This is a genomic window from Streptomyces longisporoflavus, from assembly GCF_014649775.1.
Classification (GTDB): domain Bacteria; phylum Actinomycetota; class Actinomycetes; order Streptomycetales; family Streptomycetaceae; genus Streptomyces; species Streptomyces longisporoflavus.
Genome location: NZ_BMTR01000002.1, coordinates 453,333 through 568,675, shown reverse-complemented (window position 1 = coordinate 568,675; position 115,343 = coordinate 453,333). Strand labels below are relative to the sequence as shown.

At 70.2% G+C, this 115,343-nt stretch carries 96 protein-coding genes (2 of these 96 cut by a window edge); 44 read left to right on the top strand and 52 right to left on the bottom strand.

Translation table 11 applies throughout. The annotated features are described in order from the left end of the window. Positions 1-431, bottom strand: the 5' portion of a protein-coding gene (locus IE226_RS06515) for a TetR/AcrR family transcriptional regulator (protein ID WP_268251277.1). It extends 331 nt beyond the left edge of the window; the window shows 431 of its 762 coding nt (coding positions 1-431); the start codon lies at positions 429-431; its stop codon lies beyond the left edge, outside the window. Positions 432-664: 233 nt separating this feature from the next. Here IE226_RS06515 and IE226_RS06510 point away from each other — a divergent pair, with 233 nt between their 5' ends. Further along, complete coding sequence (locus IE226_RS06510) at positions 665-1,465, top strand: SDR family NAD(P)-dependent oxidoreductase (protein ID WP_190080033.1); 801 nt, start codon at positions 665-667, stop codon at positions 1,463-1,465. A gap of 144 nt (positions 1,466-1,609) precedes the next feature. After that, positions 1,610-2,074: an SRPBCC family protein gene (locus IE226_RS06505; RefSeq protein WP_190080032.1), complete on the top strand. Its 465-nt coding sequence runs from the start codon at positions 1,610-1,612 to the stop codon at positions 2,072-2,074. 260 nt (positions 2,075-2,334) lie between these two features. Here the strand turns inward: IE226_RS06505 and IE226_RS06500 are convergent, their stop codons facing one another. Both IE226_RS06500 and IE226_RS06495 read right to left on the bottom strand, forming a co-directional pair. Beyond that, entirely contained in the window at positions 2,335-2,616 is a 282-nt protein-coding gene (locus IE226_RS06500; RefSeq protein WP_229870539.1) for a hypothetical protein, read from the bottom strand. Then, positions 2,613-3,278 carry a helix-turn-helix domain-containing protein gene (locus tag IE226_RS06495; RefSeq protein WP_190080031.1) on the bottom strand — a complete coding sequence of 222 codons (666 nt, stop codon included), beginning with the start codon at positions 3,276-3,278 and terminating at the stop codon, positions 2,613-2,615. The genes IE226_RS06500 and IE226_RS06495 overlap by 4 nt, the downstream gene beginning before the upstream one ends. A 101-nt stretch (positions 3,279-3,379) precedes the next feature. Between IE226_RS06495 and IE226_RS06490 the strand changes: the two genes are divergently transcribed. The 4 genes from IE226_RS06490 to IE226_RS06475 all read left to right on the top strand — a co-directional run bounded on the left by IE226_RS06490 (position 3,380) and on the right by IE226_RS06475 (position 6,970). Next, the gene (locus IE226_RS06490) at positions 3,380-4,384 is read left to right on the top strand and encodes an NAD(P)/FAD-dependent oxidoreductase (RefSeq protein WP_190080030.1); all 1,005 of its coding nucleotides are present in this window, start codon (positions 3,380-3,382) and stop codon (positions 4,382-4,384) included. 205 nt (positions 4,385-4,589) lie between these two features. Continuing rightward, entirely contained in the window at positions 4,590-5,123 is a 534-nt protein-coding gene (locus tag IE226_RS06485) for a cupin domain-containing protein (RefSeq protein ID WP_229870538.1), read from the top strand. Between the two features lie 215 nt (positions 5,124-5,338). Then, positions 5,339-6,214 carry an SGNH/GDSL hydrolase family protein gene (locus IE226_RS06480; RefSeq protein ID WP_190080029.1) on the top strand — a complete coding sequence of 292 codons (876 nt, stop codon included), beginning with the start codon at positions 5,339-5,341 and terminating at the stop codon, positions 6,212-6,214. Between the two features lie 174 nt (positions 6,215-6,388). Continuing rightward, entirely contained in the window at positions 6,389-6,970 is a 582-nt protein-coding gene (locus tag IE226_RS06475) for a sigma-70 family RNA polymerase sigma factor (RefSeq protein ID WP_190080028.1), read from the top strand. A gap of 30 nt (positions 6,971-7,000) precedes the next feature. Here the strand turns inward: IE226_RS06475 and IE226_RS06470 are convergent, their stop codons facing one another. Continuing rightward, entirely contained in the window at positions 7,001-10,114 is a 3,114-nt protein-coding gene (locus IE226_RS06470) for an AfsR/SARP family transcriptional regulator (RefSeq protein ID WP_229870537.1), read from the bottom strand. A 353-nt stretch (positions 10,115-10,467) separates the two neighbouring features. Between IE226_RS06470 and IE226_RS06465 the strand changes: the two genes are divergently transcribed. The 3 genes from IE226_RS06465 to IE226_RS06455 all read left to right on the top strand — a co-directional run bounded on the left by IE226_RS06465 (position 10,468) and on the right by IE226_RS06455 (position 13,785). Further along, a complete protein-coding gene (locus IE226_RS06465) occupies positions 10,468-11,649 on the top strand; it encodes a serine hydrolase domain-containing protein (RefSeq protein ID WP_229870536.1) in 1,182 nt (393 codons plus the stop codon). A gap of 355 nt (positions 11,650-12,004) precedes the next feature. Then, positions 12,005-12,844 (top strand): alpha/beta fold hydrolase, encoded by an 840-nt coding sequence (locus IE226_RS06460; protein ID WP_190080027.1) that lies wholly within the window; start codon positions 12,005-12,007, stop codon positions 12,842-12,844. A 107-nt stretch (positions 12,845-12,951) separates the two neighbouring features. Then, positions 12,952-13,785: an alpha/beta fold hydrolase gene (locus IE226_RS06455; protein WP_190080026.1), complete on the top strand. Its 834-nt coding sequence runs from the start codon at positions 12,952-12,954 to the stop codon at positions 13,783-13,785. A 129-nt stretch (positions 13,786-13,914) separates the two neighbouring features. Here IE226_RS06455 and IE226_RS06450 read toward each other — a convergent pair whose 3' ends face one another. From IE226_RS06450 to IE226_RS06435, 4 genes are all read right to left on the bottom strand, one after another. After that, positions 13,915-15,021: a lytic polysaccharide monooxygenase gene (locus tag IE226_RS06450; protein WP_190080025.1), complete on the bottom strand. Its 1,107-nt coding sequence runs from the start codon at positions 15,019-15,021 to the stop codon at positions 13,915-13,917. A 59-nt stretch (positions 15,022-15,080) separates the two neighbouring features. Next, positions 15,081-17,312 (bottom strand): glycoside hydrolase family 6 protein, encoded by a 2,232-nt coding sequence (locus IE226_RS06445; RefSeq protein WP_190080024.1) that lies wholly within the window; start codon positions 17,310-17,312, stop codon positions 15,081-15,083. Between the two features lie 430 nt (positions 17,313-17,742). Further along, positions 17,743-18,873, bottom strand: a complete 1,131-nt coding sequence (locus tag IE226_RS06440) for a glycoside hydrolase family 12 protein (RefSeq protein ID WP_190080023.1) — start codon at positions 18,871-18,873, stop codon at positions 17,743-17,745. Positions 18,874-19,237: 364 nt separating this feature from the next. Next, entirely contained in the window at positions 19,238-20,263 is a 1,026-nt protein-coding gene (locus tag IE226_RS06435; RefSeq protein WP_190080022.1) for a LacI family DNA-binding transcriptional regulator, read from the bottom strand. 374 nt (positions 20,264-20,637) lie between these two features. Between IE226_RS06435 and IE226_RS06430 the strand changes: the two genes are divergently transcribed. From IE226_RS06430 to IE226_RS06420, 3 genes are all read left to right on the top strand, one after another. Next, the gene (locus IE226_RS06430) at positions 20,638-21,309 is read left to right on the top strand and encodes a lytic polysaccharide monooxygenase auxiliary activity family 9 protein (RefSeq protein WP_229870535.1); all 672 of its coding nucleotides are present in this window, start codon (positions 20,638-20,640) and stop codon (positions 21,307-21,309) included. A 235-nt stretch (positions 21,310-21,544) separates the two neighbouring features. Further along, positions 21,545-23,086, top strand: a complete 1,542-nt coding sequence (locus IE226_RS06425) for a PQQ-dependent sugar dehydrogenase (RefSeq protein WP_190080020.1) — start codon at positions 21,545-21,547, stop codon at positions 23,084-23,086. A 133-nt stretch (positions 23,087-23,219) separates the two neighbouring features. Beyond that, complete coding sequence (locus tag IE226_RS06420; RefSeq protein ID WP_190080019.1) at positions 23,220-24,200, top strand: fibronectin type III domain-containing protein; 981 nt, start codon at positions 23,220-23,222, stop codon at positions 24,198-24,200. Positions 24,201-24,364: 164 nt separating this feature from the next. Here IE226_RS06420 and adh read toward each other — a convergent pair whose 3' ends face one another. The 7 genes from adh to IE226_RS06385 all read right to left on the bottom strand — a co-directional run bounded on the left by adh (position 24,365) and on the right by IE226_RS06385 (position 33,424). Continuing rightward, positions 24,365-25,888 (bottom strand): aldehyde dehydrogenase, encoded by a 1,524-nt coding sequence (adh, locus tag IE226_RS06415; RefSeq protein ID WP_190080018.1) that lies wholly within the window; start codon positions 25,886-25,888, stop codon positions 24,365-24,367. A gap of 318 nt (positions 25,889-26,206) precedes the next feature. After that, entirely contained in the window at positions 26,207-27,463 is a 1,257-nt protein-coding gene (locus IE226_RS06410) for a GAF domain-containing protein (RefSeq protein WP_190080017.1), read from the bottom strand. A gap of 125 nt (positions 27,464-27,588) precedes the next feature. Beyond that, a complete protein-coding gene (locus tag IE226_RS06405) occupies positions 27,589-28,188 on the bottom strand; it encodes an N-acetylmuramoyl-L-alanine amidase (protein WP_190080016.1) in 600 nt (199 codons plus the stop codon). Between the two features lie 559 nt (positions 28,189-28,747). Next, on the bottom strand, positions 28,748-30,163 hold the full coding sequence (locus IE226_RS06400) for a tetratricopeptide repeat protein (RefSeq protein WP_190080015.1): 1,416 nt from the start codon (positions 30,161-30,163) through the stop codon (positions 28,748-28,750). 129 nt (positions 30,164-30,292) lie between these two features. After that, entirely contained in the window at positions 30,293-31,528 is a 1,236-nt protein-coding gene (locus IE226_RS06395) for an MFS transporter (RefSeq protein WP_229870534.1), read from the bottom strand. Further along, positions 31,528-32,466: a MerR family transcriptional regulator gene (locus IE226_RS06390; protein WP_190080014.1), complete on the bottom strand. Its 939-nt coding sequence runs from the start codon at positions 32,464-32,466 to the stop codon at positions 31,528-31,530. Before IE226_RS06390 ends, IE226_RS06395 begins: the two co-directional genes overlap by 1 nt. Before the next feature lie 46 nt (positions 32,467-32,512). Then, positions 32,513-33,424 carry a LysR family transcriptional regulator gene (locus IE226_RS06385; RefSeq protein ID WP_190080013.1) on the bottom strand — a complete coding sequence of 304 codons (912 nt, stop codon included), beginning with the start codon at positions 33,422-33,424 and terminating at the stop codon, positions 32,513-32,515. Positions 33,425-33,565: 141 nt separating this feature from the next. On the opposite strand from IE226_RS06385, the gene IE226_RS06380 reads away from it, so the two are divergent. Beyond that, a complete protein-coding gene (locus IE226_RS06380; RefSeq protein WP_229870533.1) occupies positions 33,566-34,117 on the top strand; it encodes a cupin domain-containing protein in 552 nt (183 codons plus the stop codon). A gap of 111 nt (positions 34,118-34,228) precedes the next feature. Here IE226_RS06380 and IE226_RS06375 read toward each other — a convergent pair whose 3' ends face one another. After that, a complete protein-coding gene (locus tag IE226_RS06375) occupies positions 34,229-35,434 on the bottom strand; it encodes an ROK family transcriptional regulator (protein WP_190080012.1) in 1,206 nt (401 codons plus the stop codon). Between the two features lie 28 nt (positions 35,435-35,462). Beyond that, positions 35,463-36,926, bottom strand: coding sequence for a xylulokinase (gene xylB, locus IE226_RS06370; protein WP_190080011.1), 1,464 nt, complete (start codon positions 36,924-36,926; stop codon positions 35,463-35,465). A 193-nt stretch (positions 36,927-37,119) separates the two neighbouring features. On the opposite strand from xylB, the gene xylA reads away from it, so the two are divergent. Together xylA and IE226_RS06360 are read left to right on the top strand one after the other, a co-directional pair. Next, positions 37,120-38,286, top strand: coding sequence for a xylose isomerase (gene xylA, locus IE226_RS06365; RefSeq protein WP_190080010.1), 1,167 nt, complete (start codon positions 37,120-37,122; stop codon positions 38,284-38,286). Positions 38,287-38,556: 270 nt separating this feature from the next. After that, positions 38,557-38,925 carry a hypothetical protein gene (locus IE226_RS06360; RefSeq protein ID WP_229870531.1) on the top strand — a complete coding sequence of 123 codons (369 nt, stop codon included), beginning with the start codon at positions 38,557-38,559 and terminating at the stop codon, positions 38,923-38,925. Positions 38,926-39,051: 126 nt separating this feature from the next. Here IE226_RS06360 and IE226_RS06355 read toward each other — a convergent pair whose 3' ends face one another. The 3 genes from IE226_RS06355 to IE226_RS06345 form a co-directional block, all read right to left on the bottom strand. Continuing rightward, entirely contained in the window at positions 39,052-40,404 is a 1,353-nt protein-coding gene (locus IE226_RS06355; RefSeq protein ID WP_190080008.1) for an esterase-like activity of phytase family protein, read from the bottom strand. Between the two features lie 584 nt (positions 40,405-40,988). Continuing rightward, the gene (locus IE226_RS06350; protein WP_373306886.1) at positions 40,989-42,314 is read right to left on the bottom strand and encodes an SWIM zinc finger family protein; all 1,326 of its coding nucleotides are present in this window, start codon (positions 42,312-42,314) and stop codon (positions 40,989-40,991) included. Beyond that, positions 42,311-45,178 (bottom strand): SCO1167/SCO6262 family helicase, encoded by a 2,868-nt coding sequence (locus IE226_RS06345; RefSeq protein ID WP_229870529.1) that lies wholly within the window; start codon positions 45,176-45,178, stop codon positions 42,311-42,313. Before IE226_RS06345 ends, IE226_RS06350 begins: the two co-directional genes overlap by 4 nt. Before the next feature lie 251 nt (positions 45,179-45,429). On the opposite strand from IE226_RS06345, the gene IE226_RS06340 reads away from it, so the two are divergent. From IE226_RS06340 to IE226_RS06330, 3 genes are all read left to right on the top strand, one after another. After that, complete coding sequence (locus IE226_RS06340; RefSeq protein ID WP_190080006.1) at positions 45,430-46,485, top strand: acyl-CoA desaturase; 1,056 nt, start codon at positions 45,430-45,432, stop codon at positions 46,483-46,485. A 141-nt stretch (positions 46,486-46,626) separates the two neighbouring features. After that, entirely contained in the window at positions 46,627-46,809 is a 183-nt protein-coding gene (locus IE226_RS06335; protein WP_190080005.1) for a tail-anchor membrane protein, read from the top strand. Positions 46,810-47,035: 226 nt separating this feature from the next. After that, positions 47,036-50,452 (top strand): hypothetical protein, encoded by a 3,417-nt coding sequence (locus IE226_RS06330; protein ID WP_190080004.1) that lies wholly within the window; start codon positions 47,036-47,038, stop codon positions 50,450-50,452. 25 nt (positions 50,453-50,477) lie between these two features. On the opposite strand, the gene IE226_RS06325 is transcribed toward IE226_RS06330, so the two are convergent. Together IE226_RS06325 and IE226_RS06320 are read right to left on the bottom strand one after the other, a co-directional pair. Beyond that, positions 50,478-51,359: a hypothetical protein gene (locus tag IE226_RS06325; RefSeq protein WP_190080003.1), complete on the bottom strand. Its 882-nt coding sequence runs from the start codon at positions 51,357-51,359 to the stop codon at positions 50,478-50,480. Positions 51,360-51,849: 490 nt separating this feature from the next. Then, positions 51,850-52,128 (bottom strand): hypothetical protein, encoded by a 279-nt coding sequence (locus tag IE226_RS06320; protein WP_190080002.1) that lies wholly within the window; start codon positions 52,126-52,128, stop codon positions 51,850-51,852. A 101-nt stretch (positions 52,129-52,229) separates the two neighbouring features. Between IE226_RS06320 and IE226_RS06315 the strand changes: the two genes are divergently transcribed. Further along, positions 52,230-53,135, top strand: a complete 906-nt coding sequence (locus tag IE226_RS06315) for an oxygenase MpaB family protein (RefSeq protein WP_190080001.1) — start codon at positions 52,230-52,232, stop codon at positions 53,133-53,135. Here the strand turns inward: IE226_RS06315 and IE226_RS06310 are convergent. Next, entirely contained in the window at positions 53,124-53,645 is a 522-nt protein-coding gene (locus tag IE226_RS06310) for a PadR family transcriptional regulator (RefSeq protein ID WP_190080100.1), read from the bottom strand. The two genes, IE226_RS06315 and IE226_RS06310, sit on opposite strands and share 12 nt — an antisense overlap. A gap of 126 nt (positions 53,646-53,771) precedes the next feature. Between IE226_RS06310 and IE226_RS06305 the strand changes: the two genes are divergently transcribed. Further along, entirely contained in the window at positions 53,772-54,524 is a 753-nt protein-coding gene (locus tag IE226_RS06305; RefSeq protein WP_190080000.1) for an alpha/beta fold hydrolase, read from the top strand. Here IE226_RS06305 and IE226_RS06300 read toward each other — a convergent pair. After that, a complete protein-coding gene (locus tag IE226_RS06300) occupies positions 54,521-55,120 on the bottom strand; it encodes a class I SAM-dependent methyltransferase (RefSeq protein ID WP_190079999.1) in 600 nt (199 codons plus the stop codon). The genes IE226_RS06305 and IE226_RS06300 overlap by 4 nt on opposite strands. Positions 55,121-55,271: 151 nt before the next feature. Here IE226_RS06300 and IE226_RS06295 point away from each other — a divergent pair, with 151 nt between their 5' ends. From IE226_RS06295 to IE226_RS06275, 5 genes are all read left to right on the top strand, one after another. Further along, entirely contained in the window at positions 55,272-56,045 is a 774-nt protein-coding gene (locus IE226_RS06295; protein WP_190079998.1) for an MHYT domain-containing protein, read from the top strand. Between the two features lie 67 nt (positions 56,046-56,112). Then, on the top strand, positions 56,113-58,680 hold the full coding sequence (locus IE226_RS06290; protein WP_190079997.1) for a sensor histidine kinase: 2,568 nt from the start codon (positions 56,113-56,115) through the stop codon (positions 58,678-58,680). Continuing rightward, the gene (locus IE226_RS06285) at positions 58,677-59,111 is read left to right on the top strand and encodes a roadblock/LC7 domain-containing protein (RefSeq protein ID WP_190079996.1); all 435 of its coding nucleotides are present in this window, start codon (positions 58,677-58,679) and stop codon (positions 59,109-59,111) included. The genes IE226_RS06290 and IE226_RS06285 overlap by 4 nt, the downstream gene beginning before the upstream one ends. A gap of 19 nt (positions 59,112-59,130) precedes the next feature. After that, on the top strand, positions 59,131-59,544 hold the full coding sequence (locus tag IE226_RS06280) for a DUF742 domain-containing protein (RefSeq protein ID WP_190079995.1): 414 nt from the start codon (positions 59,131-59,133) through the stop codon (positions 59,542-59,544). After that, complete coding sequence (locus tag IE226_RS06275; RefSeq protein WP_190079994.1) at positions 59,525-60,130, top strand: GTP-binding protein; 606 nt, start codon at positions 59,525-59,527, stop codon at positions 60,128-60,130. Before IE226_RS06280 ends, IE226_RS06275 begins: the two co-directional genes overlap by 20 nt. Positions 60,131-60,150: 20 nt before the next feature. On the opposite strand, the gene IE226_RS06270 is transcribed toward IE226_RS06275, so the two are convergent. After that, on the bottom strand, positions 60,151-60,579 hold the full coding sequence (locus tag IE226_RS06270) for a PPOX class F420-dependent oxidoreductase (protein ID WP_190079993.1): 429 nt from the start codon (positions 60,577-60,579) through the stop codon (positions 60,151-60,153). Positions 60,580-60,673: 94 nt separating this feature from the next. Here IE226_RS06270 and IE226_RS06265 point away from each other — a divergent pair, with 94 nt between their 5' ends. Together IE226_RS06265 and IE226_RS06260 are read left to right on the top strand one after the other, a co-directional pair. Beyond that, complete coding sequence (locus IE226_RS06265; RefSeq protein WP_190079992.1) at positions 60,674-61,087, top strand: roadblock/LC7 domain-containing protein; 414 nt, start codon at positions 60,674-60,676, stop codon at positions 61,085-61,087. A gap of 110 nt (positions 61,088-61,197) precedes the next feature. Next, positions 61,198-62,181 carry a DUF6397 family protein gene (locus IE226_RS06260; RefSeq protein ID WP_190079991.1) on the top strand — a complete coding sequence of 328 codons (984 nt, stop codon included), beginning with the start codon at positions 61,198-61,200 and terminating at the stop codon, positions 62,179-62,181. A 57-nt stretch (positions 62,182-62,238) separates the two neighbouring features. Here the strand turns inward: IE226_RS06260 and IE226_RS06255 are convergent, their stop codons facing one another. Genes IE226_RS06255 through IE226_RS06245 form a run of 3 tightly spaced genes read right to left on the bottom strand, consistent with a single transcriptional unit; the run spans position 62,239 to position 63,984 of the window. Next, positions 62,239-62,760, bottom strand: coding sequence for a tetratricopeptide repeat protein (locus tag IE226_RS06255; protein ID WP_190079990.1), 522 nt, complete (start codon positions 62,758-62,760; stop codon positions 62,239-62,241). 26 nt (positions 62,761-62,786) lie between these two features. Next, positions 62,787-63,815 (bottom strand): LacI family DNA-binding transcriptional regulator, encoded by a 1,029-nt coding sequence (locus tag IE226_RS06250; RefSeq protein ID WP_190079989.1) that lies wholly within the window; start codon positions 63,813-63,815, stop codon positions 62,787-62,789. Further along, entirely contained in the window at positions 63,808-63,984 is a 177-nt protein-coding gene (locus tag IE226_RS06245; RefSeq protein WP_190079988.1) for a hypothetical protein, read from the bottom strand. Before IE226_RS06245 ends, IE226_RS06250 begins: the two co-directional genes overlap by 8 nt. 378 nt (positions 63,985-64,362) lie before the next feature. Between IE226_RS06245 and IE226_RS06240 the strand changes: the two genes are divergently transcribed. Together IE226_RS06240 and IE226_RS06235 are read left to right on the top strand one after the other, a co-directional pair. Then, entirely contained in the window at positions 64,363-65,358 is a 996-nt protein-coding gene (locus tag IE226_RS06240) for a glycosyl hydrolase (RefSeq protein WP_190079987.1), read from the top strand. Between the two features lie 160 nt (positions 65,359-65,518). After that, positions 65,519-67,267, top strand: coding sequence for a carboxylesterase/lipase family protein (locus tag IE226_RS06235; protein ID WP_190079986.1), 1,749 nt, complete (start codon positions 65,519-65,521; stop codon positions 67,265-67,267). A gap of 100 nt (positions 67,268-67,367) precedes the next feature. Here the strand turns inward: IE226_RS06235 and IE226_RS06230 are convergent, their stop codons facing one another. Continuing rightward, positions 67,368-68,273 (bottom strand): acyl-CoA thioesterase, encoded by a 906-nt coding sequence (locus IE226_RS06230; protein WP_190079985.1) that lies wholly within the window; start codon positions 68,271-68,273, stop codon positions 67,368-67,370. Positions 68,274-68,345: 72 nt separating this feature from the next. Beyond that, positions 68,346-70,859, bottom strand: coding sequence for a DEAD/DEAH box helicase (locus IE226_RS06225; RefSeq protein WP_190079984.1), 2,514 nt, complete (start codon positions 70,857-70,859; stop codon positions 68,346-68,348). A 121-nt stretch (positions 70,860-70,980) separates the two neighbouring features. On the opposite strand from IE226_RS06225, the gene IE226_RS06220 reads away from it, so the two are divergent. Next, the gene (locus IE226_RS06220) at positions 70,981-71,775 is read left to right on the top strand and encodes a metal-dependent hydrolase (RefSeq protein ID WP_190079983.1); all 795 of its coding nucleotides are present in this window, start codon (positions 70,981-70,983) and stop codon (positions 71,773-71,775) included. A 225-nt stretch (positions 71,776-72,000) separates the two neighbouring features. Here IE226_RS06220 and IE226_RS06215 read toward each other — a convergent pair whose 3' ends face one another. After that, on the bottom strand, positions 72,001-73,782 hold the full coding sequence (locus IE226_RS06215) for an ABC transporter ATP-binding protein (protein WP_190079982.1): 1,782 nt from the start codon (positions 73,780-73,782) through the stop codon (positions 72,001-72,003). Continuing rightward, on the bottom strand, positions 73,779-75,659 hold the full coding sequence (locus tag IE226_RS06210; RefSeq protein ID WP_190079981.1) for an ABC transporter transmembrane domain-containing protein: 1,881 nt from the start codon (positions 75,657-75,659) through the stop codon (positions 73,779-73,781). Before IE226_RS06210 ends, IE226_RS06215 begins: the two co-directional genes overlap by 4 nt. Before the next feature lie 283 nt (positions 75,660-75,942). Between IE226_RS06210 and IE226_RS06205 the strand changes: the two genes are divergently transcribed. The 3 genes from IE226_RS06205 (at position 75,943) to IE226_RS06195 (ending at position 79,973) form a co-directional block, all read left to right on the top strand. Next, the gene (locus IE226_RS06205) at positions 75,943-76,686 is read left to right on the top strand and encodes a L,D-transpeptidase family protein (protein WP_190079980.1); all 744 of its coding nucleotides are present in this window, start codon (positions 75,943-75,945) and stop codon (positions 76,684-76,686) included. A gap of 68 nt (positions 76,687-76,754) precedes the next feature. Beyond that, positions 76,755-78,365 carry a peptide-N4-asparagine amidase gene (locus tag IE226_RS06200; protein ID WP_190079979.1) on the top strand — a complete coding sequence of 537 codons (1,611 nt, stop codon included), beginning with the start codon at positions 76,755-76,757 and terminating at the stop codon, positions 78,363-78,365. 180 nt (positions 78,366-78,545) lie between these two features. Further along, entirely contained in the window at positions 78,546-79,973 is a 1,428-nt protein-coding gene (locus IE226_RS06195; RefSeq protein ID WP_229870526.1) for a cation:dicarboxylate symporter family transporter, read from the top strand. On the opposite strand, the gene IE226_RS06190 is transcribed toward IE226_RS06195, so the two are convergent. The 3 genes from IE226_RS06190 to IE226_RS06180 all read right to left on the bottom strand — a co-directional run bounded on the left by IE226_RS06190 (position 79,912) and on the right by IE226_RS06180 (position 84,891). Next, entirely contained in the window at positions 79,912-81,372 is a 1,461-nt protein-coding gene (locus IE226_RS06190) for a Gfo/Idh/MocA family protein (RefSeq protein WP_190079977.1), read from the bottom strand. The genes IE226_RS06195 and IE226_RS06190 overlap by 62 nt on opposite strands. A gap of 101 nt (positions 81,373-81,473) precedes the next feature. Then, a complete protein-coding gene (locus tag IE226_RS06185) occupies positions 81,474-84,395 on the bottom strand; it encodes an FAD-binding and (Fe-S)-binding domain-containing protein (protein WP_190079976.1) in 2,922 nt (973 codons plus the stop codon). Between the two features lie 52 nt (positions 84,396-84,447). Further along, positions 84,448-84,891, bottom strand: coding sequence for a MarR family winged helix-turn-helix transcriptional regulator (locus IE226_RS06180; RefSeq protein WP_190079975.1), 444 nt, complete (start codon positions 84,889-84,891; stop codon positions 84,448-84,450). Positions 84,892-85,008: 117 nt separating this feature from the next. Here IE226_RS06180 and IE226_RS06175 point away from each other — a divergent pair, with 117 nt between their 5' ends. Both IE226_RS06175 and mltG read left to right on the top strand, forming a co-directional pair. After that, positions 85,009-86,826 (top strand): ABC transporter ATP-binding protein, encoded by a 1,818-nt coding sequence (locus IE226_RS06175; protein ID WP_190079974.1) that lies wholly within the window; start codon positions 85,009-85,011, stop codon positions 86,824-86,826. A 46-nt stretch (positions 86,827-86,872) separates the two neighbouring features. Next, complete coding sequence (gene mltG / locus IE226_RS06170) at positions 86,873-87,745, top strand: endolytic transglycosylase MltG (RefSeq protein WP_190080099.1); 873 nt, start codon at positions 86,873-86,875, stop codon at positions 87,743-87,745. 34 nt (positions 87,746-87,779) lie between these two features. Here the strand turns inward: mltG and IE226_RS06165 are convergent, their stop codons facing one another. From IE226_RS06165 to IE226_RS45200, 6 genes are all read right to left on the bottom strand, one after another. Then, positions 87,780-88,889, bottom strand: a complete 1,110-nt coding sequence (locus IE226_RS06165; protein ID WP_190079973.1) for an NAD(P)-binding domain-containing protein — start codon at positions 88,887-88,889, stop codon at positions 87,780-87,782. Positions 88,890-88,941: 52 nt separating this feature from the next. Further along, positions 88,942-90,165: an LLM class flavin-dependent oxidoreductase gene (locus IE226_RS06160; protein ID WP_190079972.1), complete on the bottom strand. Its 1,224-nt coding sequence runs from the start codon at positions 90,163-90,165 to the stop codon at positions 88,942-88,944. A 2-nt stretch (positions 90,166-90,167) separates the two neighbouring features. Continuing rightward, positions 90,168-91,211, bottom strand: a complete 1,044-nt coding sequence (locus IE226_RS06155) for an ABC transporter substrate-binding protein (RefSeq protein ID WP_190079971.1) — start codon at positions 91,209-91,211, stop codon at positions 90,168-90,170. A 53-nt stretch (positions 91,212-91,264) separates the two neighbouring features. Then, positions 91,265-92,044, bottom strand: a complete 780-nt coding sequence (locus IE226_RS06150) for an ABC transporter ATP-binding protein (RefSeq protein ID WP_190079970.1) — start codon at positions 92,042-92,044, stop codon at positions 91,265-91,267. Continuing rightward, on the bottom strand, positions 92,017-92,958 hold the full coding sequence (locus IE226_RS06145) for an ABC transporter permease (protein WP_190079969.1): 942 nt from the start codon (positions 92,956-92,958) through the stop codon (positions 92,017-92,019). The genes IE226_RS06150 and IE226_RS06145 overlap by 28 nt, the downstream gene beginning before the upstream one ends. 205 nt (positions 92,959-93,163) lie before the next feature. Further along, positions 93,164-93,247 carry a putative leader peptide gene (locus IE226_RS45200; RefSeq protein ID WP_349817350.1) on the bottom strand — a complete coding sequence of 28 codons (84 nt, stop codon included), beginning with the start codon at positions 93,245-93,247 and terminating at the stop codon, positions 93,164-93,166. Positions 93,248-93,348: 101 nt separating this feature from the next. Between IE226_RS45200 and IE226_RS06140 the strand changes: the two genes are divergently transcribed. Continuing rightward, the gene (locus tag IE226_RS06140; RefSeq protein ID WP_190079968.1) at positions 93,349-93,771 is read left to right on the top strand and encodes a secondary thiamine-phosphate synthase enzyme YjbQ; all 423 of its coding nucleotides are present in this window, start codon (positions 93,349-93,351) and stop codon (positions 93,769-93,771) included. A gap of 100 nt (positions 93,772-93,871) precedes the next feature. On the opposite strand, the gene IE226_RS06135 is transcribed toward IE226_RS06140, so the two are convergent. The 7 genes from IE226_RS06135 to IE226_RS06105 all read right to left on the bottom strand — a co-directional run bounded on the left by IE226_RS06135 (position 93,872) and on the right by IE226_RS06105 (position 101,761). After that, the gene (locus IE226_RS06135; RefSeq protein ID WP_190079967.1) at positions 93,872-94,135 is read right to left on the bottom strand and encodes a hypothetical protein; all 264 of its coding nucleotides are present in this window, start codon (positions 94,133-94,135) and stop codon (positions 93,872-93,874) included. Positions 94,136-94,238: 103 nt separating this feature from the next. Next, complete coding sequence (locus IE226_RS06130; RefSeq protein WP_190079966.1) at positions 94,239-95,027, bottom strand: hypothetical protein; 789 nt, start codon at positions 95,025-95,027, stop codon at positions 94,239-94,241. Between the two features lie 304 nt (positions 95,028-95,331). Next, on the bottom strand, positions 95,332-95,847 hold the full coding sequence (locus tag IE226_RS06125) for a MarR family winged helix-turn-helix transcriptional regulator (RefSeq protein ID WP_190079965.1): 516 nt from the start codon (positions 95,845-95,847) through the stop codon (positions 95,332-95,334). A gap of 67 nt (positions 95,848-95,914) precedes the next feature. Beyond that, a complete protein-coding gene (locus IE226_RS06120; protein ID WP_190079964.1) occupies positions 95,915-96,349 on the bottom strand; it encodes an STAS domain-containing protein in 435 nt (144 codons plus the stop codon). Beyond that, positions 96,346-97,440: a cobalamin B12-binding domain-containing protein gene (locus IE226_RS06115; RefSeq protein ID WP_190079963.1), complete on the bottom strand. Its 1,095-nt coding sequence runs from the start codon at positions 97,438-97,440 to the stop codon at positions 96,346-96,348. Before IE226_RS06115 ends, IE226_RS06120 begins: the two co-directional genes overlap by 4 nt. Continuing rightward, on the bottom strand, positions 97,437-99,041 hold the full coding sequence (locus tag IE226_RS06110; RefSeq protein WP_229870524.1) for a PP2C family protein-serine/threonine phosphatase: 1,605 nt from the start codon (positions 99,039-99,041) through the stop codon (positions 97,437-97,439). The genes IE226_RS06115 and IE226_RS06110 overlap by 4 nt, the downstream gene beginning before the upstream one ends. A 281-nt stretch (positions 99,042-99,322) precedes the next feature. After that, on the bottom strand, positions 99,323-101,761 hold the full coding sequence (locus IE226_RS06105) for a tetratricopeptide repeat protein (protein ID WP_229870522.1): 2,439 nt from the start codon (positions 101,759-101,761) through the stop codon (positions 99,323-99,325). A gap of 175 nt (positions 101,762-101,936) precedes the next feature. Between IE226_RS06105 and IE226_RS06100 the strand changes: the two genes are divergently transcribed. Then, the gene (locus tag IE226_RS06100; RefSeq protein ID WP_190079961.1) at positions 101,937-102,392 is read left to right on the top strand and encodes a carboxymuconolactone decarboxylase family protein; all 456 of its coding nucleotides are present in this window, start codon (positions 101,937-101,939) and stop codon (positions 102,390-102,392) included. 81 nt (positions 102,393-102,473) lie between these two features. Next, complete coding sequence (locus IE226_RS06095; RefSeq protein WP_190079960.1) at positions 102,474-102,923, top strand: iron chaperone; 450 nt, start codon at positions 102,474-102,476, stop codon at positions 102,921-102,923. A gap of 56 nt (positions 102,924-102,979) precedes the next feature. On the opposite strand, the gene IE226_RS06090 is transcribed toward IE226_RS06095, so the two are convergent. Further along, positions 102,980-104,119: a family 2 encapsulin nanocompartment cargo protein terpene cyclase gene (locus tag IE226_RS06090; protein WP_190079959.1), complete on the bottom strand. Its 1,140-nt coding sequence runs from the start codon at positions 104,117-104,119 to the stop codon at positions 102,980-102,982. A gap of 440 nt (positions 104,120-104,559) precedes the next feature. Here IE226_RS06090 and IE226_RS06085 point away from each other — a divergent pair, with 440 nt between their 5' ends. From IE226_RS06085 to IE226_RS06070, 4 genes are all read left to right on the top strand, one after another. Continuing rightward, positions 104,560-105,987: a family 2B encapsulin nanocompartment shell protein gene (locus tag IE226_RS06085; protein WP_190079958.1), complete on the top strand. Its 1,428-nt coding sequence runs from the start codon at positions 104,560-104,562 to the stop codon at positions 105,985-105,987. Between the two features lie 21 nt (positions 105,988-106,008). Further along, entirely contained in the window at positions 106,009-106,869 is an 861-nt protein-coding gene (locus IE226_RS06080) for a geranyl diphosphate 2-C-methyltransferase (protein ID WP_190079957.1), read from the top strand. A 91-nt stretch (positions 106,870-106,960) separates the two neighbouring features. Further along, complete coding sequence (locus IE226_RS06075; protein WP_190079956.1) at positions 106,961-107,518, top strand: PadR family transcriptional regulator; 558 nt, start codon at positions 106,961-106,963, stop codon at positions 107,516-107,518. Between the two features lie 69 nt (positions 107,519-107,587). Further along, on the top strand, positions 107,588-109,309 hold the full coding sequence (locus tag IE226_RS06070; RefSeq protein WP_190079955.1) for an acyl-CoA dehydrogenase family protein: 1,722 nt from the start codon (positions 107,588-107,590) through the stop codon (positions 109,307-109,309). A 111-nt stretch (positions 109,310-109,420) separates the two neighbouring features. On the opposite strand, the gene IE226_RS06065 is transcribed toward IE226_RS06070, so the two are convergent. Both IE226_RS06065 and IE226_RS06060 read right to left on the bottom strand, forming a co-directional pair. Continuing rightward, entirely contained in the window at positions 109,421-109,852 is a 432-nt protein-coding gene (locus IE226_RS06065) for a VOC family protein (protein WP_190079954.1), read from the bottom strand. A gap of 171 nt (positions 109,853-110,023) precedes the next feature. Further along, the gene (locus tag IE226_RS06060; protein WP_190079953.1) at positions 110,024-110,440 is read right to left on the bottom strand and encodes a Fur family transcriptional regulator; all 417 of its coding nucleotides are present in this window, start codon (positions 110,438-110,440) and stop codon (positions 110,024-110,026) included. A 366-nt stretch (positions 110,441-110,806) separates the two neighbouring features. Between IE226_RS06060 and katG the strand changes: the two genes are divergently transcribed. Beyond that, positions 110,807-113,035, top strand: a complete 2,229-nt coding sequence (gene katG, locus IE226_RS06055) for a catalase/peroxidase HPI (RefSeq protein WP_190079952.1) — start codon at positions 110,807-110,809, stop codon at positions 113,033-113,035. A gap of 915 nt (positions 113,036-113,950) precedes the next feature. Beyond that, positions 113,951-115,072 (top strand): hypothetical protein, encoded by a 1,122-nt coding sequence (locus IE226_RS06050; protein WP_190079951.1) that lies wholly within the window; start codon positions 113,951-113,953, stop codon positions 115,070-115,072. 38 nt (positions 115,073-115,110) lie between these two features. Here IE226_RS06050 and IE226_RS06045 read toward each other — a convergent pair whose 3' ends face one another. Then, a protein-coding gene (locus tag IE226_RS06045; RefSeq protein ID WP_190079950.1) for an NUDIX domain-containing protein crosses the window boundary here: on the bottom strand, positions 115,111-115,343 show its 3' end. 238 nt of this gene lie beyond the right edge of the window; only the last 233 of its 471 coding nucleotides appear in the window; the start codon falls outside the window, past its right edge; the stop codon is at positions 115,111-115,113.

Sequence of the window (115,343 nt, the reverse complement as noted above, 5' to 3'; positions counted from 1 at the left end):
GCCAGGATCTCGGCGTAGTTGGCCTCGAATGTCTGCTGAGGCGTCGGATCGACCTCGGTGGTGCCGAAGCCGCGCAGCGCGATTTCCAGCTTGTCCTGCATGACCCGTTCCAGGAGAGCCGCGAGCAGGGAGTGCTTGGTGTCGAAGTAGAAGTAGAAAGTGGGTCGTGAGATGCCCGCTTTGGCGGCGACCTCCCCCACGGAGATCTCCGCGAACGGCTTCTCCGCCAGCAATGTCTCCGCGGCGGCAAGCAGCGCTTCCAGACGGCGATCTCCCCGGCCGACAGGACGCGCCCAGCTTCGAGGGGTTGCCTGAGCCGGCTCTTGAGGTGAGCTCGTGTCTGTGCGTCGGGCTGCCACGCGGTTCCTTCCTTCTGTTGCCCCCGCCCCCGGCGCGAAGAACGACGTCCGCCGGTGTGGAGCTCTGCTCATGGTAGCCAGCGGAAGGCGTCGTACCTGCTCCTGCCCGGTGCTTTCGGCAGGGGCGCAGCCGCGACAGGAGGGGCAGTCGGGGCGGGAGAGCACCGCGGAAGGAGTGACGGCCGGGGCGGGGGAGCACCGCGGGAGGGCTAGACTCAACACCTGTTGGTTTAAAGTGACACCTGTTGAGCGCTTGCCTCTCAGATGCGTAAGCGCACCGCCACCTCCCATCGAAAGGGGCCCAAGTGGCAACCATCCTGATCACCGGAGCATCCGACGGCCTCGGCCGCGCACTGGCCGAGGATCTCGCGGCGGACGGCCACCGCCTGCTGCTGCACGGACGCAACCCGGAGCGACTGGCCGAGGTCGCCGCAGGCACGGACGGAGAGGTCTTTCCCGCCGATCTGTCGTCCCTCGCCGCGACGAAGCGGCTCGCCGCCGACATCCGCGCCCGGCACCGCCACCTCGACGTCCTCGTGAACAACGCCGGGGTGGGCTTCCAGGGCGACAGCACCCTGCGGGAAGTCTCCGCGGACGGCTACGAACTCCGGCTGGCAGTGAACTACCTCGCGCCGGCACTGCTCACCCGTGAACTCCTTCCCCTGCTGCGCGAGAGTGCGGCGGCGCGCATAGTCAATGTCGCCTCGGTCGGCCAGCAGCTCTTCGACTTCGACGATCCACAGCACGAACACCACTTCACCCAGGCCGACGCCTACTGCCGATCCAAGCTCGCTCTCATCAGCCACACGGTCGACCTCGCGGAGCAACTGACCGACTCGGGTACCACGGCGAACGCCGTCCATCCCGCGACATTCATGGCGACCACCATGACGAAGGCCTCCGGTATGCCGGCCCAAGAGCCGCTGGAGAAGGGGGTGGCCGCCGTGCGACGCCTGGTGGACGCCGCCGATGTCGTCGGCGTGACAGGCACCTACTTCCACAGCGCGGAGGAGGCCCGGATCTCGGAACCGGACGCCCTCAGCCCCGCATACCGCCGGCGTCTGGCCGTGCTCACCCAGAGCCTGTTCCAGACCGCAGGCGTCTGAACGCTTCGCCCCGCGCGACCACGTCGGGCCGGATGGTCGTACGCCGGCCGCCTCGCTGCCGCTCGACCGGTCTCCCTTGCGCAACTCACCGCTCGGGCAGTGCCCTGCCCGCAGCTCTCATTCCCACGTCTCACAGGAGCATCCATGGCACGCACGTACGTCAGCGCCGTTGTCCCCGCCACCGCGGAATCCGTATGGCAGCTCGTCCGCCCCTTCGACGCCCTTCCGCAGTGGCATCCGGCCATCGATTCGAGTGTCCTTGAAGAAGGCGGGGCGACGACGGTCGGAGCTCTGCGGCGCCTGCGTTTCGCCGGCGGGGACACCACGGTGCTCGAACGTCTGACAGCGCTCGACGACACCGCACGCACCTTCACCTACGAGCTCGTCGAGCACCCCTTCCCCGTCCGGCGCAGCGTCTCCACGCTTCGGGTGCTGCCCGTGGTGGACACCGGCGAGGCCTTCGTCGAGTGGTCGGCGGAGTCGGAGGAGGACGCCGCGGACGCCGCCGGAGCGCAGACGCTCGTCGAGGAGTTGTACGGCAGCGGCCTCTGCGCGCTGCAGCAGCACTTCGCGGTCTCCCGGCCTCTTCACGTGGCCTCTGCCGACTGAGCGGATGCCGCGCCTCGCGGCGCGGTAGAGGCGGGTGCCCCGGCCAGACATCGAGCCGGGCTCCTGCCAGTCACCGAACCGGACCGGGCGCGGCAGGCAGGGAGACCGAACTGGCCCTGCTGCGTGACGCCCTGGCCGGACGGTCGGCTGCCGCCTCCGCCTATGTGCTGCCCGGTCCTGAGCACCGGGCTCCTCGGGGACTCCCGGATATGCCGATGCTTGATTGCTGCTCGGCCGTGCTCCATCGCGCGCCAGGCCTGTCACGGTGTCATTCGGTCGACCGCCTGTTTGGCCTCCAGCAGGCCGGCCCCGGTGAGCTCCCGATACTTTTTGATCGCGGCGACGTCCTGTCCTTCGCGAGCCAGTGCGGTGACTTCGGCCAGCTGAGGATCGTCGTTCCGCACCTGGAGATGCTCCAGCAGCAGGTCCATCTTGCGGTCGAGAGCCCGGACCCGCCGGTCCAGGCGGCTCGACCTGCTCTCCACCGTCACGACGGCCACGATGCCGGTCAGGGCGATGACGACGAGCATGACTGTGTTCACTGACTGTCCTCCTCCTTCTCCTTCGAAGTGTGGCGTTCAGCGTCCCCTTGCGGTCCCTGCCCGGACATCTCCTCCCACGTCGTGACCACGCGCATCCGCTCGCCCTGGACGCCGAAGAGACTCAGGAACTCAACGGGCTGCTCGCCCGCGTTGCCCATCGCGTGGGGCAGCCGGGTGTCGAACTCCGTGGCCTCCCCGGCCGCCAGGACCACCTGCCGGGTGCCGGAGGTGATGTGCAACCGTCCGTGCAGGACGTAGACCCAGCTGTTTCCCTGATGCGTGTGGAGTCCCTGCCCCGAGGCGGTCGTCGTTCCCGGCGGCAGCACGTGCTTGTGGGCGTGGGGGCCGCCGTAATGGCGGACCAGAGGGAGGACCGTCTGTTCCTCCTGCCCCGGTACGGAGACGGGCCGCAGATGGACGCGCGGGTCGCCCGTCGGCGGAGCACCGACGAGTTCGTCGAGCGGCAGGCCATAGGCGGCCGCGAGCGGCAGCAGCAGATCGAGGGTGTACTTGCGCTGTCCGGACTCCAGCCGCGACAACGTACTCGGTGAGATACCGCTGCGCTCGCTGATGTCGTCCAGTGTCGCGTGACGCTGCTGCCGCAGTGCCCGAAGACGCCCCCCGACCGTGCTCAGTACCTCCTCCAGTTCCTTGTGGTTCACACCTGCATCTTGCCAGGTCGGCAAGGTGCCTTGGGTTCCACCGGCGGCCCGCCGCAAGATCACCGCCGAGCGGAAGACCACCGCCGGGCGAAAGGAACACCATGGAACACAAGCATCACACCGAGCGGCAGACGACCGACGGACACAACGATTCGGTCCACGACGTCGTCATCGTCGGAGGAGGCGCGGCAGGCCTGAACGCGGCACTCACCCTGGGGCGGGCTCGCCGCACCGTACTGCTCGTCGATGCCGGACGGCAGCGCAACGCTCCCGCCCGCGGCCTGCACAACTACCTGGGCCACGAAGGCATCGCTCCCGCCGATTTCCTCGCTCTCGCACAGCGGGAGGCCGCGCGCTTCGGAGCACGCACGGTCGAGGCATCGGTCGTTGCCGCGAAGCGTGCGGGGGACGGGCACTTCGAGGTCGCACTCGACAACGGCACCGTCTTGCGGGCGCGCCGCCTGCTCCTGGCCACCGGTCTGGTGGACGAACTCCCCGACGTGCCCGGGGTGGCCGAACGCTGGGCACGGGAGGTGCTCCACTGCCCCTACTGCCATGGCTGGGAAGTACGGGACCAGGCGATCGGAGTACTGGCCACCGGCCCGGTCGGTGTCGAGCAGGCGCTGCTGTGGAGTCAGTGGAGTGATGACATCACCCTGTTCACGCACACCGGACCGCAACTCGACGACTCGGCGCGTGCACGTCTCGCCGTGAGGGGCGTGCGCGTGGTGGAGGGAGAGGTGTCACGCCTCGACATAGGGGAGGACCGCCTGCGCGGTGTCGTGTTGGCCGACGGGCGGCGACCGGAGGTGAGCCACCTGGTGGTCGCTCCGCGCTTCAACGCCCGCCTGGAGGGACTGGCCGGCCTCGACGTCGAGACCACGGAGCTGCGGATCTTCGGGCAGGTCGCGGGCCGCCATGTAGTGGCGACCCCGCAGGGCGCGACGAGTACCGCGGGTGTGTACGCGGCGGGCAACGTCGTCAGCCTCACGGAGACCGCCATCGGCTCGGCCGCCGCCGGCCTGATGGCGGCGGCCGCTCTCAACCTGGATCTCATCACCGAGGACACCCGGCGCGCCGTCGCCGCGGCCCTGCCCGGCGTGTGACTCGGGACCGTCGGCCGCTGCCGTGACGGCAGCGTCTCGCAGTGGCCGTCGAGCGGACGGCCACCGTGAGACGCGGGTCGGGCGCGTTGCGGCCGGCGTGGCTGCGACGCGCCCCGAGGGCTCAACTCACTGCCATACGCCCGGCAAGCCGGGGCTGCCGCCCAGTACAACTGACCATCCGCTGTACAAGACGCAGCGTTGCAGGGTGAACCAGCACGCCGTCGCGGGCGTTCAGAGGGGAGAAAAGCAATTCGGCCTATCAACCAGGGAGTTCATCATGCTGGATCGTCGCTCTCTCCTGCGGACCAGTGGTGTGGCGGCAGCCGGCGCGCTCGGCGCCGTCGCTTCTGCCTCGACTGCTGAGGCGTCTGCCACGCCGTCCCGTGGTCCTCACCCGGTCGTTCCCGACCCGACCGCCGGCGTAACGCGCACCTTGCTCCAGGACAACCCTTCGCCCGCCAAGGGCTGGAAGACCGTGCAGACCCTCGTCGAGATACCTCGGCGCAGGGAATCGGGCCGCCACAGCCACCCGGGAGTGGAAGTCGGATACATCGTCCGCGGTGATGTGTCGATGGAGTTCGACGACGGGACCACCCTGCGACTTCGCACGGGCGATCCCTTCTTCATCCCTTCCGACACCATCCACAACGCCCGCAATATCGGGAAGGTGACAACCATGATGCTGTCCACCTACGTCGTCGACGAGACAAAGCCGCTGGTCACCACACACACCCATTGAATGAACCGTGTGGACGGCGCGGCTGATACGTCGAGTCGAGCAGTAGGTCCTGCTCAGGCCCTCAGGCCCTCAGGCCCTACTGGCCACGACAGAGCCTCTCGATGTGAACCAGGTGGGTGCCGCTGTCGTAGAGACGAAAGACACGCCCGCACGCATCGCGTGCGCAAGGGCAGGCCGGCGACTTGTGCGGCCTCTTTCTATCTCAAGGGGATTTCATGGCCCTTTCCCACCCGTACTCGACGGTCCGCAAGGGGATGGTGACGGCTGCCGCGTTGACTGCCTCGTTGCTGATTTCCGGAGCCGCTCCGGCCACCGCGGCCGATGTCTCCGGGCAGCGACCCGTCAACCATTACGTGGCCCTCGGCGACTCCTACGCCGCAGGAACAGGCTTGTCCCCGCAGACGGACGCCGAGTGCATGCGTTCCAAGGGCAGCTACCCGGCGTGGATCGCCGAGACGTACAAGCCTTCCGTCTTCAAGGACGTCACGTGCAGCGGAGCCACCACGCGCTCATTGTGGAATCACGAGGGAACGTCCGCACCCCAGGTCAACGCCCTCACCCGGGACACGGATCTGGTGACCGTCACGCTCGGCGGCAACGACCTCGGCTTCTCCGACGTGATCACCAGGTGTGTCCTGGCCGGTCTCACCACCCGGGAGGGGACCCCCTGCCGGGACAAGGCGGCGAAGGAGGCGGACGCGGGTTTCGCGAGGCTGAACACCCGCCTGCCCGACATGCTCGCCGACATCGAGCGGCGCAGCCCTCAAGCACGTGTCGTCGTGGTCGGGTATCCCAACCCGTTTCCCGCCGACGGGAGTACCTGCGGTTCTTCCGTGCCCCTGGCCAAGGGTGACGTCGCCTGGCTTCATCAGACCACCAACCGGCTGAACTTCATGCTGGAGCTGGTGGCTCTCACGAAGCATGCCGAGTTCGTCGACACCTCGTCGGTGTTCCGGGGCCACGACATGTGCCGACCCTCCTCCGAGCAGTGGATCAACCCGCTGCTGCCGCAGACGTCCGGATCGGCACATCCCAACGCAGTCGGCCACCTGATCACGGCCGTCGAAGTGTACGAGCGGCTCGAGAAGTAGTCACTTCCCTCTTTCCGGGGGCCGGGGGCCGGAGCAACACTCCGGCCCCCGGCCCACGGAACGACAAGAAAGCGACAAGGTCCCGCCAAGGGCTACCGGCGAGCGTACGAGCCGTTCGTCCGCACATGCGGCTGAGCACGCCACGGAACACTTGCACAGGATCGAGCGCCACGCATGAACGGGATCATGGAAACGCGGACCACTGCCTCCGCTCCGACTCGGTCGCATGATCGGAACCTCACGTCCGACGCCGACTGCGACGCCTTCGTCAAAGACATCTACGACCAGTACGGCCCTCTGCTCATCCGGTATGCCGCGCGCTTGTTGGACGGTGACTGGCACAAGGCAGAGGACGTCTTCCAGGAGACTGCGGCCCGAGCCTGGAAACACGCCCGTTTCCTGGGCACCCGCGACGAAGGCCTCAGACCGTGGTTGTACACCGTGACCAGGAACCTCGCGATTGACCAGCACCGGGCGCGTCAGGTGCGGCCGTTGGAGCACATGTCCGTCGAGGAGCTGGACCTCTCCAGCGACAACACGGCATCCACGATCGACTCCCATGTGGTGTCGCAGGCCATGGGCGAGCTGAACGAGCAGCAGCGAACCGTCATCTGGCTCATGTACTACCTGGAATGCAGCGTGGCCCAAGCGGCCGAGCACCTCGGCATACCGGCGGGCACCGTCAAGAGCCGCGCCTTCTACGCCGTGCGGGCGTTGCGCAAAGCGTTGGAGAAGCAGGGGATTTTGGGGGTGTGATCATGGCGCGGCCCCGATCGCACGGAACCATCATGCAGGACCCTTGCTCCTCGGAACCGGGAGCTCGTGCTTCCCGACCGCCCTCTCTGCCACGGTGGGCACGGGGTCCTCATCCATGTCGAGGGCGGTGAGCCGGTCACGGATCTGCTGAGCGCTGTGTGCCATCGCCCGCGCTTCAGCGTTCTCGAGGGCGTCGACCCAGTCCTTCCGTGCGCCTTCCCTGTCTCCCATGGTCAGCCGGGTGTCGCCGAGCCGCATCAGCGTGCCGACGGCGTTCCTGTGGTCTCCCAGTTCCCCGAACGCCTTCGACGCCCGCTGGTAAGTGGTCACCGAGTCCTCGTAACGGCCGAGAAGGCGGAGGTTGTGGCCCAGGATGTCCCACCCCTGGGCGAGCTGCCAGGGCGCGTCGAGGCGGTGGAACAAGGCGATGCCCTCCTCGCTGTACAGGAGGCTCTTCTCCAGGTTCCCCAGATTGGAATGGAACCAGGCGAGTTCGAGGAGGCACTCGGCCAACCACAACTCTTCGCCTGTCTCCCGGGAGAGTTCAAGTCCCCGCTCGGAGGCCGCCACCGCTTCCGTCGTCCGCCCGAACAGGAACAGCGCACAGGCCGTGACGTAGTGGGCTCGTGCCTGTTCACCGATGTCGTCCAGCTCTTCGAAGATCGCTGTCGCCCGTTGCAGCTGGTGCAGGGCTTGCCTCTGATGGCCGAGGTAGCCGTGGATGCCACCCAGGTGCCGTAGGCAACGGCCCTCTTCGAGGAGGTCGTTCCGACGTCGGGCCACTTCGAGGGCGGGGGCCAGCGCGGCGATGGCCTCGGGCCAGAACTCCTGACGGTTGAGGTATTCCTTGAGTGACCAGGCGAGCCCGGTGATGTGAGCGTCGAGCTGCTGGCTGACGGCGGTGTGGAGCAGACCTGTCAGCACGTGATGTTCGGCGGTGAGCCACCGGGTCGCCTGCTTGACGGTGGTGAGTTCTTCCGGAGTGACGCCCGAGCGGGATGCACCGAGTTCGAGGTCGTGCGATATGTCCTGTTTGAGGAACCGGTTCGCCTCGCAGGCGGTGAACATGTAGTGGTCCAGGACCCGGAGAGTGGCGTCATGACGGCCCTGGCCGGTGTCGTGGGCGTGAGCGAGCTCGGTGGCGTAGCCGCGCAGGAGGTCGTGCAGGCTGTAGCGGCCGGGCAGCGGTTGTTCCACGAGGCAGGAGCTGAGCAGTTCGGCGAGTGCGCGGCGGGTCCGGGAGAGGGGAAGGCCGGCGAGACTGGCTACGGCCGGGGCGGTGATGTGAGGGCCGGGATGCAGGGCCAGCAGGCGGAAGAGCCGGGCGGCGTGCTCATCCAGTGACCGGTAGGACCAGGAGAAGACGGTGCGCACGTCGGTGGTGGTGTCGAAGCCGGCGAATGCTTCGAGTCCGCCGTCGGTCTGTTGCAGGTCGTCGACGATGGTGTGCAGGGGGAGCGAGGGGTCGAGTTCCGCGCGGGCCGCGACCACGGCCATGGCCAGGGGAAGCCGTCCGCACAGCCGGATGATGTCGGCTGCGGCGGTGGGCTCGGCGGCGAGTCGTTCGGTTCCCAGACGCCGTTCGAGGGCCTCGTGCGCCTCGGTCGGTGAGGGCAGCGCGAGCCGGAGGGACTTGGCGCCGTCGGTGGTGATGAGGCCGGGAAGTTGGTTACGGCTGGTGATCAGGGTGAGGCAGCCCGCTCCTGCGGGAAGCAGAGGGCGCACCTGCTGCTCGTCGCGGGCGTTGTCCAGGACGAGGAGGATCCGCCGGTCGGCGAGGAGACTGCGGAAGAGTGTGCTCCGGTCGGCGGTTTCTTCGGGGATGCGCGGGGCGGGGACGCCCAGAGCGGTGAGGAAGCCGTGCAGGGCGTTACCGGGTTCGACGGCGGGTGCGTGCGGGTGGAATCCGCAGAGGTTGACGAAGAGTTGCCCGTCGGGGAACGAGGAGGCGATGCGGTGCGCGTGGTACGTCGCGAAGGTTGTTTTGCCGACCCCGGGAGCACCGCTGATGACCACAGCGGGGGCAGCGGTGGGCCCGGAGCGGCCCGTCGCACCGCTGACGGCGGACAGCCACGCGCCTTCGGCCGCCCGTCCCGCGAACACCGGCAGGCTACGCGGCAGTTGCGCCGGACGTGCCAGGGGCAGAGGAAGGGACACCGTTCTCCCGCCGTCCGCGACCGGCGCACCACGTGCGCCGGACTCGGCTTCCGCGTCGTCGGGTCGGTCGGCGGCCGGGCCGGTCGATGAGGTTGCTTCGCCCCCGGTTGCCTCGCCCCCGTCCGGTGCCCCTGTCGTGGTGGCTCCGCCCGGTTGGCGGCGGTGCTGGGTCACCGTGTCGTTCGTCTGGTCCACGGGGTGCAGGGGCGGCAGGTCATGGTGGAGGATGCCCTGGTGCAGGGCACGCAGGGCCGGACCCGGTTCGAGGCCGAGCTCGTCGGCCAGGTGCCGTCGCACGTCGGTGTAGCGCTGCAGCGCTTCGGGGTGCCGGCCGGCGAGGTACAGGGCTCGCAGGAGCAGGGCCCAACCGGTTTCCCGCAGGGGGTACTGCGCGGTTATCTCCTCTGCCGCGTTGAGGGCTTCGGTGACCCGGCCTTGCAGGAGCAGGCCAGTGGTGCGGATCTCGCGAGTGGTCTGCCGCAGTTCTCCCAGGCGTGCTGTCTCCTGGACGGCGAACAGGTGGTGCGCTGCGTCGGCGAACGCCGTGCCGCGCCACATGTCCAGGGCCTTCTCAGCCTCCTCCACGACGCGGTCGGGTCGGCCCAGGTCCATGAACCGGTGTGCTTGGGCGACAGACCGCTCGAAGCGCACGGTGTCACGGCTCTCGGGCGGCACACGCAGGGCATACCCCAAGGGTTCGGTGACCAGCGTCTCGAAGGCCCCCTGGCGGCGAAGATGCTGGGGTTCCAGGATCGCGCGTACCTTGCTGATGTGGGCGTGCAGGGAACCCATCGCCGCGCTCGGTGCCCGCCCCGGTTGCTGCGGCCACAGTTCCTCGCACAGAGTCTGCGGTGAGACCGCCCGGCCGTCGGCGAGCAGCAGGCGAATCAGCAGCAGTCGCTGCCTGCGCCGACCCGGGTCGAGTACCGTCCCCGCCCGCCGTACCTCCAGCGGGCCCAGCAGGCCGAAGTCGAGACCTTGTCCCACAGCTGTCACCGTACCCACCCGAATCTCATTCGGCGGCGTCACTCCCGGGGCACCCATCTGACTGGGACCCGGCACACGGACAACGTGGTCGCGCGGTGACGGAAACCGGCCTCGACTCCACCGCGCACCCACAGGGATGTTGTCGTGGCGGCTCGGGGAACAGGAGCGACGAGGACCCCGTTGTCCGCTTCCCGCATATCGGACAGGACAATAGCAGGACGGCATCCGGCGGCAGGATTCGTCAACTGCGCGATGTGCCGACGCCGATATCCGGTCCGGTCCCGGTAGCGGCCCGTAAACAGATGTCATGACCTGCGGCGATGCGTGAACCGCTGTGACGTTCAGCCCGTTGAGTGAGCGAACGGTTGTCGTCCGGAGCGGAGAAGAACATGGTCGTCGAGGGAACGAGCACTGAGCGGTTCGAACCGGTACGAGCGGCGCTGACAGCGCACCTCGAATCCGGCGAGGAACTGGGGGCGTCGATCGCCGTCGATGTGGACGGGGTCATGGAAGTCGATCTGTGGGGTGGCCACACGGACGAAGCGCGGACCGTTCCGTGGCACCGGGACACGTTGGTGAGCATGTGGTCGACCACGAAGACCCTCACCAATCTCGCGGCCCTCGTCCTGGTCGACCGCGGCGCACTGGATCTGCACCGCCCGGTCGCGCACTACTGGCCCGAGTTCGCCGCCCGGGGAAAGGAGCAGATCGAGGTGCGGCACGTCCTGGCCCACACCTCGGGACTTTCCGGCTGGGAGCAGCCCTTCTCCATGGAAGACCTGTACGACTGGCCCACCGCGAGTGCCCGGCTGGCCGCGCAGGCACCCTGGTGGGAGCCGGGCTCCGCTTCGGGCTACCACGTGCAGACCCAAGGACAGCTGGTGGGAGAGCTTGTCCGGCGGGTCAGTGGCCGTACTCTGGGGGAGTTCGTCGACACCGAGATCGCCAAGCCGGCACGAGCCGACGTCCAGATCGGTGCGCGCCGTGCCGATTGGCCGCGCATCGCCGATCTGGTGGCGCCCTCGCAGAGCTCCGGTATACCCACCGGCCTCGATCCCGACGGGATCTTCGCCAAGACGCTGTCCGGAAGCCCCGCACGTGACGAGCACGTCGACACCCCGCGGTGGCGCTCCGCCGAACTCGGAGCCGTCAACGGCCACGGCAACGCACGAGGTATGGCCCGAGCGCTCTCCGTCATCTCACGGCGCGGCCAGGTCAACGGCGTCCGGCTGCTCTCCGCGGGGACGGTGGACAAGGTGTTCGACGTCCAGGCCGACGGAGTCGACCTGTTCCTCGGCGTACCCGTCCGCTGGGGCATGGGCTACGCACTCGCCGATCCGAGGACGATGCCGCACATGCCCACCGGGAGGATCTGCTTCTGGGTCGGTCGGGGCGGTTCGATCGTCATGATGGACCTCGACCGGCGCGTCACGTTCTCGTACACGATGAACCGGGTGGGCGACGGGATCCTCGGCTCGGAGCGCACGCACAGTTACCTCAGGCATGTCTACGAAGTCCTGGGGCCCGTCGGTTGAGGTGTACCCGGCCCTCGTCGGGCTGGAGGGGGAGCCCGCTCTCTTCCCGGGGTTCTCTCGGCCACGGGCTCTCACGGGCGGGAAGCCGCTGATCGCGGTGTCCCGCGCAGCGCCCCGCACAGCCCCTTCACTGCCCGCGAAAGAGCAGCCCATTTCCGGGTGAACCGATCCGGCCGTCCCGTCGTAGTACGAGACGAAGGACGCTCCACTTCCGGTGACCGGGCGAGAGCGATGCCCCGGGACCACTCGGGCCGCCACCGACGAGGTGACTTGTGGCCCTGCTCCTCGAACGCACCGGCCTACTCCGCCTGTCCGGTCCCTTCGAGGCCATCAACCAACCAAGAGGGATTCACGCATGCGCATCACCCGCCACGTCCGTCCGAGCCGCAGAACCGCGCTGCTCGGTGTCACCGCGGCCGTAGGGCTGTCAGCCGCCGCCGTCACCCTGCCCGGCACCGCCGGCGCGGCGCCCCAGCACCCGATACGCCCGACGATCGTGCTGGAACACGGAGCGTTCGCCGACGCCGCGAGCTGGGAGGGTGTCGTCGCCCGGCTGCAGCGCGCCGGCTATCCGGTGGTGTCCGCCGCCAACCCGCTGCGCAGTCCGGCGACCGATGCCGCCTACCTGCGCAGCGTCCTCGACCACGTCGAGGGGCCCGTGGTCCTGGTCGGCCACTCCTACGGCGGCACCGTCATCAGCCAGGCCGCCGCGGGCCTGGAGGACAAGGTGAAGGCTCTGGTCTACATCGCGGCGTTCCTGCCCGACACGGGCGAGAGTTCGATCGGACTGACGAACAAGTTCCCCGGCAGTACCCTTGGCCAGGCCATCGAGTCCGTCAACTACTCACTGCCCGACGGCGGTCAGGGCGCGGACGTGTACATCAAGCCCGAGAAGTTCCGCAGCCAGTTTGCCGCGGACGTCCCGGCGGGCAAGGCCAGGCTCATGGCAGCCGGGCAGCGTCCGGTCGCCGCCGCCGCACTGGAGGAGAAGTCCACCGAGGCCGCCTGGAAGACGATCCCCTCCTGGTCCCTTGTCACCACGGGGGACCGCAACATCCCCGTGGCCGCCCAGCGCTATATGTCGGCCCGTGCCAAGGCCCGCACGACGACCATCGACGCGTCGCACGCGGTATCCGTATCCCGCCCCGAAGCCGTCACCCGCATCGTCGAGCAAGCAGCCCGCACGGTCCGCTGACCGACGGCCCCGCCCTGTCGCCCGTCGCACCTCACCGCACCCGCACAGCCGTGCCCGATCGGGCACTTCACCATCAGCCCCATGCACACCGGAAGGCATCAACCACCATGGCATTCATCACCGTCGACCAGGAAAACTCCACCAGCATCGAGCTGTACTACGAGGACCACGGCACGGGGCAGCCGGTCGTGCTGATCCATGGCTACCCGCTCGACGGCCACTCCTGGGAGAAGCAGTCCGCCGAGCTCCTGTCGGCCGGCTATCGCGTGATCACGTACGACCGGCGCGGTTTCGGCCGCTCCAGCCAGCCCACCACCGGCTACGACTACGACACCTTCGCCGCCGACCTGAACGTCGTCCTGGAGACCCTCGACCTCGACGACGCCGTTCTGGTGGGCTTCTCCATGGGCACCGGTGAAGTCGGCCGCTACCTGGGCACCTACGGCTCCGATCGGATCGCCAAGGCCGCCTTCCTCGCCTCGCTGGAGCCCTACCTCCTCAAGACCGACGACAACCCCGGCGGCGTCGACGGCGCCATCTTCAAGGACATCGAAAGTGCCGTCACCGCCGACCGCTACGCCTACTTCACGGACTTCTACGAGAACTTCTACAACCTCGACGAGAACCTCGGCACCCGCATCAGCGAGGAAGCCGTCCGCAACAGCTGGAACGTCGCCGCCGGCGCCTCCTCGTACGCCTCCCTCGCCTGCGTGGCCACCTGGTCAACCGACTTCCGTGCCGACGTGTCCAAGATCGACGTTCCGGCGCTGATCCTGCACGGCACCGCCGACCGCATCTTGCCCATCGAGGCCACCGGAGAACGCTTCCACCAGGCACTCCCGCAGGCCGACTACGTCGTCATCGAAGGCGCACCCCACGGCCTGCTGTGGACCCACGCCCGGGAAGTCACCGACGCCCTCCTCGCATTCCTCGCCAGGTGACCAGCGGCCGACGCCTCACCTGACGCGAGGAGTGAGACCGTGAAGGGTGAGAGTCCGTCGGGCCCACAGCACGGCGCCGGCCCCCGCGGATGCGGGAGCCGGCGCCTGTGCTGCGGGGAGGACGCGGTACTAGGGGTTGACGCAGGCGATCGAGCCGGCCGGCAGGTTGTTGCCGGTCGAGCTGGCCGTGAAGCCGAACGTCACCGCGCCGTCCGGCGCGATGGTGCGGTTGTGGTCGACGTTCTTGACCGTGACCGCCCCGTCGGAGCCGGTACTGAGCGTGCCGTTCCAGACCTGGTTGATCTTGGTGCCGGTGCCCGGCTCCCAGCGCACGGCCCAGCCGTTACGCGCGGTGGTGTTGTGGTTCATCACCTCCACGGAACCCTGGAAGCCGCCGTTCCAGCTGTTCGTCACCTTGTAGACGGCCATGCACCCGCTGTGCGGATCGGTCGGAGTCGGCGTCGGGGTCGGCGTGGGTGTCGGGTCCGGTGCGGGGGTGCTCCCTGAGCCGCGGATGCCCGTCACCTCGCCGTTGCCGCCGTCGAAGACGATGTCGGAGCAGGAGAAGAAGTTCTCCTGGCTGTCCGAGCGCACCCACTGGATGAACATCATCGCGTCACCCGAGCGGCCCGAGGGCAGCTTCAGGTCCCAGTAGTAGTGGCCGCCCTCGGAACCGACCGAACCCGACTGCGGCGGATTCGTGACGGTCTGGATCAGCTCCAGGTCGCCCCAGCCCAGCGGCTGCGCGGGCGAGTAGCCGGGCTTGGACATGTACACCCGGAAGTCGCCCGGGTGCGCGGCCCAGTTGCTGTGCTTGATCCTGATCGTCGACCCGGAGGTGAGGTGCGTCCTGGGCCAGTCACTGCGCGCGGCGTTGTAGCCGGTGAAGTTGTACGGGGAGCGGTCGCCGGCGCTGCACAGCTTGCCGTCCGGGACATAACCCGCTCCGCGTCCGCCCGCGTTGGAGTCGAGCACGGCGAACCAGTTGTACAGCGCGGTCGAGCCGCTCTCCGCGAGCGCGGCCTTGCACGCCGGATTCGTCGGGTCGAGTGCGCCGGTGCCGGTCTTGGCGTCCAGGTAGCAGAGGTAGGTCCGCGAGCCGGGCGTCATCGTCACGCCGTGCGCCTGCGCGCTGCCCTGGCCGAGCAGAGCCAGACCGAGCCCGCTGAGCAGGGTGGCCAGGACCGCGAGTAAGGACACCAAGCGTCTCTTGTTTCGAGTCTTGCTTCGAGCCATCGTGTTGTCTCCTGTGATGGTGGTGGGAGTGGTGGCGCTCCTGGCAGGTTCGGGTCCGGTCAGGAGGGCGGAGTGCCCCACGCCAGGCCGCTGTTCAGGTATGCGGGGATCTTCGGGGCGTCGGCGTAGGAGGTGGCGGTCGTACGGCTGTAGTCGCCGGCCTCGTTGAACGCGGACCAGTCGGACTTGCTCATCCGCAACCGCAGATCGCCGGTGTCCTTTCCGGCGGCCAGCGAACCGCTCTTGAAGGAGACCTCCAGATAGGCGTCCGCGCCCGCGACCGGGGTGCTCAGCGGGACCACCCGCAGGGTGACGTCGCCGCAGCCGACGGCCGCGTAGTCGCAGAAGGCGTTCACGGTGGGGGAGCCGCCGTCCCGCGTGAAGTAGTAGCGGGCGGTGACCTTGGTCAGATCCACCGAGACGCTGGTGGTGTTGGCGATCCGCAGTCCGGGCCGGATCGTGTTGTCGGTGGCCGAGGAGTCGTTGTTCTTGTACGTGACCTTCAGACCGCCGACGGGGTCGGGTCCGCCGCCGCCCGCCTCGGTGGTGACGTCGAGGGCGGTGGAGACCGCGGAGACGTTCCCCGCGGCGTCCCGGGCGCGCACCGTGTAGCTGTACGCCGTCGAGGCACTCAGACCGGTGTCGGTGAACGAAGTCCCCGTGACCGCCGCTGAGTTGACCTTGGCGCCGTCGCGGTAGACGTCGTAGCCGGTGACGCCCACGTTGTCGGTGGACGCCGTCCAGGCCAGAAAGACGCTGGACGAGGTCTTCGCGGTGGCCTGCAGGCCGGTCGGCGCGGTCGGGGCGGTGGTGTCGGTCGGGTCCGGGTCACCGCCGCCGTCGGTGGGCACGGCCGGGTACGCGTTGCGCACCAGCATCGAGAACTGGTTGTGGAACCAGTGGCCGGCGAGCGGCGCGTCCGGCATCGCACCGGTCGGGTTGCCGCCCGAGTTGGGGGCGCTGTACTCCGGGTCGCACATCGGGTCCGGGCGCTTGCCCTCTTCGTTCGGGATGTCCTTGCTCGCCCCGTCCGACTCACCCGGCGGCTTGATCCAGAGGAACGCGTCGAGGTGCGAGTCCGGGTGGTCGGTGGGCGCGCCCTGCGGCGGCCGGCCGAGGCCCGCGCCGTTGACGTTGCACCACAGGCCGCGGTGGGTGCGGCGGTCCACCTTGGACTGGCTGACGTACGTGTCGAGGACCGTGCTGGTGGACTCGGCGGTGGGCCGGTCGGCGCCGCCCCAGCCGTTGCGGGAGGTGTCGACCACCATGCCGGTGGAGGCAGGCCACCCCTGGGAGACCAGCGCGGCGTGCACGGCCTCGGTGAAGTCCGACTCGTCGAAGTTCGCGTTCCACTCGTAGTACTTGCCGGACCGGATCTGGTTGCCCCCGACCGTCTTGTTCGGGTCGGGCAGGAACGGCTCGGCGAGCGGCGTGTAGTTGGACACGTTGGTGATCAGACCGTCCACGCTGCCAAGACCGGCCGTGGTGCCCTTGACGACGTCCGTGTACAGCTGGGTCGTCTGGGAGAGGTTGTTGTCCCAGCCGAGCCAGCCCGAGTGGGCGAAGTCCATGTACGTGTACACGTTCGGGAGGGCGTGCAGCTTGTTCAGCGCGTACCGGATGGCGTCGACCTGGATGCCGCTGCTCTTGGCCCGGGCGCACTCCGGGTCGGCGAGGTTGGTGACCAGGTTGGGCAGGCCGTCCGGCTCGATCACCGTGGTGATACGGATGTCCTGGTACTTCGGGTTGGCGAAGACCTTGGCGATCTCGTCGATGTACTCGGTCTTGTAGCGCGCCAACCCCGCTGCGGTCAGGGGGAGTTCACCGTTGGAGGCAAGGGCGGCGCAGTCGCGCCCTGGCAGGTCGTACACCACGAACGTGGCGACGAGCGGCTGCCCCGGCTTCTTCTGCGCGAGCGCCAGGTCCAGGTGGTCGGCGAGCGACTTGCGGCCCGCGTTGGCCTCACCGCCGTGGACGGCGGCTATCCAGTCCAGCCAGACGGCCGTCGGAAAGCTCTTGACCTTCTCCATCTTGGCCTTGAGCGTCGCGTCGGGAGTCTTGGCGATGGAGGTGTCGACGAGACCGGCGTAGTCCGGGTTCAGGTAGAACGAGGCGTCGGCGAACGGGTTGTCGACGTGCGCCTCCGCGGCGGCCGCCGGGGAGGAGGAGCTCAGCTGGGCCGCAGTTGCAAGGAGCAGTGTGCTCAACACGGCGGCCAGGGCCGCCAGTTTGCGGCGTGGTCTGCGCGGCCTGCGCGGACGGGTGGCCGGGCATGTGTTTCGGGTGGTCATGTAACTCTCCGCGATACGGGGGTGGGTGACGGTGTGCGGGGATGTCCGTGCTCAACCAGGGAGGATCGGGAGCCGTCAGGCGGGGGTGCGGCGCGGGGCGGGCGTGTTCGAGGGGACGTTCGCCGTGCCCGCGCCTACCCCGGTGGGGGCACGCCGGTCGGGCCCGGCGGCGACGGGCGCGGGGCGGCGAGTCGGGGGAACGGAAGGATCGGCTGCGTCTGTGGGGAGCGGGCTCATGACGGGCCTTTCCGGGAGGGGATGGGCCGGGCGGGCCGAGGGTAGTGCGCTCCGGATCCGATCCCCGGGCGTAGGGGAAGGCGGATCGGATCCGGAGCGTTCCAGTGCGGTGTCGGGCCGGTCTCGACCGTCGGCGAGGCCGGGCGCCCCGGGCGGGACGACCGGCCCGGCGAGGCCGGCCCGACACCGCGGCTCAGGTGACGGAGCAGGCGGTGCCGTTCAGCGTGAAGCCGGACGGCTTGGCGAAGCTGCCGCCATAGGTTCCCTGGAACCCGAAGGACTGGGTGCCGCCGGCCGTGATCCGCGCGTTGTGCGCCACGGGGCTCGTCGTCACGGCGCCCGTCGACCCGGACAGGGTCGCGTTCCAGGCGTTGGTGATCCGCTGGCCGGACGGCAGCGTGAAGCCGAGCTTCCAGTTGTCCACGGCGGTCGAACCGGTGTTCTTGACGGTCACGTCGGCGGTGAAGCCGCCCTGCCAGACGCTGGTCGCGTAGGTCACCTGGCAGCCGGTCGCCGGGGTGCCGGGGCCACCCGGATCGCCGCCGCCGGTGTTCACGGTGGAGGAGAAGGAGTTCACCGCGAGCCCGGCCCCGTTCTGCCACGGTTCGAAACCGGCCTGAACGCTCGTCAGATACCAGTTGTTCTGCGCCATGCCACGGTCCACGGTCTGGTCGATGAAGTCCTTGACGTCGAAGCTCCAGCTGCTGATCGCCGACGGGGCGACGAAGGAGATCACGTCGTTGGCGCCGTTGCTGCCGGTCCACACCTCCCAGGTGCGGCCGCCGACGGAGGCGGTGCCGACCGGGGAGCCGATCGGCTGGATCGGGCCGACCCGGTTGAACCAGATCATGATCTCGGTCCGGTTGACGCCGTCGGTGCGGGGCGTCGGGTCCAGCCAGATGTCGTACGAGGCGTTGTACACGGCGCCCGAGACGTAGCTGTACGAGATGCTGCTGGGCGCGCTGGAGATGGTGCTGATCTGTGCCGGGAGGCTGGTGCCCGGCGAGCAGTTGGTGTAGTGGCAGCCGTTGAAGATCGAGGGATACGACTTGGGGGCGCCGTTGGTGGGCACCGAGCCGTCGGCCTGGCTGACGCGGAAGCCGGTGTCGGTGGCGGTGACGCACTGGGGGGCGCTGGTGCCCCAGCGGTTGTTCTGTACGACGTAGCGGCCCTGGATGACCGTCGATCCGTAGGGCTCGCAGATCGTGGTGTCGGCCCGGGCGGGCGTGGTGGCGACGAGGAGCGTCGCCAGGGTGGCCAGAGCGGTCAGGAGCGAGCCGAACAGAGCGCGGACGGTGCGGAGGCGGCGCGGTGAGGATCGCATGCGGGGGCCTCTCTCCGAGGGGACCGTATTCGACAGAAGGGCTTTGTACCGAATTCGACTGAAGAGGTGCGGTTGTGGGAGCGCTCCCATAGACCAGCAAATGGGAGCGCTCCCACTCCGCCGGTTTCGTGCGACTGTAGAAGTCCTTCATGGCCCTGACAACCTGATGCGCGGGATTTCGTCGAATGGATTTCGAAGCCGCAGGTCAGCGCCTAGAGCGGGGAATGCCGGGTGACCGTCGTGCCGTCAGCGGCAGAACCGGAGCCCTTTGCTCCGTCGTAGAAGACCATCAGTCGAACGTCCGCGCGCCCGTCTGGGAGTTCGGCCGATCAGTCGACCGAGATGCGCTCCGGGGCGAGGCGGGTCAGGCGGAGCCGCGGAGCACCAATTCTGTGCGCAGGCTGACATGGCGCCAGGCCACTCCCGAGTCCTCCATCTCCTCCATGAGCAGCCGCACCATGGTCCGTCCGATCTCCTGGAGCGGTTGGCGCACGGTCGTCAGTGGGGGGTCCGTACGCTGCGCCAGGAGGAAGTCGTCGAATCCGATCACGGCGACGTCCTGCGGTACGCGGCGGCCCGCCGCGCGCAGGGCGTCCAGCGCTCCGGCGGCCATGCTGTCCGATGCGGCGAACACGGCGTCGATCCCGGGCTCCCGCGCGATGAGCTCCGTCATCCCCGCGCGGCCGCTCGCCTCGGTGAAGTCTCCTTCGGCGACCCAGGACGGTTTCGCGTCGACGCCCGCGCGGCCCAGCGCCTCGCGGTAGCCGCGCAACCGGCACTGGGCGACGTACATGTCGAGGGGCCCGGTGATCGTCGCCACCGCGCTGCGGCCGCTGTCGAGCAGGTGGGTGACCGCGCTCCGGGCGCCCCCGAAGTTGTCCGCGTCCACGTAGGTGATGCTTTCGTCGGCCGAGCGACGGCCGAGCATGACGGTGGGCACCCCAGCGTCCGCGAGCATGTCGGGCAGCGGGTCGTCGGCGTGCACGGACATCAGCAGCACGCCGTCGACCCTTCCGCCACGCGCGTACTCGACGAAACGCTTCCGCTCCTCGTTCGTGCATACCTGGGTGAGCAGCAGTTGCATCGTGGTGTCGGTCAACGCGTCCGCGACGGAACGAATGGTCTCCGAGAAGAACGGTTCCGCGAATTTCCGCCAGTCGGGCTCCGTCATGACCAGCGCGATCGCGTCCGTACGACTCCCGGCCAGCGACCGGGCCGCCAGGTTGGGTACGTACCCCAGTTCGGCGATGGCCCGCTGCACGGCGCGGCGCGTCGACTCCTTCACCCCTGCCTCGTTGTTGATGACGCGGGAGACAGTGCCCCGTCCCACGCCCGCGAGCGCGGCTACCTCCTCCAAGGTCGGCCCCGCCCCGGGGCGTTGCTTGCCCATGACCTTCTCCCCCCCACCCGCGAGAAGCCCAATGCTACGGCCCCGGGCGTCCGTGATCGACCTGCTCCGGCCTGCTGACACGTCCCTGGCACACGACCCGGACGCCAGGCACACCGTCGGGACGGGAGGCCGGCCGGGCGCCGTGGAACGCGGGGCGCGCGCAGTGAACCAGGGCCACCGCTCCTGCAGCCGGACATCGGGATGGGTGGCTGCTCTCGCACTGCGATGGAAGGTCCGCGTCGGCCGGTGCGGAAGTGGCGCAAATGAGTGTTGCCGCTTCGCATCGCGACGCCCAATGTGGAGATTGGGAGCGCTCCCAACTGCTCAATGCCCACGCCGGAACCCGGCATCCCCCCATGGGAAAGAGGGAGACCGTGACTTGTCATGATCATGTCAGTTTTGTGCGGCGCCGTTCGACTCTCGTCCTGAGCCTCCTCGCGGCATTGCTCCTCAGCCTGCTCCCCTGGAGCGGCACCGCCGTTGCCCACGGCTCGGTCGTCGACCCCGCGACCCGTAACTACGGCTGTTGGCTCCGCTGGGGCAGCAACCACCTGGACCCGTCCATGGCCCAGCAAGACCCCATGTGCTGGCAGGCGTGGCAGGCCGACCCCAACGGCATGTGGAACTGGAACGGCCTGTACCGCAACGGATCCGGCGGCAACTTCCCGGCAGCGGTCCCCGACGGCCAACTGTGCAGCGGCGGCCGCACGGAGGGCGGACGCTACAACTCCCTGGACGCCGCGGGCGCCTGGAAGACCACGGATATCAACAGCGACTTCACCGTGAAGCTCTATGACCAGGCCAGCCACGGCGCGGACTATTTCCTGGTCTACGTCACCCGGCAGGGCTTCGACCCCACCACGCAGCCGCTGCGCTGGAGCGACCTCCAGCTGGTGGCCCGCACCGGCAGGTACGCGCCCAGCCAGAACTACTCGATCCCGGTCAGCACGTCCGGCTACAGCGGTCGCCACATCGTCTACACGGTCTGGCAGGCCTCGCACATGGATCAGACGTACTTCCTGTGCAGCGACGTGAACTTCCGCTGAGCCTGCGCCCATGAGGTGTGTCCCGCCGGACGAGGCCGCGTCCAGCGGGACACTGCCCTCTGCCCTGCCCCGGCGTTCCGGCACACCCGCGCGCCGCCCGGACGGCGGGGCCGCCTGACCGGCCCCGAGGGCGGCGTTCGCCGCGATGTGCGCGTCCCGGGGATACGCCACCGGCCCGCGTCCCTCCGTATGCGCACACCACCGCTGATCGAGCGTTTTGAGACTTGGAGCCGACATGCCAAGACGCCGCTGGACCGGGCCGCTCCTGCTGGCCCTCCTGTTGACCCTCTTCACCCCGCTGTCCGCCGTGGCGTCGGCCCCGCCCTCGGCGGCGGACACCGTGCCGGCCCGCGCGGCGGATCCCTCGTCCGTCCCGCTGCCGTCGCTGCGGGCGACCACCACCCAGGTCGCCGCCGGCCTGAAACGGCCCACCGCCCTGGTCGCTCCCGACGACGGCACGGACCGGTTGTTCATCACCGAGAAGCCGGGCACTGTACGCGTCTACCATCCGGGCACCGGCCTGGCCCGGGACCCGCTCGTCGACATCAGGTCCGCCGTGGACGAATCGGGCAACGAACGCGGCCTGCTCGGCATAGCTGTCCCGCCGGACTTCGCCGACAGCCACCACCTCTACCTGGTCTATACGGCACTGCCCGACGGCGCGGTCACGCTCGCCCGTTACCGGCTCGACGAATCCCGTCTCGAGCCCCTGCTCGCCCAGCCGCACGCCGAGTACAGCAACCACAACGGCGGCCAGATCGCCTTCGGCCCCGACGGCAACCTGTACTGGAGCATCGGCGACGGAGGCGGCTCCGCCGACCCCTTGCGTGCCGGGCAGCGCCTGGACACCCTGCTTGGCAAGATCATGCGCATCGACGTCAGCCGCAGCTGCGGACAGCTCGCCTACTGCGTGCCCGGGGACAACCCCTTCGTGGACACCCCCGGCGCCCGTGACGAGATCTGGCTGTACGGACTGCGCAACGCGTGGAAGTTCTCCTTCGACAGCGCCGACGGCTCGATGTGGATCGGCGACGTAGGCCAGGGCCGATGGGAAGAGGTCAACCATCTCCCGCCCGGGCGGGGAGGGCTGAACCTCGGCTGGTCCTGCTACGAGGGACTGGAGAAATTCCAAGGAGGCCACTGCGTACCCGGCGAGCAGCACACCGAACCCGTCTTCACCTACTCCCCGTACACCGGCGGCTGCTCGATCATCGGCGGTCACGTCTACCGGGGCCAGAAGTACGCCGGGCTCCTCGGCGGCACGTACATCGCCACCGACTACTGCTCGTCCACCGTCTGGGCGCTGCGCCCGGACGGTCAAGGCGGCTACGAGCAGGCAGAGATCGGGGAGATGCCCACCCAGGTGACATCGATCGGCGTGACCGTCGACGGGGAGTTCTATGTCGTCAACGACCTGCCCGGCGGCCTGCACCGGGTGTCCTTCGCGTGGGAAGAACCCACCTGCCGCGTGGATCGCACCGTGCGGGCCTGGGGGACCGGTACAACGGTCGACCTGACGGTCACCAACACCGGTAATGCCCCGGTAAACGGCTGGACGTTGAAGTTCCCGTTGGCCCTTGGCCAGACCGTCACCTCCGACTGGAACACCGACCTGACACAGGGAAGCAACACGATCACGGCTACCAACGCCTCGCACAACGCCACGATCGCTCCCGGCGCGCACATCACCCTTGGCTACCTTGCCGGCCACACCGGTGACTCCTCGCCGCCGCCGCGGTTCACGCTCAACGGGGACGCCTGCGCCGTCGGCCGCTGAACGGCCGGTACGGGGCCCACCTTGCCGTCAAGGGTGGGCCCGCGTGCTCTCTTCTCTCTTCTTCCGTCAACTCCACAGATCGCGTGGCCCGGTTGACGTGACCTGGTCCTCACTCCGGCGTCGGAGGAAAGTCATGTCCGTGTCCCGTACCACCGGGCCCTGGCCCGCCGTTCTCTTGTCCTGCTCCGTCGCCCTGCTGGCGCTCACGGCATGCGGCAGTGAGGACGAGCGGCCACCCGCGACCCCGACCGGGGTCACCGCGCAGTCCAGCAGTGCCACCACCGTCCACGTCATGTGGAGGCGGGTGAAAGCCGCCAAGGACGGCGAGGCTGTGGACGCGTACGAGGTGCTGCAGGCCGGAAAGAAGGTCAAGGAGGTCGACGCGGACCGCACCATGGTCGACATCGTCGGCCTGGATCCGTCCTCCGACTACGTGTTCACCGTCCGAACCCGAGACGCCGCCGGCAATCACTCCACCCCGAGCCGCAAAGTCGCCGTCACCACCGTCGCCGCGCTCGCCGAGGACGACGAACCGCCGACCCGCCCCGGCACGCTGCGCGGCAAGGCCGACGGATCGCGAACCGTCTCCCTGAGCTGGACCGCCTCGATGGACGACCAGCGCGTCGTCTCGTACGAGATCTACCAGGGCGACGCGAAAACGCACACGGTCGACGGTGAGAAGACAAGGGCCGTCCTCAAAGGTCTTCACCCGGGTGACGACTACGTCTTCACGGTGCGTGCCCGGGACGCTGCTGACAACCTCTCCCCGGCCAGTGCACCACTGCGGCTGTCCACCGCTCGGGGCGGCGGCGGGGCAGAGGCCGAGGACTTCCGGGCCACGGTGCGCAAGGGCACGAAGGACAAGGCGTACTACCTGGAGCTGTCGTGGACGCCGCCGAAGGACGGACTCATGGCCGAGTACCAGGTCTACCTCGACGAGGTGTTCGTGACGACCTTGGCCGGCGGTGACGACGCGCCAGGGAAACGGGCGAGGCACACCGTCGCCCTGGGCCCGGAAGGAGGCAAGACGTATGACGTGCGGATCAGACCGCGGCTGCCGGACGGCACGTGGGGAGCGTTCTCGACGGAGCGGACGGTCACGACGGGCAGCTGACGTCTCGACGGCGTGCTCCGGCTGCTCCGGGGCTCTCGTTCGGATCGTGGGATCGGCGTGGAAGAAACCGGGAGTCGAGCCGCAAACCCGGCCCTCGCCCGGGAGGGGGAGACGGAAGGCGCCCGACGAGCACAAGACCAGGTCAGGCGCCTTCTTCCATGCCCCTAGAAGAAGCCGAGCTTCTTCGGCGAGTACGACACGAGGAGGTTCTTCGTCTGCTGGTAGTGCTCCAGCATCATCTTGTGCGTTTCGCGGCCGATCCCGGATTGCTTGTAGCCGCCGAACGCCGCGTGCGCGGGATACGCGTGGTAGCAGTTCGTCCAGACCCGGCCCGCCTGGATCGCGCGGCCCGCTCGGTAGGCGGTGTTCATGTCGCGCGTCCACACTCCGGCACCAAGCCCGTACAGAGTGTCGTTGGCGGTCTTGATGGCGTCGTCAAAGTCGTTGAACGACGCGACCGAGACGACCGGGCCGAAGATCTCCTCCTGGAAGATCCGCATGCGGTTGTCGCCCTCGAAGATCGTCGGCTGGACGTAGTAGCCACCGGCAAGTTCGCCGTCGTACGTGATGCGCTGGCCGCCCGTCAGGACCTTGGCGCCCTCCTGCTGGCCGATGTCCAGGTAGGAGAGGATCTTCTCCAGCTGGTCGTTGGAGGCCTGGGCCCCGATCATCGTGTCGGTGTCGAGCGGGTGGCCCGGCACGATCTGCTCGGTGCGGGCGACCGCCGCTTCCATGAACTCGCTGTAAAGACCCTGCTGGACGAGGGCTCGTGACGGGCAGGTACAGACCTCGCCGTTGTTGAGGGCGAACATGGTGAAACCCTCGAGCGCCTTGTCGCGGAAGTCGTCGTCGGCCGCCCACACGTCGTCGAAGAAGATGTTCGGCGACTTCCCGCCCAGCTCAAGCGTCACCGGCTTGATGTTCTCCGAGGCGTACTGCATGATCAGCCGCCCCGTCGTGGTCTCACCGGTGAAGGCGACCTTGGCGACGCGCGAGCTGGAGGCGAGGGGCTTGCCCGCCTCGAAGCCGAAGCCGTTGACGATGTTGACGACGCCCGGCGGAAGAAGGTCGGACACCAGACTCATCCAGTAGTGGACGGAGGCCGGGGTCTGCTCGGCGGGCTTGAGCACGACGGCGTTGCCCGCCGCGAGAGCGGGTGCGAGTTTCCAGGTGGCCATCAGGATGGGGAAGTTCCACGGGATGATCTGAGCGACGACGCCGAGCGGCTCGTGGAAGTGGTACGCGACGGTGTCCTCGTCCACCTCGCTCAGCGAGCCCTCCTGTGCACGGAGGGCGCCCGCGAAATAGCGGAAGTGGTCGATGGCGAGCGGGATGTCGGCGGCCAGCGTCTCGCGGATTGGTTTGCCGTTCTCCCAGCTCTCGGCGACCGCGAGCTGTTCGAGGTTGGCCTCCATGCGGTCGGCGATCTTCCGCAGGATGTCCGCACGTTCCGTCGGGGACGTGCGACCCCAGGCGGGCGCGGCGGCGTGTGCCGCGTCCAGGGCACGCTCCACGTCCTCGGCCGTGCCGCGGGCGATCTCGGTGAAGGGCTGTCCGTTGACCGGGCTCGGGTTCTCGAAGTACTGGCCGCGGGCGGGCGGCACGTACTCGCCGCCGATGAAGTGGTCGTAGCGGGCCTGGTAGGAGACGACTGCGCCGTCGGTGCCGGGCGCTGCGTAACGGGTCATCTTGCTGGGCCTCCCGGGGAAGGCTGCCCGCCGTTGGGCAGCTCTCGCCGGGAGAGTAGGAGCGCGGAGGTTGCAGTTACGTTGCGGGAGGCGGTGGGACGCGTCCGGAGGTTTCGGGAGGCGGCGGGCTGGTTGAGCTTGCCTGCCCCGGGAGTCGGGTGGCTGTGCAGCTCAGCTATGCCGTCGGCTTGGATGGCTGGGTGAGCTCGCCGGCCGTGCGAGTTGGATGGCTGGTGCGGTTTGTCTACCCCCCGGGAGCCGTGTGGATGGTGCAGCACCTGCCTACCCCTGCGAGTCGGACTGCCGGGGCCAGTCTGCCTACCCCGTGCTGGTCAGCTCCGTGTCCAGCTCCCGGAGACGGGCGAGGACCGGTGGGGTCGCACGGACCTGCGCCAGCGCGTGCCACACCGGCAGATCGTCCTCGCCCCACGGCGCCGACACCCAGCCGCTCAGGAGGTCGGGGTCACGGCGTGCGATCAGCGCCGCCCGCAGCTGATCGGCGAGCCTGCGTCTCAGCCGCGCCACGGCAGGAGCCTGCGAGGCGGGCAGGAGCGGGCCCGCGTACGCGGCGGCGGCCGCGGTGACCGCCCCCGAACCGAGTCTGCGTTCGACGGCGTCGGCATCCGACTCGACCGGAACCGCGAGCCGGTAGGGGCGTGACCGCAGCAGCCCCGGTCCCAACAGGCGCCGTAGTCGGGCCAACTCGGCGCGCAGCGTCACCGGCGTCACCGACTCGTCCTCGTACAGCGCGCACAGCAACTCGTCGCCGGACAGACCCTCCGGGTGGCGGGCGAGCAGGAGGATGATCTCGCTGTGCCTGCGGCTCAGCCGCACCTTGCGCCCACCGGTCAGGAGCAGCGCCTCGTCACGGCCGAGCACGGTGAGCCCCAAGGTGTCGCCGGTCCGCACCGGCGGTGCCAGCAACGCCAGCTGTGACTCCGCCGCCCGGGCCACCGCTTGAACGAAGGCCAGACTGTGCGGATGCGCCAGACGGTCACCCCCGGTGATGTCCACCGCTCCGAGCAGCTGCCCCGTGCGGGGATCGTGCACCGGAGCGGCCGCGCACGTCCACGGCTGGACGCTCCGGATGAAGTGCTCGGCTGCGAACACCTGCACCGGCCGGTCCACCGCCACCGCCGTACCCGGAGCGTTCGTCCCCATCGCGGACTCCGCCCACCGCGCACCCGGCACGAAATTCATCCGCCCCGCCTTCTGCCGGGTCGCCAAGTGGCCCTCGACCCAGAGCAGCCTGCCGTGCGCGTCGCACACCGCGAGGAGATGCTCGCCGTCCATCGCGAACGTGCCCATCAGCTCACGGAACAGCGGCATCACCCCGGCCAGCGGATGCTCGGCCCGGTACGAGCAGAGGTCGCCGTCGGTGAGTTCCACCGCCGCGCCGGTGTCCTCCGGGCTGACCCTGGCCCTGGCCGAGCGACGCCACGAGTCGGCCACCACGGAGCGCACTGGACGCGTGACCGTCCCCGCCTCGGTGAACCTCTCATGGGCGCGCCGCAGTATCCGCACCCGTTCGGCAGGATCTGCACCGGCCTCCAGGGCCACCCATGGTTCGGTCAAATCGGCCTCCCGGAACAGTGGTGCGGTGCTGCCATCGTCACCTCGCGAGCGTGTCCCGACAAGCACCCCGACAGCGACGACCCGGTCTGGGCCCCGGCAAGCGCCCCGGCGTGAGCCGGGCGGTGTCAGGCAGAGTTGACCAGGCGGATGTAGCGCGTCCAGTCCCAGTGCGGTCCCGGATCGGTGTGGTCGGCGCCGGGCACTTCGACGTGGCCGAGGATGTGTTTGCGGTCCTTGGGAATGTCGTACCTATCGCAGATGGCAGAGGTCAGCAGCGCCGACTGTTCGTACATCGCGTCGGTGAAATACTCGGGCTTATCCACCCATCCTTCGTGTTCGATACCGATGCTGCGGGTGTTGTAGTCCCAGTTCCCCGCGTGCCAGCCGACGTTGCGTTCGCGGACGCACTGGGCGATGTGGCCGTCCCTGGAGCGCACCACATAGTGGGCCGAGACCTTCTTCGCCGAGTTCTGGAAGATGGCGAGCGTGTCGGCGTAGGTCTCCTGGGTGACGTGGACGATCACGTAGTCGACGGGGTAGGTGGCCGGGCGGTTGGCGGCGGTGTAGTTCGAGGTGCTGGCCGGGACCCATTCGGCGAGGGGGTAGTCGACTGCCCGGGGGCGGGCGGTGGCGCGGGCGGCGGGGAGGAGCGCGGCGGGGACGGCGGCCAAGGCCGCTCCCTGCAACAGCCGGCGCCTGCTGGGGAATCGTGTTGCTTGATCCATGACCGTCCTGCCTCTCGGTGGGGGATAGCTGCACTTCTCGGTGGGGGGAAGCTGGAGTTCTCAGTGGGGCAGCAGCGTGGCGACTTCTTACAGTCGTGCGTGCAGCCCCCGGTGAGTCTCGCGCGCGGGCAGCCACTCCTTGCGGAACCGATGGCTCCGCAACGCCGGCCGGGCAGCGGCCAGCCCGGGATTACTCGCCGTCGACACCTGAATCCCCCGATCCACGGGGACACGAAACCGCCGTCAGGGCGATGGTGTCCCGCGTCAATTACGTTACGGCTGCGGCAGGTTGAGGTGGAAGAGCCTGATCTGAATCTGTGTACAGCACCGTGGTTGTGGATAACACGGTCACCCTTGAGGGGGATGGGTGTGAGCGTGACAGGGCACGGCAGGGCGGGGCGGCAGGGCGGGGGCCGGACATGGGGGAGCAGGGCTGGGGCAGGGGTGTGAGGCGGCGTGGCGGAGCACGGCAGGGCGCCGGGCGCGGAGGCGGGACTGGGCGCGGAGGCGGGGTCGGGCACGGAGGCAGGGGAGGGCACGACGGGGCGCTGTCGGGGCTTCAGACCCACGCGGCAGCCCCCGCCGCGGCCTGTTCCTCGGCGCGGGCCCTGGCGGCGGCAGCTCGGGCCGCGTCGCCGAGCCGGTCGTCCAGCCGCGCACGGGCCCGCCAGTTGTAGGGGCAGATGGGACGCAGGTTGATGCGTTCGCTGAGCAAGGTGCGCGCCAAGTCGTGCCGGCCGGAACGGATGGCTGCTTCCACCAGCGTGCGCTGGATGGCGTCGCGCTGGGCGTGGCTGCCGCCGAAGGAGTTGAGGTGGTAGCGGATGGGGGCGAGCAACTCCACCACGCGGCCGTACTGCTGTTGCCGGTAGGCGATGAGCGCGCGGCACACCGGGATCCCGATCTCTCGCGTCATCGCGTGGTTCGACACGGCGGGGCCGCTTCGGTCGAGCCACTGCTCCCGGTCCTTCACCAGCCGTTCGGCATCGGAGAGACGCCCGGCCCCCGCGTACGCCATCACGGCATGGACGTCGTTGAAGGCGTAGTGGGCGCCGTCCTGGCGCCCCGCCCACGCCCCGGCGAGCGCGGCCCAGCGGGTTTCGACCTCGACGTCGGCCAGGAGCAGCCGCCACAACAAGGCGGAGGCGTCAAGGAGTTCCATCGCGATGGCCTGTGACTGCTCGTTGTGGAGCGTGCTGTCGTAGACGCCGAGGACTCGTTCGATGCTCCCCGCCTCCAGCGCGTACAGGGCGTAGTGCCAGGCGTTGTGCACGGAGAGGTAGTTGCCCTCGGCCCAGTCCTGGGTCCGTGCGTCCAGGTAGCGGATCCCCTCGCCGAACAGCCCACGCATCTCGTATGTGTGGACAACGGCGTGGATGCCCCATACATCCCGCGGATGCCGTTCGACGGCCCGCAGTCCGACCTCCTCGGCGTGGTCATAGTGCCCCGCCTCTTCGAGTCCGAAGGCGTACATCCCCAGCAGTGGGCCGAAGTGCGGATCGTCGTCGTCCCACGCGGAGAGCGCGCCGCCGATCCGGTCGCGCAGGCGCTGGGCGTCGCCCGTGAAAAAGTCGATCTGGTGACCGACGGCGAGGGCCAGGGCGTCGCGGGGGAATGCGCTGCTGACCTCGCCGAGGATCTCGCCCGCACGGCGCATGTCCCCGTCCAGCCACGCCTCGGCCGCCGCCGTGTGCATCTTCTCGCGAGGCGAGAGCCCGGCAAGATCGAGCGAGCCTCGGAAGGAGCTGAAGGACCGGCGGGCCCCGGCTGCCTCCTTCTCCTCGGTGCCGAGAAGCCCGAGGTAGGCGCCGAAGACGTGCGCCATCGCGGAATTGGGAGACGCCGCCACCATCGCTTGCGCCTCGTCGGCGACCTCCCCGCGGAAGAACAACAGCGCGTCGAGCGCTCGTTCGTAGTGGCGCGCGGCTTCGTCTCCGGTGCCACTCAGGACGTGAGCATGCCGGTCCGTTTTCATCGCAGTTCCCTCTCCCGTCGGCTGCGTCCAGTCTTGCGACTGCACCCGCACGACACGAGGGCGACGACGCGCGATTCACCGGAACGACACAGTGCCTCGCCGCACCGCGGCCGTTCCCGGCCGGTGGATTCACGGCTGCTTCCTCGTCCGCGGGTTCCCGACGGTCGCGGCGGCCAGCAGCGCGACCACCGGTATGACGAGCAGCGCCGTCCTGCTTCCCTCTCCGGCCGCGACCTGTGCGAACACCGCCGCGCCCACCGCACCGCCGACCATGTCGAGGCTGCTCAGCCAGGACATCGTCTCGGTGACGCGCCCCTCGGGGGCGAGGTCGCCGCCGTTCGTGCGCAGCGCCGCGAAGGTGCAGCCGATCACCAGCCCGGCCAGCGGGCAGACCGCGAGCACCGCAAGCGGCGACAGCCCTGCCGCCGGCGTAAGGACAGCGATTCCTGCCGCGAACACGCAGAGCAGCACCGCAACCTTCGGGCCGCGGGACAGCAGATTCGGTACGGCACCCAGGGCGAGGCTGCCCAGAACGCTCCCGACGGACAAGGCCCCCAGGTACAGGCCGGTGAACCCGGCCGCGTGGTGCTCGCGTGCGTAGAAGGGAAGCACCACGTCGACCCCGGTCACCGTCATGACGAAGAGGGCGTCTGCGGCCAGCAGGCGGCGCAGGGGAGCGGACGCCAGGGGGCCGGCCCAGTGTCCGCCCCGCGTGGTATGCGGGGGCGGGCTCTCGGAGTTGACCAGCAGGGCGACCGCGACGGCTGTCAGCGCCGCCACGACCGCGAAGGGCATGACAGGCGAGACCGCAAAGCTCAGCCAGCTGGCGAGTACAGGGCCGCAGATCAGCGCGGTGCCCATCATCGACGAGTCGAGAGCCATCGCGGTGGTCAGCGTTCTGGAGTCCGTCGCACGGTGCCACGTCGCACGCATCATGACGGCGACCGGCGGGGCACTCGCGCCCATGGCAGCGGCGAGCGCCAGGAGAACGAGTGCGGGCCCGCCGCCACGCACCACCAGGACCAGCGCAAGGGTGGCCGTCAGATACACGGCAAGACAGCCCAGCAGGACCGGACGGACAGCACACCGGTCCACGAGCCGTCCGCGCAGGGGAGCGGTAGTCCCTTGGCCCACCGCCAAGGCGCTCACCGCGAGGCCCGCGGTCCCGTACGAGTGATCTCGGCCGACAAGGAGCAGCAGACTCAGGCCGACCATGCCGGGCGGCAGCTTCGAAGCCATGCCGACCGCGGCGAGGCGCCAGAAGCCCGGTAGATCCACCAGGTCCCGATAGCCGGCGAGGAATCGTCGTGACGCGACATCAGTCGGTTCGGCGGGGTCGGCGGAGATCGCGTCGCGGCGTCCCACTACCGAGGCATTCGGGCGCGTACGGCCCGGACCGCCCAGTCGAGCACCGGTGCCAGACTTTCCGGCGCGATCCACCCGTTGATCACCGCGAGCAGTGTGAGGTACCGGTCCCTGCGGGGGTCGTCCATCGTCTCCAGGCGGGACATCAGACGGTGGCGGAGGGCGGTGTCGTCGGGGCGGCCGAGGATGTGCGCGTAGTGCCCCGCGAGCGCCGTGACGATGGGCTCGGCTTCGGGCGAGGCGGGATCGGTGCCTGCCGCCAGGGCCGGTGTCACCTGCGCCCGGAGGGCTTCGGCGAGGACGCGCGGCAGGCCGGTGCTGTCGTCGGGGGCGCGGTCGGCCGCCAGATCTCTGGCCATGGCCTGCATGGTGGAGCGGAACCCGGGGTCCTGGAGCATCCCTGCGAGCTCCACCCATGCCTCGACCTGCTCGGTCCCGGGGTTGTCGGGTAGTTCGGGGGTCAGGGAGCGAGTGACCGCCGCGAAGGACGGATGGTCGTACAGCCCGTCGAAGACGGTGCGCAGGAAGTCGTCGATCAGACGTTGGCGTTCGTCTTCGGAGAGCTTGGCCAGCTTGTGCATGAGATCCAACTCCTCAGGGGTGGAGCCTCGCCTGGCCACCGCTGTCAGGACCGCGCGCCGCAGTCGCAGTACCCGGATCTGCACCTCAAGGGCGTCCGCGTGCGCCGCGGCGACCTCGGGCAGCGGGACCTCGCGGTCCACGACCTTCCGGATGGTGGGAAGGTCGAGGCCCAGGTCACGCAGGGTGCGTACGAGATCGAGGCGGGCGACGGCGGCGGTGCCGTACAGGCGGTAGCCGGCCGGGCTGCGGTCGGCGGGCGGCACGATCCCCGCGTCGGAGTAGAACCGCACGGTCTTGACCGTAAGGCCGGTCCGCCGCGCCAGGTCACCGATCGAGAAGAGCGTGTCGCCGTTCATGCCCCCACCTTCATGTCTCCACCTACTGGAGACTCAAGTTCGTCGTCTACGGAGGCGGCGTGCACGCCCGTTGTCCAGCTGCGGGTTTCAGGGCCGCGAGCAGATGCTGGAGTGCGGGAGACAGCGGCTTTGCCTGCACGGCAAGGCTGACGGCCGAGCGCGCGCCGGGCAGCGGCCGGAAGGCGATACGGCGGGCCGGGGGCAGGTCACCCGCGAGATCGAAGACGGTCCAGGACGGCGATCCGCCCGCCGCGTCCGTGGCGATCGCCGTCAGAGTCTCCTGCAAGGTGGTGAAGTGCGGTCCTGGACGTACGTCGATGTCCGAGGCCCGCAGCAGCCCCGTCACCAGATCGTGAAACGCGGGATTGCGGTCCCGCGGCGCCAACCGCAGCGGCAGACCCGCTAGATCGGTCGGCTCCAGGCGGGGCCGTGCTGCCAGTGGATGCGACGCGGGCAAGGCGACGAACAGCGGATAGTCCCAGACCCGCACCGTCGTCAGCCCCGGCAGTGGCCCGTCGCCCCGGACGAGTGCGGCATCCAACTCGCCGCTCCGCAGCGCGTCGATACGCCGTTCACGAGCATCCTGGACCAACCGGACCCGAAGCCCCGGAACCCGATCGGCCAGTGCGTCGAGAGCCGGATGCACGCGTTCCGCGAACGCCCGGGCCGTGCCGAGTCGCAGCACTCCCTCCGCGCCGGAGATGATCTCGGCGGCCACCTGGCCCACGCGTGCCACGGAGACCAGGGCGGCCCGCGCCTCCGGCAGCAGCCGCTCCCCGGCAGCGGTCAGGCCCACGCGACGGGTGGTCCGGTCGAAGAGACGTACACCCAGCTCCCGTTCCAGACGGGCGATCTGCTGGCTCACCGAGGCCTGCACGACGTGCAGCCGTCCGGCTGCCCGGCCGAAGCCGCCCTCGTCCGCGACCGCCACGAAGTACTCGAGCTGTCGAAGCTCCACCGCCGTCGCCCCCTCCCCGAGGCTGGCCCGCACTTTACGACGAACGAGGCTCGCCCCTTACGAGGAACGAGGACGGCCCGTCTGCTCCCGAGCCCGGTCCGCATCCTCGCGCATTCATCAGTGCGAGTGATCACTGTCTTCATGAACGGCTTCTTGGACGCGCTGAGTTCCCGCGATGGACTGGTCTTCACGACCACCACGGCACCGGAGGAGTACGAGATGCCGCGCAACCCGCAGGCCCTGATCGTCCACGAACGAGACGCGGAGGAAGTGCCCCTGCCCGGAGGCGGCCGGTTCCGGCTGCTGGAGGACAGCAGGGCGACCGGCGGGCTGCTGGGAGCCAACCGGCTCGTCCTGCCGGCCGGTGCCGACGGCACGCGCCCCCACCGCCACCACCTGTCCACCGAGCTCTTCCATGTGCTCGACGGAACCATGGAGTTCCTGCTCGACGGCGCGGTGACGGCCGTGGGCAGGGGCGGTCTGATCGTGGTGCCGCCCGGCACGGTGCATGCCTTCGGAGCGTCGGCCGACGCTCCGGCGGAGTTCTTCGCCGTGCTCACTCCGGGAATCGAACGGTTCGGGTACTTCCGTCAGCTGGGACGCATCGCGCGAGGCGAGGCGGGCTGGGACAGCATGGACGGGTTGCACGACAAGTACGACGTGCATTTCGTCGGGGGAGCGCAGTGGCGCTGACGCCGGGGGAGACCCACGGAAGCGGTGCACAAGGGGACGGCCCGCAGGCAGATGGACCACAAGGAGAGGCCGAACCGCCGTGCGGTGCACCGCGGGCCACGATCGCGCCGCCTAGGCAGCCGCCCCCGCCGGATCGTCGAGCACCGCCCGTACGACCGAGTGCGCGGCACCCAGCAGCGGGCCGTCGGACCCCAGCCCGGAGACCGCGACTGCGCAGGTCGTGCCCGCCGTGCGGCGCCTCAACTCGCCCTCCAGTGAGGGCAGCAGCCAGGGTGCGAGCCGCGACAGGGCCCCGCCGAGCACCACCGAGCGCGGATCGAGCAGGTTCACCGCGCCGGTGAGTGCGATGCCCAGCGCGGCCCCGGCGTCCCGCAGTGCCCTTCGTACGTCCTCGTCGCCCTGCTCGGCGCGTTCCGCCAGCAGACCGACGCGATCCGCCCCCGGATCGAGGCGCGCCGCGCGCAAGACCGCCTCTTCGCCCGCGTACTGCTCCAGGCAGCCGCGTCCGCCGCACGGACACGCCGGGCCGTCCGGCCACACCGGCACATGGCCCAGCTCGCCCGCGAAGCCGCGGGTTCCGCGCAGCAGTCGCCCGTCGACGACCAGGGCGGCGCCGATGCCGATCTCCGCCGATACGTGGAGGAAGTCGTGCGGTACGCCGTCGCCGAGCCACAACTCGGCCAGTGCGCCGAAGTTGGCTTCGTTGTCGACCGTCAGCGGCAGGCCGCCCGGCAGCAGCGCGCCGAAATCGACGTCCTGCCAGTCGAGGTTGGGAGCCCGGACCACCGTCTCCGTGCCGCGGGCGACGAGGCCCGGCACGGCGATGGCCAGGCCCGCCGGGCGCAGTCCTGCCCGGCGTGCCTCATCGCTCACCTGCCGCAACAGCGCGCCGAGTTCCTCCAGGACGGGTTCGGGGGCGCGCCCCCGGTTGTCGCCCTGTCGCACGGCACGCGCGCGTACCTCTCCGCGCAGATCGACGGCGCACACCGAAAGATGGTCGACGCCCACTTCGGCGCCGATGCCGACCGGCCCGCTTCCGCTGACCGCGAGTGCGGAGCCGGGACGCCCCACCTTGTTGCCGGGCCGCTCGGGGCCCAGTTCGTCCAGGAGCCCCGAGCGGATCAACTCGTCCACCAGAGTGGAGACGGCGGCCCGCGTCAGGCCGATGCGGGTGGCCACGGCGGCGCGGGACAGCGGCCCGTGCGCCGCCACGGCGTGCATGACGCGCGACAGGTTGCGCCGGCGCATCCCCTGCTGGGTGTCGGGCAGCGGAGTTCCGGACGTGCCCCGGCGCGCGTCGTGCGGTGGTGCGGTCATGCCCCCGTCGGTCCCTGTTCTTCCGTCCTCATGGCCCTACGTCCTCCTGGCCTCCGGCGCCGAGCAGCGGCGCCGCGTCGGAGACTACCCCGGCGATCCGGGCGAGCGCCGTTTCGTCCCGCTCCACGGGCGGAAGGACGGGCCCCTCGGCCGTGCCCCAGCGGCGTGCGACGGCCCCGGGGTCCTCGCCCGTGAGGAGGCCTGCGGCCTGTGCGGCGGCGCCGAGCGCGACCAGTTCCTTGGCTTCGGGCACCTGGACGGCCCGTCCCGACAGCCGCCGCACGGTGTCCTGCCAGGCCGTGCCCCGGGCCCCGCCGCCGATGAGCAGGAGGGGAGCCGAGCGGTCCGCGTCCGCCTCCAGGACCAGGTCCAGGGCGCCGAGCAGCGAGTGCACGGCCCCGTCGTAGGCCGCCTGGAGCAGTTGCCCCGCGGTCGTGTCGTGGCGCAGTCCGTGCAGCAGCCCCGAGGCGTGCGGCAGGTCAGGGGTGCGCTCGCCGTCCAGGTAGGGCAGCAGGGTGACGGTGCCGCCCGCCTCCACCGCCTCGCGGTCGAGGCTCAGGAGTGCGGCCACCCGGTCCACGGCCAGGGTGCAGTTGAGGGTGCAGGCCAGCGGCAGCCAGTCGCCGCGCGCATCCGCGAAGCCCGCCACCGTCCCCGTGGGGTCCGCGGTGCGCCGCCTGGAGACCGCGTAGACGGTGCCCGACGTTCCCAGGCTCAGCACCGGAGTGCCGGGGCGCAGGCCGAGGCCGAGTGCGGCCGCGGCGTTGTCGCCGGTGCCGGGGGCGACCAGCGTGCCCTTGGAGAAGGGCAGTTCGCCGCCGCCTCGCACGGTGCCGGCGACCTCACCGGGGCGGACCACCCGCGGCAGCAGTTCGGGGTCCAGGCCGACGAGCCCCAGGATCTCTTCGTCGTAGGCCTCCGTGCCCGACGCCCACCAGCCCGTACCGGAGACGTCGCCGCGGTCGGTCGTCCCACACCCCGTCAGGCGTTCGGTGAGGTAGTCGTGGGGGAGGCGCACGGCCGCGGTGGCACGGACCGCCTCGGGCTCGTGCTCGGCGAGCCAGGCCCACTTGGTCACCGTGAAGGAAGGCCCCGGCACGCTGCCGACGCGCTCGGCCCACGCCTTGGGGCCGCCCAGGCGCTCCACCAGCGAGCGGGCCTGCGCGGCCGAGCGGACGTCGTTCCACAGCAGGGCGGGCCGCACCGGCCTGGACTGCGCGTCCAGGGTGACGAGCCCGTGCTGCTGGCCGCCGACGGACACCGCGGCGGCTTCGCGCGCCGCGGCTCCGCACTGGTCGAGCGCTGAGCGCAGGGCGTTCCACCAGTCCTCGGGGTCGCTCTCGCGGGCGGCCCCGGAGCTGACGCGGTGCGGGGCCTGTCCGCTCGCCACCACCCTGCCCGTGGCAGCGTCGACGACCAGGACCTTCGTGGACTGCGTGGAGCTGTCCACGCCGACGACGAGGGGCCCGTCGGCTGCTGGCGCTGATGACATCGGAGTCTCCGTTTCCGCGGCTCTTTCCGGGCTCACCCGGACTTCTTTCCGTCCGACCTTCCCAGGGATGCGTTCGGATACTAATTTGTTAAGTGCCATGACGAAATAGTCGCGGCAGACGCACATCCACGGGCGCCCAGCGCTGCCCGCGTCGGCCGCACAGCCGTGCACCAGTTCATCCAGGGAGCCGCACATGACGTACCAGCCCACTCCTGAGGACAAGTTCACCTTCGGCCTGTGGACCGTCGGCTGGCAGGGAAGGGACCCGTTCGGCGACGCCACCAGGGCGGCCATCGACCCGGCCGACTCCGTGCGTCAGCTGGCTGAACTGGGCGCCTACGGAGTCACCTTCCACGACGACGACCTGATCCCCTTCGGCGCTTCGGACACCGAGCGCGAGTCGCACATCAAGCGCTTCCGGCAGGCGCTCGACGCCACGGGCCTCGTCGTGCCGATGGCGACGACGAACCTCTTCACCCACCCCGTCTTCAAGGACGGCGGGTTCACCGCCAACGACCGGGACGTGCGCCGCTACGCGCTGCGCAAGACGATCCGCAACATCGACCTCGCGGTGGAACTGGGCGCCCAGACCTACGTCGCGTGGGGCGGCAGGGAGGGCGCGGAATCCGGCGGGGCCAAGGACGTACGCGTAGCCCTGGACCGCATGAAGGAGGCCTTCGACCTGCTCGGCGACTACGTCACGGAGCAGGGCTACGACCTGCGCTTCGCGATCGAGCCCAAGCCGAACGAGCCGCGCGGCGACATCCTGCTGCCCACCGTCGGGCACGCCCTCGCCTTCATCGAGCGCCTGGAGCGCTCCGAACTGTTCGGCGTCAACCCCGAAGTGGGCCACGAGCAGATGGCCGGCCTCAACTTCCCGCACTCCATCGCCCAGGCCCTGTGGGCGGGCAAGCTCTTCCACATCGACCTCAACGGCCAGACCGGCATCAAGTACGACCAGGACCTGCGCTTCGGCGCGGGCGATGTGCGCAGCGCCTTCTGGCTGGTCGACCTCCTGGAGCGGGGCGGTTACGAGGGTCCGCGGCACTTCGACTTCAAGCCGCCGCGCACTGAGGACTACGCGGGCGTGTGGGCGTCGGCCTCCGGCTGCATGCGCAACTACCTGATCCTTCGGGAGCGTGCCGCCGCGTTCCGCGCCGACCCGGAGGTCCAGGAGGCCCTGCGGGCGTCGCGCCTGGACGAGCTGTCCCTGCCCACCGCCGAGGACGGCCTCTCCGGGCTGCTCGCCGACCGCAGCGCCTTCGAGGACTTCGACGTGACGGCCGCCGCCGAACGCGGCATGGCCTTCGAGCACCTCGACCAGCTGGCCATGGATCACCTGCTGGGGGCGCGAGGCTGACCGGAGGCTCCCACTTCGGAGGTATCAACTTTTGCACAAGGGTCGCATCTTGACCCTTTCGAGGCGACTCTTGACGGTATGGCCATGCCGCCCACGCCCCCGCCGCCTCCTCCTCCGCCGGGTGACCCGCCGCCTCCGGGCGACGGGGGCTTCGGCCCGCCCGGCGGAGGGTACGGCCCGCCTCCGGGTGACGGGTACGGGCCGCCTCCGGACGGCGGGGGCTGGCCTCCCGGGGCAGGCGGCGGTATGCCTCCCGGCGGAGGTGGCGGTGTGCCTCCCGGTGAAGGCGGCTGGCCGCCTCAACCGCCGCCGGGAGGGCCGCCGGGGCGGCGCGGGGGGTTCATCGTGCTCGCCGTGCTCGTGGCGATCGGAGCCGTCGTCGCGATGTTCCTGGTGGTCGGCAACGGCGACGGCTCCGACGACAAGAAGGGCCCCTCCAAGAGCAGCAAGAGCTCGGCCGGCAAGCCCACGCCGTCACTGAGCATCCCGTCGAAGATCCCGTCGGAGCTTCCCTCCGAGGTGCCTTCCGAGGTGCCCTCGAACCTGCCCACCGACCTGCCCACGAACTTGCCCAGCGACCTGCCGAGCGATCTGCCCACCGACCTGGAACTGCCTGACGCCATCACGCACGGCCCATGAGGTCCGGCCGTCACGCACGGCCCATGAGGTCCGGCCGTCACGCACGGCCCATGAGGTCCGGCCGTCACGCACGGCCCATGAGGTCCGGCCGTCACGCACGGCCCATGAGGGCCCGGATCAGATGCGTCAGACGCCCTTCGGCAGCCGCACGTACGTCACCGTGGTCTCCGCGTCGCTGTCCACGAGCCGGCCGTCCTTGTCGAACGCCTCCGGCCCGTCCGTCATGCCGAAGTCGTTGTCGTTGATCAGGGCGAGGGTGTGACTGTTCACGCGGGCCACGCCCTCGATCTTGTCGGGGACACCGTCGATGCTTCCCAGGTCGACCAGGAGACGCTTCCTCAGAACGGGCACTCCGGAGGCCGCCGGGTCGTCGAGCTGCTCCAGGGAGGGCCTCGTGGCGGCGTCGTCCCACTGCTCGCCGAGGATGTCGGAACGGCGGTCCAGCTTCACCGTCTGCAGCCGCGCGGCCTTGTCGGTGCGCTCCTCCACGAGCAGCCGGTCACGCCCGACGGCCACTACGGAGGAGATCTTCAGCTCGGACGTGTCGTCCTCGCCCGGGTCGACGACACCCACCGCGTCGAAGCGGTACCCGTACTCGGCGGTGACCGCCTGCTTCTTCGGCGAGAAGCGCAGCAGCCGCGCCGTGCGCGACGCGTCCCCCGCGTCCTCGTCCGGGAGGGAGAGCGGGCTCTGCACCGCCATCACCAGGTCGCCGCCGGGCAGTTGGGCGAGCCCCTCGAAACCGCGATTGCCCTTGCGGTGCAGCAGCACACCGGGCAGCGCCTCCGCGACCGGATAGCCGGCGCCCGACAGCTTCAGGCCGCGAGGGACATAACGCTTGAGCACCTTCCCGCTCGCGGAGACGTGGACGAGCGAGGGCCCGTACTCGTCGACCAGCCAGAAGCTGCCGTCCTGCGCCCGCACGATGCCCTCGGTGTCCAGGCCGTTCGGGTCGTACGTCAGCGCCGTCTTCGCGTCGTAGGTGTACGGCGCCTCGTCGCGCCCCGCCTGGTTGGGCAGCCCGGTGACGGGCTTCCCCGACGAGGTCGTCAGCGGCAGCGCGTCGACGACCTTCACGGTGTCTCCGGCCACGCGGATCTTCACGATCGCCGGATCGAAACCGGGGACGGGGAACGTGCGCCGCTTCTTGCCGTCCACCTTTATCTGGCCGTTGGGCCCCCGGTCGGTCACCGTCCAGAACTCGCCCTTGCGGCCCGCCGGATAGATGTCACTGCCTATGCCGCCGAGATCCACACCGCGGTCGTTCCTGACCGTACCGGGCAGCAGGGAGTTGCTGAACGTGCCCAGGGGGACGTCGCCCAGCGTCGCCGTCGAGGTGATCCGGGCCGTCTTCTCCTTGCCGCCGGTCTGGGCGCCCGTGGCGGTCCCGGTCACCGCGAGCGCGGCGAGCACGGCCATGGGCACGCCCGCGGCTACGGAACGGCGAACGCGACGCTTACGAGCGGCGTGCGGGGACATGGGTGCCTCCTGGGGCGCAAGTGTTCGGTGACGGCGATCAGACTTCGCCGTCGCCGCGAACGCAGGGAGGCAGACAGGTGAACGTGAGGGGGCATGCTGACGGCGCCTCCAGCGAGGGGGAGGAGGCGCCGCCGTCACCCGCAGGCCGGTCAGCGCTGGTCGGGCACCTGGCCCTTCGCTTCCCCCCTTCGTCCGGATCGCGCTGATGCCGTCAATCACTCCGGGGCCCTGCGGGGCGGGGGAGTCCATTCGCGGTAGGCACCCCCTGTACCGGTGTGATCCACACACTCCCGGATGTCATGCTCGCGCTCAATCGCTGGTCAGGGGGAGTGCCCGCGCCGGTGTTCCCGGCGTGGGCGCGAGCGGCGTGGATGCGCCGGTGGCCGCGGCGTGCATTGCGGCCAAGGGGCGCGCTTGGGGGGCGTGAAGGTTACCGGGGGCGCGAACGCCTGGCTGTGTGTCCGGGGTTGTGGCGCCGGTGACGGTCGTGACCGGCGCCGCCGGGCTGGGCCGCCGGTCCGGAGCGGGCGTGCGGTGGGGCGGAAGTGCGGGGCGCCGCGGAGACCGCACCGGACCCGCCGGTCCTACTCGCCGCCGGTCACCACGGCCAGTGCGGTCGCAGGGTCGTGGGCCGCGGGGCCCGCCGGAGCCCAGCGGCCGCGCTCCTTGCGGTAGGGCCACCAGCGTCCGTCGGACCCCTGCCGCAGCTGGGCATCGCCGCCGACCACGGTCCAGCGATTGCGGGCCGCGCGCAGCCGCGGCCGCTCATCGTCGTCCCAGGCCGCGTCAAGAGCCGCACGCGCGCGTGCCAGCGCGTCCGCCGGGGGAGCCCACTCCTCCTCCAGTACGGCCAGCGCCGCCGGGCCTCCGTGCTCCCAGGCCCGCACGGCAAGGGCGAGCCCGTCCCGCCCACGACGGGCGGCGGACGAGAGACGCTCGGCCACCGCGGCGGGAGCCGCGACGGCCAGACGTACGGCGTCCTCGTCCGGCGTCAGTTCCCCCTCGACCGGCTGCCGTTCGTGTCCGGGGGAAAGCGCCTCGGCCAGCATCCGGTGCGCTTCCGCGGCCGCCCGCGCCGCCAGGAACTCCAGTGCCGTCACATCGAGACCGGGCGCGGGCTCCGTCTCTGTGTCGAGTGCGGGCGGCAGACCCGGCTCGGACGGCAGCGCGGGCAACTCGGGCAGCGGGGGCAGGATGGCGCCCTCCGCGTACGCCTCGCCGGCGTCCACGCCCTCCAGGGCCCCCTCCTGCTGGCCCGTGGGCATCACCTCGCTCTCCGCCTGCGTCACGCTGCGCACCTGCAGCTCGTCGAGCAGCTCGCGCTCGGCGCGGCCGCGCATCAGGAACAGCACGAACGGATCCTGGTCGAGGAGCCGGGCCACCTGGTAGCAGAGCGCGGAGGTGTGCCCGCAGTGGTCCCAGGCTTCGCAGTCGCACCGCGGCTCCAGATCGCCGATGCCGGGCAGGAGTTCGACACCCGCCGCCGAGGCGTCCTCCACCAGATGCGGCGGCATCTCGCGATCGAGCAGCGTCGCGATGTGCCCGGCCCGCTCGACGGTCATGCCCAGGAAGTGGTCCCAGTCGTCCTCGCTCAGTCGCTGGAGCAGTACGTCGGAGCGGTGCGGGGTGCCGTCGGGGTCCTTGACGACCGCCGTTATCCGTCCGGGGCGCACCGAGACGGCGCCGACGGCTCCCGCGCGCGCGAGCCTGCGCCCGGCCTTCAGCTGCGCGAGCTCCAGGGCCGTGTCCTCGAGCGCCTTCAGCCAGGCCTGGCCCCACCAGCTCTGCGCGAATCCCCGCCCGTGTGCGGGCGGCAGCGCGGCGAAGATGCGCTCGTGCTCGTACGCGTCCTTTCCGCGGTGTTCGTGCGCCTGTGTGTCGCCGTTCGGCTCGTCGTACATGTCGCTCATCGCGTCCCCCCTCGCAGCTCCACCAGATCCGACAGTTCGGCGTCGGTGAGTTCCGTCAGCGCCGCCTCGCCGGCGCCGAGCACCGCGTCCGCCAGCTCCCGCTTGCGCAGCAGCATCTCGGCGATACGGTCCTCGATCGTCCCCTCCGTGATCAGCCGGTGCACCTGTACCGGCTGCGTCTGCCCGATCCGGTAGGCCCGATCGGTGGCCTGTGCCTCGACGGCCGGGTTCCACCAGCGGTCGTAGTGCACGACGTGTTCGGCCCGGGTGAGGTTCAGTCCGGTCCCCGCTGCCTTCAACGACAGCAGGAAGACGGGGACTTCGCCGTCCTGGAAGCGCTCCACCATCGCCTCGCGCGCCGCGATGGGCGTGCCGCCGTGCAGGAACTGCGAGGGGGTGCCCCGCGCTGCCAGGTGCTGCTCGATGAGGCGCGCCATCTGTACGTACTGCGTGAAGATGAGCACGCTCGCGTCCTCGGAGAGGATCGTGTCGAGCAGTTCGTCGAGGAGTTCCAGCTTTCCGGAGCGGCCCTCGATCCGCGGCTTGTCCTCCTTGAGGTACTGCGCCGGGTGGTTACAGATCTGCTTGAGGCCGGTGAGGAGCTTGACGATCAGGCCGCGGCGGGCGAAACCGTCGGCGCCGGAAATCTCCGCGAGGGTCTCGCGCACCACGGCTTCGTAGAGGCCCGTCTGCTCCGTGGTGAGGGACACCGCCCGGTCGGTCTCCGTCTTGGGTGGCAGTTCGGGTGCGATGCCGGGATCGGACTTGCGCCTGCGCAGCAGGAAGGGGCGTACGAGCTGGCCGAGCCGTTCGGCTGCCGCGGGGTCCTTGCCGTCTTCGACGGCCCTGGCGTATCGGGTGCGGAAGGTGCCGAGCTTGCCGAGCAGGCCCGGCGTGGTCCAGTCGAGGATCGCCCACAGCTCGGAGAGGTTGTTCTCGACGGGGGTGCCGGTGAGGGCCACGCGCGCGCGTGCGCCGATGGTCCGCAGCTGTTTGGCGGTGGCCGAGTAGGGGTTCTTGACGTGCTGGGCCTCGTCGGCGACGACCATGCCCCACGGCGTGTGCGCCAGGCTGTCCGCGTCCAGGCGCATCGTGCCGTAGGTGGTGAGCACGAACTCGCCGTCGGCAAGGGCCTCCAGACTGCGCCGGGCGCCGTGGAAGCGGCGTACGGAGGTGCCGGGGGCGAACTTCTCGATTTCGCGCTGCCAGTTGCCCATGAGGGACGTGGGGCAGACGACGAGAGTGGGGCCTGCGGAGTCCGGATGCGTCTGACGGTGCAGATGCAGGGAGATGAGGGTGATCGTCTTGCCGAGGCCCATGTCGTCCGCGAGGCAGCCGCCCAGGCCCAGGGAGGTCATCCGGGCCAGCCAGTTCAGGCCGCGCAGCTGGTAGTCGCGCAGGTTCGCGGCGAGCGCCGCCGGCTGGCCCACGGGCTCCATCCCCTCGGGGTCCGCGAGGCGTTCGCGCAGGGTGGCAAGCCAGCCCGTCGGCTGGACGTCCACGCGGCGTCCGGCTACTTCGGTCGTGCCGGTCAGTACGGCGCTCAGGGCGTCGATCGGCGTGACCTTGTGGTCCTGGTGCGCGCGGGCGCGCCGGGCCTCTTCGGGGTCGATGAGCACCCACTGGTCACGCAGGCGCACGACGGGGCGGTTCGCTTCGGCCAGGCGGTCGAGTTCCTCGCGGGACAGCTGCTGACCGCCCAGCGCGAACCGCCAGTTGAAGGAGAGCAGGGCGTCGGCCGCGAGGTACGAGGGCGTGTTTGACGCCGGCTTGTCCGGGTGCTTCGTGTCCTCGTCGGGCGGGCCGATGACCGCGCGGGCGGTCAGATCACGCGCCAGTTCTCTGGGCCAGTGCACCTCCACACCCGCGGCGGCGAGCATGCGCGAACCCTCGCCGAGGAGCGCCGTGACCTCTTCGTCGGCGAGCTCGATCGCATCGGGGACGGTGGCCGAGAGCAGCGGGGCGAGCGGCGGCCACGCGCGCGTGGCGCGCCGCAGCGCGAGCAGGGCGTCCATCCGTGCCCGCGGCCCGAATGCCTGCCCCGCGGCGCCGGAGCCGGCCCACACCTCGGCCGCGTCCGCGACGAGCGAGGGGTCGCTGACGCTGTGCATCTGCAGCACGGCACGGAACGGAAGCCGCATGTCATCGGGGGTGGCGGACACCAGGCCGGGCATCTCGACGCGCAGCGAGATGCGTACGCCGGCGTCGTGCCCGGCGGCGACATCGCCGGCCCAGGGCCGCTGTTCGGGGATGTGCTGTGGCTGCGGCGAGGCGAAGGCAGGAGCGCCTGCGGCCAGGGTCGCGGCGGGGGTGCGCGGCAGCGCATCGGCCACCGCGTCCAGGAACTGCCGCAGCAGCCGCTCCGGTTCGGGCAGTCGCAGCGGCTCGGAGCCCTCCAGCGGGAGGGCGTGGGCGGCGGGAGGCATCGCGGCGGCGAGGTCGCGCAGGCGGCGCAGGTCGTCGGCGCCCAGTGGGCCGGCGCGCCACGCGTCGTGGTCGTGCGGTGTCAGTCCGGGCAGCAGCAGTCCGCGGGCGGCGAGTTGCAGCGCGAGCAGTCCTGCCGTGCCCCAGAACGCGGCCGTCGGGTGAGCTTCTGCCGTGGCACGCGCGCGTGTCAGGACCGGCAGTGCCGCGCGCACCGGGAGCAGCACCGCGCGGACGTCGGTGAGTTGGGCGCCGCCGCCGGCGGGTACCGCGATGGTCAATTGTTCGACGCTGCCAGCGGAACAAGGGGGCGGCGGGTCTCCGTCGGGGCGCCAGAAGGCGATGCGGCCGGTGCGGGCCGGGTCGGCGGCCGAGAACAGCACGCAGCAGCGGGACAGTTCGGAGATCTCGGAGGGTGAGGCGGCAGGGGGCCCGGGCACGGCGATAGCGCATTCCTCAAACTTGACTACTGGCTCTGGAGCGGCCGAGAGTACAACACGTCCCGCCGAAGATGTGAGCGGACGCGGGGTGATACGCGTCACTCCGCGCATCCGGGGGTGTAGGTAACCCCCCTGTCCCGCGGTGCTGTCCCCCTCCGCAAGACGGGTGAGAGCGCCATGGTTGTCCCAGGTCACGGGCTCATACGTTGTGTCACGTCAGCCCGATCCAGTCAGAGACCGGAGACCTCACCATGTCCCAGGCCGCCGCAGCAGTCGCGGAGCGTTCCCCAGGCCCCACCCCGAGGCAGCCCGCCGGGAGCGATTTCGCGCCTCTCCTGCGCACCGTGAAGGAGCAGGGGCTCCTGGGCCGCCGCACCGGCTGGTACGCGCGCACCATCTCGGTCAACGCCCTGGCGCTCGCCGCCGTCGCGACGGGAATGTTCCTCGCCGGAGGCTCCTGGTGGGTGCTGCTCCTTGCGCCCGTCCTCGCCGCACTGTGTGCCCGTACGGCCTTCATAGGCCATGACGCGGGACACTCCCAGATCACCGGCGACCGCGGGGTGAGCCGCGCCATCGGACTCATCCACGGCAACCTCCTCCTCGGCATGAGCTCGGCCTGGTGGAACGACAAGCACAACCGCCACCACGCCAACCCCAATCACATCGACAAGGACCCCGATGTCGCAGCCGACGTCCTCGTCTGGACCAGCAAGCAGGCCCGGGTCCGCGTGGGCTTCCGGCGCTGGCTCACCCGCAACCAGGCCTGGCTGTTCTTCCCGCTGACGCTGCTCCAGGGCGTCGCCATGAAGATCTACGGCTTCCGGGACCTGCGGCGCCAGGCCCCGCGCGAACGTCTCCTCGAGGGCCTGCTCCTGGTGGCACACCTCGCGGGTTACGTGACGCTGCTGCTCGCCGCCATGCCGGTGGGCCACGCCCTCGCCTTCGCCGCCATCCACCAGGCCCTCTTCGGTCTGCACCTCGGCCTTGCCTTCGCGCCCAACCACAAGGGCATGGAGATGCCCGATCCCGACGGCGAGCGCTGGGGCCACCTCAGCCGCCAGGTCCTGACCTCGCGCAACATCCGCGGCAGCGCGCTGACCGACTGGTTCCTGGGCGGACTCAACTACCAGATCGAACACCACCTGTTCCCCAGCATGCCCCGCCCCAGCCTGCGGCGCGCCCAGCCCCTGGTCCGCGCGCACTGCGCCGAGCTGGGCATGCCCTACACCGAGGCCGGATTCATCGACTCCTACCGGCAGGTGCTGCGCCACATGTACGAGGTAGGCGAGCCGCTGCGGGTCGAGTAGTCGCGCGGTGAGCGGCGCGGCTCAGGGTTGCCTCGGGGTCGCTCCTCAGGGATCCATCAGGGGAGCAGACTGGAACCGTGGGCGGCCCGGGCCCGTTTCTCAAGACAGAGAGCGGCAAAAGCCGCGGAGGAGGCGACACACATGTCGAAGAACGCGAAGATCGCCGCAGGAGGTGTGGCGGCCGGCATCATCCTGCTGATCTGGCTGCCCTGGTGGGCCGCCCTCCTGATCGTGCTGGGGGTCCCGGCCGCGGCCTATCTGACGCTCGACCCCGCACAGCGGCGCAGGCTGCGCCGCGTCTCGCGCAAGGAGATCGGCCACTGACCCGGCACCCCGCCGCGGTGCGCGGGCGCTCGACGCACAGGGGCTGACGGCTGCTCCGCTCGCGGTGCCCGGCGGCTCCGCGAGCGGTAATCCCGTCGCCTCGCGGCAGGCGAAATCCTGTGGCCTCGCGGCAGGCGGAAAACCCGTTGCGTCCCGCCAGTTGGTGGGTGATCATGGCGCCCATGACTTCCCGAAAGGAGGCCCAGCGATCCCACGGTGATCGCTGATGGCCGCACACGAGGTGTCCCGGACGCCCTCTTCCCCGCACCAGCCCACTCCCGCACCGCTGACACCGGCCTGGCTGCAGGCGCACTTCGACCCTCTGCCCTTCCCGGCCCGCATGAGCGCCCTGGCCCGCTACGCACGAGCGCTCACCGCGGACGCGTACGCCACACTGCGCGACTCCCTCGCCGCCGGCACCCCCGACGAACGACACACCGGACTCTTCCTCGCCGTCACCCGGCGAGATCTCGGCACCGTCGCCGAGGCCCTGACCGATCCCCTCCTGCGCCGCCGTGCCCTGGCGGCCGCCGTCCGGCTTCCCGTGCCGGACGCGGCCCTGGAACAGCTCGCGTTGAGCGACATCAGGGCGGCGCGCCACGATACCTACCGCGTCCTGCGCCTCAGCCGCCGCCGCGCCCTCGCCGCACGCCTGCTGCCACAGGTCCACGAACGCTTCGGTGCCGGGGACGCCGCTCGGCTCCTGCCCGCCTGCCCCGCCGCGACGACCGGCGCATGGCTGCCCCGACTCGATCCGCCCCCTGGCGTACTGAGCGCACTGACCCGCACCGCACCGCTCGCCGTCGCCGAACTGCTCGCCTCCCGCGCCGAAAACCGTGCCGACCGCGCCCGTCACGGCTCCACGGGCAACCACCGCGTGATCGCGAGCGCAGCCGCCGAACGCGACCCGGAAGCCGGTCTGGTGCTCCTTTCCCGGGCCCCCGGTCTCCTGACACCGCAAGCGGCCCGCACCCTGCTGCGCCGCCCGGCCAGAGTCCTCGACCTGCTGCGCGCGGCCCCGCCCCGCCCGGACGGCTCGCCCGGCGAACTTCCGACAGGAGCCGGGGCCCTGCCGCCCGCCGTGCGACGTGCCCTGCGCGAACTCCCGCTCGCAGACCTGGCGGACCTCGCCCGGCGCTGCCCCGTGACGCAGCCACGCCACCACGAACCGGGACGCCACAGCATCGAACCGGACGGGCTCCTTGCGCTGCTGCCCGCACCGGAACGCCGCAGCGTGGTCGAGGAACGCATCGCCCGCCGCCGTTCGGTGCGAAGCCTGCCCGTAGCCGCACTCACAGCGCTCGCGCCGGCCGACCGGGCGGCGCTCGTCCTGCCCCGCCTTGAGCGCTGGTCGAACCAGGAATGGACGGCCAGTCGCCTGGCCGTAGCGCTCCCGCTCGCTCTGGGCGAACCGATACTGCGCGACATGGCGGGACAGCACCGCATCCACCAGCGCCTGATGGCCTGGCCCGCGCTGCTCGCCTGCGCCGAACTCGAAGCCGACCCCGAGGAATTCGCCCGCATCGCCGGGGACTGCGAACGGGCCTGGCACGACCAGGAGGAGGTGCGCAGGGCCGCTCTCAAGCAACTCGCGGGCACGCCGCCGCACCTGCTCGCCGCGCTGCCCGACCGGGTCCTGCGTGATGCGGCGCTGACCACCGTCCAGTCCCGTGACTCCACCGCCGGCACCCTGGCGGCGGCCGAGCGACTGCTCCGCCGGGCCGTGGAATGCGCCGCGGCGACGGGCAGCCACGGCCGAGCGGCCTACGCCGCGGAACTGCTCTGCCATGTCGTGTCCGACCCGCGCAGGCGCTGCTCCATCACACCGCTGCGCATCGAGGAGGAAGCCGCGCGTGCCCTCTGGTCCGCGACAGCGACCGTAGTGCCGGCGCGCCCCGATCTGCATACCGCCCTCGCGGAACTCCTCGCACCGCATCTGACCGCGTTGCCGGAACTCGACGCCCTCGTGCGCACCCTGGCCCTGGAGTCCGACGACCCCGACATCGCGGCCCGCGCCGCGGCCGCCTGGACGGGGCCGGCAGGGCCGCGGGAGCAACGCGTCGCCGAACTGGTCCGCCGCGACGCCTCATTCGCCTCGGTGCCCGCCATCCTGCGCACCATCGTCACCCGACGCACCGACTTGCTGGACTCCGTCCTGCCCGCCGCCGCACAGGGGCTCACCGGCCGCGTACGCCCCCGCGCCACCGCCTGGGCGCCGGAGCAGCACGCCGGTGTCGCCGGCCGCTGGCTGCCCGCACAACGCCGCGCGTGGGACGGACACCACGCGCACGTGGCCGCCGACGATCAAGCCGCACTGCGCGCCCGCGCCGACGCGGCGGCCCAAGTGCGCGATCCGGCACTCCTGTCGGCCCTCGCGGAGTCGGCGCCCCAGCCCGTCGCCGCGGCAGCACTCGGAGCACTGGGCAACGTCCCCGGTGCGGCCCACCACGGCACACCGCCCGACACCGGGCCGCTGCTGGACATCCTGCTCCGGCACGCCGCGACGGGCGGCGTCCGGGGCCGGGCCGCCATGGCATCCATCCGCCGACTCCTGCAAACGGTCCCCGATCCGGAGGCGGTCACCCTGCTCGCCCCCGTGGCTTGCGCGCCCGATGCCCCCGTCGGCTCCCGCAAGGAAGCCGTACGAGCCCTCGGCGCGCTCCCCGGGGACGCGGCATTCGACGCTCTGGTGGCTGCCTGGGACGCCCCGTGCCAACACCGCGACGTACGCGCCGTCGCGGCGCGCCACCTCCTCGCCGCGATCGACCGCCAGGCCATCGCCGACCGCCTGGCCCGGGCGGTCGACGAACCCGCCGTACGCGAAGCGGTCATCCACGCGCGCGTGGGACCGGTGGTGCCCCGGTCGATGCAGGAGTCCTACGTGAACTTCCTGGCACGCCTGGTGAGAGAGGGCGACGAGGACACCGTCGTCGCCGCGTGCCGTGCCCTGCCCGGCTGGCTCACACCGGCGTCGGCCAATGCCATGCGGGCCGTCGCCGAGGTCGCCACGGACCCTGCACGCCGCCGAAAAGTGTGGGACGCGGCCGCACGGCAGCTTGTCTTCTTCCCCCCGGGAGGGGTCGGAAGGCCAATCCTCGAGGACGTGGTCGGGCGACTCGAGGACCGTGCCGCCACGCCGGATCCGTACGTGCGCGCCGACGCGCTGCGACGCCTCGCGGGCATCGGCGAGGCCCTGCACGTCCGCAGGGGCTCGGCCCCGACGCTTCTCTTCGCCGACACCTTGGCCCAGTCGATGCAGGCCGTGGGCCTGTACGCCGGTGCGGCGGCCCTGATCCAGGAGACATCGCTGGCCGCCGTACGCCTGGGCGAACATCACGCGGGGCGCTGGCAGCGCCTCATGGATCTGGTCGAGGAACGCCCCGAACGGCTGCGCCTGGAAGGCGGGTTCTCTCCCGACGTCCCCACGCCACGCGCGCGTGCGGCTCTGCTCGCCGCCGTCCGCCTGCTGCGCGAGCGCGGGACGCCGACGGCCGGGGCGGTGGCGCTCGCGCTGGTGTCCGCCGGCGGCCGGGCAACGTCGTGGGACGAAACCTGGCGCGCTGAACTGACGGTCCTGCGCGACCACGCCGACCACGACACCGCGATGGCCGCGTTCCTCCTCGACCCCGACCACCACCGCTGAGGAAACGCCGCAGGACGTCAGTGGTTCAGGCGGGGCGTACGGCCATCTTGTCGAGCGCCTCCAGGAGCCCGGGGAGTTCGGGGCCACGGCCCACCGGCAGCACCTCTCCGGGCTCCTCGTCGAGCAGTACGAACGCGATGTCGTCGGTCCTGGCGACCATGGACCAGCCGGGGCCGTCGGCACGCAGGGTGCGGGCATCCCCGGAGGCGAAGGAGGAGCGCACGCGGCCGAGGGGTGGTGGCGTGCTCACATACGCCAGCGCTTCCGCCAGCACGCGGCGTACGCCGGTGAGCGGCACCTCACCGGCGTCGGCAATGGGATCGGAAACGGCCCCGGGGGAGTCGCCGGCCTCTTGGCCGGCGTCCTGGCCCTCCCGGGCTGCGCCTTTTGCACCGCCGTCGCTCACAAAGTCGGCGTCGTCGATCTGCTCGCGCCACGCCGCCCATTGAAGTGCGATCTCGTCGGCGCCAAGGCGGCGCTGAGCCGGACCCCACGTGTCGGACTGAGGAGGCGACAGCGGTCGCTGGTCCGCTTCCTCGGGCTCGGGATCGTGCGGCGCGGGTACGTTGGGCGCCGCGACGGCGACCGCGAGCGGCCAGCCGGGCAGCGCGGCGACCACCGTGCGCTCGTCGGGCGACAGGTCGTATTCCATGCCGCAGTCCCAGGAGGCGATCGCAACGGCCACGAGCGACACGTCGTCGACGACGACGGTCCACCGGGCGCCCGCGCCGTCCTGGCCGAGCACCAGACCGTACCCGGCGTCGAGCGGCGCAAGTCCCAGAGCCGCACACGCCTCCGGATAGTCGTCACCGAGCACACTGGGGAACTTCGCGGGTGTCAGCAGCACCGCGGTCAGCACGTACAGCGCGTCGTCCTCGGCGGCGACAGCGTCGTCCGTTCCGGCCATGCCAGCCTCCCCATCGCTTCATCCGTCGGCGCACCCTAACCACAGGTCCGCTTGATCGTCGAGTGGTGCGTGACCAGGAGATCCGCTCGTACGCACCGGAAAACCCGCTCGTACCCCGCGTGCCTGACGCCTACGGTGGGTGTCATGTTCAGTGCCAGATTGCGTCTTGTGTGTCTGCCGTGCCGCGCTTCTTTCAAGAAGTCGGCCGACTACCGACGCGTACCCTCTGACATCTGCCCCCGGTGCGGGGGCCCTTTGCTCAGTGCGGGTTCCGCGCTCGCCGTGCCCAAGCGCCGCGACACGGCTGCGTGGCGCGCCTTGAGCACGGTGCTGCTGTCCGGGCTCAGCTTCCGGCAGGGCTGCTGCGGCGACGGACCCGGCTACCGTCCCCGCACCCCGCGCGAGGTTCGCGAACGCCTCGCGCACGCAGCCGCGACGGGCACCCCCGTCCACGAGGCACTGGCCTGTCCCGATCCCACGCACACGGACGTCAGGCGGCGGGCAGGCCGAGGAGCGTACGCGCCACGTCCGTCGGCGACTCGTCGCGCTCCCGGGCGAGGGCGATGACCGCGCGGCAGGCGAGTTCGCTGACACCGAAGGACAGCGCTTCCGGCGAGACCCAGTCCGTGGCCTCGTCCGCACGGTCCCGGTCGTCGTCGGCGCACGCCGCCACGTAGACGGCGGCCGCCTCGAAGAGATTGTGCGGGCGCCTGTCCTTGCCGCGGACGGCATCGTCCGAGCGCCACAGTTTGCGGATCTTGTCGAGCATGTGGGTTCGCCTTCCCCCGGTCCGGTCTGCCGCAGATGATCACCCATCTGCCTTACTCCAACGTAGAGTTGGAGCTCCGAGGACAGAAGGGGGACCGTGGGGTGAAGCGTTATGACCGTCTCGAGGAGATCCGGCGTCTGGACCCCGAAAGGGACGCCCTGACGATCTACCGGCTCACGGCGACGTACGAGTTCCCCTGGGATTTCAGCCGCGCACTCGAACTCGCCCTCTACCGCACGTACGCCGTGCCCAGCATCGGCCGGCTGCTCGCCGAGACGGCGGAACTGACGGATCGATCGCAGAAACGGTACGACGACACGGCCCTGCTTCTGGACACCGTCGTGGAGTACGGCTTCGGCACGGACCAGGGCCGCACCGCGATCCGCCGCATCAACCAGATGCACCGCAGCTACGACATCAGCAACGATGACATGCGCTACGTACTGTGCACGTTCGTGGTGATGCCCAAACGCTGGATCGACGCCTACGGCTGGCGCAAACTGTCGCGCCACGAGACGACCGCTGCCGCCGTCCACTACCGCACCTTGGGAAAGCACATGGGGATCCAGGACATCCCGGACTCCTACGAAGCCTTCGAAGAATGTCTCGATGCCTACGAAGAGGCCCACTTCGGGTGGGACGAGGGTGCGCGCAGGGTCTCCGACGCGACCCTCGACCTTATGGCCTCCTGGTATCCGCGCCCCCTGGCGCCCCTGCTGCGCGCCTCGACCCTCGCCCTGCTCGATGAGCCCCTCCTGCGCGCCTTCCGCTACGAACCGCCCGGTTCCGCCGCCCGTGCGCTGGTGAGGGGCGCGGTGCGATTGCGCGGCCGTGCCGTGCGCCTGATGCCGCCCCGTGGCGCACCGCACTACGCGCGCCAGAACAGGGAGATCAAGGGCTACCCGAAGGGGTATCGGATAGGCGCCCTCGGAACGTTCCCTGTGCCCGGTGTCCGGGGCTGCCCGGTCGCGCACCGGGACGACTCGGCCGCAGCCTCAGCGGAGTGAGCTCAAAGTCGCCCGCAGCCAGGCGAGTTCGGCACGACTGGTCGCGCGGGCGATGGTGAGGATGCCTCGTCGGAACGGGTCGTCCAGGTCTTCGGCGCGCAACGGATGTTCGCCGTCGTAGAAGAAGCTGGCCGGTTCCTCGAGGAAGGCCAGTCGGCGCTCCAGGACGGCTGCCTGGGCCGCCTTGTCGTCCAGGTGACGCAGAAAGGCGAGCACCGTGAACCACCGGTTCTCGTCGGTGATGTCGCCCTGCTGCGGCTCGGTGAGCCTGCGGCGCAGCTCGCTCCTGCCGTCCGCGGAGAGGCTCAGGACATGGCGTGGGGCCGCCACGGAGCCGGGCTGCGTCTCGCGGGCCAGCAGTCCTGCCTTCTCCAGCCTCTTGATGGCGGGGTACAGCGTGCTCTCCGCGACGGGGCGTACGTGCCCGGTCAGTGCGGTGATGCGCTTGCGCAGCTCGTAGCCGTGCAGGGGTGCTTCGTAGAGGAAGCCGAGGATGGCCAGTTCGAGCATGCCGTGCATTCTGCCGTACTCGCGGTGTACATCGCTGACGCTATACATCGGCACAGAGGTATTGTCCTCTTCGTAAGTGCCCGGCAGGAGCGAGCGGCCGGGTACGGAGCGAGTGAGGGAGTGGCGATGCGACAGGCACGTTTCGACGCGCAGGGCAGCTGTATCCGCTGGACGGAGAGCGAGGGGGCAGGCCCGGCCCGGGTGTACGTGCACGGGCTCGGCGCCGCGTCGACGGTCTACCACGCGCACATCGCGGCCAGACCCGAACTGGCCGGCCGCCGCTCCCTCTTCGTCGACCTGCCGGGCCACGGCATCAGCGACCGGCCGGCGGACTTCGGCTACACGCTGGAGGAGCACGCGGACGCCCTGGCCGCGGCGCTGGACGAGGCCCGGGTGAGTGAAGCGGAGCTGGTCGCGCACAGCATGGGCGGTTCCGTGGCCATCGTGCTCGCCCACCGGCGCGGTGACCTGGTGTCACGCCTGGTCCTCACCGAGGCCAACCTCGACCCCGACCCGGCCGCGACAGAGGGAAGCAGCAAGATAGCGGCCTACGAAGAGGGGGACTTCGTGGCGGGCGGCCACGCGCGCGTGCTCGAAGAGGTTGACCCCCTGTGGGCGGCGACCATGCGGCTCGCCGACCCCCGTGCCCTGCACCGCAGCGCGACGGGACTGGTGCGGGGGACCCGTCCCACGATGCGCGCGATGCTCATGGGGCTGCCCGTGCGGCGTGTCTACCTGCAGGGTGCACGGAGCGGCGAACTCGCGGGCCGCGAAGAGCTGGTGGCGTCCGGGGTGCGGGTGCTGAGCGTGCCGGATGCCGGGCACAACGCCATGTTCGACGCCCCGGACGTGTTCGCCTCCGCCGTGGCCGCGGGCTAGTCCTCTCGTACGGCCAGCGCGAGAAATCGCGCGTTCTCGTCGACGTACGAGGTCAGTCGCCACCCCGAACCTGCGAGCAGCGGGCGGAGGTTCGCCTCGGCCCGCAGATCGTCCGCGGTGAGCCGGCGGCCCTGCCGTGCCGCGAGAGCTGCCCGGCCGATGGGGTGGAAGAGGGCGAGGGTCCCCCCGGAGCGCACCACGCGCCGCAATTCCCGCAGATTCTCGGGCGGGTCGGGCAGGTGGGAGATCAGGCCCGCGCCGAACACGGCATCGAGAGACCCGTCGCGCAGCGGGAGCCGGGCCACGTCCCCGAGCAGGAGCCGGCCTGCACGGTCCCTGCCCGCCCGCGTGGCCGCCTCCAGCATGGCCGGAGTCAGATCGATCCCGAGGACGGTCCCCCGGGCCCCCACGGCCTCCCTGAGAGCGGGCAGCGCCCGGCCGGTGCCGCATCCGGCGTCCAGGACGCTGCCGCCCGGCGGCAGGCCGAGTTCGAATGCGGCGGCCCGGTAGGCGGGACCGTCGTCGGGGAACCGGCTGTCCCAGCCGGCTGCCCGGGCGGAGAAGAAGTCGCGGACACGGGTGTGGTCATCGCTCATGTGCCCATGATTGCTTAACGACACGCATGCGCGTCGGGGGCACACGTTCGAGCGTGATGCGGTCGTTCAAGTTCCCGTCTGCGACATATTGCAACACCTTTCGAACTGCGCCCCCGTTGTGCGCCCCTGCCGGGTCTAGCGTCCCGGAGCCATGGGACACCTGGACCACGCCAGCTTCGGCTGGCTGACCCCCGTGCTGTCGTACGCGATGGCCTCTATCGGCGCCGCGCTCGGGCTGCGCTGCACCGTCCGCGCGCTCGCCGCCACGGGCGCTTCACGCCGTAACTGGCTCATCACCGCTGCCTCCGCCATCGGCACGGGCATCTGGACGATGCACTTCGTGGCCATGCTCGGCTTCGGGGTCACCGGCACAGAGATTCACTACGACGTGCCCCTGACGATCCTGAGCCTGATCGTCGCGATGGCCGTCGTCGGGGTCGGTGTCTTCGCCGTCGGCTACGGCCGTGACCGCGGGCGGTCGCTCGCGGTCGGCGGGCTCACCACCGGGCTCGGCGTCGCGAGCATGCACTACCTGGGCATGGCCGCGCTGCGCCTGCACGGCGACGTGCGCTACGACCCGGTGCTCGTCGGTTTCTCGGTGACCATCGCCGTCGTCGCCGCGACGGCGGCCCTGTGGGCGGCGCTCAACATCAAATCGCCGCTCGCGGTCGCCGTCGCGTCCCTGGTCATGGGCGGGGCCGTGAGCAGCATGCACTACACCGGGATGCTGGCCGTGAGCGTGCGGGTCACCGAGGCGGGCGCGGCACTGCCCGGCGCGACGACCATGCAGTTCATCTTCCCCCTCGCGGTCGGTCTCGGTTCCTATCTCTTCCTGACCTCGGCGTTCGTCGCGCTGTCCCCGGCCGCGGGGGAGCGTGAGGCCTCCGTGGCGGCCCGGCGGCCGGTGGACCGCGCCGCCGGATAGCGGCGCACCCGGACCGGTCCCGGCCCGCCGGCGGACACGCCCCGAAATTTCTTCGAGCGAGGAGGCCATGCGCACACCACGTAGGACCCCCGACCCGGCTGATTGCAGCGTTCCGCCCACGCCCGGGGCCCCGGCACGCGGCCGTCGCGCGCACGCGGGTCCGCCCGCCGACGAACGGCCCGACGCTGAAACCCCCTCGGATCCCGGATCGCCGGCACCCTCCGCGCGCGGGCGAGCGTGGTGGCCGCGGCCGCGCACCGTGCGCGCCAAGATCGTCTGTCTGCTGATGGTCCCGGTGATCTCCCTGCTCGCCCTGTGGGGATACGCCACCGTCAGTACCGCGCAAGACGTGGCACACCTGCGGCGCTTGCAGCGCGTCGACGCCGAGGTGCGTGGCCCCGTCGACACGGCCGTCGCGGCACTGCAGGCCGAGCGGGCGGCAGCCGTGCGTTATGCGACCGCGCCTTCGCCCGAACGCCGAAGCGAAATCGAGCGGCAGGCAGCGCGGACGGACCGCGCGGTGGCGAAGCTGCGCCGCGGCGAGGGCCGGACGGTTGCCGACGGCTCCGACCTGCCCGCCGGCGTGACCACCAGGCTCGCGGGCTTCGTCTCCGAGACCCGGGACCTGCGCACGGTGCGCAGCGACGTGCTCGACCGCCGCGCGGGCTGGGATGCCGCCTACGGCCAGTACACGAAAACCATCTCGGCCGCTCACGGAGTCGGCGGCTCGCTCACCGGCATCCAGGAGGCCGGACCGGGCTCCGACGCGCGCGTGCTGCTCGAATTCGCCCGGGCCGCCGAAATGCTGGCGCGCGAGGACGTCATCCTGTCCAGCGCCCGACTGGCGGGGACCCTGGACGGAGAGCGGCTGCGGCGGTTCACCGGAGCTGTCGACACCCGGCGGACCCTGACGGACGCCGCGGTGCCGGATCTGCGCGGGCCCGAACGAGCAGCCTGGCGAGACCTCGTGGAGTCGAGCGCGTACGCCGACGTGCGCGCCGTCGAGGACAAGGTGCTCGTCGCGCCGCCGGGCAAGCCGGCGGCCGCCGCGGCCCCGGCCGCCGAGTGGGACAGCGCCCATGCCTCGGTCCGCGACGACCTTCGCGCGATCGACGCGGGGGCGAGCCGCACCGCCGCCGACCGGGCCGATCCGTTGACCCGCGGCCTGCTCACCTCCGCGGGCGCCGCGGTACTCCTGGGCCTTCTGGCCGTCGCCGCCTCGCTGGTCATCTCCGTACGCATCGGGCGCGGACTGGTCGTCGAGCTGGTGAGCCTGCGCAACGGAGCCCTGGAGATCGCCCGCCACAAACTCCCGTACGCCATGCGCAGGCTGCGCTCCGGCGAGGAGATCGACATTCACGCCGAAGCTCCCCCCGGCCCGCCGGCGGAGGACGAGACGGGGCAGGTGTACGAAGCGCTCGGCACGGTGCACCGGGCGGCCCTGCGCGCCGCCATCGAGCGCGCCGAACTCGCCAGCGGCATCTCGGGCGTCTTCGTCAACCTCGCCCGCAGGAGCCAGGTCCTCGTCCACCGCCAGCTCAGCCTTCTCGACAGCATGGAGCGCAGGTCGGACGACCCGAACGAACTCAGTGACCTCTTCCGCCTCGACCACCTCACCACCCGGATGCGGCGGCACGCGGAGAGCCTGATCATCCTCTCCGGAGCCGCGCCGGGACGCGCCTGGCGCACGCCCGTCTCCCTGACGAACGTCGTGCGTGCGGCCGTCTCCGAGGTCGAGGACTACGCGCGCGTGGAGGTACGGCAGCTGCCCGCCGCCGCGGTCGCGGGCACCGCCGTCGCCGACCTCACCCACCTCCTGGCCGAACTCGTCGAGAACGCCGCCCAGTTCTCGCCGCCCCACACCAAGGTGCGGGTCAACGGAGAACCCGTCGGCAACGGCTACGCCCTGGAGATCGAGGACCGAGGCCTGGGCATGGGCACAGAGAGCCTGGCCGAGGCCAACAGCCGCATCGAGCAGTCCGAGTCGCTCGACCTGTTCGACAGCGACCAACTGGGGCTCTTCGTGGTCAGCAGGCTCGCCGCGCGACACGGGGTCAAGGTGCACCTTCGTACGTCCCCCTACGGCGGTACCACCGCGGTAGTCCTCCTGCCCACCGCACTGCTGCAGAGCATCGCACCGGAGAGTCCCGGAGCCCACACCATGGAACATGACCGCGAACAGCACCGGCACGCGCGCGTGCCCGAAGCCGCACCACTGAACGGCAATTCCGTCCCCGCCCCGGCGGCCCTCCCGGCATTGGCGGCGTCGGCCGATGCCCCGGCGCCGACGCCCACGACGCCGACACCCCCGGGCGTCACCACACTCCGCCTGCACAAGCCCCCGGGGGGCCGGGAACCCGAGGGCGTACCCAAGCCCTCGGACGACCTCCCGCGCCGCGTACGCCAGGCCAGCCTGGCCCCCCAACTGCGCGAGCGGCACCCCGACGACGCGGCCGGATCCGTGGGCGTCCGCGACACCACCGAACGCAGCCCCGACGAGGTACGGGAGCGCATGACCGCCTACCGCGACGGCTGGGCCAGGGGCGGCGGCCGCCGACCGGGCATCGTCGGCGCGGTCCCCGACATTTCAGGTCCCGCACGGGCCAGCGACAGCACCGAAGGAGACCCCGCATGATCCAGGATCAGAGCATCACCGCCGGCCGTTCCGGCGAACTCGACTGGCTCCTTGACGACCTGGTGCTGCGCGTCGGCGAGGTACGGCACGCCGTGGTGCTGTCCAACGACGGGCTTGCCGTCGGCGCCTCGACCGCCCTCACCCGCGAGGACGCCGAGCACCTCGCCGCGGTCGCCTCCGGATTCCACAGCCTCGCCAAGGGCGCGGGCCGGCACTTCGGGGCCGGGGGAGTACGCCAGACCATGGTCGAGATGGACGACGGCTTCCTGTTCGTGGCCGCGGCGGGCGACGGCTCCTGCCTCGCCGTGCTCAGCTCCGTGACGGCCGACATCGGTCTGGTCGCCTACGAGATGGCACGCCTGGTCAAGCGGGTGGGCGAGCATCTCCGTACCCCGTCGCGCTTCGCATCGCGGCCACCGGCCGCGGGATGACGCGGGGCGGTCGACACAGATGACCGAGGCCGAAAGCGGCGACCCGCGCGACACGGGCAGCCAGTGGTACGACAACGACGCAGGTCCCCTGGTCCGGCCGTATGCGATGACGGGGGGACGCACCCGGCCCGGAACTACCGGAGTGCGCTTCGACCTGATCGCACTCGTCGCCCTGGACGCGGACGCGCCGGGACCCGGCGACGACACCGCCCTGGGACCCGAACACCGCTCACTCATCGAACTCTGCCGCAGCGAGACCCAGTCGGTCGCCGAGCTGGCGGCCGACGCCGACCTGCCCGTCGGCGTGGTCAGGGTGCTGCTCGGCGACCTGCTGGAAATGGGCTGCGTGAAGGTGAGCCGACCCGTGCCACCCGCACAGCTGCCCGACGAGAAGATCCTGCGAGAGGTGATCGATGGGCTACGAGCACTCTGACGCCGACGATGGCGACACGACCGCCATGGCGTTGAAGATTCTGGTCGCGGGAGGCTTCGGGGTGGGCAAGACCACCTTTGTCGGTGCCGTCAGCGAGATCCGCCCGCTGCGCACCGAGGAACTGCTCAGCGAGGCCGGCCAGTCGGTGGACGACACCGGCGGCGTCGACCGCAAGACCACCACGACCGTCGCCATGGACTTCGGCCGCATCACCATCAGGTCGGGCCTGTCGCTGTACCTCTTCGGTACGCCGGGGCAGGACCGTTTCTGGTTCCTGTGGGACGAGTTGTCCCAGGGCGCGCTCGGTGCCGTCGTCCTCGCGGACACCCGGCGGCTCGAGGACTGCTTCCCCGCCGTCGACTACTTCGAGCATCGGCACATCCCGTTCGTGGTGGCCGTCAACTGCTTCGCGACCGCGCGTACGTACGGTGCGCACGAAGTGTCACGGGCCCTGGACCTCGACCGCGGCACCCCCGTGGTGCTGTGTGACGCGCGCGATCGCGATTCGGGAAAGGAGGTGCTGATACGTCTGGTCGAGTACGCCGGGCGGATGCATACCGCCCGGCTGCTCGACACGGTGGGGTGAGGCGGGCCGCGGGCCAGGCGTCAGTCGGCCACGGCGGCCTGAGCGACCACCTTGTCGATCCTGACGCGCACGAGGAGCTCGCCGGGCACGCCGTTGCGTTTGCCGAACTCCTCGGCGCGCGCCTCGCCCATATAGCGGGCGGCGAGGCGCGTCGCCCAGTGCCGTACCTCCTCCAGATCGTCGATCAGCCGCGCCTGCCCTTGCAGGACCACGAAGGCGAACGGAGGTTCGTCGTCGTCCACACACAGGGCGACGCGCCCGTCCCGTGCCAGATTCCGCCCCTTGACGGTTTCCGTCCCGGTGTTGAACACCAACTCGTCCCCGTCCAACAAAAACCAGATCGGTGCGATATGTGGGCTGCCGTCCGCACGCACGGTGGACAGCTTGCCGGTGCGGGTGCCGCGGGAGACGAAAGCCCGCCACTGGTCCTCGGTCATCTTCTGTGCCATGTCCTCATCATGCTTGCCGGAGCGCCGATGGTGGGGAAGGCTGGCAGGTCAGTTCCTCCTGCCAGGGGGAACAGCGAGGCGGGGAGACGGGATCATGGTGCAGAACTCGGGGCTCGGATGGCTGCTCGACGACTTGACCAAGCGCATGGAGCCCGTGCGGCACGCGCTGGTGCTGTCCAACGACGGCCTGGTGACCGGCGCGAGCTCGGAATTGAAGCGGGAGGACGCGGAACATCTCGCCGCGGTCTCCTCGGGTCTGCACAGTCTGGCCAAGGGATCGGGACGGCACTTCGGCGCGGGCAACGTCCGTCAGACGATGATCGAGTTCGATGACGCGGTGCTGTTCGTCACCGCGGCCGGCGACGGCAGTTGTCTGTGCGTCCTCAGCTCCGCCGAGGCGGACATCGGGCAGGTCGCCTACGAGATGACGCTGCTCGTGAACCGGGTCGGAGAGCATCTGGGCGTGGGCGCCCGGCAGCCGGAGCGAACCTCGATAGTGGACCTCTGACCTGCTGAATCGCCGACCAGGTCAGAGTTATCCACAGGCCCGACGCGGATTGCGGTGATCGCGCTACGGTTTTTCCCGAGAGCAAAGACGCCTCACGGGGGAGAACCACCATGTCAGGTCACACGATCACGCAGGAAGCCGCCGACACGGCAGCACCGACCTCGGTCACGCAGAGCCACGCGGCACGGGAGCTGGGCCTGAAACGCGGCGAGTTCGAGCTCGCCGTGATGCTGGGGCGCATCCGCACCGTCGGCGACACCGCCGGCGGACGGCGCCGCGTCACACACCGGGAGATCGAGCGCGTCCGCGCCGGCAAAGGCTTTCCCGAGGCGTGGCTGGAGCGCATCAGAGCCGTGGGGACCACCGAGGGCGCGGCCCTCATGGACATCTCCACGGCCCGGTTCACGCGGCTCGCGCGTACGGGGTTCGTCACGCCGGTGAAATTCTATTTGAACCGCTACCGAGCGGTCGTCTGGCTCTACCTGGCCGAGGAGCTGCGGCAGTTCGCCCGCTCGGAGTCCAACGCCGGTCTGCTCACCGGTCGCGCTTCCGGCACGCTCCGCGCCCAGCTCGACGCGGGCGTCGACCTGAGGGCACGGAACTGGCGGAGTCGCTATGTCGGAGCGCTGCTGCGCCAGTCCGATGACCCCTGGGAGCGTGCCGCAGCGGTGGCTTCCCTGCTCGACCCGGTCCAGATCGCGGAAATCATCAGGGACCCGTACGAACGCGCCTATCTGCGCAGGCTCGTGCCCGCGTCCTTCGGTCAGGGCGCCCCCGAGTCACCGGCAGGACGGATCATCCAGAAGATCACGACAGCGGACGACCCGGACGAGATCCGCTGGCTGCGGGCGAACCTGACCATCGGCGTCTCGCGGGCCCGGGGCGAGCGTCCCGCCCCGAGGCCCGCACCGCACCTGGCCCCCGACCCGGGCCCCGCTTCGCCGCCGCGCACAGCAGCACCCGAACCCCGGTCGAGCCCACTCCGGGCACCGGACCACACGCCACCGCCCGCCGCTCTGCCCCACGAAGAGCCGGAAGAGCGGGCTTCGGAGCCGCGAGGCCTGCTGAAGTGGATGCGCCGCAGAGGAGCGTAGCCAAGCGGTCGCGCCCGGCACACGGCAACGGGCGGCAACGCGCAACGGGCAGTGCCGTTAGACCGTCTCGTCGAGATCCTTGGCGTAGTGCTCGATCGCCGGACGGTAGGCGGAGATGTCCGGGTTCTGGCTCGTGGTGGCGAGCAGGGTCAGCAGAATCTGCATGGCCTCGTGCGCCCGCCCGGTGTTGTAGAGGGCCATGGCCAGGAAGGTCTTGAGAGCGGCATCGTCGGGGAACTCGTCGACCGCGTCGGCCAGGGTCGTTACGGCTTCCGGGTATCGGCCAAGGACGCGGTAGGTGCTGCCCAGGCCCAGAAGCGCTCCGCGGCGATCATCGGGGGAAAGCCCGGGGTCGGGACCCTCGACCGCGCGCACGTAATGCGGCACGGCCTCGGCCTCCAGGCCGAGTGCGTCGTGGACCCACGCGGTCTGGTAGGCCACCTCGGGGTCGAGGGGGAACTGGTCGCACAGGGCGAGCAGTTGCTCCCGCGCCTCCTCGCGACGACCGTCCGCGCGCAGCCGAACCGCTTCGGCGAGCAGGCGGTCGCGGTGCCCGGTGGTGTCCTCGTCCCTGGTCAATGTCCTGTCCCTCTCGGATCGCGCTCTTACTGGTGTTTCGGTGGTGGGCCCGTGGAGCCTCGTGGGGTGAAGGTGGGGGTGGGTACCTGATGCGGGGCGACGTTTTTGCCGGACAGGACCTCGTAGAGGGTGCGGGCGACGTCCGCGCCGAACGCGTGGATGTCATGGCTCATCGCGGAGAGCGGCGGGTGGGTCAGCTTGCACAACTGCGAGTCGTCCCACGCCAGCAGGGAGATGTCGGCGGGCACACGCAGGCCCATCTCGGCGGCGACGGACAGCCCGGCGACGGCCATCAAGTCGTTGTCGTAGATGATCGCGGTGGGCCGCTCGGCCGCGGAGAGCAGCGAGCGCGTGGCCCGTGCGCCCGTCTCGCCCGAGAAGTCGGTGGCCAGCTGACGGCCCTCCGGAAGCCCCAGGTCGGCCATCGCGGCGGTGAACGCGGCGGCGCGGATCACGCTGTGGCCCAGCTCGGCCGTTCCGCCGATGCGGGAGATGGAGCGGTGCCCCAACGCCGCGAGATAGCGCACCGCTTCCGTGATGGCCGTGGTGTCGTCGGTCCACAGCGACGTGAAGGGCCCTGTCAGCGAGGGGTGGGCGACGGCGACCACTGGCATGCCGAGCTGTGCGAGGGCGGGCACCCGGGGGTCGTTCTCACGGAAGTCGACCAGGACCGAGCCGGCGATCTGTCCGGACCGCCACCAGCGGCGCTGGAGGTCGATCTCCTCGTCCAGGCTCTTCACCAGACGCAGGAGGAGTGCCCCCGAGTGGTCGGAAAGTACGCTTTCCAGGCCGGAGATGAACTCCATGTAGAAGGGTTCGAGGCCGAGTTGTCGTGCCGGTCGGCTGATCGCGAGGCCGATCGTGCCCGTTCCCTGCTTGTTGAGCGCGCGCGCCGAGAGGTTCGGCTCCCAGCCCATCGACCGGGCGACCTCCATGATCCGGGCCCGCGTTGCCTCGGACACGCCTGGTTTGTTGTTGAAGGCCAGCGAGACGGCGGCCCGTGAGACGCCGGCGCGGGCCGCGACATCCCGGATGGTCAGCCTCTGTTCACTCATGCGTGCTCCGTCCGCGTACGCCGATCGTCAGGCTCTCGTCGGGCGGCGGCGTCACCAGGCCGCAGTCAGCCGCGACCGCGACCGCGACCGTGGCCGTGGGCATGGGCATGAGCACGCGACGGTCGGCCAGAAGCAGCGGATCACGCGGCAGCGTGCGGGCAGTCACCACGACGTCGACCCTATCCCCGTGCCGTAGGTGCCGAACGCGCCGACCGCGTCATGCGTGCCACACGTGCGGAACCGGGGCCACTTCGCACGGCCCGGCCGCGTCGGCGAGCGTGACATCTGGTGCACCCTCCAGGGGAGTCGTGGACGGCCCCCTGGCGCGAGCCGGGGACCATTGGCGCACAACCTAGACACGAATTCTTCGCCTCGTCCATAGACCGGTCCAGTTTCTCTTCAGCCGCCGTAGAGACCCAGGCCGACTCGCTTTACTTAAACTTTACTTAATGTGACACGCCTCTAGACAACGTTGTCCCAGGTGTGCAGAGTGTGCGATCGACCGCGGGCCGCTTCCGGCCCGTGTCCCCGACAGAGGGGCTTTCCCATGCGCAGAAAACGCATCACCGCGTTTGTCACGGCCGCGCTCCTGGCGCTGTGCCTCAGTCCCGATTCCGCTCAGGCCTTCCCCAGCGGCTCCAAGCAGCAAGTGATCAATCACCTGCGTTCCATCACGGGGTCGAACATCGTGTCCGGCCAGCACAACAAGGAACCGGCAAGCAACCCGGGCCAGTACACCCAGCAGGTCAAGGACGTCACCGGGCAGTACCCGGGCCTGTGGGGCGGGGACCTGATGTTCCGGGCCGAGGATGTCGCCAATCGGCAGCGGGTGATCGACCAGGCGAAGACGGAGTGGGCGAACGGTTCGCTCGTTTCGCTGACCTGGCACGTGTGCCCGCCGACCATGGGCAGTTCCTGCGAGTTCGAGGGTGGCGTCAAGTCCAGCATCTCCGACGCCCAGTTCTCGCAGACCGTCACCAACGGCACGGCGCTGAACAACGCCTGGAAGCGCCGGCTCGACGAGGTCGTCCCGTATCTGCAGCAGCTGAAGTCCGCCGGAGTGCCCGTCCTGTTCCGGCCGCTGCACGAGATGAACGAGAAGTGGAACTGGTGGGGCAACCGGCCCGGAGCCAACGGCGGTGCGCGGCTCTACCAGATCACCCACGACTACCTGGCGGGCAAGGGTTTGGACAACCTCATCTGGGTGTGGAACGTACAGGACAACCCGGCGGGCGGCTGGGCCAGCTACTACCCGGGGAACAGTTACGTCGATGTCGCCTCGCTCGACGTCTGGTACAAGAACTACCCGAGCACGGCCGACTACCAGCAGCTGCAGAGCATCGCGGGCAGCAAACCCATCGCTCTGGCGGAGATGGGCAAGGTCCCCAACTCCGCACTGCTCAACAGCCAGACCCGCTGGTCGTACTTCATGATCTGGTCGGAGCAGCTGCGAGGGAACAACACCAACGCCGAGATCCAGGCCGGCTACTTCCATCCACGCGTCCTCAACCAGGGCGAGGTGAAACTCCCGGCCGCCAAGTGAGGCCCTGACCCACGAGTGCCGGCCGCATGCAGGCCTTCCCCGCGTGCGGGCCTGCCCAGCGTGCGGGACCGGGGCCACTCCTGCCCGGACCCCGGTCCCGCACCTCTGCCTCTGCCCCCGCCCCCCCCGGCCCCGCCGCATCCGCTCTGGAGAGGACCAGGTGAGACTCTCATCCGCGCCGCCCACGCGCAGCCGTCGCCTATTCGCCACCACCGTCGCCCTGTTGGGCATCGCGCTGTCCACGGCCGCCGCGCCACCGGCCACCCCGTCCCGAGCCGATCCGGTGAGTACGGTGCGGGCGCCCGGTCCGGCGGGCACTCCTCGAACCGCCGCTACCGCTACCGATGTCGCCGCTGATCCCGCTGCCGCTGCCGCCGCCACGCCCCCGATTGTCCGCACCGAGCAGGGACGCATCCAGGGCCGTCGACTCGCGGCCACCGGCACCAGCACCAACACCGCCGCCAGCACCGGCACCAGCACCGACGTCGACTTCTTCGGCAAGATCCCCTACGCGGCCGCCCCGACCGGCTCCCTCCGCTGGCGGCCGCCCCAGCCACCCCGGTCCTGGAAGGGCACACGGGACGGTGGCGCCCCCAGCCCCGCCTGTCCCCAGACCGAGAACAGCAACGGGCCCCGATCCGAGACGGAGGACTGCCTCTACCTGGACGTGTGGCGACCCGATACGACGGCCGCGCGGACCGGCAAGGCACCGGTGCTCTTCTGGATCTTCGGCGGTGGCGGCATCAACGGATCCGGCAGCCAGTACGACGCCCGGAAGCTGGCCGCGGAGACAGGCAGTGTGGTGGTCACGGTCAACCACCGCCTGGGCTGGCTCGGATTCCTCGCCCTGCCCGAGCTGAGCGAGGCCTCACCCGACCGGACCTCCGGACAGTTCGGGTTCCAGGACCAGATCGCCGCTCTGGGCTGGCTGAAGAAGAACGCCGCCGCGTTCGGCGGAGATCCGCGTCAGGTGACGGTGGCGGGGCAGTCCGCGGGCGGCCGGGCTGTGTGCAGGCTGCTCACCTCGCCGCGGGCCGCCGGGCTGTTCCGGCGTGCCGTGATCCAGAGCGGTGCCTGTAACGCCGACGCACTCGCGCCCAGGGAACACGCGGGGACCTCCTTCGCCGCCGCCGTCGGCTGTGGCGGGGAACGGTCCAGGGCCGCCACTCTCGCCTGCCTGCGCGGCAAGAGCGTGAGCACCCTGATCGACCGGCCGAATCCGCCCGGCACTCCCGCCATCGGCGGCACGGCCCTCCCGCGAGACCCCCAACAGGCCATAGAAAGCGGCCGGTTCACTCGCGTACCGGTGCTCGTCGGCAACACGCACGACGAGAACCGTCCGTATCCCGGCATCAGCCAGCCCGCCACCGACGCCTCGCTCAAGGCGTGGATCGACCGCACGTATCCGGCGCTGGCAGACGAGGTGTCCGAGCAGTACGCCGCCATGGAACCCGCGGACGCGGCGGGCGCCATCGCCTCCGACACCGACCGGGTCTGCCGCGCATGGAAGATCGAGAACGCGCTGGCCCGGCACACCCCGGTGTACGCCTACGAGTTCGACGACTTCACCGCCCCTGCCGAAGCCGTGACGCCGGGCTTCGCCTGGGGCGCGTACCACACGACGGAGCTGGAGTATCTGTTCGACTTCACCCGCTCCGACGGCTCCGCGAAGTTCCTCACCGGCCTCAACCCCCGTCAGGAGAAGCTGGCCCGCGAGATGCGCGACGACTGGGGGACGTTCGTCAGCACCGGAAAACCGGCGCCGCGTTCGACCTGGCCCGCGTACCGCCCGGGCCGTCACCCCGCAGTGCTCCAGTTCCAGCTGTCCGGAGCCCGAGTGACCCACCACTTCGCCGAAGACCACCGCTGCGGCTTCTGGGACGAGCACGGGCTCATCAAGCTCGCTTGATCCTCAGCCGCTGTGTCCCCCGCGGCTCGTCTTGCCGCGCGACTCACGGGCCACCACCCGGTCCCCCGGGTCCTCGCTCAGGCCCAGCCCGGGCCCCGGCTCACGCCCCCGTCGACGGCCGCCCGTCCATGTGACGCTCCCCATACGACCGGAAGAGTCCTTCCTGTACGACCGAGACGAGCAGCCTGCCCTCGATGTCGTAGATACGGCCGCGCGCGAGACCGCGGCCGCCCGTGGCGATCGGGGACTCCTGGTCGTACAGGAACCACTCGTCCGCGCGGAAGGGACGGTGGAACCACATGGCGTGGTCCAGCGAGGCCATGTCGAAGTTGCGCGGGCCCCACAGCGGCTCGACCGGGATGCGGACCGCGTCCAGGAGCGTCATGTCGCTGGCGTAGGTCAGCGCGCAAGTGTGGACGAGCGGGTCGTCGCCGAGCGGGCTGACCGCGCGCATCCAGACCGCGCTGCGCGGCTCGGCGTCCTTGATCTCCTCAGGCGTCCAGCGCAGCCGGTCGACGTAGCGGATGTCGAAGGGCTGGCGCCGGGCCATGCGCTCCAGCTGCTCGGGCAACTCCCCCAGATGCTCGGTGATCTCCTGGGCGACCGTCGGCAGCGACTCGGGGTCGGGAGCCGTGATGCGCGGCGGAAGCTGGTGGTCGAAGGCGCCTTCCTCGGGCTGGTGGAAGGAGGCCGTGAGGTTGAAGATGGTGCGGCCCTGCTGGACCGCGGTGACGCGGCGTGTGGTGAAGGAGCGCCCGTCCCTCACTCGCTCGACCTGGTAGACGATCGGCACGCCCGGACGTCCTGGCCGCAGGAAATAGGCGTGCAGCGAGTGCACGGGGCGCTCGCCCTCGGTGGTGCGCCCGGCAGCCACCAGGGCCTGCCCGGCGACCTGCCCGCCGAACACCCGTTGCAGGGATTCCTGCGGGCTGCGGCCACGGAAGATGTTGAGCTCGATCTGCTCCAGGTCCAGCAGGTCGACCAGCCGGTCGGCGGGATTGTTCATAGTGGTTCCTCGGCTCCTGTCCGGACAGAAGAAATGGCGGGCGGTCGGCGGACGGCGGTCGGTGATCGGCGGTCAGAGCTGGCCGACGTCGGTGACCCGGACGACGGCGCGGCCCTCTTCGTCGGAGGCCGCGAGATCGACCTCGGCGCTGATGCCCCAGTCATGGTCGCCGTTCGGGTCGGCGAACGTCTGCCGGACGCGCCACAGACCGTGCTCCGTGTCCTCCTCGATGAGCAACAGCTTGGGGCCGCGGGCGTCGGGACCGGTGCCGAGATCGTCGTACTCGTCCCAGTACTTGTCCATGGCCGCGCCCCAGGCGTCCGCGTCCCAGCCGGACTCGGCGTCCAGCTCGCCCAGCTCCTCCACGTGATCGAGGGCGGCGAGCTCGACGCGCCGGAAGAGGGCGTTGCGGACCAGGACGCGGAAGGCGCGGGCGTTGGCGGTGACCGGCTTGACCTGGTCGGCCTTCTCCTGGGCCTCCTCGGCGGTCATGACCTCGGGGTTGGCGAGCTGCTCCCACTCGTCGAGGAGGCTGGAGTCGACCTGGCGGACCATCTCGCCCAGCCAGGCGATGAGGTCCTCCAGGTCCTCGGACTTCAGGTCGTCCGGGATGGTGTGCTCGAGCGCCTTGTACGCGCTGGCGAGGTAGCGCAGGACGATGCCCTCGGTGCGCGCGAGTTCGTAGAAGGAGGTGAACTCCGTGAAGGACAGCGCCCGTTCGTACATGTCGCGGATGACGGACTTGGGGGAGAGCGGGTGGTCGCCGACCCACGGGTGGCTCGTCCTGTACGTGTTGTAGGCGTGGAAGAGCAGCTCCTCCAGAGGCTTGGGGTAGGTGATGTCCTGGAGGCGCTCCATGCGGTCCTCGTACTCGACGCCGTCCGCCTTCATCAGGGCCACGGCCTCGCCGCGTGCCTTGTTCTGCTGGGCGGCGAGGATCTGGCGCGGGTCGTCGAGAGTGGACTCGACGACGGACACCATGTCCAGGGCGTACGAGGGGGAGTCCGGGTCGAGCAGTTCGAAGGCGGCGAGCGCGAAGGTCGACAGCGGCTGATTGAGCGCGAAGTCCTGCTGCAGGTCGACCGTCAGGCGCACGATGCGGCCCGAGGCGTCCGGCTCGTCGAGCTTCTCGACCACACCGCCGGCGAGCAGCGAGCGGTAGATGGCGATGGCGCGGCGGATGTGCCGCAGCTGCTGCTTGCGCGGCTCGTGGTTGTCCTCCAGGAGGTGACGCATCGCCTCGAAGGCGTTGCCCGGCCGCGCGATCACCGCCAGGAGCATGGTGTGCGTGACGCGGAAGCGGGAGGTCAGCGGCTCGGGCTCGGAGGCGATGAGCTTCTCGAACGACGCCTCGGTCCACCCCACGAAGCCCTCGGGCGCCTTCTTGCGCACCACCTTGCGGCGCTTCTTCGGGTCGTCGCCCGCCTTGTTGAGGGCCTTCTCGTTCTCGATGACGTGCTCGGGTGCCTGCGCGACCACCAGACCCGCCGTGTCGAAGCCCGCGCGGCCCGCCCGGCCCGCGATCTGGTGGAACTCGCGGGCGCGCAGGGTCCGTACGCGCGTGCCGTCGTACTTGGTGAGGGCGGTGAAAAGCACCGTACGGATCGGGACGTTGACGCCGACGCCGAGGGTGTCCGTGCCGCAGATGACCTTGAGGAGACCGGCCTGCGCCAGCTTCTCCACGAGCCGCCGGTACTTGGGCAGCATGCCCGCGTGGTGCACGCCGATGCCGTGGCGCACGTACCGCGAGAGGTTGCGGCCGAACTTGGTGGTGAAGCGGAAGTTGCCGATCAGGTCGGCGATCCTGTCCTTCTCCTCACGGGTGCACATGTTGATGCTCATCAGCGACTGCGCGCGCTCGACGGCCTGTGCCTGCGTGAAATGGACGATGTAGACGGGCGCCTGCTTGGTCTCCAGGAGCTCGGTGAGGGTCTCCGTGATGGGCGTCAGACGGTATTCGTACGAGAGCGGCACCGGGCGTGTCGCGGAGCGGACCACCGAGGTGGGGCGCCCCGTGCGGCGTGTCAGGTCCTTCTCGAACATCGAGACGTCGCCGAGCGTCGCGGACATGAGGATGAACTGCGCCTGCGGCAGTTCCAGGATCGGGATCTGCCAGGCCCAGCCGCGGTCCCCCTCCGCGTAGAAGTGGAACTCGTCCATCACGACCTGGCCGATGTCGGCGTGCTTGCCGTCCCGCAGCGCGATCGACGCGAGGACCTCGGCCGTGCAGCAGATGACGGGGGCGTCGGAGTTGACGGACGCGTCGCCGGTCAGCATGCCGACGTTCTCGGTGCCGAAGAGCTTGCACAGGTCGAAGAACTTCTCGGAGACCAGTGCCTTGATGGGAGCCGTGTAGAAGGTGACCTTGTCCTGGGCGAGCGCCGTGAAGTGCGCGCCCGCCGCGACCAGGCTCTTTCCGGAGCCGGTCGGCGTCGACAAGATCACGTTGGCTCCGGAGACCACCTCGATCAGCGCCTCCTCCTGAGCCGGATAGAGGGTGATCCCAGTCTCCTCGGCCCACGTGGAGAAGGCTTCGAAGAGGGCATCGGGGTCGGCATCCGGCGGCAGCTGATCAATAAGTGTCACACCCCCATCTTGCCTCTCTTCTCACCCGATGAGGGAACCGGCGGTCCGTACGAAGATCACGAACGCTACGCTGAGTGGTCAACGGAGCGTCAGCACAACAAAAATGGGGCGGGGAACAGCGATGATGGGTCCGGCACACTCACTGTCGGGGGCGGCGGCCTGGCTCGGCGTCGGAGCGGCCGCGGCTGCGGCGGGGCACACGATGCCCTGGCCGGTTCTCCTCGTCGGAGCCCTGATCTGCGCCGGGGCGGCGCTCGCGCCCGACCTCGACCACAAGTCGGCGACCATCTCGCGAGCCTTCGGACCCGTGTCCCGAGGGCTGTGCGAGATCGTCGACAAGCTCTCCGCGGCCGTCTACAAGGCGACGCGCAAGCAGGGCGACCCGCGCCGCTCCGGGGGGCACCGCACTCTCACGCACACCTGGCTGTGGGCCGTCCTGATCGGGGCGGGCTCCTCCGCCCTCGCCATCTTCGGCGGCCGCTGGGCGGTCCTCGCGCTGCTCTTCGTCCACATGGTGCTCGCCATCGAAGGGCTGCTCTGGCGGGCCGCGCGCGGGTCGAGCAGCGATGTCCTCGTGTGGCTGCTCGCCGCGACGAGCGCCTGGATCCTGGCCGGCGTGCTCGACAAGCCGGGGAACGGCGCGGACTGGCTGTTCACCGCGCCGGGCCAGGAGTACCTGTGGCTGGGGCTGCCGATCGTCCTCGGCGCCCTGGTGCACGACATCGGGGACGCGCTGACCGTCTCCGGCTGCCCGATCCTGTGGCCCATCCCCATCGGCCGCAAGCGCTGGTACCCCATCGGGCCGCCGAAGCTGATGCGGTTCCGGGCGGGCAGCTGGATCGAGCTGAAGGTCCTTATGCCCGCCTTCATGCTGCTCGGGGGAGTGGGCGGCGCGGCGGCGCTGAACTTCATCTGAGCGGGCGGGGCCCGTACCGCTTCCCCCGCGTATATCCCGCAAGGCCGCCCGCCAGCTCCGCCTCGTCTCCGTCGTGGCCGACCGGCTGCCCGGCGCGAGCCCCCGCTCCATCAGCTCCCGGCCGTAACTGGCGCCGATCGCCGCGAGGTCTTCCGCCGGGTCGCCCGGCAGGCAGGCGACCGAGCAACGCCCGCTCGCCGATCGCCGCTCGCCGCCCCCGGCGGCCTACCCGTGCCAGGACCGCCACAGCGCCGCGTACGCGCCCCCCGCCCCCACCAGCTCGTCATGGCTGCCCAACTCGCTGATCCGGCCGTTCTCGACCACGGCGATGACATCCGCGTCGTGCGCGGTGTGCAGCCGGTGGGCGATGGCCACGACCGTGCGGCCGTCCAGGACGCGCGCGAGGGAGCGTTCCAAGTGACGTGCCGCGCGCGGGTCGAGCAGCGAGGTCGCCTCGTCGAGGACCAGCGTGTGCGGGTCGGCGAGGACCAGGCGGGCAAGCGCGATCTGCTGGGCCTGCGCCGGGGTGAGGGCGAAGCCGCCCGAGCCCACCTCGGTGTCGAGCCCCTCGCCCAGAGCGCGGGCCCAGCCGTCCGCGTCGACCGCGCCGAGCGCCGCCCAGAGTTCGGCGTCCCCCGCCCCGGCCCTGGCGAGCAGGAGGTTGTCGCGCAGGGAGCCCACGAAGACGTGGTGCTCCTGGTTGACCAGGGCCACGTGGGCGCGGACCTCCTCCGCGGGCATGGCCGACAGTTCCGCTCCGCCCAGCGTGACGCGACCGTCGCGCGGGGCGTAGATCCCGGCGAGCAGCCTGCCGAGCGTGGACTTGCCCGCGCCGGACGGGCCGACCAGGGCGACGCGTGAACCCGGCTCGACGGCCAGGGACACCTGCCGCAGGACGTCGACGCCCGCGCGGTAGCCGAAGTGCACGTCGTCCGCGAGCACGTCGCGTCCGTCGGGGACGACGGATGTGTCGCCCCTGTCCGGTTCGATGTCCCGTACGCCCACCAGGCGGGCCAGCGAGACCTGGGCCACCTGGAGCTCGTCGTACCAGCGCAGGATGATGCCCAGCGGGTCGACGAGCATCTGCGCGATCAGGGCGCTCGTGGCCAGCTGGCCGACGCTGATCCAGCCCTCCAGGACGAATACGCCGCCGACCATCAGGACCGAGCAGAGCACCAGGGTGTGGGTGAAGGTGATGACCGGAAAGAGGACGGAGCGCAGGTAGAGAGTGTGGCGTTCCCACGCTGTCCATTCCTTGACACGGCGTTCCGACAGTTCCACGCGGCGTTCGCCGAGCCGGTGCGCCTCCACCGTGCGTCCCGCGTCGATGGTCTCGGCGAGGGCGGCGGCGACGGCGGCGTACCCGGCGGCCTCCGAACGGTAGGCGGAGGGCGCCCGCTTGAAGTACCAGCGGCAGCCGACGACGAGAAGGGGCGCGGCGATGAGGATGGCGGGCGCCAGCGGAGGCGCGGTCACGGCGAGGCCGCCGATCAGGAGCGCGGCCCACACGACGCCGATCGCGAGCTGCGGCACCGCCTCCCGCATGGCGTTGGCGAGCCGGTCGACGTCCGTGGTGATCCGCGAGAGGAGATCGCCCGTCCCGGCCCGCTCCAGCACACCGGGCGGCAGCCCCACCGAGCGGACGAGGAAGTCCTCGCGCAGATCGGCCAGCATCCGCTCACCGAGCATCGCGCCGCGCAGCCGTACCTGATGGACGAAGAAGGCCTGCACGACGAGGGCGACGGTGAACAGGCCGATGGTGCGGCCCAGATGCAGGTCCCGTGCGGTGGCCGTGACGTTCTCGACCAGGTCGCCCAGGAGGTAGGGGCCGGCCATGGAGGCGATCACGGCGCAGGTGTTGACCGTGATGAGCAGGGCGAAGGCCCGGCGGTGCCGTCTGACCAGTTCGCGTACGTAGGCTCCGACCGTCGCGGGCGCGCCCACGGGCAGGGTGTCCGCGGTGGTCGGGGCCGCCGGGTCGTAAGCCGGTGGCGCCAGCCCGATCATGCCGTCTCCTCGATGTCCGTTGCGGTCTCGGTCCCGGTCTTGGTCCCGGTCTTGATCCCGGTCTTGACGTCGGTCGCCGTGCCGGTGGTGCGGCCGGCCCGGATGTCGTGGGGCGCCCCCGGCGCCCGCTCTTCGTCCGTCTCGCGTGTCACGACCGCCCGGTAGCGCGGCTCGCCGTGCACCAGCGCGCGGTGTTCGCCCACCGCCGCGACCTCGCCCTCGTGCAGGAAGACGACACGCTCGGCCCGGTCGAGGAGCAGCGGCGACGACGTGAGGACCACGGTCGTACGGCCCTTGCGCAGCTCCTTGACGCCCTCGGCGACCCGCGCCTCGGTGTGCGAGTCCACGGCGGAGGTCGGCTCGTCGAGCACGAGAACCTCGGGGTCGGTGATCAACGAGCGGGCCAGCGCGAGGCGTTGCCGCTGTCCGCCCGACAGGGAGCGTCCGCGCTCGGTGACATGGGAGTCCAGCGGGGCCTCGTCCACCGAGGCCTGCGTCAGGGCGTCCAGGACATCGGCGCACTGCGCGGCCCGCAGAGCCTCGTCGGCGCTGACCGCTCCCGACGCCGGTACGTCCAGGAGGCCGCGGAGCGTGCCGGAGAGCAGCACCGGGTCCTTGTCCTGTACGAGGACGGCGGTACGGGCGGTGGACAGCGGCACCTCGTCGAGCGCTACCCCGCCGAGCAGTACGGAGGGCAGCTCCTCGGCGTCGTCGAACGAAGCGTGCCCGCCGAGGCGTTCGGCGAGCCGCCCCGCCTCGTCCGGGTCGCCGCACACGACGGCGGTGAGCCGGCCGGAGGGGGCCAGGAGTCCGGTCGCCGGGTCGTAGAGATCGCCCGAGGGGATCTCCGTGCTGTCCGGCAGTCCGCCCCCGGCGTGCGTCGTGCGCTGGAGCGAGAGCACCCGGGCGGCGCGCTTGGCCGAGGGGCGCGAGAAGCTGTAGGCCATCGCGATCTCCTCGAAGTGCCGCAGCGGGTAGGTCAGCAGCGTGACCGTGCTGTAGACGGTGACCAGTTCGCCGACGGTGATGCGTCCTTGGCGGGCCAGGTTCACGCCGTGCCAGACGACCACGATCAGGAGCAGCCCCGGCAGCAGTACCTGGACGCCCGAGATCACCGCCCACATGCGGGCGCTGCGTACGGCGGCCGTACGCACCTCCTGCGAGGCCCGGCGGTAGCGGTCGAGGAAGAGCTCCTCGCCGCCGATGCCCCGCAGCACCCGAAGGCCAGCCACGGTGTCGGAGGCCAGTTCGGTCGCTCGCCCGGCCTTCTCCCGCTGGTGGTCGGCGCGCCGGGTGGCGCGTGGCAGCAGCGGAAGGACGGCCAGCGCGAGCACCGGTACGCCCACCGCGACGACGATGCCGAGAGCCGGCTGGTAGATGACCACGCCCACGCAGACGAGCACGACGGTGAGCGCGGCAGCCGCGAACCGCGAGACCGCCTCCACGAACCAGCCGATCTTCTCGACGTCGCCGGTGGATACCGCGACCACTTCACCGGCGGCGACGCGCCGGGTGAGGGCCGAGCCGAGCTGCGCGGTCTTGCGGGCGAGCAGTTGCTGGACGCGTGCGGCCGCGGTGATCCAGTTGGTGACCGCCGTGCGGTGCAGCATGGTGTCGCCCAGGGCGATGGCGATGCCGAACAGCGTCATCAGCACGCCCGCCATGGCGAGCCGTCCTCCGTCGCGATCGACCACGGCCTGTACGGCGAGGCCGACGAGGTAGGGGAGCACGGCGATGGAGCCGAAGTGCAGCAGACCCCAGGCGAGTGACTTCAGCTGGCCGCCGAGCTGGTTGCGCCCGAGCCAGCGCAGGAAGTGAGGGCCCGAGCGGGCATCCGGCATGCCCGGGTCGGGGAAGGGAAGATCGCGAATCTGCATGACGTGTGACGTCCCGGGGGTCGGTGTCGGGGAGGCGGACCGTCGGTTCGGCGGAGCGTGCCGGCGTGAACGGACGGTGGGGAGCGGGCGGGCGATGGGGAGCGGATGGTGGGAGCGGGCTCGGCGAACGAGCGGCGAGCAGCGGTAACAGGCCGTGAAAGGTTCGCCTCGTACGGTGGCGCGAGGCAAACGATTTTCCGGCGGGGAGTAAAGATTCGGCCCCTTCTCCGCCGGGGGCCGTGCGTCGGGACGGCTCGTGTCGACCGGGTGCGACCATGGACGGATGCGTATAGCTGGTGCGGTGCGAGCGGTGGCTGCCTTCGCGGCCTGCGGTGTTCTTCTCACGTCTTGCGGGAGTGCCGACGAGGGGGCGGGCGCCGGAGGAAAGAAGAGCGACGCGGGCACGGATCAGGCGAAGGGGGCCGAGCCGTCGGCGACCACCGACCTCAAGCGCATCCCTGATGTGGGCGACCGTCTCCAGAGCAAGATTCCCGGGAACTCCCGGCAGGTCGTCGCGGTCTACGGGGAGGGCGAGGACTCGGCGAAGTCCACCGTCGTGCTGTACACGAAGTCCGGCTCGACCTGGGACAAGACCCGCAGCTGGGCCGCGCACAACGGCAAGAAGGGCTGGACGACCGACCACCGCGAGAACGACAAGCGCAGTCCGGTCGGTGTCTACACGCTCACCGACGCGGGCGGCGTCCTCGCCGATCCGGGCGCCGGACTCCCGTACACCCAGAGCGAGTCGATGCAGGCCCCGCACTACTGGGCCAAGTCGCACTGGCACGACTTCGACTACGTCATCGCCATCGACTACAACCGCGCCAAGGGCACCCCGCCCAACGACCCGACCCGCCCGCAGGGCCAGTCCAAGGGCGGCAGCATCTGGCTGCACATGGACCACGGCAGCGGTACGTCGGGCTGCGTGAGCCTGTCGAAGCAGGGCATGGCGTATCTCCTGAAGGAGCTCGACCCGAAGCAGCATCCGGTCGTGGTGATGGGCGACAAGGCGAACCTGAAGGGCTGACCCGCGCGGCTTCTGCGGGCCTCCCGGGCACCATTGCGGTGATCGTCGGCTCCCCGTAAGAATCCCGCATGAGAAGACGCGTCATGTCCATGCTCGTCGGGGTCACCCTCGCGGCGAGCACACTGTTCAGCGCGGGCCCGGCGGCGGCCGACACGCCCCCACCGGAGTTCGGCACCGACTGGCACGACCCGATCACCGCCGCCCCGCCCGTCACGAAACCGCAGACCAAGTCGTGCGAAGTGACCGTGGCGGAGGCGCGGTTCAAGGACTTCACGCCCTACGAGGGCACCTACAGCCCGCCCCGCAAATGCGGCGCGGGCGACTGGGGCAAGGTGGTGCTCCGCCTCGACGGCAAGGTCAAGGGGCGGCAGTACGACCGCCTCGGCTATCTGCGCATCGGCGGCGTCGAGGTCTTCCGTACCTCCACCCCGCAGCCGTCCGCCGACGGCATCACCTGGTCCGTGGAGAAGGACGTCACGCGCTATCGCGAGACCCTGGGGCGCGACCAGCAGGTCGAGATGCTCATCGGGAACGTCGTCAACGAGACGTACACGGGCATCATCGACGTCAAGGCGACGCTGACGTTCTACGCGGCGGGCAAGGGCGGCGACGGCAAGCGCGAGCAGGCGCCGCCGGACCGCGTCCTGCCGCTGGGCGACGGCACCACCCTGACCACTCCGCGCAACAGCGAGCGCATCGTCGCCGAGGTCTACGCGACCGGCTCCGGAGGCGGCTGCGAGGAGTACTGGTACCTGACGGTGCCGGACGCCGCGCCGTACTCCTGCAAGGCGCAGGACGGGCCCTATCGCGAGGTGCAGGTCACCGTCGACGGCCGTCTCGCGGGGATCGCCACGCCGTTCCCGACCGTGTGGACGGGCGGCTGGTCCAATCCCTTCCTGTGGTACGTGATTCCCGGCCCCCGTGCCTTCGACATCAAGCCCATCGAGTACGACCTGACGCCCTTCGCCGGGCTCCTCAACGACGGCCGCCCGCACCAGGTGGAAGTGTCCGTCGCGGGCAGGCCGGAGGCGACGGCCGGCTGGCACACGCCCACCAACATCCTGGTCTGGCAGGACGAGGGGCGCGCGCACGTCACCGGCGGGCTGACCGGGCACAAGGCGGGCGAGCTGGCCAACAAGGCGGATTACACGCCCGGTTCGCCCGACCGGCAGCACCGTCTCGACACCAGGAGCAGCCACCGGCTCAGCGTCTCGGGATACGTCGACACTTCCCACGGCCGCGTGAAGACGACCGTCACCCGCGCCCTCGCCAACACCTCCGTGCACCGCTGGACCGAGGGCGAGTCCACCGACGCGCTCACGTCCACCTGGAGCGATCGCGAGACGGTCACCACGAATGGCCGTGCCGTCCGTATCGACCGGACGTACACGATGGACGGCACGACGACGCTCGGCGCCGGTGACCGGCTGCGCACCGAGATCGACCTGGGCGACCGTGCGGAAACGGTGCGTACGGACCACGGGCGGCGCACCGCCCGCACGGTCACCGACGATCGCTACGAAGGCGACGCGACGTACACCGCCAACGTCCCGCGCGAGGACCGGCACGCCGTCGGCACCTCCCGTGAGCGCTACCGGGTGTACGGCGACGGCGGCTGCTACGACCGCACCCTGGGGACCGAGCAGGGGGCGCTGACGGTCGACCGGCTGCGCTGCTGAGCCCTTCGCCGCGGCCCGCGGCCCCCGGTTCGGAGCACGCGGTTTGGAGCAAGATCCAAGATTTACGCCGATGTGATCTGTAGGTCTTTTGCGGAAGCGGGCATTCCACCATAGTGACGCCTCGCGGAAAGAAATTTCCGTATGGCAGAAGCAAGTTGGAGCCTCACTACAGGAGTGCCCGTGCCGCAGTCCGTACCGTCCATACCGCGACGCGTAGCACGCACATTGCGAACCTCACTGTTCGCGCAGGTCGCCTGCGCGTTGGTGCTCGGAGTCCTCGTCGGAAGGCTGTGGCCCGACGCGGGCACAGCCGTCCAGCCGCTCGGCGACGGCTTCGTACGTCTCATCAAGGCGATGATCGCCCCGCTCGTGTTCTGCGTGGTCGTCGCCGGCATCACCAAGGCCGGCGACCTCAAGGCCTTCGGCCGCATCGGGATCAAGGCCCTCATCTGGTTCGAGGTCGCCACCACGGTCGCCCTCGTCGTCGGCCTGCTCGCCGGGAATCTCGTCAGCCCCGGCACCGGCATGAACGTCGACCCCTCCACACTCGACGCCTCCGCCGTCGACGAGAAGACCGGCGGCGGCGAACTGCCCTCGACCAGCGAGTTCATCCTGCACTCGCTGCCCGACAGCGCCATCGGCGCCTTCGCCGAGAATTCACTGCTCCAAGTCCTCGTCCTGTCCTGCCTGGTGGGCGCGGCCCTGCTGCACCTGGGCCACACGAAGGTGCCCGCGATCCTGCCCGTCATCGAGCAGGGCCAGGAGATCGTCTTCGCGATCGTCGGCTTCATCATGAAGCTGGCTCCGCTCGCCGTGTTCGGAGCGACCGCGCATCTGGTGGGGGAGTACGGGCTCGGTGCCCTGACGACGTACGGCAAGCTCATCGGTGTCTGTTACGCCGTGGCCCTGCTCTTCCTCGTCCTGCTCGGCGTGGCCCTGAAGGCACTGACCGGCCTGAGCCTGTGGAAGTTCGTCCGTTACACGCGCGAGGAAATGCTGCTCGCGCTCGGCACGGCCTCCAGCGAGGCCGTCATGCCGCGCATGATGCAGAAGCTGCGCCAGGCCGGCTGCCGCGACGACGCGGTGGGCCTGGTCCTGCCCACGGGCTACTCCTTCAACCTCGACGGCGCCTCGATCTACCTCTCCGTCGGCACGCTGTTCATCGCACAGGCCGTGGGCGTGGACCTGAGCCTCGGGCAGCAGATCACCGTCGTCCTCGTCCTGATGCTGACCAGCAAGGGCATGGCGGGCGTGCCCGGTTCGGCGTTCCTCGCGCTGTCCGCGACCGCTTCCGCGCTCGGGGTCATCCCGGCCGGCGCGGTCGCCCTGCTGCTCGGCGTGGACCGCATCATGGACGCCATGCGCGTGGCCACGAACCTGCTCGGCAACTGCGTGGCCGTCTTCGTGGTCTCGCGCTGGGAGGGCGCACTGGACACGGCGCGGGCGAAGAAGGTCCTGGGCGGCGAGATCGCCTTCGTGCCGGAACAGACGGAAGGGACGCAGGAGCCCGGCAGCGCCGATGCGCGCACCGCCGGGCCCAAGTCCCTTACGCTTGCGGCTTCTCCGAGTCCACTCCCGGACGCGCCTTCTTCCACATCCCGCGAGTGAAGTCCGGGATCGCCTGCGGCGCGCCCTTCGCCTTGATCGAGAGATGGCTCAGGGGGACGGGCGACGTCCAGACCGCGGCGTCGTAGACGTCGAAGTCCGGCACGAGGCCCAGCTGCATGGTCTGCATCAGACGGAAGATCATGATGTAGTCCATGCCGCCGTGCCCGCCCGGCGGGTTGGCGTGCTCCTTCCACAGCCAGTGGTCGAACTCCTCGGCGTATTTGCCGAAGTCGCCCCACTCGTCGTTCGTGTGGTCCGGCTCGAGGTAGATGCGCTCGGGGTAGTCCTCGAAGACGCCCTTGGTGCCGCCGAGGCTGTTGATGCGGCTGTAGGGGTGGGGCGTGGAAACGTCGTGCTCCAGGCGGATCACCCGCCCCTTCGCCGTCTGGACGAGGCTGATGGTGCGGTCGCTCTCGATGTACGTCTCCTTCCAGCTCGGGTCGCCCGCGGGCATGTGCGCCTTGCGGTACTCGGCGAGACCGAGGGCGGGCGTGCCGAAGCTGGAGATGTGCGTGACGCGGTCGCCGCGGTTGATGTCCATGTAGTTGGAGACCGGACCGAAGCCGTGGTTGGGGTAGAGGTCGCCGCGCAGCCGCGTGTGCCACAGGCGCCGCCAGGGACCTTCGTAGTAGTCCGGGTCGAACATCAATCCGCGCAGGTCGTGGTTGTAGGCGCCCGCCCCGTGCAGCAGGTCGCCGAACTTGCCCGCGTGGGCCATGCGCAGGACACGCATCTCGTTCTTGCCGTAGCAGCAGTTCTCCAGCTGCATGCAGTGTCTGCGGGTGCGCTCGGAGAGGTCGACCAGTTCCCACAGCTGGTCGAGCTGGAGGGCGACGGGACATTCCACGCCGACGTGCTTGCCGTTGAGCATGGCCGTCTTGGCCATGTCGAAGTGCCAGTCCCAGGGCGTCGCCACGTACACGAAGTCGATGTCACCGCGCTTGCACAGGTTCTCGAAGTCGTGATCGCCCTTGGTGTACGTCGCCGGGGCGGGCTGGCCCGCGGCGGTGACCTTCTTCGCGGCGGCCGCGGTCTTGTCCTTGACCGGGTCGCAGAGCGCGACGACCTTGACCCCGGGGATCGCCAGGAACAGGTCGATCATGCTGCCGCCGCGATTGCCGAGCCCGACGATGCCCACACGCACCGTGGAACGCCGCTCGAACGGTACGCCGACCATGGTCTTGCCCTTGCGCGGCGGCGCCTCGGCGGCCGTGGCCGCCGCGGCGGGCGCGCCCTGCGGGGCGTCGGCGTGGGCCGTACCGCCGGTGAGGGCGCCCAGACCGAGTCCGGCTCCGGCGATGCCCGCGGTGCGCAGTACGGCGCGGCGTGAGGTGCCGTCGGCGGAGTCGTCAGGGGTCGCGGACTCGTCAGGGTTCGGTATCGCGTGCTCGTCGTGCATCGGACCTCCGTGGCTTGGATGCCTGCGCTGAACGGATGCCACCCTGATGCGGGGGCGACCGTGGCGCAAGGGACCGAAGTGGCCAGGGAGTTGGACTTATGTCATTCCGGGCGTGTGGCGCGCTCCAGCTCCAGGAGTACGGAGTAGTAGGTGCGGCCCGTGGCGTGGTCCATGCCCACCTCGCACATGCGGTTCGCCGAGAGGTGCGCGTCGAAGGCGCGGGCGCTGACCTCCGCCGCTTCCCTGCGCGTGGCCGACTCCGTCAGTTCCTTGTGCAGCATGCCGCGGTCGCCGGCGAAGGCGCAGCAGCCCGCGTCGTCGGGGACCACCACTTCGTCCGCGCACGCCTCGGCGACGGTACGCAGCTGTGCCTCGTCGCCGAGGTGGCTCATGGAGCAGGTGGGGTGCAGGACGGCGGAGCCGACGGTGCGGTGCACGGTCAGGTGGGGGAGCAGTTCGTCCGCGGTCCAGACCAGAGAGTCGACGACGGTCAGCTCATGGTGCAGCTTGCGGTTGTCGTCGGTGAGATAGGGCACGACCTCGTGCGCGATGCCGAGCGTGCACGACGAGGCGTCCACCACCAGGGGCAGCCTGCCGCCCGCGGTCCAGCCCCAGGCCGCCTCGACGATGCGGTTGGCCATCAGCGCGTTGCCCTCGTCGTACCCCTTGGAGTGCCAGATCGTGGCGCAGCACGTCCCCGCGACATCCCCGGGAATCCACACGGGCCGCCCCGCACGCGCGGAGACGGCGACCACCGCCTCGGGCAGGGAGCGGTCACCGGGGCCGGCGAAGATGCGGTTGACGCACGCGGGGTAGTAGACGGCGCTCGCGCCCACGCGCGCGGTGCGCGGCAGCTTGCGGGCGGCCGCACCGGGGATGTCCGGCAGCCACTCGGGGACCAGATCGGGGCGTACGGCCTTGCGGGCGGTGCGCGTCACGGAGGTCAGGAGCCGGTCGCTGATGCGGTCGGCGGCGCCCACCGCGAGCCGGGCCGCGGCCTCGACCGCCTTGAAGTTCTTGGCGGTGAACGCGGCCACCTTCTCCTCGCGCGGCGAATGCCGGGCGTGGCGGAAGTCCTTCATCAGGGCGCCCGTGTCGATGCCCACCGGGCAGGCCAGCTTGCAGGTGGAGTCGCCGGCGCAGGTGTCCACGGCGTCGTATCCGTACGCCTCGACGAGGCCGTCCTCGACCGGGGAACCGGCGGCCTGGCGCATCATCTCGCGGCGGAGCACGATCCGCTGGCGCGGGGTCGTCGTCAGGTCCTCGCTGGGGCAGGTCGGTTCGCAGAAGCCGCACTCGATGCAGGGGTCCGCGATCAGCTCCACCTTGGGGATCGTCTTCAGGCCGCGAAGGTGGGCCTCGGGGTCGCGGTCGAGGACGACGCGCGGCGCGAGCACCCCGTCCGGGTCGATGACCTGCTTGGTGCGCCACATCAACTCCGTGGCCTTCGGCCCCCATTCGAGCTCCAGGAACGGGGCGATGTTGCGTCCCGTGGCATGCTCGGCCTTGAGCGAGCCGTCGAAGCGCTCGACGGTCAGCCGGCAGAACTCGTCCATGAACGCGGCATAGCGCGCCACGTCCGCGGGCAGGGCCGCGTCGAAGGCGAGCAGGAAGTGCAGATTGCCGTGCGCGGCATGCCCCGCGACGGCCGCGTCGAACCTGTGCCGCGTCTGCAGCTCCAGCAGCGCCTCGCAGGCGTCGGCCAGGCGCGACGGCGGCACCGCGAAGTCCTCGGTGATCAGTGTCGTCCCCGAGGGGCGCGAGCCGCCGACCGCCGTCACGAACGCCTTGCGGGCCTTCCAGTAGCTCCCGATCGTCTTGGGGTCGCGGGTGAAGGTGTTGGTCACCGAGGCGACCGGGGCGACGAGTTCGAGCCCCTCGACGACCTTGGCGGCCGCCGCTTCGTACGCCTCCTGGCCCGCCTCGTCCGGTGCGCGGAACTCCACCAGGAGCGCGGCCGTCGACTTCGGGAGCCGTGCCCAGTCGGCGGGCACCCCGGCCACGCTGGTCGAGGCGCGCAGGGTGTTGCCGTCCATCAGCTCGACGGCCGGCGCGCCCGCCTCGTTGAAGAGGGGGACGGCCGCCGCGGCGGCGGGCAGCGAGGGGAAGAACAGCAGGGCCGTGGTGACGTGCCGGTCCAGCGGCAGCGTGTCGAAGACGACCTCGGAGATGAAGCCGAAGGTGCCCTCCGAGCCGACCATCAGGCCGCGCAGGATCTCCACGGGGGTCGCGCCGTCCAGGAAGGCGTCCAGGCGGTAGCCGTTCGTGTTCTTGATCTCGTACTTGGCGCGGATGCGGGCGGTGAGCTCCGGGTCCGCCTCGATCTCCCGTTTGATCGCCAGCAGTCCCTCGCACAGGGCCGGCTCGGCGTGCGCCAGCTGTTCGTCGGCGTCCGGCTCCGCGGTGTCCACGACCGTGCCCGTGGGCAGGACGAAGGTGAGCGAGGCCACCGTGCGATACGAGTTGCGGCTGGTGCCCGCCGTCATCCCCGAGGCGTTGTTCGCGACGACCCCGCCGATCGTGCAGGCGATGGCGCTCGCGGGGTCCGGACCGAGTACGCGTCCGTGCCGGGCGAGCGTGGCGTTGGCCCGCACCACCGTCGTGCCGGGGCCGATGCGCGCCTGCTCGCCCTTCCCGATGACCTCGATGCCCGCCCAGTGCTTGCGCACGTCGACCAGGATGTCCTCGCCCTGGGCCTGGCCGTTGAGCGAGGTGCCCGCCGCGCGGAAGACGACCTCGCGGCTTCTGCCGTGCGCGTAGGACAGGACGGCGGAGATGTCGTCGATGTCCTCCGCGACGACCACGACCTGCGGCACGAAGCGGTAGGGGCTCGCGTCGGAGGCGTACCGCACGAGGTCGGAGATCTTCGTCAGGACCTTGTCCGCGCCCAGGAGCGCGGTCAGCTCCGAGCGCAGCGGCTCGGGGGTGCCCGCCGCCTGCCGGTCCGGCACCCGATCGTGGGCCGGGGCCTCCGCGCGTCGCGTGGGGCGCAGAGAGTGCGGCTTGGGCTCCAGCATCGGCATGGGCTCTCCTCGGCGGGGTCGTACGGTCGTCGGTCCCGGGTGGCCGGCGGTGTCAGCAGCGGCGGACTTCCGGCACGTCGAACAGCGCGTTCAGCAGGCCGCCCAGCTGCTCGCGCTGCTCGGCGTCCAGTGGGGCCAGGATGTCCTCCGCGGCGGCCCGGCGCGCGCTGCGCAGCTGCCTGAGAGCCTTGCGCCCCGCGTCCGTGAGCTCGATGCGGATCACCCGGCGGTTGGCGGGATCGGGGACGCGGCGCACGAAATCACCCGCCTCCAGGGCGTCGACCAGGCTCGTCACGGCACGCGGGACCACTTCGAGGTGCTGGGCGAGGTCGGCCATGCGCGGCGGAGTGTCGTACTGCACGAGGGTGCGCAGCAGGCGGGACTGGGCCGGGGTGATGCCGATCGGCACCAGGTGGCGCTTCTGGATGCGGTGCAGCCTGCGGGTCAGCCGCAGCAGCTGTTCGGCGAGCAGTCCGTCGGCGTCCGGGGTGTCCATGCGGGAACAATATCAGGACCTAGTGCATTGTGAGTATAGGTAACAGTGAGTTATGCTCTCTCGACCATCGTCGGCCGCATCTCTGCCGGCGGCCGTCTCACCTGACCGTAGGAGCCCATGCGTCACGACGAACCCACGTGGACACCTCAGCCCGCGGCCTCCGGCCAGGAGGAACAGCCGCGGCAGATCCGCCGCATCCTGCGCCTCTTCCGTCCCTACCGCGCCCGTCTCGCGATCGTCGGCCTGCTGGTCGGCGCGGCCTCGCTGGTCTCGGTCGCCACCCCCTTCCTGCTGAAGGAGATCCTCGACACCGCGATCCCGCAGGGACGTACGGGCCTGCTGAGCCTGCTCGCCCTCGGAATGATCCTCAGCGCGGTCGTCACCAGCGTCTTCGGCGTCCTGCAGACCCTGATCAGCACGACGGTCGGGCAGCGCGTCATGCACGACCTGCGCACCGCCGTCTACGGCCGTCTGCAGAGCATGTCGCTCGCCTTCTTCACCAGGACCCGCACCGGCGAGGTCCAGTCCCGCATCGCCAGCGACATCGGCGGCATGCAGGCGACGGTCACCTCCACCGCCACCTCCCTGGTCTCGAACCTCACCAGCGTGATCGCCACCATCGTCGCGATGCTCGCCCTCGACTGGCGCCTGACCGTCGTCTCGCTGCTCCTGCTGCCCGTCTTCGTGTGGATCAGCCGCCGGGTCGGCCGCGAGCGCAAGAAGATAGCCACCCAGCGGCAGAAGCAGATGGCGGCGATGGCCGCGACGGTCACCGAATCGCTCTCCGTCAGCGGCATCCTGCTCGGCCGCACGATGGGCCGCTCCGACTCGCTCACCAAGACCTTCGCCGACGAGTCCGAGCGACTCGTCGACCTGGAGATCCGCTCGAACATGGCGGGGCGCTGGCGCATGGCCGTCATCTCGATCGTCATGGCCGCCATGCCCGCCGTCATCTACTGGACCGCGGGCCTGGCCTTCCAGATGGGCGGCCCGACCGTCTCGATCGGCACGCTCGTCGCCTTCGTCTCGCTCCAGCAGGGACTGTTCCGGCCCACCGTGAGCCTGCTCTCCACCGGCGTGCAGATCCAGACCTCGCTGGCGCTCTTCCAGCGCATCTTCGAGTATCTCGACCTCTCCGTCGACATCACCGAGCCCGAGCACCCCGTGCGCCTGGACAAGATCAAGGGCGAAGTGCGCTTCGAGGACGTCGAGTTCCGCTACGACGGGGACGACGACCGCGGCCGCCCCATCCTCGACGGCATCGACATCACCGTCCCCGCAGGCGGCAGCCTGGCCGTCGTCGGCCCCACCGGCTCGGGAAAGTCAACCCTCAGCTACCTGGTCCCGCGGCTGTACGACGTCACGGGTGGCCGCGTCACCATCGACGGCGTGGACGTGCGCGACCTGGACTTCGACTCGCTGGCCCGTGCGGTGGGAGTGGTCTCCCAGGAGACGTATCTCTTCCACGCCTCCGTCGCCGAGAACCTGCGCTTCGCCAAGCCCGACGCCACGGACGAGGAGCTGATCGCGGCCGCGGGCGCGGCCCAGATCCACGACCACATCGCCTCCCTGCCCGAGGGGTACGACACGGTGGTCGGCGAGCGCGGCCACCGCTTCTCCGGAGGCGAGAAGCAGCGCCTGGCCATCGCTCGTACGATCCTGCGCGATCCGCCCGTGCTCATTCTGGACGAGGCGACCAGCGCCCTGGACACGCACACCGAGCGTGCCGTGCAGGACGCCATCGACGCCCTGTCCGCCGACCGGACCACCCTGACGATCGCCCACCGGCTCTCCACGGTCCGCGGCGCCGACCAGATCGTGGTCCTCGAGGCCGGACGGACCGCCGAGCGCGGCACCCACGAGGAGCTCCTGGCCAGAGACGGCCGCTACGCCGCCCTGGTACGCCGGGACGCCCAACTTGAGCCCGCGACATGAAAATATGCTCGGTGTGTCCGCATTTGAGGGCTAATGTGCCCGTATGCTGCAGACCAAGACTCCGCGCCGGGGCACGATTCGACTGACGCGTCGGGGCCGAATCGCCCTGATCGCGACCGGAACCGTCGCGGCGGTCACCGCCGTGGCGGTGCCGCTGCTGCTCCCCGACGACAGTGCTCGTCCCCAGACGCTGACCATCCCGGAGGGCTGGCGTTCGAGCCAGGTGTACGGGGCTGTCGACAAGGCCCTCGACGTGCCGCCCGGCACCACGAAGAAGGCCATCCCCCATGCCGCCCTCAAACTCCCCGACGACGCGGGCGGCAATCCCGAGGGCTACCTCTTCCCGGCGACGTATCCCATCGGCGAGAAGTCGACCCCCGCGTCCATGCTCTCGTACATGGTGAACACGGCCACCAAGAATTTCAGCGGCGGCCAGGTCACCGCGGGCGCCGACCGCAACGCCGTGAACGTCTATCAGACCGTCACCATCGCCAGCATGATCGAAGCCGAGGCGGGCTCCAAGGAGGACATGGGCAAGGTGGCCCGCGTCATCTACAACCGTCTCGAACAGGGCATGCCCCTGCAGATGGACTCGACGATCAACTACGCCCTGAACCGCTCGACGCTGAACACCCGCGACAGCGACACGAAGATCAACAGCCCCTACAACACGTACACGCGCATGGGCCTGCCCCCGACCCCGATCGGCAACCCCGGCGAGGAGGCCATGCGCGCGGCGACCAGCCCGACGCAGGGCGACTGGCTGTACTTCGTGACGGTTAAGCCGGGCGACACCCGCTTCACGTCGAGCTTCGAGGAGCAGCGCAAGAACGTGGCGGAGTTCAACAAGAACAAGAGCAAGGACGAAGACGGCAACGACGACGGCGACGGCAAGGACGAGAACAAGCAGAACAGCTAGCCGCGCCCCGGACGGCGGACGCCGGTCGCGGCACTCACACCGTGACCGGCGCCTCCGCCAGCAGCCGCCGGATGTCCCGCACCGCCTGCCGGCCCGCGCGGTTCGCGCCGATCGTGCTGGCCGACGGGCCGTAGCCCACCAGATGGACGCGCGGATCGGCGGCGGCCCTGGTGCCCTCGACACGGATGCCGCCGCCCGGCTCGCGCAGCCGCAGCGGCGCCAAGTGCTCGACGGCCGCCCGGAAACCGGTGGCCCAGAGGATGACGTCGGCATCGACACGCCGCCCGTCGTCCCATTCCACGCCGCTCGGCGTGATGCGGTCGAACATCGGCAGCCGGTCGAGCACTCCGTCCGCCCGCGCCTGCCGGACGGCGTCGTTGAGGGGCAGTCCCGTCACGGACACCACGCTCTGCGGCGCGAGCCCCTGGCGTACCCGCTCCTCGACCAGGGCGACGGCCGAGCGTCCCCGGTTCTCGTCGAAGGGGCCCTCGCGGAAGACGGGCGGGCGCCGGGTGACCCAGGTGGTCGTGGCGGCGTACGGAGCGATCTCCATCAGATGCTGGGTGCCCGAAGCGCCCCCGCCCACGACGATCACCCGCTGCCCCTCGAATGCCTCGGGCCCCGGATAGACGGCCGTGTGCAACTGCCGCCCGCGGAAAATGTCCTGCCCCGGATAGCGCGGCCAGAACGGCCGGTCCCACGTCCCCGTGGCATTGATCAGGGTGCGGGTCGCCCAGGTCCCGGCCGACGTCTCCACCAGGAGCCGCCCGCCGTCGCCCTCGCGCACCCGGCGTACGTCGACGGGCCGGTGCACCCGCAGGTCGAAATGCCGCTCGTACTCCTCGAAGTACTCCTGGATGACGTCCGAAGAGGGCCGCGCGGGATCGGCGCCGGTCAGCTCCATGCCGGGCAGCGAGTGCATCCCGTGCACCTTGCCGTAGGTGAGCGAGGGCCAGCGGAACTGCCAGGCGCCGCCGGGGTGCGGCGAATGGTCCAGGACGACGAAGTCGCGGTCCGGCGCGAAGCCGGCCCTGCGCAGGTGATAGGCGCTGGACAGACCCGCCTGACCGGCGCCTATGACCAGCGCGTCCACCTGTTGCGCCGCTGTGTGTGCGGCGGCGTCCCGTGCCCCGATGTCGTTCACGTTTCTACTAACTCCATCGGGGCCCGGGATCTTCCCCCGGCCGGCGTACGGTTCAGCGCCCGCCCGCCACCAGGAGCGGCGCGCCGCCCCGAGCGGCGACCGGGCCCCCGGTGGCCGGGCCACCGTTGGCCGCGGGCGCCGGGCCCGGCTGCGCCGCCGGAATCCGGGGCAGCAGCCCGCGCGCCGCCAGATCCGGGATCACGCCCTCACCGAACCAGTACGCCTCCTCCAGATGCGGATAGCCCGAGAGCACGAAGTGCTCGACACCCAGCGCGTGATACTCCTCGATCCGGTCGGCGACGTCCGCGTGACTGCCGACCAGCGCGGTGCCCGCGCCGCCCCGCACGAGACCGACACCCGCCCACAGGTTCGGCGAGATCTCCAGGTCCTCGCGCGAACCGCCGTGCAGCGCCAGCATCCGCTGCTGGCCGACGGACTCGCTGCGGCCGAGCGCCTGCTGCGCGGCGGCGATGGTGTCCGGATCGAGGTCGTCAAGCAGCCGGTTGGCGGTGGCCCACGCCTCGGTGGCGGAGTCCCGCGAGATGGTGTGCAGCCGGATGCCGAAGCGGACCGTGCGCCCCTGCTCCTCGGCGAGCCCGCGAATCCAGTCGATCTTCTGCTTGACCTGCTCCGGCGGCTCACCCCACGTCAGATACACATCGGTGTGCCGCGCGGCGACAGGGCCGGCCGCGGCCGACGAGCCACCGAAGAAGATCTCCGGCAGCGGGTCCGGCGGCAGCGCCGTAAGGCCGCCCTCCACGTCGTAGTGCTCGCCGTGGAAGTCGAAGGGCTTCCCGCTCCACACACCTCGTACGACGGACAGGAACTCATCGGTACGGGCGTAGCGGCGATCGTGGTCGAGGTGATCGCCGAAGCGGCGCTGCTCGGTCGAGTCGCCGCCCGTGACGACGTTCAGGAGCAGACGCCCGCGCGTGATGCGCTGATATGTGGCCGCCATCTGCGCGGCCAGCACGGGAGAGATGACGCCGGGCCGGAACGCCACCAGGAACTTGAGCCGCTCCGTGTGCTGGGCCAGGGCCACCGTCGTCAGCCAGGCGTCCTCGCACCAGGTGCCGGTGGGGGTCAGGACCGCCTCGAAGCCCACCTGCTCGGCCGCCTTGGCGATCTGGACCAGATAGTCGATGTCGGGAGCGCGCACCCCGCTGACCGGGGTGACGCGGGAGCGCTTGACCCCGCCGTCGGTGTAGGCGTGCCGGTCGACCAGGGTGCGGCCGTCGCCGCCGGTCGGCAGGAACCAGTTGAGGTGGACGGTCATCGTCAGGACTCCTTGTTGTACGTGCGCGGCTTGCTGGTCGAGGGCGGCAGGCCGCCGTTGAAGCGGGTGTCGACGAAGTCGCCGAAGTCGACGCGGCGCGGTACGAGCTTCAGGTCGGTGAAGGTGTCCGCGATCTCCTGCTCGGAGGTGACCACGTTCTTGTCCACGGCCACCGGGACCCGGGTGCCGTTGCTGCGCTTGACGGCGGCCAGCGCGACCTCGTAGGGCAGGCCGGTGTCCTTCGCCCAGACCTTGGCCCACTCCTTTGGGTGGTCGTAGACCCAGTCCTGGGCCTTGCGCAGCCGCTTGAGGTAGTCGGCGACAGCCGCGGACTTCTTCTTGTCCTCCAGCGCGCCGGGCGCCGCCACCTGGAAGCTGAGCCCGTTGACCAGGCCTTCGCCGTCGGTCAGCACACGCCCCTTCTTGCTCTCGAGGACCTGCGAGGTGTACGGGTCCCAGACCGCCCAGGCGTCGACCTTGCCGCTGGTGAACGCGGCGAGAGCGTCCGCGGGCTGCAGATACTTGACGTCGACGTCCTTGATGCCGAGCCCCGCCTCCCTGAGGGAGGCGATCAGCTGGTAGTTCGCCGAGGAACCCTGCGTCACGGCGACGGACTTGCCCTTGAGGTCGTCGGTCCTCTTCAGGGGCGAGTCGTTCGGGACGAGAATCGCCTCGCCCGTCGCGGTGCCGTGGTAGGCGGCCACCACGGAGATCTTCGAGTTCGCTCCCGCGGCGAAGACGGGCGGTGTGTTGCCGACGCCGCCGATGTCCACGGCCTTGGCGTTGATGGCTTCGAGGAGGGGAGGACCCGAGGTGAACGTGGACCAGCGGATCTTGTACTTCAGGTCGTCGAGCTCCCCGGCCGCACGCAGCACGGCCTCCGAACCGCCCTTCTGGTCACCGACGTTGAGGGTGAGCGAGCCCTTGCCGTCGGTTCCGCCGCCCGAGCCCGCGGACGAGGTGCTCGCGGCGGGGGAGCCGGAGCATGCGGCGAGCAGCAGGGCCAGGGGGACGAGCAGGGCGGGGGCGGCGATGTGTCGTCGCATGGTGAGTCCGTTCGGTGTGTTCGTGCTGTGCGGGGAGGGGGTTTGCGGATAGTTCAGGCCGCGGCGGCGGTCTCCGCGGAGCCGTCGTCCGCGTCGACGCCGAGACGCCGCAGCAGTTCGGCACGCAGCTCGCCGAAGCGCGGATCGGAGATCCCGCGCGGCCGGTCCAGATCGATCTCGGTCTCGTACGCGATGACTCCCGCGTCCATGACGAGCACCCGGTCGGCGAGGAGCACGGCCTCCTCGACGTCGTGCGTGACGAGCAGGACCGCGCAGCCGCGCCGCTGCCACAGTTCGTCGACGAGCCGCTGGGCCTTGATGCGGGTGAGCGCGTCGAGCGCGCCGAACGGCTCGTCGAGCAGCAGCAGATCGGGCTCGCGCACCAGGGCACGGGCCAGTGAGGCGCGCTGGGCCTCGCCGCCGGAGAGCGTCTTGGGCCAGGCGTTCGTACGGTGCTTGAGCCCGACCTCCTCCAACGCCCTTTCGGCCAGGCCGCGTTCGGGGCTGCCCGGCAGACCGAGCAGAACGTTGCGCCACACTCGCTTCCAGGGCATGAGCCGGGGAGCCTGGAACGCGACGGCCTTGCGGCGCGGCACGAGGACGGTCCCCTCGATGTCACGGTCGAGCCCGGCGAGGATGCGCAGCAGGGTCGACTTGCCGCAGCCGCTGCGCCCGAGCAGCGCCACGAACTCGCCCGGCCGCACGTCGAGATCGAGGCGGTCGATGACGGCGCGCCCGTCGAAGGCGCGGGTGAGCCCTTCGACGCGTACGGCCGAAGCCGCCTGCGTGGTGGGGGAAGCGGTGGTCACCGGCCGGTGAACGTCGGTCGCCATTGCAGCAGCAGCCTTTCGAGGGTGCGGACGATGAAGTCGGCGATGAGGCCGAGGAAGGCGTAGACGATCAGGCAGACGACGATCACATCGGTCCGCAGGAAGTCACGCGCCTGGACCATCAGGAAGCCGATCCCGGAGTCCGCGTTGATCTGCTCGGCGAAGACCAGGGCGAGCCAGGCGATGCCGAGGGAGTAGCGAAGGCCGGTCATCGCACCCGGTAGCGCACCCGGCAGGATGACGTGGCGCACGAGCCCCCACCGAGAGAGCCCGAGTGATTCCCCGGCCTCGATGAGCTGGGAGTCGACCCCGCGTATGCCCGCGTACACGTTCAGGTAGAGCGGGAAGGACACGCCGAGGGTGATGATGGCGACCTTGGGCGCCTCGCCGATGCCGAACCAGATGATGAACAGCGGGATGAGTCCGACGAAGGGCACGGTGCGCAGCATCTGCACGCTGGCGTCGACAAGGTCCTCTCCGACGCGGAAGAGCCCTGCGACGAGCGCCAGCGAGGTCCCGACGAGGGTGCCGAGCAGCATCCCCACCGCGACCCGCTGCAGGGAGACCCCCATGGCCGAGGTCAGTGAGCCGTCGGCGAGGAGGTCACGGCCGACACCGGCGATGGTCCCCGGCGAGGCGAGGATGTCGGCGCTCAACGTCCCTGTGGAGCTGAGGACTTGCCACAGGGCGAGGAGCGCGAGAGGTCCGGAGGTACGGCGGAGCCAGCGGGGGACGCGGGCGCGGCGGGTGGAGGCGGGGACGATGGGGACGAGCTCGGGCTCGGACGCGGGCACAGGCTCGGGTTCGGCCGACCGGGTGGCGGCGCCGGGGCCTTCGACGGGCTCAGCGGAATCATCCGACTTGGATATACCCGGAATGTCGGATACGGGATCCGGCGGGGCATGGCTGATGCTCAAGGGTGCTCCATGGCAGGGCAGGAGGGAGGGGCAGAGGAAGGGATGCCGATGCCCGAGAGGCCGGGGCGGGGGACGGCTGGATCGGACGCAGCCGCGCCGAGGCGTCAGGACACGGAAACGCGCGGAACGCCAAGGGTGCAAGCAGGGCCTGTGGCGCGAGTGGCGCGAAGGGTGGAAATGGGGGAGGGCTGAAGCCGAAAGAGCGTCAGCAGCCTCGGCGACACGCAGCGGAAGCCACCCGCAGCAGGTCGATGTGACCGCGCGTGGTGAGCAGAGCTGAACGCAACATGCCGCAGAACGTAGCCAGCTCGTCGGCGTACGGTCAATGCCGTCTCGAAAGGCGGACGTCACGTATCAGCGAACGGGAGCTGCGTGAGGGAAGATGAACCCATGTCCGACGCTTTCACCACACGTGTCCTGAACGTCACCACCGGCTCGGAGGAGAAGGTCTTCGACCTCACCGAGGCCTGCCAGGGTTTCCTGCGCGAGGTGGCAGGCGGCCGCGACGGCCTCCTCAACCTCTTCGTCCCGCATGCGACCGCCGGCGTCGCGATCCTCGAGACGGGCGCGGGCAGCGACAACGACCTCCTCGCCGCACTGCACACCCTGCTTCCCGCCGACGACCGCTGGCAGCACCGCCACGGCAGCCCCGGCCACGGCCGCGACCACGTCCTGCCGGCCCTGGTACCGCCGCATGCGACGCTGCCGGTCCTGGAGGGCCGCCTGGAGCTGGGGACGTGGCAGTCCGTGTGCCTGGTGGACACCAATGTCGACAACCCCGACCGGCAGGTGCGGATGAGTTTCCTCGGCTAGCGGACGTCCAAAAGTGCTCCGCGGTCGCGGTCGGCGCGCGCCGGCTCATGGCCGGGGCGGCTGCCCGCGGCCGAAGCCCCGGGCAGCCACGTCGGAGGGGTCAGGTCTGGATCCGGAGCACCGAGCGCCGCAGTGTGCGGCGCCGATGCCGGACACCGATGGCCTGGTCGAGCGGGAAGAACGACAGCAGGATGCTGAGCCACAGGCTCGCGCCATCCACCGCTGTGGCGTCTGGCGAGAACTGGCAGGCAAGAACGGCCAGGATGATGACGACGACACAGATCTTCCCGCACCGGGGAGAGAGCGGATGCGGGGGGCGCTGCAGGCACGCGCGGTGGTTAACATCGGATTCGTAGGTGGCCATTACGGCGACCTCCTTGCTCCCGGATTTTCCGGGGGTTCGCCGCACTGTCCTCTCTTTGGTTGCAGCCGTGGAGGGCAGTGCGGTGGTGAACTCGGCGAGCGGGTTACTCGGCCGAGGGCTGGAGGCCGGCGGACTTGAGGCCGGGGGGCGTGTACTTGAGGACGAAGCGGTAGAGCGGGCGGGCTGTCTGGCCGGTCTTCGAGCGGAGAGTGTGGAACCACTCGTACCGGGCGATGTAGAGCACGCCGTGGGAGACGAGCTCGTCAATGCCCTTCCTGACGCTCTCGGGTGACGGCCCGTACCACTCGCTGATCTTGTCCTGAACGAGGGCGAACTCGTCGCTGCGCATGTCGAGGGCGATCAGGAGCATGGCCTTGCCCGGTGGCGTGAGCTTCTCGTGGAGCCGATCGCGCCAGTACCAGAAGGGCAGTTGAAAGTAGTAGTCACCCTTGCCCGGCGGCCGGTACGGATCACCGCTACCGTCTTCCAGCAGTTTGGTGATCTTGGCTTTGCCCTCTTCGCCCCGGGTCGACTCGACCAGATTCAAGTCCTTGAGCGTTTTCCAGGCCCTGGATACCGCTGTTGTTCCGGCCTTCTGGTCATAGAGCCCGAGTGCGCGAGCCCAGTTGGCGGCCCAGTCGGTGGCGGAGTAGTCCCCGGCCCCGGCCACCGCGCACAGGAGCAGGTAAAGGTCCAGTGCTCGTGACTGGTTACGCCGCACCAGCTCTGACAGAGGTCCGGGCCTCGACTCCCCGCGCGGCCCGCGCTGAACGAAGGAGTGGCGGATCGGCACTGTCTCGTTCCTCCGCTTCGAGCGGGCGAGGAAGAGATCGATCGTCGCCTGCTGGTCAGGGGGAGACGACGTGGGCTGTGGCTGAACGCTGGTCGGCATGCGTGTACTTAAGCGCACGGCATGCCGTGATCACGACCTTGGAACCTCTTGTCGCGACGACGTGAGATGCCGATCAGCAGGGCGGTAAGCGATGAACCCGTTGGATGAACAGTGAGATCACTGTTGAGACGAACATCTACGACGAACCCTTACTGGGGCTGAACCGACGCGTAAGCGGCCACCGACACCGCACTGACAGGCGCGGTCAACCTACGTGCGGGCCATGGAAAGTTGTCTACCTCGCCGGGCCCTCGAAACGGCCGGCTCACAGCGGGCGGCCTACGAGGCCGGAGGCCAGCCGCCGTCAAGCCGCAGGCACGAAGCCGGGTCTGCTCTCCTCCTCTGCTTCTGCCCCTGCCCCTGCTGCTGCCGTGAGTTGGGCGTGGAGGCCCGCGAGGCCTTTGGCCAGGGCGCGGCGTTCCGGCTGGGGGAGGGCGTCGATGGCATGGTGCAGGGCGTCCTCGCGCTGGTCGCGGATGCTCTGCAGGTGCGTTCTGCCCTCGGGCGTGAGGCGCAGGGTGACTTCCCGGCCGTTGCCGGGGCACGGCAGCCGTTCCAGGAAACCGGTGGCCTGGAGGCGGTCGCACATCCGGGTGACGGAGGGGGCGGCAGTGGAGAGCCGGGTGCACACGGTCCGCATGCGTATCCCCTCGGAGCGGTCGACGAGGTACATCAGCCGTAGTTGCGAGGCGGATACGGGGGCGAGGGCGGCGGATTCTCTGGCGTGTTCCCACATCACGTCGAGGTGTTCGACGATGTCGCCGGCGGACCGGGTGGCCTCGCGGGAGAACCTGCGGGTGGTCGGGTGTCGTGTCGGCATGAGCGCCCCGTCAGTGGTGGGTCTGGCTCCCTTCCAGTGCCTGGTCAGGGAGTGGAAGTGGATGGCGTCAGGGGGGTGCGGTGCGGTCCCGCGGGCCGGCCGGGGTTGTTTCGCCGCCGGTCTGCGGGGGTTCTGCCGAGCTGCCGGGGGAGCCCTCCGCGCCTTCGGTGAGGGGCGCCGTGAAGTGCTCCAGGGTGCCGGTGAGGGACAGGAGCCGGTCCAGCCTCGCGGGGCGGTCGTCCAGGTGGAGGCGGACGCCGGCCGCGCTGGTCCTGCGGTGGATCATCAGCAGGATCGAAAGACCCATGGAGTCGACGAGTTCGAGCCCCGCGCAGTGCAGGTGCAGGTCCCCGAGACGCGGGTGTTCGGCGAGCTTGTCGGTGACGGCCAGCAGGAGGTGGTCGGCGTTGTCGTAGTCGAGGTCGCCGTGGACCTCTATGCGGACGGTGTCCTCGGTGTCGACCGTCGTCAGGCGGAGGGAGGAGGGTGGCTTCGTGGTCATACGGTCTTTCCGGCGGTGTTGCGGTGGTCGGGCGCGAGCGCGTCGATGCCGTGCTCGAGGGTTCGGGCGGCTCTGGGGAAGTCCTTGAGTTCGCGGGCCAGGATGTCCAGGGCCGGCGGAAGGCTGTGTGCGGGCACGCCGCGGGCGGTGAGGATGCGGGCGGTCCAGGTGATGAACCGGGTGAAGAGGTCCGCGTCGCCGAGGTAGAGGGCGGTGGCGAGGAATTCCACGATGTGTGCGAGGTCTTCCGCGGTGCGTTCACGCTGCTGGTCGCTGTAGGCGCGCATGGCGGGGAACGCGTCTTCGAGAGCGGTCAGGACGGTGCGCACGAGCGAGGTGCTGCTGCGCGAGACCATGCTGTATTCCTGGTCGCCCAGGTGGGGCAGGTCGTCGATGGGCTGGTGATCGTGCTGCGGGCGCGGCAGCGGCGCCCTGGCGAGTCGGTCGGCCGCGGCGCGGGCGTCGGGCGCCCAGGCGTCGGCACCGAGCAGACGCGCGTACTCGCCGTCGGGCCCGAAGGCGGCTCCCCCGGCGAGCACCGGTACGCCGACGGCCTGGCAGGCGGTGATCGCGGCGTGTGCGGCGGGCAGCCGGGTCGCGATCGAGCCGGAGAGCGCGACCACGTCGGTGTCGGTGCGGTGCAGGTGGGTGATGAGGTGCGGGGAGGGGACCTGCGCGCCGAGGTAGTCGACGTGCCAGCCGCGCAGCTTCAGGACCTCGGCCAGCAGACGGGCGGGCAGCGCATGCCATTCACCGTCCACACAGGCCACCGTGATCCTGCCCCGGTCCGGGTTCGTCCGCGCGGCGGGGTGCACGGAGAGCGCCGCCACGGCGCGTTCGTTGATGGCGGTCGCGGCGTGCTCCTCGGCCACGGTGAGCCGGTTTGCGGCCCACTCCTCGCCGACCCTGCCCTGCACCGACGCGATCACGTCGATGAGCACGCTCTCCGGCGCCAGGCCGTCGTCCAGAGCGCGCAGCACCGCATCGGTGGCGGCGCGTTCGTCGGCCGCGGACACGGCTTTCCACAGCTCGGCTGCCAGGTCTTCGACCGCTTCGCCGGCGGACGGCCGGTACGGAGTTCGGGTTGTCACGAGGTGTACCTGCCCCGAGTACGGCCGTTCACCGCACTGAGATGCTGCGTGCGGGGCGCGGAGATCACCACGACGGCCATGTCGTCGTGCCTGCCCTTGCCGACCCACTGGGAGGCGAGCATCTGGACATGCTCCACGATGCCCTCGGACGGCATGCCCGCGCACTGCGCGAGGACACGCTGGAGGCGCTCCTCACCGAACTCGGTCCCGCCCAGCGGACCGCCCTTGGCCTCGGTGATCCCGTCCGTGTAGAGCACGCAGGAGTCACCGGGCGCGAGAGTGACGGCGGCGGTGCGGGCCCTGGTCTCGGGGATCGCCCCCACCAGCGTGCCGCTCGTCGCCGCCTCCTCCACCTCGCCGCTCGTGCGGACGATCAGCGGCGGGGGATGGCCGGCACTGGTCAGCCGCAGGTTCACGCCGCTGCCCTCCCGTATGGCGGAGGCCAGCACCAGCGTGGCGAAGCGGGTGTGATGGGAGTTGACCAGAGCCGTGTTGAGCAGGCTGATCATCCTCTGGTGGTCGTCCGCCATGGGGAGCAGGGCATGCAGGGTGTTGCGGATCTTGCCGGTCAGTACGGCGGCCTCCAGGCCCTTGCCGCAGACGTCCCCGAGCGCCACGAGTGACGCCTCGCCCTCGACGGCGGCGGGATGCACGTCGTAGAAGTCGCCGCCGATCCGTTCGTGGTCCTCCGAGGGGCGGTAGCCGCCCGAGAAGTCGACTCCGGAGATCTGGTGCAGTGAGGGGGGAAGCAGCTCGCGCATCAGCACCTCGGTGATCGCAGCCTGCTCCGCGTACAGGCGCGCCGCCGACATGGCGGCTCCGGCGCGCGTGGCGAACAGCCGGGCGAAAACCTCCTCGCCCTCGGTGAAGGCCGCCGTGCCGGAGCGGCGCAGCAGGACGAGGGCGCCGGCGGCGACGCCGTGACCGGGCAGCGGAGTGATCACTATCGAGCCGACAGGACCGAAGTCCGCGGGCACCATCCAGTCCGGTGCGACGCCGGGGTCGATCCACCGTGAAGGCACCGGCGGAAAGCCGCGCAGCGCCTCGTCGAGGCCGGGCACGTCATCGGGGTCCGCGGACTCCTGCGAGCGGACGGGGCTGTCGCCGCGCAGACAGGACACCACCGGCAGCCGCTGCCCTCGCGCGGGCGCGATGACGAGGGCCGCGTCGGCGAGGTACTCGGCGGCCAGCTGCGCCGTCACATCCATGCAGCGCTCCAGGTTCAGCGAGGAGAGCAGCAGGTTGGACGTCTTGGCCAGGAATTCGGTCCGCTCGCGTTCCATCTGCAGGGCGTCGCGGACCAGCTGGTGGTCGGTGTCGTCGATCAGCCACCACACCACGGAGTTGTCGTCCTGCACGCTGGAGTGCGCCTCGAAGCTGCGCTCGCTGATGGCGCCCGAGACCGGTGTGTGCACCGCGCGGCCGGCGCGTCGGCCGGGCTCTGTCAGGGCGTCGTGCGCGGCGGAGAGCCAGGCGGGGACCACGTCGGTGAAGACGGCCCCGGGGCGGGCTCCGGGCAGGAGCGCGCCGGCTGCGTCGCTGCGCAGCAAAAGGGTGCCCTGGCCGTCAGCGACGAAGACGGGGTAGGGGGCATGGCGCAACGCGGAGCGATGCTCTGCGCCGGTGCCTGTCTGCGCTGTGATCTGCGCTTGGGAAGAAACCAAATATGGAGGACTCGCTGGGCGAATCCCTCACCTCATCCACTCGAAGGAACGTTGCCGTGAAGCAACCATCCCGCACGTCACGCACGTCTGGCAACCAGCGCTTGTGGCCGTGAAAATGCATGGTCGGAGACGAGTTTGACGTCCCCGGAACGGGAGACCCGATCGGGGTCGCCCACGGTATGTCCGGGGCCCCGCGGCCCCCTGGCGAGCGGGCGGGGCTACGACCGCGGGGCGGCCCGGCCCGCCGTGCGGTGGTCCGCGGCAGCGGTCCGATCCGACGCGTCGAGCAGGGCGGCGATTCCCGCGTGGGCCTGCGCTTCCTCGTACCGGTGTCCCAGCCGGGGGGCCAGCTCCAGGGCCTGCTGGTGCAGGCGCAGGGCTTCCTCGGGGAGGCCGGCCAGGCGGCAGGTCTCGGCGTAACTGTTGAGGAAGCGGCTCTTCCATTGCTCCTCGAACAACTCGTCGAGGAGCGCGAACGCTTTCCGGTGGCTTTCCAGTGCCTCTTCGTGGCGGCCCATGAGCCGCAGCGCGACGCCCAGGCAGTTGAGGCACCACGCCTCGTTGTGCAGATGCCCGTCCTCGCGGGCCAGCGCCAGCGCCTGCCGCAGGTGGTCCGTCGCCTCGTCGGGATCCTGGTGGGAGATGGCCACGCCGAGGGTGATCCTCGCCGTCAGGGCGGGCGGCCAGGCGGGGTCGGTGTGGGGTGCCGCGAGAACCTCACGGGCCCGCTGGGCCGCCTCCTCGCGGTGCCCCAGTTGCAGCATCGCCCAGGCCTCCGAGGCGGTCGCATAGGCCGCGCCCGTGCGGCTGCCGGCCTGCTCGTACAGCTTTCCCGCGAGACGGAAGAGTTCGAGCGGCTCGTCGACGTCGCCCTCGTCCCACTTCAGGTAGCCGCGCCGCAGCGTCAGTTCGGCTTCCGCTTCGGTGTCGCCCACCCGGCTCAACAGGGCCTGCGCCGCCTCGTACGAGGCGGCGGCCTCCGCCATGCGGCCCGCGTTGTAGCGTGCGAAGCCGAGGTTGCTGTGCGCGTCGGCGAGTCGCAGCGGATCGTCGAGGCGCTCGGCGGCGGCCAGCGACCGTTCGAAGAGCACGTTGAGGTGCGTGGTGCCGCAGCGCCGTGCGAAGTAGGCCCGCAGGAAGCCCGGCAGCTCGCACACGTGCGCGTCGGCTCCGACGGCGGACGCCGTCTCGAAGGCGGCCACCATGTTCTCGTACTCCGCGACGAGCCAGGAGAAGGCCGCGTGCTTGTCCGCGAACCGCGGCAGCGCGGCCGGGGGCCGGCCCGCGGAGGGGGTCCGGCCGGGGGCCAGGAAAGGCAGCGCGGCGTCGGCGGCGGCCGCCGCGTGCACGTAGAAGTCGAGGAAACGGCCGAGCGCCCGCTGCCGTTCGGCGGGCGAGTCCTGCTCGGCGCAGGACCGTCGCGCGTGCTGGTGCACCAGGTCGTGCAGGCGGTAGCGGCCCGCGGTCGTCTCCTGTACGAGGTGCGCGTCGACCAGGTCATCGAGGATCGCCCGCGCGTCGTGCAGCGGCACGTCCGCCAGCGAGGCCGCCAGGTACGCGTCGAAGGAACCTCCCGGCAGCAGGCCGAGCAGCCGGAACAGGCGGGCCTGGGAGCGGTCCAACTGCCGTACGGACATGGCGAAGGCGGTGTCGAACTCGCTCACGCCCTCGGCCATCCGCTCGACGAGGATGCCCACCGTCCAGCCGGGGCGGTGCCGCAGCCGGGCCGCGGCGAGGCGCAGGGCCAGCGGTAGGTGGCCGCACAGCCGCAGCACCTCGGCGGCGGACTCCGGCTCCCGGCCGAGGCGGCCGTCGCCGCCACCGGGGTCGCCGCTGGCGCGGACGAGGAACTCCGCGCTCTCCTGCGGGCTCAGCACGTCGAGGGAGACCGGCGGCACCTCGTCGAGGCCGATCAGCCGGTTGCGGCTGGTGATCAGGGCGACGGAAGGCCCGGCGCCGGGCAGCAGCGGGCGGACCTGCTCGGCGTCGGCGGCGTTGTCGATCACCACGACGACCCGCCGGTCGGCGAGCTCGGAGCGCCAGCAGGCGGCCAGCTGCTCGACGCCTTCCCGCGGCACCTTCTCGGAAGGCACGTCCAGGGCGCCGAGCAGCATCCGCAGTGCCGAATCGGGGTCGAGCGGCTCGCGGCCCTCGGTGAACCCGTGCAGGTCCACATAGAGCTGGGCGTCGGGGTAGTCGGCCGCGAGCCGGTGCGCGGCGTGCATCGCCAGGCAGGTCTTGCCGACGCCGGCCATGCCGTCGACGGCGACCACCCGGTGGCTGTCCACCGCGGCAAGGACGGCGGCGAGCTGGGCCTCGCGGCCGGTGAAATCGGGCACGTCCCGCGGCAGGTCGTTGCGGGGCCTCGGCCTGCCCTGGCGGCTGGACTTCGGGGGCGCGGGGAGGGGGTTGGAGGCGCGTTCCCACAGGGGGCGCAGCGGGCGGGGGTCGCGTTTGACGAGGCGGCAGAGCGCGATCACCGCGGGCCACGGCGGCGGGGTCTGGCCGCTGAGGTAGCGCGACAGGGACGAGGAGCTCAGGCCGGTGTCCCGCGCGAGGGCCCGGACGCCGAGCCCGGACAGTTCCTGGAGCAGCCGCAGCCGGGCGGCGAGATCGTGTTGCGGGTCCGTCTGCGCCGTGCGTTGTGGCTCAACCACCGAGTACCCCCGTGTCCCGTGTCGGCAGAAACCTATCGGGCCATGTCGTCGCAGCTCAAGGCTGTTCCAGCTGTCCCACGGTGTCCCATCGCCGTGGTCGTGGCCGGCGGATCGGGCTGATATGGAGTCACGCCCCGGGGGAACGGGGACCAAGCGGAACGAGGAGCAGACCGAGATGCAGTCCCGTATGCAGAACCCCGCCGTCGTCCTGTCCGACGCGATGCCCGCCATCCAGTCCCTCATCAAGGCCGTGCACTCCGGCGGCATGGACGCGCAGACCCTTGAGCTGGTCCACCTGCGGGTCAGCCAGATCAATGGCTGCAGCGCCTGCGTCGACGGCGGCGCCAAGTCGGCCCGCAAGGCGGGCGTGAGCGACGAGCGTCTCGCGACGGTCGCCGCTTGGCGCGAGGCCCCGTACTTCAGCGAAGCGGAGCGGGCGGCGCTCGCCTTCGCCGAGGCCGCGACGCGGCTCGCCGACCGTCCCGACGCGGTGAGCGACGAGGTGTGGGACACCACTGCCACCCACTTCGACGAGAAGCAGATGGCCGCCCTCGTCCTGATGGTCGGCGTCACCAACCTGTTCAACCGGCTCAACGCCTCGACCCGTCAGATCGCCGGCGCGTGGGGATGACCCTCCGCCGGGAGGAGCCGTCGCACCGGCTCCTCCTGAGTGCCACTGCTTCCATCGACCCACACGCGTAAGGAAACTGCCATGACTGCGACTGCTGAGAAGTTCGACGGATTCACCGACGAGGAACGCGACGCTATGAAGGCGCGCGCCCGGGAGCTGAAGGCGTCCGCGCGCCGCGTCTCGCGCGCCGACAAGGCGGCGGAGGAGGAGGCCGCCGTGGTCGCGAAGATCGCCGAGATGCGGGACTCGGACCGGGTGATGGCCGAGCGGATCCACGCCGTGATCAAGGAGAACGTGCCGGAGCTCGCGCCGAAGCTTTGGTACGGGATGCCGGCGTACGCCAGGGACGGCAAGGTCGTCTGCTTCTTCCAGAGCGCGCAGAAGTTCAGCGCGAGGTATGCGACGTTCGGCTTCAGCGACAAGGCGGATCTCGACGACGGCGCCATGTGGCCGGCCTCGTACGCCCTCAAGGGGCTGACCGCCGAGGGCGAGGCGCGGATCGCGGAGCTCGTGCGGCAGGCGGTGAGCTGACGAGGCCCGTGAGGCCGCACGGGCCTGACTCGGGGAGCTCGGGGAGCTCGGGGATCTCAGGGCGAGGTCGCGTAACGGGTGCCGACATGTCCCGCGTGCCACTCGTGGTTGCCGCCCACCCAGTTCGCCAGGCCGGTCATGAACCGGGCGACGAGCGGATCGGTGACGGAGAGGGCGGCGGCCTGCTCCTCGAAGAGGCGTACGAGGTCGTTGTGGACCTCGATCGCCTGCTGGAAGGCGTCCTCGACGGAGCAGTTCTCCTCGGCGGTGATCACCGTGGGCAGGCTGTAGTGGAAGCGTTCGCCCTGCTGCTCCTTGCGCAGCGAGTAGAGGTCGTTGCAGATGGTCGCGGCGTTGGAGGACAGGGCGACGGCGCGCTGCACGGCGGGCTCCGCGAAGAGCTGGGCGGGCAGTTCGTAGCCCCCGACGGCGTCGGTGATGGTCAGGCACGGGCGGAAGCTGTTGAGCTGCCTTTGCACCAGGTACTCCCACACCGCGGGGGTGCGGTGCTGGGTGACGCAGTCGCCCTCGGCGTTGTAACCGAGGTAGAGCCCGGCGATGTCGTGCCGGTAGCGGTGGGCCTGCGCCGGGGTGGCCAGGGCGCGCAGGTGGTCCATGGCGGATCGCATCGCGCGCAGCGCCGGGTGGGAGGCGAGGCCGGAGCGCCAGTCGGCTTCGTAGCGGGGGATGTTGTGGGCGGGGTCGATCGCGGACTGGGCCACGGCAAGGGCCGCGCCGCGCCGGTCCGCGCGGCCGCCGTACTCGGCTTCGCAGAAGTAGTCGTCCACGGCGTTCTCGCCGACCAGCAGGCGGGCGGCGGCCATGAGGTGGTCGATGTCCGGCGCGTCCGGGTGGCACAGGACCACTGACCGGCCGGGGTCGAAGCCGACGAGCGCCGCACGGTGGTCTGTGTCCGGGTAGAGGGCTACTTCCTGCTCGGCCCACTCGACGAGGCGGTCGTTGATCTCGTCGGCCAGCGCGCGGTCGTCCCGTACGGCGGGCGGGCTGTAGAGGCCCTCGATGCGTTGCGAGGGCGACGGCGGGGACGAGGGCGTGTCTGGTTCGGCGGCGACAGGCGCGAGACGCAGGGAGCCGGTTCCGATCCCGGACGGTCCGGACAGCAGCCGTGCCAGCAGGCGGGGCGAGCCGAGGGCGTCGGCGGGCCCGTCGGCCGCACCGGGAAGGGACGCCGTCATCCGCAACTCCGTCCACGGTGAGTCGAGCAGGCCCGGTCTTCGACGCAGGGATAGCACGGGCCGCCGGACGCAACAAGAGCGCCTCGGCGCGCCCGTGCGCCGGTGCGGCACAGTGCTCGCCCGTAAAACTGCTGCTCACACCGCCAACTGAGGGCCCTCTTGCCCACTTGTTCATGACTTTGGGTGATCTAGGGTGATTCGCTCGGTTCAAGCCGTCCTCGGCTGCGGTGACCGCCGCCGGCGCAGCATGGCACAGGCCGTTTGCGCAGCTCATCCGTTGTGTGGGGAAGGTGGCGCAAACAGGTGGTGTGGGCCTTCGGCAGCTCTCGACCGCCGTCGACGCGCGCTGCTTCACTTGCGGCGCGCAGCTCCTGCGGCTGGGGGCCGCCGAAGGGGCCTTTCGTGCCGTGAGCAACGCAGTGCCGTGGGAGGGGACCGATATGGCGACCGCAGCGTCGGCGGATCAGTCGGAACAACCTGAACAGAGCGCGGGGCAGGCGCAGTTGAGCCTGGGCATAGCGGCAGCACGCAATCTGGCGACCACCACCAAGTCCGTTCCGCAGATGCAGAACATCAGCTCGCGCTGGCTGCTGCGGACGCTGCCCTGGGTCGAGGTGGGCGGCGGCACGTACCGCGTGAACCGGCGCCTGGTGTACGCGATCGGCGACGGGCGGGTGACCTTCGTCCAGGAAGGCGCCGACGTCCGCGTCGTCCCCGCGGAACTGGCGGAGTTGTCGCTGCTGCACGGCTACGACGACCCCGACGTGCTGCGGGCGCTGGCCGAGCGGTTCGAGCAGCGGGATTTCGCGCCGGGCGAGGTGCTCGCGCAGGAAGGCCGGCCCGTCGACCACGTGTATCTGATCGCGCACGGCAAGGTGGAGAAGACCGGCACCGGCAAGTACGGGGAGGAGACCCGGCTCGGGATGCTCGCCGACGGCGGGTTCTTCGGCGGCCAGGCGCTCGCGGAAGAGCCCGGCGACTGGGAGTTCACCGCGCGTGCGGTCACCGCGTGCACCGTACTGGTACTGCCGCGGCAGGCGTACGAGGAGGTCGCGGGGCAGAGCGGGGGGCTGCGGGCCCATGTCCTGGAGCGCAGGGCGCAGAGGGAGCGGCCGCACAACAAGCGCGGTGAGGCGGACATCGCGCTCGCGGCCGGACACGCGGGCGAGCCGGCGCTGCCGGGAACCTTCGTGGACTACGAACTGGCGCCCCGAGAGTACGAGTTGAGCGTGGCGCAGACGATCCTGAAGATTCACACCCGGGTCGCCGACCTCTACAACGACCCGATGAACCAGGTCGAGCAGCAGCTGCGGCTGACCATCGAGGCGCTGCGCGAGCGCCAGGAGTACGAACTGGTCAACAACCGCGAGTTCGGACTGCTGCACAACGCCGACTACGGCCAGCGCATCTCCACCCACTCCGGACCTCCCACGCCGGACGACTTCGACGAGCTGCTGAGCATGCGGCGCCAGACCAGGGCGTTCTTCGCGCACCCGCGCGCCGTCGCCGCCTTCGGCCGGGAATGCAACAAGCGCGGCATCTACTTCGGCGACACCGAGGTCGGCGGCCACCGTCTGCCCGCCTGGCGCGGTGTGCCGATCTACCCCCTGGGGAAGCTGGGGGTCTCCGCCGACGGCGTCACCTCGATCCTGGCGATGCGTACGGGCGAGGAGAGCGAGGGCGTGGTCGGTCTGCGCCAGACCGGTATCCCGGACGAGTACGAGCCGGGCCTGAACGTGCGGTTCATGGGCATCAACGACCAGGCCGTCATCTCCTACCTGGTCAGCGCCTACTACTCGACGGCCGTGCTCGTGCCCGACGCGGTCGGCGTTCTGGAGAACGTCGAGGTCTCCCGTACGGCCGCGTGACGACACGAAGGAGCTCTCACGATGACGGTGACTCCGGACGCCTCCGACCGCGTGGTGCGCACCGCCTACCAGCGGGCGGTCGCGGACTACTGGAACAAGGAGAAGGACCCGGTCAACCTCCGCCTCGGCGATGTCGACGGCCTCTACCACCACCACTACGGGATCGGCGACTGGGACCCCTCGGTCCTCGACGGCCCCGAGTCCACGCGCGACGAGCGCATCGTGCAGGAGTTGCACCGCCTTGAATCGGCGCAGGCGGACGTGCTCCTCGATCACCTGGGGGCCGTCGCGCCGGGCCACCGTCTGCTCGACTCCGGCTGCGGCCGGGGCGGCACCAGCATCATGGCCAACCAGCGCTTCGGCTGCCGGGTCGAGGGTGTCTCCATCTCCGAGTCGCAGGTCGCCTTCGCCGAGAGCCAGGCCCGTAGGCGCGGGGTGGACGATAAGGTGGCCTACCACTTCCGCAACATGCTCCACACCGGGCTGCCGACGGCTTCCTTCCACGGGATCTGGAACAACGAGTCCACCATGTACGTGGACCTCTTCCCCCTCTTCGCCGAGTACTCCCGCCTCCTTGTCCACGGCGGGCGCTACGTCTGCATCACCGGCTGCTACAACGACGTGACCGGCGGTCGCTCCAAGGCCGTGAGCCGCATCGACGAGCACTACACGTGCAACATCCACTCCCGCGGCGCGTACTTCAAGGCGCTGGCCGCCCACGGTCTGGTGCCCATCAACGTCGTCGACCTGACGGCCGCGACCATCCCCTACTGGGAACTGCGGGCCAAGTCCTCGCTGGCCACCGGCATCGAGGAGCCCTTCCTGACCGCGTACCGGGAAGGCAGCTTCCACTACCTCCTCATCGCCGCCGACCGCGTCTGAACCGCCGGACAGCGCGGCGGCGCGGGTGAGCCGTGTCTCACCAGGGCGGCCCGACTTGTTTATGCAACGAGTTGCATAGCAGGATCGGGGCATGGCGCTAGAGCACGCGATCCTCGTCTCGCTGCTCGAACAGCCGGGCTCCGGCTATGAGCTGGCCCGGCGGTTCGAGCGGTCCATCGGCTACTTCTGGACCGCCACCCACCAGCAGATCTACCGCGTACTCAAGCGCATGGAAAGCGACGGATGGATCGACGTCCGCGAGGTGCCGCAGCAGGCACGCCCGGACAAGAAGGAGTACTCCGTCGCCGCCCCGGGGCGGACCGCGCTCTCCCGGTGGCTGCACGAGCCGATCGAACCCGAGAGCGTGCGCCACGAACTCGCCGTGAAGATCCGCGGCGCCGCCTTCGACGACCCGGTCGCGCTGATCCGCGAGGTCGAACGGCACCGCCAGGAGCACACCGACCGCCTCGCGCGCTATCTCGCGGGCGAGCGGCGTGACTTCACCGGACCCGACGCGCCCGCCACGCCCGACGCCGGACAGGAGCTCCAGCATGTCGTGCTGCGCGGCGGCATCGCGTACGAACGGATGACGCTCGCCTGGCTCGACGACGTGCTCGACACCCTGCACCGGCTCGGTCCCGGGGACTGACCAGGTCCGCCCCACCCCCACCCTCACCCCCACCACCCCTCACCTCCCGAGCCGGAAAGGCGAACACTCATGGCCGACCCGCTGCTGTTCAACCCGCGCACCTACGACCCCGAGCACTTCGACCCGGAGACCCGCAGGCTGCTGCGCGCCACCGTCGACTGGTTCGAGGCCCGCGGCAAGCGCCGGCTGATCGAGGACTACCGCGACCGCGCCTGGCTGGCCGACTTCCTGGAGTTCTCCGCGAAGGAGGGGCTCTTCGCGACCTTCCTCACCCCGGCCTCCGCCGCCGGCGGCAAGCAGGACGCACGCTGGGACACCGCCAGGATCGCCGCCCTCAACGAGATCTTCGGGTTCTACGGCCTCGACTACTGGTACGCCTGGCAGGTCACGATCCTGGGGCTCGGCCCCGTCTGGCAGAGCGAGAACGAGGCCGCCCGCACCCGCGCGGCCCAACTCCTCTCCGAAGGCGAGGTGTTCGCCTTCGGCCTGTCGGAGAAGACGCACGGCGCCGACATCTACAACACCGACATGCTCCTCGAGCCCGACGGCAACGGCGGCTTCCGGGCCGACGGCTCCAAGTACTACATCGGCAACGGCAACGCGGCCGGACTCGTCTCCGTCTTCGGCCGCCGCACCGACGTCGAGGGCCCCGACGGCTACGTCTTCTTCGCCGCCGACAGCCGCCACGAGGCCTACCACCTGGTCAAGAACGTCGTCGACTCGTCGAAGTACGTCAGTGAATTCCGCCTGGAGAACTACCCCGTAGGCCCCGACGACATCCTGCACACCGGCCGCGCAGCCTTCGACGCCGCCCTCAACACCGTCAACGTCGGCAAGTTCAACCTCTGCACCGCCTCGATCGGCATCTGCGAGCACGCGATGTACGAGGCCGTCACCCACGCGCAGAACCGCATCCTCTACGGCCGCCCCGTCACCGCCTTCCCGCACGTGCGCCGCGAGCTGACCGACGCCTACGTACGCCTCGTCGGGATGAAGCTGTTCAGCGACCGCGCCGTCGACTACTTCCGCTCCGCAGGCCCCGACGACCGCCGCTACCTCCTCTTCAACCCCATGACGAAGATGAAGGTGACCACGGAGGGCGAGAAGGTCATCGACCTGATGTGGGACGTCATCGCCGCCAAGGGCTTCGAGAAGGACAACTACTTCGCCCAGGCGGCCGTCGAGATCCGCGGCCTGCCCAAGCTGGAGGGCACGGTCCACGTCAACCTCGCGCTCATCCTCAAGTTCATGGGCAACCACCTGCTGAACCCCGCCGAGTACGAGCCCGTGCCCACCCGCCTGGACGCGGCCGACGACGATTTCCTCTTCCGGCAGGGACCCGCCCGCGGCCTGGGCGCCATCCGCTTCCACGACTGGCGCACCGCTTATGACGCGTACGCCGAGGTGCCCAACGTCGCCCGCTTCCGCGAACAGGCCGACGCCCTGTGCGGGTTCGTCAAGACGGCCGCCCCCGACGAGAAGCAGAGCCGCGACCTCGACCTCCTCCTCGCCGTCGGCCAGCTGTTCGCGCTCGTCGTGCACGGCCAGCTGATCCTGGAGCAGGCGCGCCTGACCGGCCTCGACGAGGACGTGCTCGACGAGCTCTTCGCCGTCCTCGTACGCGACTACTCCGCGCACGCCGTCGAGCTGCACGGCAAGGACTCCGCCACCGCAGAGCAGCAGAGCTGGGCCCTCGGCGCGGTGCGGCGCCCGGTCGTCGACGAAGCACGCTCGGCGCGGGTGTGGGAGCGCGTCGAGGCGCTCGCCGGCGCGTACGAGATGGCGCCCTAGCCCTCGCCATGCGGCTCGGCGGGGCGCGTCCTTGCCGAGCCGCTCATCCGGGAGTCCCTCCGGGAGTCCCGCAGCCGGACGGACTCCCCGCTCCGCGCCGCCGTGCACGGATCAGACGGCGAAGACCTGGCTGTCGTCGGCGAACGCCTTGAACTCCAGGGCGTTGCCCGCCGGGTCGAGGAGGAACATCGTCCACTGCTCGCCCTTCTCGCCCTCGAAGCGTACGTAGGGCTCGATGACGAAGTCGATGCCGGCCGTACGCAACCGCTCGGCGAGCACCTGGAACTCGGGGATCGGCAGGATCAGCCCGAAGTGCGGTACGGGCACCTCGTGGCCGTCGACCGGGTTGTGAATGCGCCGGACGCGCTCCGTCGCAAGGTGCGTGACGAACTGGTGGCCGTGCAGATTCCAGTCCACCCAGGCGTCCGAGCTGCGGCCCTGCTCGAGGCCGAGCACCCCGCCGTAGAAGAGGCGCGCCGCGTCCAGATCGTCGACCGGAATGGCCAGATGGAAGCGGGGGACAGCGGCGAGGGGAGCGGTCATGGCGGTGCCTCCTGTTGCGGGATTCCGTAGGTGTCCGGGCTGGGTACCCGGCGGCCCGGAGCCCACCCGCGGTGTGCCGGGCAGGCGAGTCAACCGCCCCGCGCCTGCCGCATTGCGCCCCGTTCGACCGTCATCGGAGGCCGCCCCCGGATCGCACCGGTCGCCGCCCGTTCACCCGCGTGCGGTGCAGTCCGGACACAGTCCCCGATAGGTCACTTCGGCCGCGGAGACGGTGAAGCCGTAGCGTTCGGAGTCGGGGAGCGCGGTCAGCGGGTCGCCGCCGGGGTGTACGTCCTTGATGGCGCCGCAGCCCGAGCAGACCAGATGCTGGTGCGGGCGATGGGCGTTGGGGTCGTAGCGCTTGGCGCGGCCGGTGGAGACCTCGATCACCTCACCGAGGGTGACCAGCTCACCGAGCGTGTTGTAGACCGTGGCCCGGGAGATCTCCGGCAGCCGGGCGGTGGCGCGCGCGAGTACCTCGTCCGCGGTGAGGTGGACGTGTTCGCCGTCGAGTACTTCGGCGACCACCCGGCGCTGAGCGGTCATCCTCCAGCCACGGCCGCGGAGTCGTTCCAGAAGGTCGCTCATGCGTACCAGCCTATCTGTGCTTTGTCTGACGACTGAATTCCGTACGAACCCGTCTGTCGTATTGACTTGGACTTCGTCCATCGTAGGATCAGTTCCGGCCGACGGCCAAGGGACAGGGCAACAGCAGGGAACAGCACGTGACTTCAGGAGACGGGTCCGCTCGGCCCGGCATCCGGTACCCCGCTCGCGGAGAAGCAATCCGGCGAGCAGGCGGGCGTCCGCGGCCCGCGACCGATCCGGGACCCGGTCCTGCCTTCCCGGCCGATGAGGCCCGCACCGCCCGTACCGCCTTCGGGCGCCCCCGACTGTTCCGCCGTTCGCAGTTCCTGAGCAGCACCGTGATCCGCCCCGTCCGGAAGGATTCCCATGACTGAGAACCACGACGCGATCGTCACCGACCCGAAGCCGGAAGAGACAGGCGGCTGCCCGGTCGCGCACGCTCGCGCGCCGCACCCGACCCAGGGCGGTGGCAACCGCCAGTGGTGGCCGGAGCGGCTCAACCTGAAGATCCTCGCCAAGAACCCCGCCGTGGCCAACCCCATGGGCGAGGAGTTCGACTACGCCGAGGCGTTCAACTCCCTTGACCTGCCTGCCGTGAAACGGGACATCGCCGAGGTCCTCACCACGTCGCAGGACTGGTGGCCCGCCGACTTCGGCAACTACGGCCCGCTGATGATCCGCATGGCCTGGCACAGCGCGGGCACCTACCGGATCAGCGACGGCCGCGGCGGTGCCGGCGCCGGTCAGCAGCGCTTCGCGCCGCTCAACAGCTGGCCGGACAACGCGAGCCTGGACAAGGCCCGCCGCCTGCTGTGGCCGGTCAAGAAGAAGTACGGCAAGAACCTCTCGTGGGCCGACCTCCTCGTGCTCACCGGCAACGTCGCCCTGGAGACGATGGGCTTCGAGACCTTCGGCTTCGGCGGCGGCCGCGCGGACGTCTGGGAGCCCGACGAGGACGTGTACTGGGGCCCGGAGACCGACTGGCTCGGCGACGAGCGCTACACCGGTGACCGCGAGCTGGAGAACCCCCTCGGCGCGGTCCAGATGGGCCTCATCTACGTCAACCCCGAGGGCCCCAACGGCAACCCGGACCCGATCGCCGCGGCCCGCGACATCCGCGAGACCTTCCGCCGCATGGCGATGAACGACGAGGAGACCGTCGCCCTGATCGCGGGCGGCCACACCTTCGGCAAGACCCACGGTGCAGGACCGGCGGACAACGTCGGCGACGACCCCGAGGCCGCGCCGATGGAGCAGCTGGGCCTGGGCTGGAAGAGCACGTACAACACGGGTGTCGGCAAGGACGCCATCACGTCCGGCCTCGAGGTCACCTGGACCGAGACGCCGACCCGGTGGAGCAACCACTTCTTCAAGAACCTCTTCGAGTACGACTACGAGCTCGGCAAGAGCCCGGCAGGCGCCCACCAGTGGGTGGCGAAGGACGCGCCGGAGATCATCCCCGACGCCTTCGACCCGTCGAAGAAGCACCGCCCGACGATGCTGACCACGGACTTGTCGCTGCGCTTCGACCCGATCTACGAGCCGATCTCCCGGCGCTTCTACGAGAACCCTCAGGAGTTCGCGGACGCCTTCGCCCGCGCCTGGTACAAGCTGACGCACCGTGACATGGGCCCGGTCGTGCGCTACCTCGGCCCCGAGGTCCCCTCCGAGGAACTGCTGTGGCAGGACCCGCTGCCGCAGCGCACGGGTGAGGTCATCGACGCCGCGGACATCGCCGCCCTCAAGGAGCAGATCCTCGGCTCCGACCTCACGGTCTCGCAGCTCGTCTCCGCCGCCTGGGCCTCGGCCGCCTCCTTCCGCGGCAGCGACAAGCGCGGCGGCGCCAACGGCGCCCGCATCCGCCTGGAGCCGCAGCGCAGCTGGGAGGTCAACAACCCGGACGCACTCGCGCACGTGCTGCGCACGCTGGAGGGCATCCAGGAGTCCTTCAATTCCTCCAACTCGGCGGGCGGCAAGCAGGTCTCGCTGGCCGACCTGATCGTGCTTGCCGGCAGCGCGGCCGTCGAGCAGGCCGCCAAGGACGGCGGCGTCCAGGTCGAGGTGCCCTTCACGCCGGGCCGCGTGGACGCCTCGCAGGAGCAGACCGACGTGGAGTCCTTCGCCGCGATCGAGCCCGCCGCCGACGGCTTCCGCAACTACGTCGGCAAGGGCACCCGCCTGCCGGCCGAGTACCTGCTGGTCGACAGGGCCAACCTGCTGACCCTGAGCGCCCCCGAGATGACCGTGCTCGTCGGCGGTCTGCGCGTCCTGGGCGCGAACCACCAGGACTCCAAGCACGGCGTCCTCACCACGGCTCCCGGCACGCTGACCAACGACTTCTTCGTCAACCTGCTCGACCTGGGCACGACGTGGAAGTCGACGTCGGAAGCCCAGGACACGTTCGAGGGCCGCGACGCGGCCACGGGCGAGATCAAGTGGACCGGCACCCGCGCCGACCTCGTCTTCGGCTCGAACTCCGAGTTGCGCGCCCTCGCCGAGGTCTACGCGAGCGACGACGCGAAGGAGAAGTTCGTGACCGACTTCGTCGCGGCGTGGACGAAGGTCATGAACCTGGACCGGTTCGACCTGGTCTGAGTGAGTTCTGTGATCGCGATGTCCGGGGGTCGGCCGCAGTGGCGTAAGCGCCCGTCTGGCGGCGGTCCTCGGGCGGAGGCCTGTCGCGGGCCTATCGCGATCTGTGCGAAACAGTAAGGAAGAGCGGGACCCGGTGAGACTGGGTCCCGCTCTTTTTCGACGTCATGCAGACGATCGCTCGGAGCCGGAGCATGACTAGCCGTTCTTCATTGGCCCAGTCGCAGTAGAAGTCACGCTTTGTTGCAAAGGAATTTGCTTCGACTCCGCACTTCCCAGCCACGCCTCGGGAGCGACGAGGGGCGTCTGTGTGCCGTCGTTGCCAGTTGCCGACCCTTGCGAGGGCACCGCTCCGCTCTAACAGCGGGCTTGCAAGAGCGTTCTCGGAAAACGCTCTTAACCGTGGCTGAACTGCTCGGTCGCCCCCTATACGCCCCCCTCGTCATCTTGGCGGCCCAAAACTGGTCCACCGGTGGATGGGAGGGGAGCGTCGGGCGCTGCAGGAGCAGTGTCCGGATCACTTGTTGCGCTCGCGCGCCTACCAACGTGCAGCTCCGCTGGACGTTGCGGGTCTCCACGCCACGCACGTCGTGCAGCGTGCCATGAGTCGAAGAGTCCAGGCAGTTGATCAAGCAGGCCCTTGGCTGCGAACAGTGCCACACTAGCTACACCTGAGCCAGCTAGAACCCAGAGTGTGAAGGTCACCTCCACTGCGTCCGTGCTCCTTTCAGCATCTGAAACAGGTCCGTTAGTAGATGCCTCCTAGAGAAGCTGTGCGTGGCGACTGTCCACCAGCACCTCGGACGTTTCTGCCGAACCCCGGACAGTCGGCACGCCGCGCCCTAGTCTGAAGCGAAACGAGCTGGACAGTGCTGGCTGTTACTGGACGACCTTGGACACAAAGCGGGGTGGTGAGCGATGGACGACGATTCCCTCGCGAAACAGTTGAGTCACCTGCGCTTCCGGGCTGGCAACCCCTCCTTACGGGTTCTAGAGAAGCTCACCGAGCGCCAAGGCCGACGGATGAGCCGCGCCTCAATCCAAGATAAATTCTCCGGAAGTAGCGCTCTAAAGCTGGTCCATGTTTTAGCTTTGGTTCAAGCATGCGCCGACTACGCCCGTTCAATTGGAGCCCCGCTCCGTCCCGAAGATGTCGACGAGAAAACATGGCAAAAAAGAATGGCGCAACCGCTCGTGCTTCGGAGGGTCCCTATCTCAGTAGAGAATATGGGGGGCAATGCTAGTCAACAGCAGACTCCCACACCTGAGGTCGCTTTACTGATCACCCCCCTCATCAACGCTGGAATGGAAGACATCGCGCGCATCGCGGCCGAAGGGGCTAATAGGCCCATCGAGAAATGGCTTCCAACTGTCGTTGCCGCATTGGGGCAGGCGCAGATGGACTTCCAAGGATTTCTGCAACTTGCCGCCCACGCTACTGCCGCACAGACGGTAAAAATACTCGATTCGATCGCGACGGCGGAAGAGGGGGATGCCGTCTCTGAAATGTACTTTCAGATGTGCGTGCTAACTAAGCAGCCCGCGGAGATTCCGAAGCTTCTTGTCGCCTTACGCCGACACGATGGAGAGGCGAGCTTCCGGTATGCGCAAACATTTATCGATGCGATCGTCGGTAAGGGTGGTTGGCCGGGAAGAACGAGACCAGATCTGGCCGACATCCTGCGAGCGCTACGCGCTGCCTCGTTGAAGGATGACGCCGACAGCCTCGCTAAGGGTATCGGACGATACTCGCGGCCGAAGATCACGCTGGCAACAGCTGCAGCATTCCCCGACTCTTTCCTCGGAGATAGGGAACTTATTTTGTTTGCCGTATCCCAAGGTGGAATCGATCGACTCTTGCAGGTGATTGCCTGCCTAGAAAAGGAGGAGATTCCCGGCGTCAATTCGCCCGAAGTGCTGGAATTCATACTTCCATCAGTGCACGAGAGTGAACGCGCCGACCTTTCTCGCGCACTCAATGATGCAGGGATACGTCATGTGGCAAAAAGACTGTTGGACTTGTCACGTGAAGTTCCATAGCCCTACCCATCTCCCGGACTGATTATCGACATCGGTGATCAGCCGAGGTACGGCCGCTCGCGGTGCTGCAGGAAATGCCCGACTCGGAGTCGCTGGGTGTGGTGCATCGCCAGTTCCTCGAGTTCCTCCGGGCGGACAAACCGAATTTCGGTCGACTCATCGGAGATCGTTAGCTGACCGCCGACGATCCGGGTAGTGAAGCAGACGTTGAACTGTCGCCGCACCTCGCCGTCCGTGTACACGATGATGTGCTTCGGGTCGGTGTACGTAC

Bases quoted from the DNA above. Each gene is read 5' to 3' on its own strand.
- IE226_RS06505 (WP_190080032.1), top strand. From the start codon at position 1,610: ATGGCACGCACGTACGTCAGCGCCGTTGTCCCCGCCACCGCGGAATCC.
- IE226_RS06490 (WP_190080030.1), top strand. From the start codon at position 3,380: ATGGAACACAAGCATCACACCGAGCGGCAGACGACCGACGGACACAAC.
- IE226_RS06480 (WP_190080029.1), top strand. From the start codon at position 5,339: ATGGCCCTTTCCCACCCGTACTCGACGGTCCGCAAGGGGATGGTGACG.
- IE226_RS06475 (WP_190080028.1), top strand. From the start codon at position 6,389: ATGAACGGGATCATGGAAACGCGGACCACTGCCTCCGCTCCGACTCGG.
- IE226_RS06460 (WP_190080027.1), top strand. From the start codon at position 12,005: ATGCGCATCACCCGCCACGTCCGTCCGAGCCGCAGAACCGCGCTGCTC.
- IE226_RS06455 (WP_190080026.1), top strand. From the start codon at position 12,952: ATGGCATTCATCACCGTCGACCAGGAAAACTCCACCAGCATCGAGCTG.
- IE226_RS06450 (WP_190080025.1), bottom strand. From the start codon at position 15,021: ATGGCTCGAAGCAAGACTCGAAACAAGAGACGCTTGGTGTCCTTACTC.
- IE226_RS06445 (WP_190080024.1), bottom strand. From the start codon at position 17,312: ATGACCACCCGAAACACATGCCCGGCCACCCGTCCGCGCAGGCCGCGC.
- IE226_RS06440 (WP_190080023.1), bottom strand. From the start codon at position 18,873: ATGCGATCCTCACCGCGCCGCCTCCGCACCGTCCGCGCTCTGTTCGGC.
- IE226_RS06435 (WP_190080022.1), bottom strand. From the start codon at position 20,263: ATGGGCAAGCAACGCCCCGGGGCGGGGCCGACCTTGGAGGAGGTAGCC.
- IE226_RS06425 (WP_190080020.1), top strand. From the start codon at position 21,545: ATGCCAAGACGCCGCTGGACCGGGCCGCTCCTGCTGGCCCTCCTGTTG.
- IE226_RS06420 (WP_190080019.1), top strand. From the start codon at position 23,220: ATGTCCGTGTCCCGTACCACCGGGCCCTGGCCCGCCGTTCTCTTGTCC.
- adh (WP_190080018.1), bottom strand. From the start codon at position 25,888: ATGACCCGTTACGCAGCGCCCGGCACCGACGGCGCAGTCGTCTCCTAC.
- IE226_RS06405 (WP_190080016.1), bottom strand. From the start codon at position 28,188: ATGGATCAAGCAACACGATTCCCCAGCAGGCGCCGGCTGTTGCAGGGA.
- IE226_RS06400 (WP_190080015.1), bottom strand. From the start codon at position 30,163: ATGAAAACGGACCGGCATGCTCACGTCCTGAGTGGCACCGGAGACGAA.
- IE226_RS06390 (WP_190080014.1), bottom strand. From the start codon at position 32,466: ATGAACGGCGACACGCTCTTCTCGATCGGTGACCTGGCGCGGCGGACC.
- IE226_RS06380 (WP_229870533.1), top strand. From the start codon at position 33,566: ATGAACGGCTTCTTGGACGCGCTGAGTTCCCGCGATGGACTGGTCTTC.
- IE226_RS06375 (WP_190080012.1), bottom strand. From the start codon at position 35,434: ATGACCGCACCACCGCACGACGCGCGCCGGGGCACGTCCGGAACTCCG.
- xylB (WP_190080011.1), bottom strand. From the start codon at position 36,926: ATGTCATCAGCGCCAGCAGCCGACGGGCCCCTCGTCGTCGGCGTGGAC.
- xylA (WP_190080010.1), top strand. From the start codon at position 37,120: ATGACGTACCAGCCCACTCCTGAGGACAAGTTCACCTTCGGCCTGTGG.
- IE226_RS06355 (WP_190080008.1), bottom strand. From the start codon at position 40,404: ATGTCCCCGCACGCCGCTCGTAAGCGTCGCGTTCGCCGTTCCGTAGCC.
- IE226_RS06350 (WP_373306886.1), bottom strand. From the start codon at position 42,314: ATGAGCGACATGTACGACGAGCCGAACGGCGACACACAGGCGCACGAA.
- IE226_RS06340 (WP_190080006.1), top strand. From the start codon at position 45,430: ATGTCCCAGGCCGCCGCAGCAGTCGCGGAGCGTTCCCCAGGCCCCACC.
- IE226_RS06335 (WP_190080005.1), top strand. From the start codon at position 46,627: ATGTCGAAGAACGCGAAGATCGCCGCAGGAGGTGTGGCGGCCGGCATC.
- IE226_RS06330 (WP_190080004.1), top strand. From the start codon at position 47,036: ATGGCCGCACACGAGGTGTCCCGGACGCCCTCTTCCCCGCACCAGCCC.
- IE226_RS06325 (WP_190080003.1), bottom strand. From the start codon at position 51,359: ATGGCCGGAACGGACGACGCTGTCGCCGCCGAGGACGACGCGCTGTAC.
- IE226_RS06320 (WP_190080002.1), bottom strand. From the start codon at position 52,128: ATGCTCGACAAGATCCGCAAACTGTGGCGCTCGGACGATGCCGTCCGC.
- IE226_RS06310 (WP_190080100.1), bottom strand. From the start codon at position 53,645: ATGCTCGAACTGGCCATCCTCGGCTTCCTCTACGAAGCACCCCTGCAC.
- IE226_RS06305 (WP_190080000.1), top strand. From the start codon at position 53,772: ATGCGACAGGCACGTTTCGACGCGCAGGGCAGCTGTATCCGCTGGACG.
- IE226_RS06300 (WP_190079999.1), bottom strand. From the start codon at position 55,120: ATGAGCGATGACCACACCCGTGTCCGCGACTTCTTCTCCGCCCGGGCA.
- IE226_RS06295 (WP_190079998.1), top strand. From the start codon at position 55,272: ATGGGACACCTGGACCACGCCAGCTTCGGCTGGCTGACCCCCGTGCTG.
- IE226_RS06290 (WP_190079997.1), top strand. From the start codon at position 56,113: ATGCGCACACCACGTAGGACCCCCGACCCGGCTGATTGCAGCGTTCCG.
- IE226_RS06285 (WP_190079996.1), top strand. From the start codon at position 58,677: ATGATCCAGGATCAGAGCATCACCGCCGGCCGTTCCGGCGAACTCGAC.
- IE226_RS06280 (WP_190079995.1), top strand. From the start codon at position 59,131: ATGACCGAGGCCGAAAGCGGCGACCCGCGCGACACGGGCAGCCAGTGG.
- IE226_RS06275 (WP_190079994.1), top strand. From the start codon at position 59,525: ATGGGCTACGAGCACTCTGACGCCGACGATGGCGACACGACCGCCATG.
- IE226_RS06270 (WP_190079993.1), bottom strand. From the start codon at position 60,579: ATGGCACAGAAGATGACCGAGGACCAGTGGCGGGCTTTCGTCTCCCGC.
- IE226_RS06265 (WP_190079992.1), top strand. From the start codon at position 60,674: ATGGTGCAGAACTCGGGGCTCGGATGGCTGCTCGACGACTTGACCAAG.
- IE226_RS06260 (WP_190079991.1), top strand. From the start codon at position 61,198: ATGTCAGGTCACACGATCACGCAGGAAGCCGCCGACACGGCAGCACCG.
- IE226_RS06250 (WP_190079989.1), bottom strand. From the start codon at position 63,815: ATGAGTGAACAGAGGCTGACCATCCGGGATGTCGCGGCCCGCGCCGGC.
- IE226_RS06240 (WP_190079987.1), top strand. From the start codon at position 64,363: ATGCGCAGAAAACGCATCACCGCGTTTGTCACGGCCGCGCTCCTGGCG.
- IE226_RS06230 (WP_190079985.1), bottom strand. From the start codon at position 68,273: ATGAACAATCCCGCCGACCGGCTGGTCGACCTGCTGGACCTGGAGCAG.
- IE226_RS06220 (WP_190079983.1), top strand. From the start codon at position 70,981: ATGATGGGTCCGGCACACTCACTGTCGGGGGCGGCGGCCTGGCTCGGC.
- IE226_RS06215 (WP_190079982.1), bottom strand. From the start codon at position 73,782: ATGATCGGGCTGGCGCCACCGGCTTACGACCCGGCGGCCCCGACCACC.
- IE226_RS06210 (WP_190079981.1), bottom strand. From the start codon at position 75,659: ATGCAGATTCGCGATCTTCCCTTCCCCGACCCGGGCATGCCGGATGCC.
- IE226_RS06205 (WP_190079980.1), top strand. From the start codon at position 75,943: ATGCGTATAGCTGGTGCGGTGCGAGCGGTGGCTGCCTTCGCGGCCTGC.
- IE226_RS06200 (WP_190079979.1), top strand. From the start codon at position 76,755: ATGAGAAGACGCGTCATGTCCATGCTCGTCGGGGTCACCCTCGCGGCG.
- IE226_RS06190 (WP_190079977.1), bottom strand. From the start codon at position 81,372: ATGCACGACGAGCACGCGATACCGAACCCTGACGAGTCCGCGACCCCT.
- IE226_RS06185 (WP_190079976.1), bottom strand. From the start codon at position 84,395: ATGCCGATGCTGGAGCCCAAGCCGCACTCTCTGCGCCCCACGCGACGC.
- IE226_RS06180 (WP_190079975.1), bottom strand. From the start codon at position 84,891: ATGGACACCCCGGACGCCGACGGACTGCTCGCCGAACAGCTGCTGCGG.
- IE226_RS06175 (WP_190079974.1), top strand. From the start codon at position 85,009: ATGCGTCACGACGAACCCACGTGGACACCTCAGCCCGCGGCCTCCGGC.
- IE226_RS06160 (WP_190079972.1), bottom strand. From the start codon at position 90,165: ATGACCGTCCACCTCAACTGGTTCCTGCCGACCGGCGGCGACGGCCGC.
- IE226_RS06155 (WP_190079971.1), bottom strand. From the start codon at position 91,211: ATGCGACGACACATCGCCGCCCCCGCCCTGCTCGTCCCCCTGGCCCTG.
- IE226_RS06150 (WP_190079970.1), bottom strand. From the start codon at position 92,044: ATGGCGACCGACGTTCACCGGCCGGTGACCACCGCTTCCCCCACCACG.
- IE226_RS45200 (WP_349817350.1), bottom strand. From the start codon at position 93,247: ATGTTGCGTTCAGCTCTGCTCACCACGCGCGGTCACATCGACCTGCTG.
- IE226_RS06140 (WP_190079968.1), top strand. From the start codon at position 93,349: ATGTCCGACGCTTTCACCACACGTGTCCTGAACGTCACCACCGGCTCG.
- IE226_RS06135 (WP_190079967.1), bottom strand. From the start codon at position 94,135: ATGGCCACCTACGAATCCGATGTTAACCACCGCGCGTGCCTGCAGCGC.
- IE226_RS06130 (WP_190079966.1), bottom strand. From the start codon at position 95,027: ATGCCGACCAGCGTTCAGCCACAGCCCACGTCGTCTCCCCCTGACCAG.
- IE226_RS06125 (WP_190079965.1), bottom strand. From the start codon at position 95,847: ATGCCGACACGACACCCGACCACCCGCAGGTTCTCCCGCGAGGCCACC.
- IE226_RS06120 (WP_190079964.1), bottom strand. From the start codon at position 96,349: ATGACCACGAAGCCACCCTCCTCCCTCCGCCTGACGACGGTCGACACC.
- IE226_RS06100 (WP_190079961.1), top strand. From the start codon at position 101,937: ATGCAGTCCCGTATGCAGAACCCCGCCGTCGTCCTGTCCGACGCGATG.
- IE226_RS06095 (WP_190079960.1), top strand. From the start codon at position 102,474: ATGACTGCGACTGCTGAGAAGTTCGACGGATTCACCGACGAGGAACGC.
- IE226_RS06090 (WP_190079959.1), bottom strand. From the start codon at position 104,119: ATGACGGCGTCCCTTCCCGGTGCGGCCGACGGGCCCGCCGACGCCCTC.
- IE226_RS06085 (WP_190079958.1), top strand. From the start codon at position 104,560: ATGGCGACCGCAGCGTCGGCGGATCAGTCGGAACAACCTGAACAGAGC.
- IE226_RS06080 (WP_190079957.1), top strand. From the start codon at position 106,009: ATGACGGTGACTCCGGACGCCTCCGACCGCGTGGTGCGCACCGCCTAC.
- IE226_RS06075 (WP_190079956.1), top strand. From the start codon at position 106,961: ATGGCGCTAGAGCACGCGATCCTCGTCTCGCTGCTCGAACAGCCGGGC.
- IE226_RS06070 (WP_190079955.1), top strand. From the start codon at position 107,588: ATGGCCGACCCGCTGCTGTTCAACCCGCGCACCTACGACCCCGAGCAC.
- IE226_RS06065 (WP_190079954.1), bottom strand. From the start codon at position 109,852: ATGACCGCTCCCCTCGCCGCTGTCCCCCGCTTCCATCTGGCCATTCCG.
- IE226_RS06060 (WP_190079953.1), bottom strand. From the start codon at position 110,440: ATGAGCGACCTTCTGGAACGACTCCGCGGCCGTGGCTGGAGGATGACC.
- katG (WP_190079952.1), top strand. From the start codon at position 110,807: ATGACTGAGAACCACGACGCGATCGTCACCGACCCGAAGCCGGAAGAG.
- IE226_RS06050 (WP_190079951.1), top strand. From the start codon at position 113,951: ATGGACGACGATTCCCTCGCGAAACAGTTGAGTCACCTGCGCTTCCGG.